Source organism: Mesorhizobium sp. B2-4-18 (assembly GCF_006441385.1).
Classification (GTDB): Bacteria; Pseudomonadota; Alphaproteobacteria; order Rhizobiales; family Rhizobiaceae; genus Mesorhizobium; species Mesorhizobium australicum.
Genome location: NZ_VFUW01000008.1, coordinates 165,001 through 276,636, shown reverse-complemented (window position 1 = coordinate 276,636; position 111,636 = coordinate 165,001). Strand labels below are relative to the sequence as shown.

At 63.8% G+C, this 111,636-nt stretch carries 109 protein-coding genes, 1 tRNA gene and 1 riboswitch (2 of these 111 cut by a window edge); of the genes, 55 read left to right on the top strand and 55 right to left on the bottom strand.

Annotated elements, in window-relative coordinates; genetic code table 11:
* The 3 genes in view from cobS to FJ527_RS20685 are tightly spaced (at most 11 nt apart) and all read left to right on the top strand, a layout consistent with a single transcriptional unit that may run on beyond the window.
* Positions 1-939: the 3' portion of a cobaltochelatase subunit CobS gene (gene cobS / locus FJ527_RS20695; protein ID WP_140823985.1), read on the top strand. It extends 48 nt beyond the left edge of the window; only the last 939 of its 987 coding nucleotides appear in the window; its start codon lies beyond the left edge, outside the window; it ends in the stop codon at positions 937-939.
* 11 nt (positions 940-950) lie between these two features.
* Positions 951-2,849 (top strand): cobaltochelatase subunit CobT, encoded by a 1,899-nt coding sequence (gene cobT, locus FJ527_RS20690; RefSeq protein WP_015315507.1) that lies wholly within the window; start codon positions 951-953, stop codon positions 2,847-2,849.
* Complete coding sequence (locus FJ527_RS20685) at positions 2,846-3,868, top strand: esterase-like activity of phytase family protein (RefSeq protein WP_140823984.1); 1,023 nt, start codon at positions 2,846-2,848, stop codon at positions 3,866-3,868. Before cobT ends, FJ527_RS20685 begins: the two co-directional genes overlap by 4 nt.
* 137 nt (positions 3,869-4,005) lie before the next feature.
* Here the strand turns inward: FJ527_RS20685 and FJ527_RS20680 are convergent, their stop codons facing one another.
* The 3 genes from FJ527_RS20680 to rpmB form a co-directional block, all read right to left on the bottom strand.
* Complete coding sequence (locus tag FJ527_RS20680) at positions 4,006-4,677, bottom strand: hypothetical protein (RefSeq protein ID WP_140823983.1); 672 nt, start codon at positions 4,675-4,677, stop codon at positions 4,006-4,008.
* A gap of 3 nt (positions 4,678-4,680) precedes the next feature.
* The gene (locus tag FJ527_RS20675; protein WP_140823982.1) at positions 4,681-5,364 is read right to left on the bottom strand and encodes a queuosine precursor transporter; all 684 of its coding nucleotides are present in this window, start codon (positions 5,362-5,364) and stop codon (positions 4,681-4,683) included.
* A 157-nt stretch (positions 5,365-5,521) separates the two neighbouring features.
* A complete protein-coding gene (gene rpmB, locus FJ527_RS20670; RefSeq protein WP_010911765.1) occupies positions 5,522-5,818 on the bottom strand; it encodes a 50S ribosomal protein L28 in 297 nt (98 codons plus the stop codon).
* Positions 5,819-6,075: 257 nt separating this feature from the next.
* On the opposite strand from rpmB, the gene FJ527_RS20665 reads away from it, so the two are divergent.
* From FJ527_RS20665 to FJ527_RS20655, 3 genes are read left to right on the top strand one after another with little or no spacing between them, the layout of a single operon-like run.
* Positions 6,076-6,864, top strand: coding sequence for a DUF3108 domain-containing protein (locus tag FJ527_RS20665; RefSeq protein WP_015315511.1), 789 nt, complete (start codon positions 6,076-6,078; stop codon positions 6,862-6,864).
* Between the two features lie 43 nt (positions 6,865-6,907).
* On the top strand, positions 6,908-7,840 hold the full coding sequence (locus tag FJ527_RS20660) for an EamA family transporter (RefSeq protein ID WP_140823981.1): 933 nt from the start codon (positions 6,908-6,910) through the stop codon (positions 7,838-7,840).
* Positions 7,837-8,511, top strand: coding sequence for a lysoplasmalogenase family protein (locus tag FJ527_RS20655; RefSeq protein ID WP_140823980.1), 675 nt, complete (start codon positions 7,837-7,839; stop codon positions 8,509-8,511). Before FJ527_RS20660 ends, FJ527_RS20655 begins: the two co-directional genes overlap by 4 nt.
* Here the strand turns inward: FJ527_RS20655 and FJ527_RS20650 are convergent.
* Together FJ527_RS20650 and gloB are read right to left on the bottom strand one after the other, a co-directional pair.
* The gene (locus FJ527_RS20650) at positions 8,508-8,936 is read right to left on the bottom strand and encodes a cupin domain-containing protein (protein ID WP_015315514.1); all 429 of its coding nucleotides are present in this window, start codon (positions 8,934-8,936) and stop codon (positions 8,508-8,510) included. The genes FJ527_RS20655 and FJ527_RS20650 overlap by 4 nt on opposite strands.
* 22 nt (positions 8,937-8,958) lie before the next feature.
* Positions 8,959-9,726, bottom strand: coding sequence for a hydroxyacylglutathione hydrolase (gloB, locus tag FJ527_RS20645; protein WP_140823979.1), 768 nt, complete (start codon positions 9,724-9,726; stop codon positions 8,959-8,961).
* A gap of 189 nt (positions 9,727-9,915) precedes the next feature.
* Here gloB and FJ527_RS20640 point away from each other — a divergent pair, with 189 nt between their 5' ends.
* Positions 9,916-10,701 (top strand): methyltransferase domain-containing protein, encoded by a 786-nt coding sequence (locus FJ527_RS20640; protein WP_015315516.1) that lies wholly within the window; start codon positions 9,916-9,918, stop codon positions 10,699-10,701.
* 137 nt (positions 10,702-10,838) lie between these two features.
* On the top strand, positions 10,839-12,662 hold the full coding sequence (locus tag FJ527_RS20635) for an ABC transporter ATP-binding protein/permease (RefSeq protein WP_140823978.1): 1,824 nt from the start codon (positions 10,839-10,841) through the stop codon (positions 12,660-12,662).
* Positions 12,663-12,785: 123 nt separating this feature from the next.
* Here FJ527_RS20635 and FJ527_RS20630 read toward each other — a convergent pair whose 3' ends face one another.
* From FJ527_RS20630 to FJ527_RS20620, 3 genes are all read right to left on the bottom strand, one after another.
* Complete coding sequence (locus FJ527_RS20630) at positions 12,786-13,721, bottom strand: glycosyltransferase family A protein (protein ID WP_140616813.1); 936 nt, start codon at positions 13,719-13,721, stop codon at positions 12,786-12,788.
* Between the two features lie 283 nt (positions 13,722-14,004).
* Positions 14,005-14,619 (bottom strand): methionine biosynthesis protein MetW, encoded by a 615-nt coding sequence (metW, locus tag FJ527_RS20625; protein ID WP_015315519.1) that lies wholly within the window; start codon positions 14,617-14,619, stop codon positions 14,005-14,007.
* A gap of 121 nt (positions 14,620-14,740) precedes the next feature.
* On the bottom strand, positions 14,741-15,910 hold the full coding sequence (locus FJ527_RS20620) for a homoserine O-acetyltransferase (RefSeq protein WP_015315520.1): 1,170 nt from the start codon (positions 15,908-15,910) through the stop codon (positions 14,741-14,743).
* A gap of 117 nt (positions 15,911-16,027) precedes the next feature.
* Positions 16,028-16,105, bottom strand: a riboswitch (SAM riboswitch).
* A 136-nt stretch (positions 16,106-16,241) separates the two neighbouring features.
* On the opposite strand from FJ527_RS20620, the gene hisC reads away from it, so the two are divergent.
* Together hisC and FJ527_RS20610 are read left to right on the top strand one after the other, a co-directional pair.
* Positions 16,242-17,351 carry a histidinol-phosphate transaminase gene (gene hisC, locus FJ527_RS20615; protein ID WP_140823977.1) on the top strand — a complete coding sequence of 370 codons (1,110 nt, stop codon included), beginning with the start codon at positions 16,242-16,244 and terminating at the stop codon, positions 17,349-17,351.
* A 23-nt stretch (positions 17,352-17,374) separates the two neighbouring features.
* The gene (locus FJ527_RS20610) at positions 17,375-18,310 is read left to right on the top strand and encodes a prephenate/arogenate dehydrogenase family protein (RefSeq protein WP_181166418.1); all 936 of its coding nucleotides are present in this window, start codon (positions 17,375-17,377) and stop codon (positions 18,308-18,310) included.
* Here the strand turns inward: FJ527_RS20610 and FJ527_RS20605 are convergent.
* Together FJ527_RS20605 and FJ527_RS20600 are read right to left on the bottom strand one after the other, a co-directional pair.
* Positions 18,307-19,239: a sugar kinase gene (locus FJ527_RS20605; RefSeq protein ID WP_015315523.1), complete on the bottom strand. Its 933-nt coding sequence runs from the start codon at positions 19,237-19,239 to the stop codon at positions 18,307-18,309. The genes FJ527_RS20610 and FJ527_RS20605 overlap by 4 nt on opposite strands.
* Before the next feature lie 3 nt (positions 19,240-19,242).
* On the bottom strand, positions 19,243-20,241 hold the full coding sequence (locus FJ527_RS20600; RefSeq protein WP_015315524.1) for a DUF2125 domain-containing protein: 999 nt from the start codon (positions 20,239-20,241) through the stop codon (positions 19,243-19,245).
* Between the two features lie 135 nt (positions 20,242-20,376).
* Here FJ527_RS20600 and FJ527_RS20595 point away from each other — a divergent pair, with 135 nt between their 5' ends.
* On the top strand, positions 20,377-20,898 hold the full coding sequence (locus tag FJ527_RS20595) for a gamma-glutamylcyclotransferase (protein WP_140823976.1): 522 nt from the start codon (positions 20,377-20,379) through the stop codon (positions 20,896-20,898).
* Between the two features lie 127 nt (positions 20,899-21,025).
* Positions 21,026-21,973 carry an aldo/keto reductase gene (locus FJ527_RS20590; RefSeq protein WP_140823975.1) on the top strand — a complete coding sequence of 316 codons (948 nt, stop codon included), beginning with the start codon at positions 21,026-21,028 and terminating at the stop codon, positions 21,971-21,973.
* Positions 21,974-22,039: 66 nt separating this feature from the next.
* On the opposite strand, the gene FJ527_RS20585 is transcribed toward FJ527_RS20590, so the two are convergent.
* Positions 22,040-22,828: a 1-acyl-sn-glycerol-3-phosphate acyltransferase gene (locus tag FJ527_RS20585; RefSeq protein WP_015315527.1), complete on the bottom strand. Its 789-nt coding sequence runs from the start codon at positions 22,826-22,828 to the stop codon at positions 22,040-22,042.
* 77 nt (positions 22,829-22,905) lie between these two features.
* A complete protein-coding gene (locus FJ527_RS20580; protein ID WP_140823974.1) occupies positions 22,906-23,811 on the bottom strand; it encodes a LysR family transcriptional regulator in 906 nt (301 codons plus the stop codon).
* A gap of 103 nt (positions 23,812-23,914) precedes the next feature.
* Between FJ527_RS20580 and FJ527_RS20575 the strand changes: the two genes are divergently transcribed.
* From FJ527_RS20575 to FJ527_RS20565, 3 genes are read left to right on the top strand one after another with little or no spacing between them, the layout of a single operon-like run.
* Positions 23,915-24,466 (top strand): carboxymuconolactone decarboxylase family protein, encoded by a 552-nt coding sequence (locus FJ527_RS20575; protein ID WP_015315529.1) that lies wholly within the window; start codon positions 23,915-23,917, stop codon positions 24,464-24,466.
* A 60-nt stretch (positions 24,467-24,526) separates the two neighbouring features.
* Positions 24,527-24,997: a DUF1348 family protein gene (locus tag FJ527_RS20570; protein WP_140823973.1), complete on the top strand. Its 471-nt coding sequence runs from the start codon at positions 24,527-24,529 to the stop codon at positions 24,995-24,997.
* A 25-nt stretch (positions 24,998-25,022) separates the two neighbouring features.
* Entirely contained in the window at positions 25,023-25,655 is a 633-nt protein-coding gene (locus FJ527_RS20565) for a pyridoxamine 5'-phosphate oxidase family protein (RefSeq protein ID WP_140712857.1), read from the top strand.
* Positions 25,656-25,661: 6 nt separating this feature from the next.
* On the opposite strand, the gene FJ527_RS20560 is transcribed toward FJ527_RS20565, so the two are convergent.
* From FJ527_RS20560 to ftsE, 3 genes are all read right to left on the bottom strand, one after another.
* Positions 25,662-26,387: a YdcF family protein gene (locus FJ527_RS20560; protein WP_140616823.1), complete on the bottom strand. Its 726-nt coding sequence runs from the start codon at positions 26,385-26,387 to the stop codon at positions 25,662-25,664.
* Between the two features lie 109 nt (positions 26,388-26,496).
* Positions 26,497-27,489, bottom strand: coding sequence for an ABC transporter permease (locus FJ527_RS20555; RefSeq protein WP_140823972.1), 993 nt, complete (start codon positions 27,487-27,489; stop codon positions 26,497-26,499).
* Complete coding sequence (gene ftsE, locus FJ527_RS20550; protein WP_010911739.1) at positions 27,482-28,141, bottom strand: cell division ATP-binding protein FtsE; 660 nt, start codon at positions 28,139-28,141, stop codon at positions 27,482-27,484. The genes FJ527_RS20555 and ftsE overlap by 8 nt, the downstream gene beginning before the upstream one ends.
* 189 nt (positions 28,142-28,330) lie before the next feature.
* Between ftsE and FJ527_RS20545 the strand changes: the two genes are divergently transcribed.
* The 3 genes from FJ527_RS20545 (at position 28,331) to FJ527_RS20535 (ending at position 30,181) form a co-directional block, all read left to right on the top strand.
* Positions 28,331-28,975: a cadherin-like beta sandwich domain-containing protein gene (locus FJ527_RS20545; RefSeq protein WP_140616825.1), complete on the top strand. Its 645-nt coding sequence runs from the start codon at positions 28,331-28,333 to the stop codon at positions 28,973-28,975.
* A 172-nt stretch (positions 28,976-29,147) separates the two neighbouring features.
* Positions 29,148-29,690: a hypoxanthine phosphoribosyltransferase gene (hpt, locus tag FJ527_RS20540; RefSeq protein WP_015315535.1), complete on the top strand. Its 543-nt coding sequence runs from the start codon at positions 29,148-29,150 to the stop codon at positions 29,688-29,690.
* Between the two features lie 119 nt (positions 29,691-29,809).
* A complete protein-coding gene (locus FJ527_RS20535; RefSeq protein ID WP_181166417.1) occupies positions 29,810-30,181 on the top strand; it encodes a response regulator in 372 nt (123 codons plus the stop codon).
* Here the strand turns inward: FJ527_RS20535 and FJ527_RS20530 are convergent, their stop codons facing one another.
* A complete protein-coding gene (locus tag FJ527_RS20530; protein ID WP_140662840.1) occupies positions 30,182-31,129 on the bottom strand; it encodes a DMT family transporter in 948 nt (315 codons plus the stop codon).
* Between the two features lie 219 nt (positions 31,130-31,348).
* Here FJ527_RS20530 and FJ527_RS20525 point away from each other — a divergent pair, with 219 nt between their 5' ends.
* On the top strand, positions 31,349-32,206 hold the full coding sequence (locus FJ527_RS20525) for a LysR substrate-binding domain-containing protein (protein ID WP_015315538.1): 858 nt from the start codon (positions 31,349-31,351) through the stop codon (positions 32,204-32,206).
* A gap of 40 nt (positions 32,207-32,246) precedes the next feature.
* On the opposite strand, the gene FJ527_RS20520 is transcribed toward FJ527_RS20525, so the two are convergent.
* Positions 32,247-34,844: a TIGR02302 family protein gene (locus tag FJ527_RS20520; protein WP_140662837.1), complete on the bottom strand. Its 2,598-nt coding sequence runs from the start codon at positions 34,842-34,844 to the stop codon at positions 32,247-32,249.
* Between the two features lie 211 nt (positions 34,845-35,055).
* Positions 35,056-35,997, bottom strand: a complete 942-nt coding sequence (locus tag FJ527_RS20515) for a threonine/serine dehydratase (protein WP_140823971.1) — start codon at positions 35,995-35,997, stop codon at positions 35,056-35,058.
* A gap of 50 nt (positions 35,998-36,047) precedes the next feature.
* Here FJ527_RS20515 and FJ527_RS20510 point away from each other — a divergent pair, with 50 nt between their 5' ends.
* Positions 36,048-36,350, top strand: a complete 303-nt coding sequence (locus FJ527_RS20510; RefSeq protein WP_015315541.1) for a metalloregulator ArsR/SmtB family transcription factor — start codon at positions 36,048-36,050, stop codon at positions 36,348-36,350.
* A gap of 34 nt (positions 36,351-36,384) precedes the next feature.
* Here the strand turns inward: FJ527_RS20510 and lysA are convergent, their stop codons facing one another.
* From lysA to argH, 3 genes are all read right to left on the bottom strand, one after another.
* Positions 36,385-37,653 (bottom strand): diaminopimelate decarboxylase, encoded by a 1,269-nt coding sequence (gene lysA / locus FJ527_RS20505; RefSeq protein WP_140823970.1) that lies wholly within the window; start codon positions 37,651-37,653, stop codon positions 36,385-36,387.
* Between the two features lie 70 nt (positions 37,654-37,723).
* Positions 37,724-37,930, bottom strand: a complete 207-nt coding sequence (locus tag FJ527_RS20500) for a lipoprotein (protein WP_015315543.1) — start codon at positions 37,928-37,930, stop codon at positions 37,724-37,726.
* A gap of 94 nt (positions 37,931-38,024) precedes the next feature.
* Positions 38,025-39,425 carry an argininosuccinate lyase gene (argH, locus tag FJ527_RS20495; protein WP_140823969.1) on the bottom strand — a complete coding sequence of 467 codons (1,401 nt, stop codon included), beginning with the start codon at positions 39,423-39,425 and terminating at the stop codon, positions 38,025-38,027.
* Positions 39,426-39,459: 34 nt separating this feature from the next.
* Here argH and FJ527_RS20490 point away from each other — a divergent pair, with 34 nt between their 5' ends.
* On the top strand, positions 39,460-40,140 hold the full coding sequence (locus FJ527_RS20490) for a TlpA disulfide reductase family protein (RefSeq protein ID WP_140616834.1): 681 nt from the start codon (positions 39,460-39,462) through the stop codon (positions 40,138-40,140).
* Positions 40,141-40,205: 65 nt separating this feature from the next.
* Here FJ527_RS20490 and FJ527_RS20485 read toward each other — a convergent pair whose 3' ends face one another.
* The 3 genes from FJ527_RS20485 to FJ527_RS29645 all read right to left on the bottom strand — a co-directional run bounded on the left by FJ527_RS20485 (position 40,206) and on the right by FJ527_RS29645 (position 43,855).
* On the bottom strand, positions 40,206-42,659 hold the full coding sequence (locus FJ527_RS20485; RefSeq protein ID WP_140823968.1) for an EAL domain-containing protein: 2,454 nt from the start codon (positions 42,657-42,659) through the stop codon (positions 40,206-40,208).
* Between the two features lie 162 nt (positions 42,660-42,821).
* Positions 42,822-43,409, bottom strand: coding sequence for an endonuclease/exonuclease/phosphatase family protein (locus tag FJ527_RS29650; protein ID WP_246677746.1), 588 nt, complete (start codon positions 43,407-43,409; stop codon positions 42,822-42,824).
* Between the two features lie 8 nt (positions 43,410-43,417).
* The gene (locus tag FJ527_RS29645; RefSeq protein ID WP_246677745.1) at positions 43,418-43,855 is read right to left on the bottom strand and encodes a hypothetical protein; all 438 of its coding nucleotides are present in this window, start codon (positions 43,853-43,855) and stop codon (positions 43,418-43,420) included.
* 236 nt (positions 43,856-44,091) lie between these two features.
* Here FJ527_RS29645 and FJ527_RS20475 point away from each other — a divergent pair, with 236 nt between their 5' ends.
* From FJ527_RS20475 to FJ527_RS20455, 5 genes are all read left to right on the top strand, one after another.
* Entirely contained in the window at positions 44,092-45,444 is a 1,353-nt protein-coding gene (locus FJ527_RS20475; protein ID WP_140823967.1) for an extracellular solute-binding protein, read from the top strand.
* Positions 45,445-45,599: 155 nt separating this feature from the next.
* The gene (locus FJ527_RS20470; RefSeq protein WP_015315549.1) at positions 45,600-46,484 is read left to right on the top strand and encodes a sugar ABC transporter permease; all 885 of its coding nucleotides are present in this window, start codon (positions 45,600-45,602) and stop codon (positions 46,482-46,484) included.
* Between the two features lie 7 nt (positions 46,485-46,491).
* A complete protein-coding gene (locus tag FJ527_RS20465) occupies positions 46,492-47,406 on the top strand; it encodes an ABC transporter permease subunit (RefSeq protein ID WP_140823966.1) in 915 nt (304 codons plus the stop codon).
* A 14-nt stretch (positions 47,407-47,420) separates the two neighbouring features.
* Positions 47,421-48,521 (top strand): sn-glycerol-3-phosphate import ATP-binding protein UgpC, encoded by a 1,101-nt coding sequence (locus FJ527_RS20460; RefSeq protein ID WP_140823965.1) that lies wholly within the window; start codon positions 47,421-47,423, stop codon positions 48,519-48,521.
* Positions 48,522-48,553: 32 nt separating this feature from the next.
* Positions 48,554-49,363 carry a phosphodiesterase gene (locus FJ527_RS20455; RefSeq protein WP_140823964.1) on the top strand — a complete coding sequence of 270 codons (810 nt, stop codon included), beginning with the start codon at positions 48,554-48,556 and terminating at the stop codon, positions 49,361-49,363.
* Between the two features lie 43 nt (positions 49,364-49,406).
* Here the strand turns inward: FJ527_RS20455 and FJ527_RS20450 are convergent, their stop codons facing one another.
* The 6 genes from FJ527_RS20450 to FJ527_RS29360 form a co-directional block, all read right to left on the bottom strand.
* Complete coding sequence (locus FJ527_RS20450) at positions 49,407-50,489, bottom strand: ABC transporter ATP-binding protein (RefSeq protein WP_140662822.1); 1,083 nt, start codon at positions 50,487-50,489, stop codon at positions 49,407-49,409.
* On the bottom strand, positions 50,486-52,021 hold the full coding sequence (locus tag FJ527_RS20445) for an iron ABC transporter permease (RefSeq protein ID WP_246677747.1): 1,536 nt from the start codon (positions 52,019-52,021) through the stop codon (positions 50,486-50,488). The genes FJ527_RS20450 and FJ527_RS20445 overlap by 4 nt, the downstream gene beginning before the upstream one ends.
* Positions 52,022-52,237: 216 nt before the next feature.
* Complete coding sequence (locus FJ527_RS20440) at positions 52,238-53,245, bottom strand: iron ABC transporter substrate-binding protein (RefSeq protein ID WP_140662818.1); 1,008 nt, start codon at positions 53,243-53,245, stop codon at positions 52,238-52,240.
* A 121-nt stretch (positions 53,246-53,366) separates the two neighbouring features.
* Entirely contained in the window at positions 53,367-54,719 is a 1,353-nt protein-coding gene (locus FJ527_RS20435; RefSeq protein ID WP_140823963.1) for a hypothetical protein, read from the bottom strand.
* A gap of 9 nt (positions 54,720-54,728) precedes the next feature.
* A complete protein-coding gene (locus FJ527_RS20430; RefSeq protein ID WP_140823962.1) occupies positions 54,729-55,778 on the bottom strand; it encodes a hypothetical protein in 1,050 nt (349 codons plus the stop codon).
* 75 nt (positions 55,779-55,853) lie between these two features.
* A complete protein-coding gene (locus FJ527_RS29360; RefSeq protein ID WP_181166415.1) occupies positions 55,854-55,991 on the bottom strand; it encodes a hypothetical protein in 138 nt (45 codons plus the stop codon).
* Positions 55,992-56,224: 233 nt separating this feature from the next.
* On the opposite strand from FJ527_RS29360, the gene FJ527_RS20425 reads away from it, so the two are divergent.
* From FJ527_RS20425 to FJ527_RS20415, 3 genes are all read left to right on the top strand, one after another.
* The gene (locus tag FJ527_RS20425) at positions 56,225-56,776 is read left to right on the top strand and encodes a sigma-70 family RNA polymerase sigma factor (RefSeq protein ID WP_140823961.1); all 552 of its coding nucleotides are present in this window, start codon (positions 56,225-56,227) and stop codon (positions 56,774-56,776) included.
* Between the two features lies 1 nt (position 56,777).
* On the top strand, positions 56,778-57,416 hold the full coding sequence (locus tag FJ527_RS20420) for an NrsF family protein (protein WP_140823960.1): 639 nt from the start codon (positions 56,778-56,780) through the stop codon (positions 57,414-57,416).
* Between the two features lie 164 nt (positions 57,417-57,580).
* Positions 57,581-59,563, top strand: a complete 1,983-nt coding sequence (locus FJ527_RS20415; protein ID WP_181166414.1) for a PAS domain S-box protein — start codon at positions 57,581-57,583, stop codon at positions 59,561-59,563.
* 12 nt (positions 59,564-59,575) lie between these two features.
* On the opposite strand, the gene FJ527_RS20410 is transcribed toward FJ527_RS20415, so the two are convergent.
* The 7 genes from FJ527_RS20410 to FJ527_RS20380 form a co-directional block, all read right to left on the bottom strand.
* Positions 59,576-60,454, bottom strand: coding sequence for a 3-hydroxybutyryl-CoA dehydrogenase (locus FJ527_RS20410; RefSeq protein WP_015315562.1), 879 nt, complete (start codon positions 60,452-60,454; stop codon positions 59,576-59,578).
* Positions 60,455-60,663: 209 nt separating this feature from the next.
* Complete coding sequence (locus FJ527_RS20405) at positions 60,664-61,593, bottom strand: electron transfer flavoprotein subunit alpha/FixB family protein (protein WP_140662810.1); 930 nt, start codon at positions 61,591-61,593, stop codon at positions 60,664-60,666.
* A 20-nt stretch (positions 61,594-61,613) separates the two neighbouring features.
* Positions 61,614-62,363, bottom strand: a complete 750-nt coding sequence (locus tag FJ527_RS20400) for an electron transfer flavoprotein subunit beta/FixA family protein (protein WP_140787732.1) — start codon at positions 62,361-62,363, stop codon at positions 61,614-61,616.
* 233 nt (positions 62,364-62,596) lie between these two features.
* Positions 62,597-63,397: a rhomboid family intramembrane serine protease gene (locus FJ527_RS20395; protein ID WP_140823959.1), complete on the bottom strand. Its 801-nt coding sequence runs from the start codon at positions 63,395-63,397 to the stop codon at positions 62,597-62,599.
* 31 nt (positions 63,398-63,428) lie between these two features.
* Positions 63,429-64,010, bottom strand: coding sequence for a cob(I)yrinic acid a,c-diamide adenosyltransferase (locus tag FJ527_RS20390; protein ID WP_015315566.1), 582 nt, complete (start codon positions 64,008-64,010; stop codon positions 63,429-63,431).
* Positions 64,011-64,028: 18 nt separating this feature from the next.
* Positions 64,029-64,220 carry a twin transmembrane helix small protein gene (locus FJ527_RS20385; RefSeq protein WP_015315567.1) on the bottom strand — a complete coding sequence of 64 codons (192 nt, stop codon included), beginning with the start codon at positions 64,218-64,220 and terminating at the stop codon, positions 64,029-64,031.
* A 26-nt stretch (positions 64,221-64,246) separates the two neighbouring features.
* Positions 64,247-65,113, bottom strand: a complete 867-nt coding sequence (locus FJ527_RS20380) for an SDR family oxidoreductase (RefSeq protein WP_140823958.1) — start codon at positions 65,111-65,113, stop codon at positions 64,247-64,249.
* 58 nt (positions 65,114-65,171) lie between these two features.
* Here FJ527_RS20380 and FJ527_RS20375 point away from each other — a divergent pair, with 58 nt between their 5' ends.
* On the top strand, positions 65,172-66,023 hold the full coding sequence (locus tag FJ527_RS20375; protein WP_015315569.1) for a YihY/virulence factor BrkB family protein: 852 nt from the start codon (positions 65,172-65,174) through the stop codon (positions 66,021-66,023).
* On the opposite strand, the gene FJ527_RS20370 is transcribed toward FJ527_RS20375, so the two are convergent.
* Entirely contained in the window at positions 65,993-66,895 is a 903-nt protein-coding gene (locus tag FJ527_RS20370) for an EamA family transporter (RefSeq protein ID WP_140662803.1), read from the bottom strand. The two genes, FJ527_RS20375 and FJ527_RS20370, sit on opposite strands and share 31 nt — an antisense overlap.
* A gap of 137 nt (positions 66,896-67,032) precedes the next feature.
* Positions 67,033-67,908 (bottom strand): tRNA glutamyl-Q(34) synthetase GluQRS, encoded by an 876-nt coding sequence (gene gluQRS / locus FJ527_RS20365; protein WP_140787747.1) that lies wholly within the window; start codon positions 67,906-67,908, stop codon positions 67,033-67,035.
* Between the two features lie 75 nt (positions 67,909-67,983).
* Between gluQRS and FJ527_RS20360 the strand changes: the two genes are divergently transcribed.
* Together FJ527_RS20360 and FJ527_RS20355 are read left to right on the top strand one after the other, a co-directional pair.
* Positions 67,984-68,625 (top strand): DNA-3-methyladenine glycosylase, encoded by a 642-nt coding sequence (locus FJ527_RS20360; protein WP_140616848.1) that lies wholly within the window; start codon positions 67,984-67,986, stop codon positions 68,623-68,625.
* Between the two features lie 128 nt (positions 68,626-68,753).
* Complete coding sequence (locus tag FJ527_RS20355; RefSeq protein WP_006328497.1) at positions 68,754-69,311, top strand: HNH endonuclease; 558 nt, start codon at positions 68,754-68,756, stop codon at positions 69,309-69,311.
* A gap of 158 nt (positions 69,312-69,469) precedes the next feature.
* Here the strand turns inward: FJ527_RS20355 and FJ527_RS20350 are convergent, their stop codons facing one another.
* Together FJ527_RS20350 and FJ527_RS20345 are read right to left on the bottom strand one after the other, a co-directional pair.
* Positions 69,470-69,988, bottom strand: coding sequence for a disulfide bond formation protein B (locus tag FJ527_RS20350; RefSeq protein WP_140720265.1), 519 nt, complete (start codon positions 69,986-69,988; stop codon positions 69,470-69,472).
* 84 nt (positions 69,989-70,072) lie between these two features.
* Positions 70,073-70,657 carry a YqaA family protein gene (locus FJ527_RS20345; protein ID WP_140823957.1) on the bottom strand — a complete coding sequence of 195 codons (585 nt, stop codon included), beginning with the start codon at positions 70,655-70,657 and terminating at the stop codon, positions 70,073-70,075.
* A 179-nt stretch (positions 70,658-70,836) separates the two neighbouring features.
* Between FJ527_RS20345 and FJ527_RS20340 the strand changes: the two genes are divergently transcribed.
* Positions 70,837-70,921: transfer RNA gene (locus tag FJ527_RS20340), tRNA-Leu, on the top strand.
* A 469-nt stretch (positions 70,922-71,390) separates the two neighbouring features.
* Here FJ527_RS20340 and FJ527_RS20335 read toward each other — a convergent pair.
* Positions 71,391-71,858, bottom strand: a complete 468-nt coding sequence (locus tag FJ527_RS20335) for a MarR family transcriptional regulator (protein WP_015315575.1) — start codon at positions 71,856-71,858, stop codon at positions 71,391-71,393.
* Between the two features lie 47 nt (positions 71,859-71,905).
* On the opposite strand from FJ527_RS20335, the gene FJ527_RS20330 reads away from it, so the two are divergent.
* Positions 71,906-73,441 carry an FAD-dependent oxidoreductase gene (locus FJ527_RS20330; RefSeq protein ID WP_140823956.1) on the top strand — a complete coding sequence of 512 codons (1,536 nt, stop codon included), beginning with the start codon at positions 71,906-71,908 and terminating at the stop codon, positions 73,439-73,441.
* Between the two features lie 200 nt (positions 73,442-73,641).
* Here the strand turns inward: FJ527_RS20330 and FJ527_RS20325 are convergent, their stop codons facing one another.
* The 5 genes from FJ527_RS20325 to FJ527_RS20300 all read right to left on the bottom strand — a co-directional run bounded on the left by FJ527_RS20325 (position 73,642) and on the right by FJ527_RS20300 (position 77,959).
* Positions 73,642-74,922, bottom strand: a complete 1,281-nt coding sequence (locus FJ527_RS20325) for a GNAT family N-acetyltransferase (RefSeq protein ID WP_140616852.1) — start codon at positions 74,920-74,922, stop codon at positions 73,642-73,644.
* Positions 74,922-76,322 carry a lipopolysaccharide biosynthesis protein gene (locus tag FJ527_RS20320; RefSeq protein ID WP_140823955.1) on the bottom strand — a complete coding sequence of 467 codons (1,401 nt, stop codon included), beginning with the start codon at positions 76,320-76,322 and terminating at the stop codon, positions 74,922-74,924. Before FJ527_RS20320 ends, FJ527_RS20325 begins: the two co-directional genes overlap by 1 nt.
* A 180-nt stretch (positions 76,323-76,502) precedes the next feature.
* A complete protein-coding gene (locus FJ527_RS20315; RefSeq protein ID WP_140823954.1) occupies positions 76,503-76,700 on the bottom strand; it encodes a DUF1127 domain-containing protein in 198 nt (65 codons plus the stop codon).
* Between the two features lie 61 nt (positions 76,701-76,761).
* Complete coding sequence (locus FJ527_RS20310; RefSeq protein WP_140787749.1) at positions 76,762-77,259, bottom strand: hypothetical protein; 498 nt, start codon at positions 77,257-77,259, stop codon at positions 76,762-76,764.
* A gap of 427 nt (positions 77,260-77,686) precedes the next feature.
* Positions 77,687-77,959: a DUF4242 domain-containing protein gene (locus FJ527_RS20300; protein WP_023770749.1), complete on the bottom strand. Its 273-nt coding sequence runs from the start codon at positions 77,957-77,959 to the stop codon at positions 77,687-77,689.
* Between the two features lie 213 nt (positions 77,960-78,172).
* Here FJ527_RS20300 and FJ527_RS20295 point away from each other — a divergent pair, with 213 nt between their 5' ends.
* On the top strand, positions 78,173-80,758 hold the full coding sequence (locus FJ527_RS20295) for an AAA family ATPase (RefSeq protein ID WP_140713085.1): 2,586 nt from the start codon (positions 78,173-78,175) through the stop codon (positions 80,756-80,758).
* 56 nt (positions 80,759-80,814) lie between these two features.
* Here the strand turns inward: FJ527_RS20295 and secA are convergent, their stop codons facing one another.
* On the bottom strand, positions 80,815-83,547 hold the full coding sequence (gene secA, locus FJ527_RS20290) for a preprotein translocase subunit SecA (RefSeq protein WP_015315583.1): 2,733 nt from the start codon (positions 83,545-83,547) through the stop codon (positions 80,815-80,817).
* Between the two features lie 261 nt (positions 83,548-83,808).
* Between secA and FJ527_RS20285 the strand changes: the two genes are divergently transcribed.
* Positions 83,809-84,717, top strand: a complete 909-nt coding sequence (locus FJ527_RS20285) for a peptidylprolyl isomerase (protein ID WP_140823953.1) — start codon at positions 83,809-83,811, stop codon at positions 84,715-84,717.
* A gap of 59 nt (positions 84,718-84,776) precedes the next feature.
* Here FJ527_RS20285 and FJ527_RS20280 read toward each other — a convergent pair whose 3' ends face one another.
* Positions 84,777-85,376: a TetR/AcrR family transcriptional regulator gene (locus tag FJ527_RS20280; protein ID WP_140713089.1), complete on the bottom strand. Its 600-nt coding sequence runs from the start codon at positions 85,374-85,376 to the stop codon at positions 84,777-84,779.
* A gap of 221 nt (positions 85,377-85,597) precedes the next feature.
* Between FJ527_RS20280 and argJ the strand changes: the two genes are divergently transcribed.
* The 5 genes from argJ (at position 85,598) to FJ527_RS20255 (ending at position 88,778) form a co-directional block, all read left to right on the top strand.
* On the top strand, positions 85,598-86,839 hold the full coding sequence (argJ, locus tag FJ527_RS20275; protein ID WP_140823952.1) for a bifunctional glutamate N-acetyltransferase/amino-acid acetyltransferase ArgJ: 1,242 nt from the start codon (positions 85,598-85,600) through the stop codon (positions 86,837-86,839).
* Positions 86,840-86,868: 29 nt separating this feature from the next.
* Positions 86,869-87,621, top strand: coding sequence for a GNAT family N-acetyltransferase (locus FJ527_RS20270; protein WP_140824012.1), 753 nt, complete (start codon positions 86,869-86,871; stop codon positions 87,619-87,621).
* An 8-nt stretch (positions 87,622-87,629) separates the two neighbouring features.
* Positions 87,630-88,052, top strand: a complete 423-nt coding sequence (locus tag FJ527_RS20265; RefSeq protein WP_140823951.1) for a (deoxy)nucleoside triphosphate pyrophosphohydrolase — start codon at positions 87,630-87,632, stop codon at positions 88,050-88,052.
* 121 nt (positions 88,053-88,173) lie between these two features.
* A complete protein-coding gene (locus FJ527_RS20260) occupies positions 88,174-88,488 on the top strand; it encodes a hypothetical protein (protein ID WP_015315589.1) in 315 nt (104 codons plus the stop codon).
* A 110-nt stretch (positions 88,489-88,598) separates the two neighbouring features.
* Positions 88,599-88,778 carry a Flp family type IVb pilin gene (locus tag FJ527_RS20255; RefSeq protein WP_015315590.1) on the top strand — a complete coding sequence of 60 codons (180 nt, stop codon included), beginning with the start codon at positions 88,599-88,601 and terminating at the stop codon, positions 88,776-88,778.
* Between the two features lie 20 nt (positions 88,779-88,798).
* On the opposite strand, the gene FJ527_RS20250 is transcribed toward FJ527_RS20255, so the two are convergent.
* Positions 88,799-89,671, bottom strand: coding sequence for a methyltransferase domain-containing protein (locus FJ527_RS20250; RefSeq protein WP_140823950.1), 873 nt, complete (start codon positions 89,669-89,671; stop codon positions 88,799-88,801).
* Positions 89,672-89,736: 65 nt separating this feature from the next.
* On the opposite strand from FJ527_RS20250, the gene FJ527_RS20245 reads away from it, so the two are divergent.
* From FJ527_RS20245 to FJ527_RS20230, 4 genes are read left to right on the top strand one after another with little or no spacing between them, the layout of a single operon-like run.
* Positions 89,737-90,549 (top strand): ComF family protein, encoded by an 813-nt coding sequence (locus FJ527_RS20245; RefSeq protein WP_140713097.1) that lies wholly within the window; start codon positions 89,737-89,739, stop codon positions 90,547-90,549.
* 25 nt (positions 90,550-90,574) lie between these two features.
* On the top strand, positions 90,575-90,844 hold the full coding sequence (gene grxC, locus FJ527_RS20240) for a glutaredoxin 3 (RefSeq protein ID WP_127280365.1): 270 nt from the start codon (positions 90,575-90,577) through the stop codon (positions 90,842-90,844).
* A gap of 10 nt (positions 90,845-90,854) precedes the next feature.
* Entirely contained in the window at positions 90,855-91,733 is an 879-nt protein-coding gene (locus tag FJ527_RS20235; RefSeq protein ID WP_140823949.1) for a carbon-nitrogen hydrolase family protein, read from the top strand.
* Entirely contained in the window at positions 91,730-92,155 is a 426-nt protein-coding gene (locus FJ527_RS20230) for a DUF1178 family protein (RefSeq protein ID WP_140823948.1), read from the top strand. The genes FJ527_RS20235 and FJ527_RS20230 overlap by 4 nt, the downstream gene beginning before the upstream one ends.
* A gap of 4 nt (positions 92,156-92,159) precedes the next feature.
* On the opposite strand, the gene FJ527_RS20225 is transcribed toward FJ527_RS20230, so the two are convergent.
* Positions 92,160-92,645 carry a MarR family transcriptional regulator gene (locus tag FJ527_RS20225; RefSeq protein ID WP_140616867.1) on the bottom strand — a complete coding sequence of 162 codons (486 nt, stop codon included), beginning with the start codon at positions 92,643-92,645 and terminating at the stop codon, positions 92,160-92,162.
* Between the two features lie 99 nt (positions 92,646-92,744).
* Between FJ527_RS20225 and FJ527_RS20220 the strand changes: the two genes are divergently transcribed.
* Positions 92,745-93,659 (top strand): DMT family transporter, encoded by a 915-nt coding sequence (locus FJ527_RS20220; protein WP_140823947.1) that lies wholly within the window; start codon positions 92,745-92,747, stop codon positions 93,657-93,659.
* Between the two features lie 75 nt (positions 93,660-93,734).
* Here FJ527_RS20220 and ubiG read toward each other — a convergent pair whose 3' ends face one another.
* Positions 93,735-94,484, bottom strand: coding sequence for a bifunctional 2-polyprenyl-6-hydroxyphenol methylase/3-demethylubiquinol 3-O-methyltransferase UbiG (ubiG, locus tag FJ527_RS20215; RefSeq protein ID WP_140823946.1), 750 nt, complete (start codon positions 94,482-94,484; stop codon positions 93,735-93,737).
* Between the two features lie 203 nt (positions 94,485-94,687).
* Positions 94,688-96,526, bottom strand: coding sequence for a CHASE3 domain-containing protein (locus FJ527_RS20210; RefSeq protein ID WP_140824011.1), 1,839 nt, complete (start codon positions 96,524-96,526; stop codon positions 94,688-94,690).
* Positions 96,527-96,769: 243 nt separating this feature from the next.
* Between FJ527_RS20210 and FJ527_RS20205 the strand changes: the two genes are divergently transcribed.
* The 8 genes from FJ527_RS20205 to FJ527_RS20170 all read left to right on the top strand — a co-directional run bounded on the left by FJ527_RS20205 (position 96,770) and on the right by FJ527_RS20170 (position 108,502).
* Complete coding sequence (locus FJ527_RS20205; protein ID WP_015315600.1) at positions 96,770-98,023, top strand: aspartate kinase; 1,254 nt, start codon at positions 96,770-96,772, stop codon at positions 98,021-98,023.
* Positions 98,024-98,104: 81 nt separating this feature from the next.
* Positions 98,105-100,375, top strand: coding sequence for a phosphoenolpyruvate--protein phosphotransferase (gene ptsP, locus FJ527_RS20200; RefSeq protein ID WP_015315601.1), 2,271 nt, complete (start codon positions 98,105-98,107; stop codon positions 100,373-100,375).
* A 10-nt stretch (positions 100,376-100,385) separates the two neighbouring features.
* Positions 100,386-101,465 carry a peptide chain release factor 1 gene (gene prfA, locus FJ527_RS20195; protein ID WP_140616872.1) on the top strand — a complete coding sequence of 360 codons (1,080 nt, stop codon included), beginning with the start codon at positions 100,386-100,388 and terminating at the stop codon, positions 101,463-101,465.
* Positions 101,458-102,336 carry a peptide chain release factor N(5)-glutamine methyltransferase gene (prmC, locus tag FJ527_RS20190; protein WP_140823945.1) on the top strand — a complete coding sequence of 293 codons (879 nt, stop codon included), beginning with the start codon at positions 101,458-101,460 and terminating at the stop codon, positions 102,334-102,336. Before prfA ends, prmC begins: the two co-directional genes overlap by 8 nt.
* Before the next feature lie 304 nt (positions 102,337-102,640).
* Positions 102,641-103,621 (top strand): DUF4167 domain-containing protein, encoded by a 981-nt coding sequence (locus FJ527_RS20185; RefSeq protein ID WP_140823944.1) that lies wholly within the window; start codon positions 102,641-102,643, stop codon positions 103,619-103,621.
* A gap of 218 nt (positions 103,622-103,839) precedes the next feature.
* Positions 103,840-106,446 (top strand): ATP-dependent chaperone ClpB, encoded by a 2,607-nt coding sequence (gene clpB / locus FJ527_RS20180; protein WP_140713109.1) that lies wholly within the window; start codon positions 103,840-103,842, stop codon positions 106,444-106,446.
* 58 nt (positions 106,447-106,504) lie between these two features.
* Positions 106,505-106,870: an MmcQ/YjbR family DNA-binding protein gene (locus FJ527_RS20175; protein WP_015315606.1), complete on the top strand. Its 366-nt coding sequence runs from the start codon at positions 106,505-106,507 to the stop codon at positions 106,868-106,870.
* 147 nt (positions 106,871-107,017) lie between these two features.
* Positions 107,018-108,502: a L,D-transpeptidase family protein gene (locus tag FJ527_RS20170; RefSeq protein ID WP_140823943.1), complete on the top strand. Its 1,485-nt coding sequence runs from the start codon at positions 107,018-107,020 to the stop codon at positions 108,500-108,502.
* A gap of 51 nt (positions 108,503-108,553) precedes the next feature.
* On the opposite strand, the gene FJ527_RS20165 is transcribed toward FJ527_RS20170, so the two are convergent.
* Positions 108,554-109,186 carry a TMEM175 family protein gene (locus FJ527_RS20165; RefSeq protein WP_140616877.1) on the bottom strand — a complete coding sequence of 211 codons (633 nt, stop codon included), beginning with the start codon at positions 109,184-109,186 and terminating at the stop codon, positions 108,554-108,556.
* 254 nt (positions 109,187-109,440) lie between these two features.
* Between FJ527_RS20165 and FJ527_RS20160 the strand changes: the two genes are divergently transcribed.
* Complete coding sequence (locus tag FJ527_RS20160; protein WP_140823942.1) at positions 109,441-111,006, top strand: MFS transporter; 1,566 nt, start codon at positions 109,441-109,443, stop codon at positions 111,004-111,006.
* Positions 111,007-111,009: 3 nt separating this feature from the next.
* On the opposite strand, the gene FJ527_RS20155 is transcribed toward FJ527_RS20160, so the two are convergent.
* Positions 111,010-111,636 carry the 3' portion of a M23 family metallopeptidase gene (locus FJ527_RS20155; protein WP_181166413.1) on the bottom strand. Its footprint extends 1,344 nt past the window's final position, so the window shows 627 of its 1,971 coding nt (coding positions 1,345-1,971); the start codon falls outside the window, past its right edge; its stop codon occupies positions 111,010-111,012.

Below are 111,636 nucleotides of genomic sequence, written 5' to 3'. Positions count from 1 at the left end.
TCGGTGAAGGAGAAATTCGGCTTCGAGTCCAAGATGGTGGTGCCAGCGTACTCGGTCACCAGCGAGCATGTGCCCGATGTCGATCCCGACTATCTGTTCGATAAGGCGACGACCTTGGCGATCCTCGCCGGCTTTGCCTACAACCGCCGTGTCATGGTGTCGGGCTATCACGGCACCGGCAAGTCGACCCATATCGAACAGGTCGCCGCCCGCCTCAACTGGCCCTGCGTGCGTGTCAATCTCGACAGCCATGTCAGCCGTATCGATCTTGTCGGCAAGGACGCGATCGTGGTCAAGGACGGCCTGCAGATCACCGAATTTCGCGACGGCATCCTGCCTTGGGCCTACCAGCACAATGTCGCGCTTTGCTTCGACGAGTATGACGCCGGCCGTCCGGACGTGATGTTCGTCATCCAGCGCGTGCTGGAATCGTCCGGCCGCCTGACGCTGCTCGACCAGAGCCGGGTCATCCGCCCGCATCCGGCGTTCCGGCTGTTTTCGACCGCAAATACGGTTGGTCTGGGCGACACCACCGGCCTTTATCACGGCACCCAGCAGATCAACCAGGCGCAGATGGACCGCTGGTCGATCGTTACCACGTTGAATTATCTGCCGCACGACAATGAAGTGAACATCGTGCTGGCCAAGGCCAAGCATTATCGCGACACCAAGGGCAAGGACATCGTCAACAAGATGGTGCGCGTCGCCGACATGACGCGCTCGGCCTTCATCAATGGCGACCTGTCGACGGTGATGAGCCCGCGTACCGTCATCACCTGGGCCGAGAATGCCGAGATCTTCGGCGATGTCGGCATGGCGTTCCGGCTGACCTTCCTCAACAAGTGCGACGAGCTGGAGCGTTCGGTGGTTGCCGAGTTCTACCAGCGCGCCTTCGGCCAGGATCTGCCCGAGAGCGCGGCCAATGTGGTGCTGGGCTAAGCAGAGCCTCGATGGCGGGTCCGGGCGACAATACGCGCAACAAGTCCAAGACGGGGTCTGAAGCCGACAGCTTCAAGCGCGCCGTCACCGTCTGCATGCGCGCCATTGCCGGCGACAAGGAAATGGAAGTCGGCTTCGCCAAGGACAGGCCGGCGCTGGCGGGCAGCCGTGCGCGGCTGCCCGAACTGCCCAAGAAGGCATCGAAGTCCGACATCGCGATTACCCGCGGGCTCGGCGATTCCATGGCGTTGAAGCGCGCCTGCCATGATGTGCGCATCCACAGCAGACTGGCGCCGGAAGGCAAGGCCGCCCGTGCCATCTACGACGCGGTCGAACAGGCCCGCGTCGAGGCGATCGGCAGCCGCGCCATGCAGGGCGTCGCCGACAATATCGGGTCGATGCTGGAGGACAAATACACCAAGGCCAACCTCGTCGACGTCAAGGACAAGGCTGATGCGCCCATCGAGGAGGCGCTGGCGCTGATGGTGCGCGAAAAGCTGACCGGCCGGCCGGTGCCGAAGAGCGGCGAGCGGCTGGTCGAACTCTGGCGGCCCTGGGTCGAGGAGAAGGCCAAGGCCGATCTCGACGGCCTGTCGGAAAAGCTCGAGGACCAGCAGGCCTTCGCCCGCGTCGTGCGCGAGATGCTTGCCTCCATGGAAATGGCCGAGGAACTCGGCGACGACCAGGAGACCGAGGATTCCGAGGACAATGACGACAACCAGCCGCAAGGCGAGGAACAGAGCGAGGAAGGCGGCGAGGACGATTCCGGCTCAGAACAGTCGCAGTCCGAGGACGCCGAGGCATCGGCCGACGACGAGCAATCGGCGGAGACGGAAGCCTCCGATGCAACGGCCGACGATCTGTCCGACGATGACGATGCCGATGCCGAGACGCCCGGCGAGGCTAGGCGCAACGACAATCCCTTCACCAATCTGCCGAAGGAAATCGACTACAAGGTTTACACGTCAGCTTTCGACGAGACGGTCGGCGCGGAGGAGCTCTGCGAAGAGGAAGAACTCGACCGGCTGCGCGCCTTCCTCGACAAGCAACTCGCCAATCTGTCGGGCGTGGTCGGACGGCTCGCCAACCGGCTGCAGCGCCGGCTGATGGCGCAGCAGAACCGGTCCTGGGATTTCGACCTGGAAGAGGGCTATCTCGACCCGGCGCGACTGGTGCGCGTCGTCATCGATCCGATGCAACCGTTGTCGTTCAAGCAGGAGCGGGACACCAAGTTCCGCGACACGGTGGTGACGCTGGTGCTCGACAATTCCGGCTCGATGCGTGGCCGGCCGATCACGGTCGCCGCCACCTGTGCCGACATTCTGGCGCGCACGCTGGAGCGCTGCGGCGTCTCGGTCGAGATCCTCGGCTTCACCACGCGGGCCTGGAAGGGCGGACAGGCGCGCGAGAAGTGGCTGAAGGACGGCAAGCCGCCGAACCCCGGCCGCCTCAACGACCTGCGTCATATCATCTACAAATCCGCCGATCATCCATGGCGGCGGGCACGCCGCAACCTTGGCCTGATGATGCGTGAAGGCCTGCTCAAGGAGAATATCGACGGCGAGGCGCTGCTGTGGGCCCACAACCGGCTGATTGCCCGGCCCGAACAGCGCAAGATCCTGATGATGATCTCGGACGGCGCGCCGGTCGACGATTCCACGCTGTCGGTCAATCCGGGCAATTATCTCGAGCGGCATCTGCGCGCCGTCATCGAATTGATCGAGACGCGCTCACCGGTCGAGCTGCTGGCCATCGGCATAGGCCATGACGTCACGCGCTACTACAGGCGCGCCGTCACCATCGTCGATGCCGAGGAACTGGCCGGCGCCATGACCGAGCAGCTGGCTTCGCTGTTTGCCGAGGAAAGCGCGAAGGATACGCGTCGCGGCGGCATGCGGCGCGCCGGATGATCTTTTCGCGAGGCGGGTTTAGGCAAACGCTTTTCGCCGCCATCGTCCTGCTCGCCGGTGTGGCTCCGGCAGGTTCGGCCGGCTCGGCTCCAGTTGAACCTGTCGCCGTCTCGGCACGCCCGATCACCGAATTCCACATTGGCCGCGCCGACAAGCAATTCGGTCCGCTCGAATTCGTCGGTGGGCTGGAAATGACCTCGCCATCACGCGATTTCGGCGCGTTGTCGGCCTTTCGGTTTCTGAAAGCCGGCAGCGATTTCATCGGTGTTGCCGACACCGGTTACTGGTTCTTCGGCTCGGTGGCCCGCGACGCCGACAGGCGCCCCCTCGGCATCCAGAATTTTCGCATGCAGCAGATGGCCAACCAGAGCGGCCGGCCGATCGACGAAAAATGGGAAGTCGACGCCGAAGGCCTCGCGGTCAAGGACGGTATTGCCACCGTCGGTTTCGAGCGCAACCACCGCGTCTCCCAGTTCAAGATCGACCCGGACAACATGAAGGCGCCATTCAGGCAGCTGGATTTCCTGGTGCCGGCGTGGGAGCTGCGGCAGAACCGCGGCTTCGAGACAGTCACCCATTCAAATGCCAATGGCCAGCATGAAGGCGGCCTGGTCGTGGTCTCGGAGAAGAGCCTCGACAAATCAGGCAACATCTACGCCGCCATTATCGAAGGCCCGCATAGGGGCGTCTTCACTGTCAAGCGCAACGACGATTTCGACATCACCGACGGCGCCTTCCTACCGGATGGCGACCTCTTGCTGCTGGAGCGCAGTTTCACCATGGCGGGCGGCGTCAAGATGCGGCTGCGGCGCATTTATGGAGAGAGCGTCGAGAAGGGCGCCGTCGCCGACGGGCCGGTGCTGCTGCAAGCCGACATGGGCTACCAGATCGACAATATGGAAGGGCTCGATGTCTGGAGCCGGGATGACGGCGCGTTGATGGTGTCGCTGATCTCCGACGACAACCACTCGATCCTGCAGCGCAATCTCTATCTGGAATTCATTCTGCACCAGGATTGAGGGGCAGCCCCTTCCCGACGCTCATTGGCGATTTTTTTATGCGTCGGCCATTTCCGAGAATCCTGCCCTGACAAGCCAGGGGTTGCGCGGAGCTCGACAAGTCCAGACACTGCTGCTGACGGCTCTGGTCTGGACCGCTAGCTGTTGGCGGCGATCCAGATGACATGGCGCGCGCCGCGCTTGCCGTTGGCGCGCGTGTTGACTTCCTCGACAGCGAAACCTGCCTGTTTCAACCGCCGCGTGAAGCCGGCATCCGGCCCTTGCGACCATACGGCCAGGACTCCGCCCGGTCTTAGGGCGGTGCGTGCGGCGGCGAGGCCAGCCACGCTGTAGAGCGCGTCATTGCCCTTGTGGACGATGCCTTCGGGGCCATTGTCGACGTCGAGCAGGATCCCGTCCCAGGCAATGGGTGCGGACCGTATGAGCTGGCCGACATCGGTTCCGTGGATGGTGACGCGGGGATCATCGAGCGAGCCGGCAAAAATCTCGGCCATCGGGCCGCGCGCCCAGGCGACGACGGCCGGCACCAGTTCCGCGACGACGATCTCGGCATTGTCGCCCAATTCGGCGAGGGCAGCGCGCAGCGTAAAACCCATGCCGAGCCCCCCGATCAGGATTCTCGGCCGACGATGACCCGCAATCCGCTGGCAGGACAGTTTTGCCAACGCTTCTTCGGAGCCGCTCAGCCGGCTGTTCATCAGCTCGTTGGTACCGAGCATGATCGAGAATTCAGAACCGCGCTGTTTCAGCCGCAGTTCCTGCTGGCCATCAGGCGTTTTCGCGGAGTCCAGCTGGATCCAGGGAATCACGACTTAGGCCGCGGCAACGGCCGGCTGGCTCCAGCGGGCGGCGAGAAGCCGGTAAGGGATCAGAGCCACGACAGCGATGATCAGTTTCACGCTGAGGTCGCCGAGCGCCCAGGACACCCAGCGCATGGCGTCGACATGAAACACGCCCATCAATGGGGCGCTCTCCAGCGCAAACCCGTCGCTTGGGCCGACGAAGGCAAAGGCGGCTGAAAAGGCGACGCCGAAGAACACGAGGGTGTCGAACACCGATCCGACCAGCGTGCCGACGATCGGCGCCCGCCACCAGCTCTGCCGGCGCAAACGGTTGAACACGGTCACATCGAGCAATTGTGCGGACAGGAACGCCGCTCCGGAAGCCGCCGCGATGCGCACCAGCCGGTCGGCTGATGTCTCGAATTCGATCAGGCCATGGCGGAACAGGAAGGGCGGGACGAGGATCGAGCAGACCACCGCCGTCATGAAGCCGACAAAGACGATCCGGCGCGCCACGGCAGGCCCGTAACGGCGGTTGGCGAGGTCCGTGACCAGGAAAGAGAAGGGATAGGTGAAAGCGCCCCAGGTCAAAACGTCGGCGAGCGACAGGCCGCCGACGTTTCCCTGCATGGGAAACTGCACGAGGATGTTCGATGCCACGACGACAAGCGCCATGGCAGCCACGAAAGGCAGGTACCGCGAAAAAGAAGACATTTTTTTATCCTGGGTAATGGAACCAGCGGAGCATCATGCCGAGGCAGCGCTCGCTTCGTAATTGAGCATCGGAGTGTCGAACCTTGCGGATCTATCCGATGCTCAGCGGCCAGCAAGGAGGTTGGCCAGGCGGTCGTCCCCCGCCTTTATCTGGATGTTACGCAGCGACCTGCTCGGCAAGCTTCTTGGCGATCTGCTTCTTCAAGAGACGCGCGCGCTGCGACAGTTCCTTGACGTCGGCCTTGGCCAGGAAGGCATCGAGGCCGCCGCGATGTTCGACCGAACGCAGCGCGTTGGCCGAGATGCGCAGGCGTACATTCTGGTTCAGCGCTTCCGAAATGAGCGTCACATTGACGAGGTTCGGCAGGAAGCGACGCTTGGTCTTGTTGTTGGCGTGGCTCACATTGTTGCCGGTCTGGACTGCCTTGGCAGTGAGTTCGCAGGTGCGGGACATGGTTCTAACCTTCAGTTCTCTCGGGGCCTGCCAAACCTTTGTACCCGCGCCGGGTGGCGCGCGGTTCTGGTCAGGCGGCCTTATGGAAAAGTTGGCGTTCCATAGTTGCATTTCACCGGGTCGTCAAGCTCCGGCTTCCGCACGGAAGCGCCCGGCTTTTCATATTAAGGCCGGATTTCACCGTATAAGCGGTCTCATAGGGACACGCCAGACCGGAGTCGCCCGCCTCCGGCCGAAACCAAGGATCCGATCCCGCCATGCCTCGTTCGTCTCACGCGCTTGTTGCCGCGCTTGTCATCGCCTTGCCGACCGCTGCGTCCGCTGCCTCGCCGCAGTCGTTCAAGGGCGAATACACGGTGTCGTTCCTTGGTCTCTCGATCGCCAGATCGACCTTTTCCAGCCATTATGAGAACGGTGCCTACGCGATCGAAGGCAGTGTCTCGGCGGCGGGTCTGGCCAAGCTGTTCGACGACACGCGGGGCACGATCTCGTCAAAAGGCACGATTTCGGGCCAGAAAATGGTGCCGCAGGCGTTTCGGGCCGACTACACTTCCGGCAAGAAGGCGTCTTCGATCGACATTCGCTTTAGCAATGGCAACGTGACCTCGACGCGGGTGATCCCCGCTCCGGGCAAGCGCGATCCCAAGGCCTGGGTGCCACTCGGCGCCGGCGACCTGGCATCGGTGCTCGATCCGATGGCGGCGACCGTCATCCATGCCGACAGCCTCGACCAGGTCTGTGGCCGCAAGGTCAAGTTCTACGATGGTGAGATGCGCGCCGACCTGACGCTGACCTACGCCTCGAAAGGAACGATCTCGGTGCCGGGCTACAAGGGCGACACCGTCACCTGCCAGATGGGTTTCGAGCCGGTGGCGGGTTATCGCAAGGGCCGCAAGGCGCTCAATTATCTCAAGAACAAAAGCCGCATGATGGTGACGTTTGCACCGCTCGGCCAAACCGGCGTATATGCGCCGATCCACGCCACGGTCGGAACGCAGATCGGCACCTTGACCATCAGCGCCAGACGGTTCGAAGCGGTACAATAAGGCACGCCACCGGGGACAGAACGGGCGCGCCACTGGAGACAAAATGGGGCGCGCAACACTGATCGGCTTTTCGGCGGTCGCCATGTGGGCATTGCTGGCGTTGCTGACGGATGCGTCCGGCAAGGTGCCGCCATTCCTGTTGTCGGCCATCACCTTCTCGATCGGCACAGGCGTAGGGTTTGTCGCGCGACTGTTCATGCCGGCCACCGACAGGAGCCAAAAGATCCCTCCTCAGGTCTGGGTGATCGGCATTGCCGGCCTCTTCGGCTACCACTTCTTCTACTTCACCGCGCTGCGCAACGCGCCGGCGGTCGAGGCGAGCCTGATTGCCTATCTCTGGCCGTTGCTGATCGTGCTGGGCTCGGCGCTGATGCCGGGCGAGAAGCTGGCCTGGAACCATGTCGTCGGCGCGCTGCTCGGCCTTGCCGGCACCGTGCTGATCGTCACCAAGGGCGGCGGCCTGGCTTTCGATGCGCGCTACGCCTTCGGTTACGCCATGGCCGCCGTCTGCGCCCTGCTATGGTCGTCCTATTCCTTGCTGTCTCGACGTTTCCCGTCGGTGCCGACCAGCATCGTCACCTGGTTCTGCGCGGCAACCGCCGTGCTGTCGCTCGTCTGCCACCTGGCGCTGGAACAAACGGTTCTGCCTGACGGCGCCGGCCAGTGGCTGGCCGTGCTCGGGCTCGGCCTGATGCCGGTGGGCGCGGCCTTCTATGCCTGGGACATCGGTGTCAAGCGCGGCAACATCCAGGTGCTGGGTGCCGCGAGTTACGCGGCGCCGCTGCTGTCGACGCTGGTGCTGATCGCGGCCGGCGTCGCCGAACCGTCGCTGCGCATTCTGGCCGCCTGTGTGCTCATCACCGGCGGCGCGGCGCTAGCGGCAAAATCGCTGTTCCTGCGCAAGCCGGCCACGGAGAGCGGAGTCAGGGCATCCGAAGACGGAGCCAGGGCATCCGAAGGCGAAGCCAGGGCATGACGATGCCGTTTGCTGGGGGCATCGACGCCAACGCCAATGCGACGCTGATCTTTTCGCTGGTGGCGGCGGCGATCTATGCCTTCACGCTTGGCATGCCGCCGACGCTGGCCCGCTCGGCGGCAAAGACAATTGCCGTTGCGATGCTCGCCGTACTCGCCGCAATACAAAGCGGGCCGCTGCTGCTGGTCGCCGCCCTTGCGCTGAGCGCCATTGGCGATGCCTTCTTGTCGCGCGACGGCGAAAAAGCCTTTCTGGGTGGACTGGCCAGTTTTCTCGTCGCCCACATCGTCTATGTCGCGTTGTTGCTGCGCAGCGGTGCCGGATTGGAGTTGCTTGGCGCCGAGCCCTGGCGCAGCGCGATCGCGCTGGCCATGGCGGTGTTCGCGATCGTCATGCTGGCGGCGCTTTGGCCCCGCGTTGGTCCCGGCTTGCATATACCGATTGCCGTCTATGTCGTGGCGATCCTGGCGATGGGCATGTCGGCGCTAACGACAAGCAACGTCTGGGTGATCGGTGGCGCCGTGCTGTTCATGGCATCGGACGGGCTGCTCGCCATGGAGAAATTTTTAGTGGCGGCCGTCTCGCAGCATCGCGCCTGGATGCGTTTGACCGTGTGGGTTTTGTACTATGCCGCCCAACTGGCGGTCACGCTGGGATTCCTGCTGGGTTAAATCGGCTTCGGCTGCCAGCCCGGCTCGGCCAGTTCGAAGGCGGCGAAATCAAAACCCGGCGCCACCGTGCAGCCGACCAGCGTCCATTCGCCCAGTGTACGCGCCGATTGCCACCAGCCCGCCGGCACGACGATCTGCGGCCGTTCACCCGCCGCGAGCTCGATGCCGAGAACCTGCTCGATAATGGCGCCGCCTTCTTCCCACATCGACAGCGCCAGAGGCGCGCCGGCATAAAAGTGCCAAAGCTCGGCGGCGTCCCTGACCCGATGCCAGGCCGAAACCTGATGCTGTTCCAGCAGAAAATAGATGGCGGTCGAATGGCCGCGCGCACCACCGGCTTCGTCGCGAAAGGTTTCCGCGTACCAGCCGCCTTCCGGATGCGGCTTCAGGGCGAGCGTTGCTATGATTTCCGCGGAACTGGTCATCGGCAGATAGCTGGCATGGTGGTCAGAAATTGTCCTTGCGCTTGCGGATCTCGGCGAAGACCTCGGCATCCCCGGCCTTTTCCATGCCGAGATGCTTGCGGATTGCCGGATCGTGCCAGCGCAGGAAGGGATTGGTCGACAGTTCCTCGCCGATCGTCGTCGGCAGCGTCGGCATGTTGTCGACCCGCAGCGCCTCGATCCGCGCGGCGCGCTCCTTCAACGCCGAATTGGTGGGGTCGACGCTCAGTGCAAAACGGGCATTGGCGAGCGTGTATTCGTGGCCGCAATAGATTGTCGTCTCGGCGGGAAGAGCCGCGAGCTTCTTCAGCGATTCGTACATCACCGGCGGCTTGCATTCGAACAGCCGCCCACAACCCAGCGCAAACAGCGTATCCGCGGTGAACGCCACTTTCGATAACGGCAGATGGTAGGAGACATGGCCAGCGGTATGCCCGGGCGTGGCGATCACTTCGATGCGCTCATGGCCGAGATGCAGGACGGAGCCTTCTTCGACGGTTTCATCGATGCCGGGGATCTTGGCCTTTTCCGCCTCCGGGCCGACGATGCGCAGCTTGAAGCGCTCCTTGAGCGCCAGATTGGCCTCGACGTGATCCATATGATGATGCGTGGTCAGGATCATCGTCGGCGTCCAGCCGGTGCGCTTGATCGCGGCCAGGATCGGCGCTTCCTCGGGCGCGTCGATAATCGCGGTCTGGCCGCTTTCGGGGTCATGCACCAGCACGCCGAAATTGTCGGTGCGGCACATGAACTGTTCGATTTCGACCGGCATCGCATTTCTCCATTTGCCGCCGCAGACATAGGGCGCCGCTGCGTGAATGTCATCCCGGATGAGAAAGCGAATGTCATCCCGGATGACAAGCAAAGCGAATGTTATCCTGGGATGTCAAATTGACATTCGCCGTGCCGGCGGCTTTGGCCTTTTGTTGAATCCGGCTGACATCACGGCTACATCCCTGACATGCATTCCGACATCGTCGACCTTCGTTCCTTCTATTCGACAACGCTCGGCCGGTTCGCCGAGCGCTCGATCACCATGGCGCTGTCGTCGATATGGGCCGCGGTGCCCAATGAGCGGCTGGTCGGTCTGGGCTATACCTTGCCCTGGCTGGAACGCTTCGGCACCGACGCGGAGCGGGTCTTCGCCTTCATGCCGGCGACCCAGGGCGCCGTGGTCTGGCCGGCGGCCGGGCCAACGGCGACGGCCCTGGTGTTCGACGAGGAACTGCCACTGGTCGATTCCTGCATCGACCGCATGCTGCTCGTCCATTCGCTCGAACACGTCGAAAACCCGCGTGAAACGCTGAACGAGATCTGGCGGGTGCTGTCGCCGGCCGGGCGCGTCGTCATCGTCGTGCCAAACCGGCGCGGTGTCTGGGCGCGCTTCGAACATACGCCGTTCGGCAATGGGCGGCCCTTCTCACGCGGGCAGCTCACCGAATTGCTGCGTGAGGCGAATTTCACGCCCGCCGCCTGGTCGGATGCGCTGTTCTTCCCGCCATCGCGGCGGCGTTTCATGATGCGCTTCCACAATGTGCTGGAGCGCGCCGGCCGGAGGCTGTGGCCGATCTTTTCCGGCGTCATTGTCGTCGAAGCGCAGAAACGGCTCTATCAAGGCGTGCCGGTGGCCCAGCGTGCGTCCCGCCGCGTCTTCGTGCCGGTGCTGTCGCCGCATGGCGCGACACGGCTCGGCCGGCGGGCCGAGGCAAGGGGTGTGGCATCGCCCCGGCAAGTGACACCTTCGTGATCGCGATGGAAACTTGCATCGCGCCGCGTCTTTCCGACCTATCTGTCGTGCTGGGCTCGCGGAGTGGTTGAGGGGCTGCCGCCGTCGGCTCCCTTCATCCGGTTTCAGCTTCGCTACTGAACGCAAGGACCTCGGCCATGGCTGATCAATTGGACAATCAGGCCACCATTCAGCCGGTCGCCGTCGCCAGCAGCCTGCGCGATCAGGTGGTGACGATCAAGCGGGCGCTGATCGGATCACCGGTTCGCAAGTGGTTGCTGTGGACGTCGCTCGGCATCATGGGCGTCATTATCGCGACGTCGATCGGCCAGGTCTTGCTCAACCGCTGGAACCAGCCGTTCTACGATGCCCTCGCGCGCCGCGACATGGCGGCCTTCCTGCATCAGCTGATGGTCTTTGCCATGATCGCCGGCGGACTGCTGGTGCTCAATATCGGCCAGACCTGGCTCAACCAGATGATCCGGCTGAAGTTGCGCGAGGCGCTGACGCTGGACCTGATCGACCAATGGATGCGGCCGGCGCGCGCCTTCCGGCTGGCCAATGCCGGCGCCATCGGCGTCAATCCCGACCAGCGCATGCAACAGGATGCCGCGCATCTCTCGGACCTGTCTACCGATCTTGGTGTCGGCCTGCTGCAGTCGTTCATCCTGCTCGTGTCCTTTGTCGGTGTGCTGTGGGAACTGTCTTCGGGCTTCGTCTTCCACGTCAACGGCTGGTCGCTGGCGATACCGGGCTACATGGTTTGGGCCGCGTTCCTCTATGCCGGTACCGCCTCGTGGCTGAGCTGGCTGGTCGGGCGGCCGCTCATCAGCCTCAACAGCGACCGCTATACGCGCGAAGCGGAACTGCGCTCCTCGATGGTGCGCGTCAACGAGAATGTCGATGCCATCGCGCTGTACCGTGGGGAGGATGACGCCAAGCGACGGCTGCAACTCGACCTCGGCACGGTGCTGGGCGCCATGCGGCGCATCTACACCGCCCAGATCAATCTGTCCTGGGTAACCGATACTTATGGCTGGATCACGGTCGTGGCGCCGATCCTGGTCGCCTCGCCGGTCTATTTCTCGGGGGATATCAGCTTTGGCGGGCTGATGATGGCGGTCGGGGCCTTCAACCAGGTCCACTCCTCCCTGCGTTGGTTCATCAACAACATCGGCAGCATTGCCGACTGGCGCGCCACGCTGATGCGTGTCGCCGACTTCCGCATCGCGCTCGATGAAACCGATGTGCTGCACGACAAGGAGAAGCGCATCGAATTCGCCGACAACGCCAATGGCAACCTGACGTTCGAGAAGCTTCAGGTGGCATCGCCGGACGGATGCACCAAGCTCGCCGACCAGCATGTCGAAATCCATGCCGGCGAGCGCGTCATGATCACCGGTGAACCGGGCGCCGGCAAGACGCTGTTCTTCCGCGCCATTGCCGGGCTGTGGCCGTGGGGCAGCGGGCGGATCGGCCTGCCGGCGGGGGAAACCATCATCTTCGTGCCGCGTGTGCCCTATTTGCCGGCCGGCACGCTGCGCGAGGTCCTCAATCACCCGAACGGGCATGCGCCGGCGAACGACGCCGACATTTCAGCGGTGCTTGCCGAGGTCGGTCTTGGACGGCTGTCGTCGTCGCTCGACCGCGTCGGACGCTGGGACCATGAGTTGGGCGATGACGAACAGCGATTGCTGGGCGTGGCCAGGCTCGCCTTGCGACAGCCAAAATGGGTGATCATCGACGAAGCCATGGATGCGTTCGACGGACCCTCGCTGCGGCGCGTGCTGTCGCTGCTGGAGAAGCGCCTGCCCGGCGCCGCGATCATCAACATCGGGCGCGGCCAGCACAACAATCAGTTCTTCCCGCGTTCCCTGACGATCGTTAAGGATTCCGACGCGCCCGCGCTGAAACCTGCCCACGTCAGGGCGGGTGCCATCGAGCCGCCGCCAGCCGCGGCAAGCCTCCACCACAGGAAGTAGCAGTTTTTCCCCCGTTGCGGCCCGTTGCCTGGCCGCCAAGGCCCTGGCGGTCGGCATCTCGCTGCCGGACGAGAAGGAATGCGCCCTGCAACGCTCCGTGCTCGATCGCTGAGCTGTCGCCGGTCAGGCCGGTGGAATTCCAAACTTGCCACGAACTTCGTCGTAGAGGTCGCGCCGCCAGCGGCGGCCGTGGAGATAACCGTTGATCAGTTCCGGCAATGAATAACCAAGCGCATCAGACGAGCGGTTGGCCATGTATCCTGCAAATGCCTGTGGTATTCGCCCCCGGAGAATATCGGCGATGATCTGCCGCGTGATCATAAAGGGAGGGACATGGGGGTAGGAGCGAGCGATGTGCGGATGCTTACTCATCAGGATCGCGTAGGCTTCGACATAGCCGTCCCTGCGGCCTGAAATCGAATTCTGCGAATTGTGCTTCGTCCAGTCGATATCTTCCGATAATTGCGCGCCGAAGCGCTGTGCGAAGCGCAGCAGAAGCTCGCGGTCCTGCATCCGGGGAATGTCGCTGTCATAGCCGCCGATGGCCAGCAAAGCCTCGCGTCTGGCTGTTATAGCCGATCCGGCTATGAAGGCCGTCTGCGCGACCACCGCCCGCTCCAGCATTGGCGGGTTCAGGAAAGCGCCGCGGTTAACGCAGGCGGTGCCGCGGCCACCCTTCACCGAGACATATGAGGAGAGCAGGACTTCGAGCGCTGGATTGTCGTCGAACCATGCCAGCGTCCGTTCGAGCCGGTGCGGCAGGAAGAGATCGTCCGAATCAAGAAAAGTCACCACGGGCGCCCGGGCTAGCTCGATGCCGGCATTCCTGGCGGCATTGGCGCCGCGCCACTTCGCGCCGACATAGATCAGCCGGGGGTCATGGATGCGGGCGAGCGCCGCCTCGGTCCCGTCCGTCGAACCATCGTCGACGACGATATGTTCAAATCGCGGCATGCTCTGGGAAAGCACGCTTTCGACGGCGCGGAGCACCGTTTCGCGCCGGTTGTGAGTCGGCGTGATCACCGTGACGAGGGGCGCCTGTTCGGTCTTCCCGATCATATCACGTAGGCCGCCTCCAGCGCGTAAACACCCTTCGCGCCAGGTCCTTTGATCATCGGGATGGCTAAATGGATCGGACTTCCCCCTGGATGGGCCTCATCGGATTCGGTGCGACGCTACAAAAAACAACCTGCCATGTCACCCCGTCGTGCCGTCGTTCGACCGACCAGGCATGATGAATTCCAGCTCATGGCGCTTCAACTGCAACACTTTCGCACCCGCTGAAAGACGCGCGGCCACCCTCAAGGATTGGCAGTCGCGCCTGCGGGCGTCGCCCATTTCATTATCGCTTCAGCAGGAACACTGCTTGTTGGCCAAAGAAATTCCAGAACCACCATGGCATCGACAGGCCGATCTTCTGGCCGTTGGCGTCGAGCGCGGTCGCCTTCTCCACTGTCGCGCCAAGCTCTTCGCACAAATTGACGAAGTCTCGGATCGTGCAGAAGTGGATGTTGGGCGTGTCGTACCAGGAATAGGGCAGGTCGCTGGTCACAGGCATGCGGCCCTTGACGAACAGCGACAGGCGCACCCGCCAGTGACCGAAATTGGGGAAAGACACGATTGCCCGGTTGCCGATCCTGAGCAGCTCGTCGAGCACCAGCTTCGGGTTGCGGGTGGCCTGCAGGGTCTGCGACAGGACAACGAAGTCAAAGCCCTTGTCGGGATAGAATTCGAGATCGGTGTCGGCGTCGCCCTGGATGACACTGAGACCGCGCGCCACGCATTCGTTGACGCCACGCTGCGACAGCTCGAGTCCGCGACCGTCGACCTGCTTGGTGTCCTGCAGCAATTCGAGCAATGAGCCGTCGCCCGAGCCGACGTCGAGCACACGCGATTGCGGCGGGATGAGGTTGGCGACGACCTCGAGGTCGACGCGTTGGCTGCCGTTGACGCTCATGGCTTCGCCTCGTGGACGGCGCATGGCCTTGGTCCGAAAACTCTGCAACTTTTCAGGGTCATGGCTTCGCCGTTCTGTTTGGCGCACGAGCTTGATCCGAAACGTCTGCAACTTTTCGGGGTCATGCGCTGAGCCCCCTGGCGCGCGCGGCCGAGCCGATGAAGCCGTTGATGGCGGCAAACAGTTCCGGCTCGTCGAGCAGGAAGGCGTCGTGGCCGCGATCGGTCTCGATCTCGACGAAGGATACCGAGGCGCCGGCGGCGTTGAGTGCGTGGACGATGGAGCGGCTCTCTTCTGTCGGGAACAGCCAGTCCGATGTGAAGGACACCAAGCAAAAGCGGGTTTTCGTGCCGGCGAAGGCGTCGGCCAGCCGGCCGCCATGGTCGGCGGCGAGGTCGAAATAATCCATCGACCGCGTCATGTAGAGATAGGAGTTGGCATCGAAGCGGTCGACGAAGGTCATGCCCTGGTGGCGCAGATAGCTCTCGATCTGGAAATCGGCATCGAAACCGAAGGTCAGCGCTTCGCGGTCCTGTAAATTGCGGCCGAATTTGCGATGCAAGGCGGCTTCCGACAGATAGGTGATGTGGGCGGCCATGCGCGCCACCGCCAACCCTTTCTCCGGGCGCTTGCCGTGTTCGAAATATTTGCCGCCATGCCAGTCCGGATCCGCCATCACGGCCTGCCTCCCGACTTCGTGGAAGGCGATGTTCTGTGACGAATGGCGCGCCCCGGTGGCGATCGGCAGCGCCGAGAACACGCGCTCGGGATAGCTCGACGCCCATTCCAGAACCTGCATGCCGCCCATCGAGCCGCCGAGCACGCAGAACAGTTTCTCGATGCCGAAATGGTCGATCAGCATCTGCTGCGCGCGCACCATGTCGCGGATGGTGATGACCGGCAGGTCGAGGCCATAGGGTTTACCCGTGGCCGGGTTGGTCGAGGCCGGACCGGTGGAACCCAGGCAGCCGCCGATGACATTGGAGCAGATGACGAAGAAACGGCTGGTATCGATGATCCTGCCCGGTCCGATCAGCACTTCCCACCAACCGGGCTTGCCGGTTACCGGATTGGTGCTGGCGACATGCTGGTCGCCGGTCAGCGCGTGGCAGACGAGGATGGCATTGGAGCGGGCATCGTTCAGCGTGCCATAGGTCTGGTAGGCGATCTGGAACGGCGACAGCAGCGTGCCGGCGTCGAGCTTGAGCGGCTTGTCGGGCCCGAACCGCAACACCGGGCTCGACGGTTGGTCGGCCTCGTTGTTGGTCTTTCCTGCACGCAGAGCGGCCATCACGTCTCTCTTGCTGCACCGTGCGCTCGTGGAAATCGTTGCCGATCTCCGCCGCCGATGCGTCCGTCCGGCCGGTTGCGGACAACAAAAAACCGGCATTGCCTTCGCAAAGCCGGTTACGTCACGCAAACGGCCCTTTAGCGAATTGTTTAACGTGGCTGCAAGCCGACCGGCCAAATCACCACGGAACTGTCAATCGTCTTCTAGAACCCGCCTGCCTCGCCGTCAATGGCGGCGGCTGGTACCACTGCCACTCTCGACATTGCGTGCCATGGCTTGTATTTCCGCAGCGGCCTCCGGATGGAGGCGTTTTCGATGGATTTTGCAAGATATGAACCAGACACCGGATCAGGCACGTCCAACTCCGCGCGCGGGCATCATGGACATAGAGGCCTATGTGCCCGGCAAAAGCTCGGCGGCCGCCGGTGTGGCCAAGGTCTACAAGCTGTCGTCGAACGAGAATCCGCTTGGGCCTTCGCCGAAGGCGATCGAGGCCGCGCGCGAGGTCGCCGGCAAACTCGACATCTATCCCGACGGCAGCGCCAAGCGGTTGCGCGAGGCAATCGCCGAGGTGCATGGCCTCAACCCGCAAAACATCATCTGCTCCAACGGGTCGGACGAAATCCTCGGCCTGTTGGCGCAGACCTATCTCGCGCCCGGCGACGAGGCTATGTTCACCGAACACGCCTTCATGGTCTACAAGATCTACATCCAGTCGGCAGGCGCCACCCCGGTCGTGGTCAAGGAGACCGACGAGCGCGCCGACATCGATGCGATGCTGGCGGCCGTCACGCCGCGCACGAAAATCGTGTTCCTGGCCAATCCCAACAACCCGACCGGCACCTATGTGCCGTTCCAGGAGGTGCGCCGCCTTCATGCCGGACTGCCGGGAAACGTGCTGCTGGTGCTCGACGCGGCCTACGCCGAATATGTCCGCCGCAACGACTACGAAGCCGGCATCGAGCTGGCCGGCAGCGCCGAGAACGTGGTGATGACCCGCACCTTCTCCAAGATCGGGCTCGGTGGCGCGCGCATCGGCTGGATGTATGGTCCCCTGCATATCGTCGACGCCATCAATCGTGTGCGCGGCCCCTTCAACGTCAATGCGACAGCGATCGAGGCCGGCATCGCCGCGATCCGCGACCGTGCCCATGTCGAGCGTAGCGTGGCGCATAACGAGACCTGGCTTACCTGGCTGAGCGGCGAAATGACCAGACTTGGGCTGCGCGTGACGCCGAGCGTCGGCAATTTCCTGCTCATTCATTTTCCCGACGATCAGAAGCATTCCGCGGCGGCGGCTGACGATTATCTGAGCGCGCGCGGCTATATTCTGCGGCGCGTTTCAGGTTACGGCTTTCCCAACGCGCTTCGCATGACCGTTGGCACTGAAGAGGCCAATCGCGGCGTTGTCGCCGCGCTCACCACATTCCTGAAAAGCTAGAACGTCTGAAGAGCTGGAACACCATGGCATCACCGATGTTCGAAAAGATCGCGCTGGTCGGCATCGGCCTGATCGGCTCGTCTCTGGCCCGCGTCATCCGACGCGAGGGCTTGGCTCGCCATGTCGCCATCTCGACGCGCAGTGCGGCAACGCTCAAGCGAGCCGAGGAACTGGGTCTCGGCGATTCCTACACCACCGATGCCGGGGACGCGGTGCGTGATGCCGATCTGGTCGTTGTCTCGGTGCCGGTTGGCTCATCCGGCGCTGTAGCGGAGGAAATCGCGCCGGCGCTGAAAAAGGGGGCGATCCTCACCGATGTCGGCTCGACCAAGGCCTCGGTCATCGCGCAGATGCAGCCGCATGTGCCTGAAGGCGTCCATTTCATTCCTGGCCATCCGCTGGCGGGCACCGAAAAATCCGGCCCGGATGCCGGGTTTGCCGACCTGTTCGACAACCGCTGGTGCATTTTCACGCCGGTGCCGGGCACCGATCCGGAAGCGCTGGAACGGCTGTCGGAATTCTGGCGCCGCTGCGGCGCCAACATCGACACGATGGACCCGCAGCATCACGACATGACGCTGGCCATCGTCTCGCATCTGCCGCACATCATCGCCTACAACATCGTCGGCACCGCCGACGATCTGGAATCGGTGACCAAGACGGAAGTGATCAAATATTCCGCCTCCGGTTTTCGCGATTTCACGCGTCTGGCTGCCTCCGATCCGACCATGTGGCGGGACGTGTGCCTGCACAACAAGGATGCCATCCTGGAAATGTTGGCGCGGTTCTCGGAAGACCTGGCGTTCCTGCAGCGCGCCATCCGCTGGGGCGACGGCGACAAGCTCTTCGACCTGTTCACCCGCACCCGCGCCGTGCGCCGCTCGATCATCGAGGCGGGCCAGGATATCGACGCGCCCGATTTTGGCCGCCAGGCGGTCGAGCATCCGGCAAAGAGCTAGGTGATTTCAACCGGCCAGGCGGTTGCCATCATGGCGAGCGTCTCCGCCCGATCCGGCGCGCCCAGCCGGCCGCCGAAGCGCAGGCACTTGAGCGCGGCGGCCGCGCTGGCAAAGCGCAGTGCGTGCTCGACCGCCATGGCTTCCGCCAGCCCGACGGCAAAGGCGCCATGAAAGACATCGCCGGCGGCCAGCGTGTCGACCGCCTTGACCCTCGGTGCCTCGACATGGCGGGATGATCCGGCGCTTCGGTCGAACCACCAGGTACCCGCCGCGCCGCCGGTGACCGCGACGAACGCATCGGTGCGGGACGCCAAGTCGGTGCAGGCGGTCTCCAGATCCAGCGCGTGGCCGCATATGATGCGGACCGCCGGCTCCGAGGCGACGATGTGCGAGGCCAGCGGCAATAATCGCTCCAGTACCGCCAGGGGCGCGGTATCGGCATCGAGTATGGCTGGGCGGCCGGCGGCGCGCGCCGCCTTAAGGGCAAGCGCCGCGGCGCCCGGCCAGCGCACGTCGGCCAGTACGGCGTCGAATGCCGTTATGTCGGTGAACGGCAAAACCTCGGGATCGGCCTGCGCGCGCGCGTCGTAGAAAGGGACGATGATCCGCTCGCCATGCGCATCGACCAGGATCGAGGCCAGTGCCGAGCGGGCGCCGCTGACGCGGCGTACATGGCTGCAATCGACGCCCTCGGCCTCTATCCCGGCAATCAGCAGATCGCCGACCGGATCGTCGCCGGCGCTAGCCCATAGCGACACCTCGGCACCCAGGCGATGCGCGGCGCAGGCCGCGCTCGTGGCCATGCCCGAGGCGATCTGGATGCCGTCCGAGGCGATGAATTTTCCCTGATGCGTGGGCAGTGATTCGACACGAAGAATGGTGTCAAGCGTCAGTGCGCCGACGCTCAGCAGCTTTGCCGGCCCCGCCATCCGTTAGTTGACCGGTTTGATCTTGCCCAGCGGAATGAAGCCGAGGGAAGCCTTGCCCTTGACCACTTTCAGCGGCATGGACGGTTCGCTGCCAAGCAGCGCCAGGGCGCCAAAACCCTGCTCGATCGCATTCTTCTGCTCGGGTATGGCGCCGGCAAGAATAGATGCCACCGCCTTGGGATCCTTGATCCTGATCATCAGGTCGGCGTCGACGAGACCCTCGGCATCGACTGACAGCGGCCCGGAAACGGTGACCCGCGCCGTGCCGGACGACAGATCGAGGTTGCGGATTTCGATCCGCTGGCCGCGCAGGCTTTTCACCTGCGTGCCGATCAGCGCCACGCCGTTCTTCAGTGTCACGTCGCCGCTGGCATCGAGCGCCGGCAACACCCGCCCGCCGATCGCGTCGGCGTCGATCTCGAGATCGCCAAAGCTGCCGACATAGTCGAGATCGCCGTTGTTGGGCTGCAATTGGCCTGACGCCTTGCCGGCACTGAACAGTTCCACCGGATCGGTGTCGTCGGCCGGGTCGGTCTGGCCCGACAGGCCCTCGGCCTGCAGCGCTACACGCCGCGGCAGCGGGTACCACAATTTGACGTTGGCCTGCAGATTGTCCCAGTCGATCCAGAGCGGCATCATGCCGGGGACGGAGGTCCGGAGCGGACCGCGTAGATTGGCAACAGGCGACAAGGGCTGGACGATCTGGGCGACGGCGTTGAAGGAGCCGGCCGAGGCGGCAATGCTCTTGGCGTCGTCCTCATAGGCGAGGTTGTCGCAAGAGACGGCAAAGCTCAGTGGATAGCCACCGACCTGGAGATTGGCGCAGCCGGCCTCGATGCCGCTCTTGTTGAGCGTGGCAACCGCCTTTTCGGCCTCGGACCGGACCCTGCTGGCCAGATAGAACCAGCCGGCGCTGTAAATGGCGAACAGCACGAGGATGAACGCGGCAAGCCACCACAGGCGGCGACGGTTACCCGGTTGGCGTTCGTCACTTGACGTCATGCTTTGGCTCTCATTAACGCATGGATGGTGTGGACGGATTCTCAGGTTCCGAACACTAGGTAGACAGAGACGGATGGAAAAAACACCGGTTACCGGTGCGGTGCTGCCATTCTTTTTGCAATCAGGCGCGGTGATATGGGCGATTTTTGGGTGTTCGGCTACGGTTCGCTGATCTGGCGACCGGGTTTCGCTCATGTCGAGACACGACGCGCCCGCCTGCATGGCTATCGCCGCTCGCTCTGCGTCTATTCCTTCGTGCATCGCGGCACGCGCCAGCGGCCCGGACTGGTGCTTGGCCTCGACCATGGCGGCTCCTGCGTCGGCCTTGCGTACCGCGTCCCTGGCGAATTGCGCGACGAGGTCATTGCCTATCTGCGCGAGCGCGAACTCGTCACCAGCGTCTATCTCGAGCGGACGCTCAAGGTTCGCCTCGACGGCGGTGGCACGGTGAAAGCCGTGGCCTACGTCGTCGACCGCAAGCATGAGCAATATGCGGGCGCGCTGGACGCGGCGGAGGCGGCGGCCGTGGTGCGCGGCGCGGTCGGCCGATCCGGTGACAACGAGGATTATGTGCTGAGCACGCTGAAGCATCTGGAAGCGCTCGAGATTCGCGACCACTGGCTGGAGGATGTGGCGCACCGGATAGCGACTTTGTGAAGCGCTGGCTCCGCGGAAAAGGGTGGCCAGGCCTTTGACCTCGATGCGGCAAGACCTAGGTTAGGCTCCGAACCCAGCCAGCGGGCGGCATCCGTCCGGTCCCAATCAATCATCACGGAGATCCGTCTTGCAGAAACGCCGTCTCGGTCGCACCGACCTTTCCATCGCGCCGCTGGTTCTGGGTGGCAATGTCTTCGGCTGGACCGCCGACGAGAAGACTTCTTTCGATCTGCTCGATCGCTTTGTCGGGGCTGGCCTCAATGCCATCGACACGGCCGACGCCTATTCGCGCTGGGTTCCCGGCAACAAGGGCGGTGAATCGGAAACCATCATCGGCAAATGGATGAAGGATCGTGGCAATCGCGACAAGGTCGTGGTGGTCACCAAGGTCGGCTCGGACATGGGGCAGGGCCACAAGGACCTGTCGGCCGCCTATATCGAAAAGGCTGTCGATGCATCGCTGAAGCGGCTGCAGACCGAATTCATCGACCTTTACCTGTCGCACTGGCCGGATCCGACCACGCCCTATGAGGAAACCCTCGGCGCCTATGAGAAACTGCTCGCCAAGGGCAAGATCCGCTATGCCGGCTGTTCCAACCTCGACGCCGGCCAGTTGCGCGCGGCACTTGACGTGGCAAGCCTGCGCGGCCTGCCGCGCTACGAGGTGCTGCAGCCGGAATACAATCTCTATGACCGCTCCTCCTTCGATGGCCCGCTGCGCGATCTCTGCGTGGCGGAGGATATCGGCGTCATCACCTATTTCAGCCTGGCCAAGGGTTTTCTCAGCGGCAAGTACCGCAGCGAGGCCGATCTCGGCCAAAGCGAGCGCGGCGGCGGGGTGAAAGACTACCTCAATGCGCGTGGCATGCGCATCCTGGCGGCGCTGGACGCGGTGTCGGCCAGGCATTCGGCCAAACAGGCGGAAGTGGCGCTTGCTTGGGTTATCGCGCGGCCCGGCATCACCGCGCCGATCGCCAGCGCGACCAAGCCTGAGCAGATGGACAGCCTGATCCGCGCGGCGTCGCTGAAGCTGTCCGCGGACGATATGGCCGAACTCGACAAGGCCAGCGCCTGAGGCCGCGACGCTGGTGCTGACCAAGGTGCTGGCGGTATACGGCTGACGGCCGGTGGTCAGGACGCTTCAGGCCTTCGCGCCGAGCTCCCGAAGCCGCTTCACCGCCGTTGGCGGCAGGGCCGGCGGGTTTGATGCGCGGGATGCCTCGAGGAGAAGCTGGTCGCAGGCAGCTTCGGTCTCACCGATCAGCCGCGCCATGAACTCGTCCTTGCCCAGGCCAGGCGGTATAGGCGGCAGGAAGCGCGCCTTGACGGTGCCGGGATAGCGCAGGAACTTGCGGCGCGGCCAATAGAGGCCAGCGACATGGGCGACCGGCACGACCGGAACGCCAAGCTGCGAATAGATTTCGACGATGCCGTATTTGTAGGCCGGCTCGTCGCCCGGCGCCCGACGGGTGCCCTCGGGATAGATGATCAGCTGGCGCGGGTTGCGCGCCATTTCTTCCTTGGTCGCCGCAACCACCGCCTTCAAGGCCTTGGAGCGGCTGCCGCGATGCACCGGGATCATCCGCATCTTCAAGATGTACCAGCCGAAGAAGGGGATCCAGGTCAGCTCGCGCTTGAGGATGTAGAGCGGGTCCTGGAGGAAGGGGAAGAAGGCGATGGCGTCCCAGAACGACTGGTGCTTGGGCGCCAGGATGAAGGAGCCCTCGGGCAGGTTTTCCTGCCCGGTGATGTCGTTTTTGGTGCCGGCGATCTTGTCATAGAGCCACATCGAGGTGCGCGACCAGAATTTCGGCACGAACCAGGCGCGGTGGCGGGGCGACAGGAAATAGTACGGGGTCCAGAGGATCATCTGGACGATCAGATTGACGTAGAAGACGAAATTGAACGCCAGCGATCTGACATAGAGCATGGGGGAGGTCCGGTGAGGAAGTGTGCGTTGGTTACACCAAGCGCGGAGAAAAAGGAAACGGTGCGATACTGCCCGTCCTACCAGGTCGCCTGCGCCAGGCGTTCCCTCAGGCGGGGGGCGGCGAAGTCGAGGAAGGCGCGCAGTTTCACCGGCAGCCGGCCCTGGCCCGCATGCACCAGGTTTACCGGCCAAGGCTCGGGTTCGAAATCCCTGAGCACGGGGCGCAGTGTTCCCGAGCGTGCGGCGGCGACAATCTGGTAGGAAAGCACCCGTGTCACTCCGACACCGGCGATCGCCGCATCAATCGCCGCCTCGGCGGTGTTGACCCGGAGCCTTGATCGGACCGGCACGACAAAATCAGCCTTGTCCACGGTGAAGGTCCAGGTGGCGAGCGAGCCAAGGCCCTCGAAGGTAATGCAGCTGTGCGCCTCGAGATCTCCTGGAATTTCTGGAATGCCGCGTCCGGCCAGATAGGCAGGGCTCGCGCAGACAACATGACCGATCGAACCGACCCTGATGGCGACCATGCGCGAATCCGGCAGCCTGCCGATACGGACGGCGAGGTCGATATGATCCTCGGCCAACTGGCTTATCCTGTCGCCGAGCGTCAGGCGGATATCCACCAGGGGATAGGCGGCGAGGAAGTCGGTGACGACCGGCAGCACGTGAAGACGGCCGAAGACGATCGGCGCGGTGATGATCAATTCCCCTGTCGGGGCGCTGTATTCGCCGCCGGCGGTGCGTTCGGCGTCGCCGACCTGGTCGAGGATGCGGCGGCAGGCAGCGAGATAGGCATGGCCGGCGTCGGTCAGTGTCAGCCGCCGCGTCGAGCGGTTCAACAGGCGTGTCTTCAGGTACCGCTCCAGTTCGGAGACCTTGCGGCTGACTGTTGCCAACGGAACGTCCGAATGGCGCGCGGCGGCGGAAAGGCTGCCGCCCTCCGCCGCCGCGACGAAAAGGGACATGGCTTCGAGACGATCCATCATTTCTTCCAGAAAATGGAAGGGTTGGTTGCAAATATGGCATCTACATCCGCAACATGGAAGGCTGCATATAACGGGGGCACACCTCAACCAGGAAATCTCTATGCCCCGCATCGCTACGCCTTCGTCCATCGCTGCCGCTCCCGCCGCCGCGCAGCCCATGCTGCAAGTGGTGGAAAAACAGCTTGGTGTCGTGCCGAACCTGTTTCGGATGGTCGCCAACAGTCCGGCGGCGCTGGAAGGCTATCTCGGCATGATGGGCGCGCTGGCCAGGGGCCGGCTTCCGGCGCCGACGCGCGAGCGCATCGCGCTGGCGATCGCCGAGATCAATGGCTGCAACTACTGCCTGTGCGCGCACACCTATCTCGGCAAGACGCTCGCAAGCCTCGACGATGCCGAGATGATGGCCAATCGCCATGGCGGCTCCATGGACCCCAAGGCAGCCGCGGCGGTGGGTTTTGCCGCCCGGGTTGCGCAAAGCCGCGGACATGTCGCCCAGGAGGATATCGCCGCTGTCAGGCTCGCGGGCTATGACGACGGAGAGATCATCGAGATTGTCCAGCATGTCGCCCTGAACGTCTGGACCAACTATATCAATGAGGTTGCCCAGACCGAGATCGATTTTCCGGTTGTTTCCGCCCGCAATGCTGCCTGAATCCGGATAGGAGCGGCGGTGCCCGCCGGTCCCCACCCTTCATGCCGCAGAGGAAATCCCATGTCTGAGAGCCGCCCGCCGCTTCCGCCCTTCACCGCCGAGACGTCAGCCCAGAAAGCGCGCATGGCCGAGGATGCCTGGAACTCGCGCGATCCGGTGCGGGTGGCGCTCGCCTATACGGCGGACAGCCGTTGGCGCAACCGCGCCGAGTTCCTGCAAGGCCGCGATGCCATCCAGGCGTTCCTTACGCGCAAATGGAGCCGCGAACTCGACTACCGGCTGATCAAGGAGGTCTGGGCCTTTCACGGCAACCGCATCGCCGTGCGCTTCGCCTATGAATGGCGCGACGACAGCGGCTCGTGGTTCCGCAGCTACGGCAACGAGAACTGGGAGTTCGACGAGCACGGGCTGATGCGGCTGCGCATCGCCAGCATCAACGACCTGCCGATCGCCGAGGCCGAGCGCAAATATCACTGGCCGCTCGGCCGGCGGCCGGACGACCATCCGACGCTGTCGGAGCTCGGTCTTTAGAAGCATTCAGGCAAAGGAGGTTTCGATGAACGCACACGCTTTTACCAGCGATGTCGCCTTCACGCCGACGGTCAAGGCGATCCAGGCGCGCAAGGGCTCGCGCCAGTCCTACGCCCGCGTCGAGGAGCGCGGCGGCTGGCAGTCGGCGATCACACCGGACCTCGCCGCATTCATCGAAATGCAGACCAGCATCTTCCTGTCGACGGCCAATGGCGATGGCCAGCCCTATATCCAGCACCGCGGCGGCCCTGCCGGCTTTCTCAAAGTGCTCGACGAGAAGACGATCGGCTTCGCGGATTTTTCCGGCAACAGGCAATTCATCACGCAGGGCAATCTGGCCGACAATCCGAGGGCCTTCCTGTTCCTGATCGACTACATGATGCGCCAGCGCATCAAGATCTGGGGTACGGCGCGCGTTGTCGAGGACGATGCCGAGTTGACGGCGAGGCTGATGCCGCCGGACTACAAGGCGCGTCCCGAGCAGATCATCCTGTTCACCGTCTCGGCATGGGATGCCAATTGCCCGCAACATATACCGCAGCGCTTCGAGGCGGCTGATGTGGCAGCCGCGCTTGGCGAGCGCGACCGGCGCATCCAAGACCTTGAACAAGAGATCGCGCGCCTCAAGGGCGTTTCAGGGGCTGTCGCCAAGCAATGACGCGGCTCAGCCGCCGGCGGCGGTCTCGGCCAGGGCGATTCCCTCAGGCGTCGGCTTCACCGGGATAAACCCGCGAGCCAGCGCCAGCAGGTACTTGGTGTATTCGGTGAACAGCACGCGCACCGCGCGCGGCTTGGTCAGCCAACTGCCATTATCCAGGTTGGAATTGACCACCGGGTAGGGTTCGAGCTTGGCGCCATGCAGCAGCCGGCCCATCTCCAAAAGGCTGCGCGGCATGTGATAATTGTTGGTCACCAGGATCACCGTGCCATAGGCATGGTTTTCCACCCATTTGGCGCTTTCCTCGGCATTGCCGATCGTGTCGAGCGCGGCGCGATCGATGTCGACACAGCAGGAAAACAGTTTCTTGTCGCCGCCGGTGGCCGCCTGAAGCTGGCGCCGGCTGGCCGAGGGGTGCACGCCGCTGATCAAGAGCCGCTCGCCCTTGCCGGATGCGAGCAGCTCCATCGCGGCGTCGAGGCGCGACTGGCCGCCGGTCAGCACAATGATGGCGTCGGCCTTGGCCGGGTTGGCGGGCGTGGTCAGATGACTGACCTTGCTGGCGAACCAGCCAAAGCCGCCAGCGAACACTGTTGCAAGCACAAGTAGGGAGAGAGCGGAGAAGCGCAGGGCGGTCCTTAGATGGCTAACCCTGCCACGGCCGCGCCAACGGTCAACCACCACTGGCAACTGTCCAGCCGTCCCGGTCGAATCCCGCACGTCCATGGTCATATAGTTAATCCTCAAATGCGGCCTTTGATAGGTAAAAGACGCACTTTGCGTTACGCGAATTCTTTCTCCGTGATCGCCCTGTTTCCGTCCAAGCCAAGACGAGGTCCTTTCATGCATCGGGTTGGCGAACGTCGATGTCGCTGAGATAGGCAACGACGGTGAGGTGCGAGGTTGCCGCCGTCAGCGCGCCAATCACCAGCACCATCAGGACGACACCTGCGTAACCCGCCGAGCCGATGGCGAAGTTACCGAACAAAGCGGTCGCCTGATCGGCCTGCGGCGTTGCCATGTTGCGTGACGACCACCAGGAAAACACGATGAAGACAAGCACCGCCGCCGCTCCGCCGGCGGCTGCGCCCTTCATGCCGGTGACCAGGAAATGCCGGCGAAATTCGCGTGCGATGAAGCGCGCCTCGGCGCCGACGAAATGCAGCACCTCGATGATGTGGCCGTTGCCGTCCATGGCGCCACGGGTCGCGAACACCACGGTCAGCACCGTCGCCGACAGCATCAAGGCCAGAACGGCAACGCCTATGGTCACCGTGGTACGGGCCATGGCCACCAGCCGGTCGACCCAGGTGCGGTGGTCGTCGAGCGATGCACTCGGCAGTTTCGGCGTGATCGCGGCGCGCATGGCGGCGAAGTCAGGCGGGCTGCTCTCGTCGATGGTGACGATGATCAGGCGCGGCACGGGCAGGTCGTCGATGTTGAGGCCCGAACCCAGCCAGGGCTCCAGCAGCCTTGCGGTCGCTTCGCGGTCGATGATCCGGGTCGACTTCACGCCAGGGAATTCACCGGCGATCCGTGACGCCTGGGTAAGCGCCGCCTCCATGTCGAGGCCGTCGGCCGGCTTGATCTGAATCGTCGCCTCGCGCGAGATCTGGTTTTCCCAAACCGAGGCTGTGTCGCGCACCAGTGTCACCGCGCCGAAGGTCAGGCAGGACAGGAAAGTCATGATGGCGATGACCAGCACCAGAGCGCGGCCGGCAATGTTCTGCGCCGGCACGATCGGCGCCATCTTGCGTTGTGCGCGCGGCCTCGCCTCCATCGCCTCGGCATCCTGCTCCTCGAAATGGTCGGCCGATAGCTCGGTCTCAGTCATAGATATCAAGCCTTCCGCCGGCCAGGATCATGCGGCGCGCGTCAACCTGCTCCATCAGGCCAAGGTCATGCGTGGCGATCACAACGGCGGTGCCAAGCCGGTTGAGCTCGATGAACAGCCGCAGCAGCCGCCGCGCCAGCGGCGGATCGACATTGCCGGTCGGCTCGTCGGCGAGCAGGATCTCCGGCTGCTCGATCAGGGCGCGCGCGATCGCGGCGCGCTGCTTCTCGCCTCCGGACAGGACCGGCGGCAGCACATGCATGCGCTCGCCCAGCCCCACCCATTTCAACAACTCGGTGACGTCGGTGCGGTAGCTCGCTTCCTCGCGCCCGCGCACGCGCAGCGGCAGCGCCACATTCTCATAGGTGGTCATGTGGTCGAGCAGGCGAAAGTCCTGAAACACCACGCCGATGCGGCGGCGCAGATGCGGCAGTTCGGTGCGCGAGATGCGCGAGCGGTCCTTGCCGAAGATGGTGATCAGTCCACGCGTCGGTTTCAGCGACATGAACAAAAGGCGCAGCAATGTCGTCTTGCCGGCACCCGAAGGCCCGCTCAGGAACTGGAAGGAGCGCTCCGGTATGTGCAGGGAGATGTCGCGGAGGATTTCCGGACCCATGCCATAGCGGAGGCCGACATTTTCGAAGCGAATCAATTTCGACGACCTGAATTTCCTGGCCGCGGCGAACCGGCCTGTTTTGTGAAAAGACCATCGGCCGGCATGGTTAACCGGCGGTTAATTCCTGGCTCGTTTAGGCTCTTCAAGAGGGCTCCGGTGGGGAAGCGTTAACCATTTGTGTTTACGCAAAAGAAACGAAAAGCGAACACGCGCAATACTGGGGCCATGATGGCTGACGAACGAACCGCGCGCCCGGTTTCCGGCGAAATCATGACCGATCCCGCGGCAATTGCCGCAGCGGACCGGATCTTGCGCGCCCCGGCGGCTGATATCATCGATGCGGATTATATGGTGTTGCCGCGGCCGGCCCCACCAGTCGGAAATGTGACGCCGCTGCCGCGTGCGATTGTCCCCCCGGCCATCGAAGGCATGGACATGCTGCGCAAGCCGGAAATGCCAGCGGAACGGCCGCCGGCCTCGCGCGGCGGTCCGATCTTCTGGATCGCCGGCATCGGCGCCGCCCTTGCCGCCTTCTGGGTCTCGGGCGGCCATGCGCTGGTGCGCCAGGCACCGTTCCTGCCCGGCGCGCAAGCGTCGGCGCTGACCATTTCAGGCGTGACGTCACGCATCGATGCCTCCGGCGCCAATCCGGTGCTGTTCGTCGACGGCGAGGCCGCCAATGACGGGACGAGGCCCGCGACAATGCCGCCACTCGAAATCCGGGTGACGGGCAATGACGGCCGGACAACCCGCTATACGCTGGGGACATCTGGCCATTCGCTGGCATCGGGCGAAAGATTCGGCTTTGCCAGCCGGCTCGACGTGCCTAAGAACGGGGTAAGGACCGTTTTGGTCACCTTCGCCGAATAGCGTGTGTCGATATTCAGGTGAAGCCGGCCTGCAAACGGTGGTTCCCTGCGCTTCCGGTGCTCACGTACGCTCCGCTCCGGTTCTCGGAAACCACTGCTTTCGGCTCGGTCTGACCTGACTCTCAACATACGCTCTATGTGAAGGCGTTGGGAAAAAACTGGAGGGGCGAGAAATGCCAAACGTGCGCGGCAAGGACATCGAAGTCCTGTTTTCGGCATCGGCGATTGCGCGGCGCAATCTTGAACTCGCCAAGGAGATCGCCGGGCACGATTATCACGATCTCCTGGTGATTTCGGTGCTGAAAGGCTCGTTCATTTTCGCCGCCGACCTGATCCGCGCCATGCATGATGTCGGCCTGTCGCCGGAAGTCGAGTTCATCTTCATCTCCAGTTATGGCGCCGGCACAACCAGCGGCGAGGTGAGGGTGCTGCGCGACATCGACAACGAGGTCGCCGGCCGTGACGTGCTGTTGATCGACGACATTCTGGAATCGGGCAAGACGCTGAGCTTCACGCGCGACCTGATGCTGTCGCGTGGCGCGAAAAGCTGTTCCATCGCCGTGCTGCTCGACAAGCGCATGCGCCGCCAGACCGCGCTCAATGCCGATTACGTCGGCTTCGACTGCCCCGATTATTTCGTCGTCGGCTATGGCATGGATGTGGCGCATGCTTTCCGTGAATTGCCGTTCGTGGGTGTGGTGAAAGGCGACGTGTAAGGCGAGTGCCTCGCACCGGCGAATCCTGAAAAAGGCCTTAACGGTGTCGGGAAAATTAGTCTGGGGGAGCGCCGGGGTTTTCAGGAAAAGTCAACGTTTCGCCGCCAAACATGCCGGCCATGGCAAAGCTTTTGATCGTCGAGGACGATGAGTCCGTCCGCACCCTCGCAGCCCGCGCGCTCGAACGCGCCGGCCACGCAATCGATATCGCCGCCGATGGCGCGCAGGGGCTTTCGCTGATCCGCGCCGCAAAAGGCGGGTACGATCTCGTCGTCTCCGACATACGCATGCCGGAGATGGACGGCATCGAGATGGCGGTTGCGGCAGCCGCGCTTTTTCCCGCGATGAAGATCATGCTGATGACCGGCTATGCCGACCAGCGCGAGCGCGCCGAGGAATTGAACGGCATCATCCTCGATGTCGTGCAAAAGCCCTTCACGCTCGCCGAGATTCGCTCTCGCGTCGAACGGGCGCTGATCTGCTTCGCCTGATCAGGCTGGATCCCTGGCGACAAGCGCCGGTGCCGGGCTGGCGCGGCGCTCGGTGTTGAGTGCCAGCAGGCCGGCGCCGATGATGAGCGCCGCGCCGATCACCGTCGCTGACCTGGGCACCTCGGCGAAGAACAGGAAACCCCACAGCGGCGACCACAGGATGCCGGTATATTCGAAGGTGGCGACGCGGTTGGCCGGCGCCAGCCGGTAGCCTTGCGAGAGCAGGATCATGCCGGCCGAGGCGACGAAACCGCAGGCGGCCATCTTGAGGAAATCCGGCAGCGTCGGCGCGATCCATGGTCGCACCAGGAATTCGAGGCTCGGGTGGACGGCGTGGGTTATGCCCGCAATGTGGAACGTGCCGGCGACGACGGCCGCGCCGACGAGATAGGCGCCGTTCTGGTAGAAGGCCATGACAGTGGACGATTCGGTATCGCCGATCTTGCGAGCCATCAGCTGCGAGAAGGCGTAGAGCACGGCCGAGCCCAGCGACAGCAAGGCCGCCCAGTCGAACAGCCCGGCGCCGGGGCGCAGCATCACCAGCACGCCAAGCATCCCGATCAGCACGGTCGACAGCGTCTGCCAGGAAACGCGCTCGCCGAGATAGGGGCCGGCCATCGCCATGATGCAGAGCGGCGCCATGAAATAGAGCGCCACGGCGTCGGCCAGCGGGAGGGCGGCGATGGCCAGGTAATAGACCGTGTAGGAGGTGAACTGGATGAAGGCGCGTATCGTCAGCAGGCCGAACCGTTTCGACAGGATTGCCCGCACCCCGACATCGGCGTGAACCAGAACGATCAGGATCGGCAAGGCTACGATCGAGCGGATCGCCATCACCTCGGTCACCGGGTAACCGCTCGACACGGCTTTGACGAGCGGATCTTGCAGCGAGAAGACCAGCACGCCCAGGCACAGGCTCAGGATGCCACGCACCATCCTATTCTGCATCCGTTCAGGCTCCCGCGCATCCGATCCGGCGACCCTCACCAGATCAAAAAGAACCCGCCACCGTGTTCGGGTAGCGGGCACGAGTGAGGACTCTTGATTGGTCCGCAGCCGATTTCGCGACTGCATATCCAATGGGTGAGGCGATTATCGTTCGGCGTTTGACATGTTGCAAACGAATTGGAATGATGCCAGTGATCAAATCCGCTTATGATGGATGCCATGCGGCCAACCCTTGATAGTGATCTCCTGCGTACCTTTGTCGCCATAGCCGAGGCCGGCAATTTCACCAGGGCGGCCGAGCAGGCCGGCCGCACGCAATCGGCCGTGTCGATGCAGATGAAGAAGCTCGAAGAGCTGGTCGGCGACAGCCTGTTCGAGCGAGGTTCACGCGGCGTCGCGCTGACGCGGCGTGGCGGCGAACTCATCGTCAATGCCCGCCGTATCGTTTCGCTGCTCGATGAAACGGCGGCGTCGATGGCGGCGGCGCCGCTCGGTGGGCCGGTGCGCATTGGCATTCCTGAGGAATATGGCCACGCCATCCTGTCGCGCGCGCTCGGCGCATTTTCGAAGCGTCACACCAAGGTCGAGGTCACCGTACGCTACGCGCATTCGGAGGCGCAGATCGCGGCGCTCGCCGCCGGCGAGCTGGATTTATGCGTGGTGTTCGAATGGCAGGATCCTTCCGGCGGCGAAGTGCTGATGCATGATCCGACGGTCTGGGTGACGTCGAACCTGCATCACATGCATGAGGAGCGCCCGGTGCCGATCGCGCTCTACAACCGCGCCGGCTGGTGTAAGGACTTCGCCATCAAATCGCTGGAGCAGCGCGGCCTTGCCTATCGCGTCGCCTATACAAGCGATACCAATGGCGGCCTGAAGCTTGCCGTCACCTCGGGGTTGGCGATCGCGCCGATCTCACGCAGCAACATTCCGGCGGACTGCCGAGAGCTGACGTCCGCGGACGGGTTCGGCGACATCGATTCCTCCAATGTGGTGATGCATCGCAACCCGAATGCGTCAGGCGAAGCAATCGACGGCATGCAGGAGGCAATCCGCGAGGCGTTCGTCAACAGGTAGACGGCTCCATGGAAATGAAGCTGGTCCCTCTCGCCGCTTCCTATTTCAGCTCCAGCAGCCGTTCCAGATAGCTGCGCTCGATGTCGGGGCTGAGCGCATTGCCGAGCCGCTTGCGGATCGCTTCCAGGATCTGGCGCGCGCGCTGGACGTCGATCTCGTCGGGCACTTTCACCGAATCGCCAAAATCGGGACCCTGGCTGGCGCGCGGCCGGCCGAGCGGGTCACGGTCGGCATCCTGCTGGCGGCCGCCTTCCTGGCTGCCGCCCTGGTCGCCCTGCATAGCCTGCATCTGTTTCATCATGTCCTTGGCGCCCTTGCGCAGCGCCTCAAGCGCCCGGCCCTGGTGGCCGACGGCCTCGTCGCCCTGGCCCTCGCCAAGCGCCTGCTCGGCGCTGCCCATGGACTTGCCGGCCTCGCCAAATCCTTCATTGGGCTCCATGCCCATGCCCTCGAGGCCTTTCTTCAGCTGCTCCAGATCGCTCTTCAGCTGGCCCTGGCCCTCCTGCAGCTGCTTCAGCGCATCGGCGAATTCCTGCGGCGTCATAGGCTTTGGCTCGCCATTCTCGCCGGGCTTGCCGTTTTCGCCAGATTGACCTTGCTCATCGTTCTGGCCAAGCTGCTCGTCGCGGTTGCGGCCGCGCTGGCGCTCGCCGCGCTGCATCTGATCCATGCGGAAGGTGTCGTTCATCATCTCCTGCTGCCGCCGCAGGATCTCGCCAAGCTTGTCCATCTGCTGACGCATCTGGCTGTCCTGCTCGCCCCCCTGCTGCTGGCGGCCGGCCTGGAGGTTGTTCATCATGTCCTGCAACTGAGACAGCAATTGCTGGGCCTTGTCGCGATCGCCGGACTTCGCCAGATTTTCGATCTGGTCCATCATGCGGTCGATGTCGCTCTGGCGCAGCTCCTGGCCGTTCTGCTGCATCTGCGGCGCGTTCGGGTTCTGCTTGGCGCGTTCGGCGAACTCCTGCAGGAACTGGTTCATCGCCTCGCGCAGTTCCTTCATCGCCTTCTCGATCTCGGCATCGCTGGCGCCATTCTTGATGGCGTCCTGCAGTGCCTGCTGGGCCTGGCGCAGCCGCTTTTCGGCCGCCGAGAGGTTGCCCTCCTCGATACCAAGCGCGATCTCCCAGAGGTAGGCAACCTCGCTGCGCAATTGATCGTCGTTCACCGCCAGCTTCAGCCGGCTCATTGCGCTCATGATGGCGAGGTAGTGGGACATGGTATCGAACGTGTCTTCAGGCCGCAGCGTGATGGCCTCCATCAGGTCGAGCACGCGCGGCTTGGCATTGGCGTCGAGCGCAAGCAGGCGGCGCTGTTCGATCACCGCGCGTGCCAGCGGGTTGGTGAACGGCCGCTCGGGCATCGCGAGCGTCTTGGTTTCGCTTGAGGCGGTGTGGCCGGCGTCGTCGGTGGCGACCAGCGTCAGCTTGATGCTGCTGCCGGCCCAGACATGCTCGGTCAGGTCTTTCGTGGTCTTGGCGGCATTCAACTTGCCGCCGCGGCGCGGCAGTGTCAGCGGCATTTCGGGCGGACCATAGAGCGGATGCGCACCCGGCGGCTGCGGGTCGGCCAGCGCGAAGACCGCCTTGGCGGTGGCGGCGCCGTAATCGTCATCGATCTGATAGTTGAGCTCGAAGGCGCCGTTGGCGGCGCGCTTGGGCTCGCCGACGAAGCGGATCCGCGGCGGCTTGTCCGGGATGACGGCGAAAGCCCAGCGGCCAAGCTGATCCTCCCCCGATTTCAGCGTCAGCGTCCCGTCGCCGGTCAGCTTGCTGGCGAACTGGCGCACCTTCGAAGGCGAGGCGGACGACACCGCCGGGCTTGCTGCCGGCTTGGCGGCGGCTTGCGGGCTTGCGGGGTCGATGGCGCGCGCATTGCCGTCCTTGTCGGCATAGGCAAGCGTTTCCTCGCCCGAGCCTCCGGTAACGCGCAGGGAGACGTCGCTTCCCTCGGGGACATGAAAAGTCGGGGTCGCCTGGTTGGCGTCGGCAGTCAGGAAGATCGGCGGCTTGCCGGTATAGGCCGGCGGCGTCACCCATGCGTCGATGCGCGGCGGTACGGCGTCGAGCGTGCCATGTGCGCTGAACCCATCTGTCAGCCGGCCGCCGGTCGGCCCGAAGGAGAAGGCAAAGGCAGTGACCAGCAGGAGCGCCGCCACGGCGCGCAATCCCCACGGGTCGCGCTCCGGCACGCGCGTGCGCGGCAGATCGGCGCCGAGATTGTCGAGCTTTCCAGCCATTCGCTTCTGGTGCTCGCGCCAGAGCGCCTGCGAGAAACTGCTTTCCTGGCCGCTGGGCCGGTCGCTCTGCACCTGCACCGGGCTGTGCAGCAGTCTGTTGGCGGCTTCGATGCGGCGATCGATCTCGGCCGCGCCAGGTATGCGGAAAAAGCGCAGCGGATAAAGCGCCGCCAGACCTGCCAGGCAAAACATGGCGATAAGGCCGATGCGCACCACGTCCGGCAGCCGGGGAAAAATACCGAACCAGGAGACGCTGAGAAACAGGCCGACGACGACAATGAGCGGAAGCAGCAGCGGCCAGCCACGCTCGATCGCCATCGAGACCCGCGTCGCCAGCCGGCTCAAGGCCAGGCGTCCGGCCAGGCCGCGATTGCTGCTGAAGGTGGGTCGTTCGGTCATCGGCCCTTCCTGGAGCCCTGTTCCGTCCTGAAGGACCGCAATGGGCTCTATCTCTTTGGGCATGATCTGTTCCGAAACTTGGATTCTATTTTTCGGGATCATGCGGCGAGGCGGACGGGATAGCCCAAGCCTCACGACTCGAAGAATACCAGTAAACACGGCAAAGGCGAGGCAGTTTGAGAAAACGTGAAGCCTGCCGAAATGGTTGCAATCAGAAATTGGCGGGGTTTGCGTTGGCCCCACAGACCAGCACGGCGACCCGTTCGCCCGGTGTCGGCGCGTAGCGGCCGGACAGGATCGCGGCAAAGGCGGCGGCACCACCCGGCTCCGAGATGATGCGCACGCGGTTCCAGAGCGCCTTCTGGGCGGCGATGATGTCGTCGTCGCTAACCAGGATGGAGCGTTCGACGAAGGCTTCGGCGATCGGGAACATCATCTCGCCGACCCGCTTGGGCGCCAGCGAATCGGCGGCGATGCCTTCCGCCGGCGCGTCCACCGGATGGCCGGCCTCGAAGGCGCGATGAAGCGTCGGCGCACCCTCGGGCTCTACGGCGACGATGCGGATGCGGCCGGCATACCAGGCGGCGATGCCGCCGATCAGGCCGCCACCACCGACGGCGACCAGCAGCGTGTCGATCTCAGGCAGATCGCTTTCGATTTCGAGCCCGAGAGTGCCTTGGCCGACCAGCGTCTCCTCCTGGTTGAAGGCGTGGATCTGCAAGGCGCCGGTTTCCTCGGCGAACCGTTCGCTGGCGGCCAGCGCTTCGGCATAGCGGGCGCCGCCGACAACGAGGTCGGCGCCATAGGCCCGGATGCGGTCCAGCTTGGCCTGCGGGCTCACTTCGGGAACGAAGATGGTTGCTCTGTGGCCAAGCCGCATGGCGGCGTAGGCGACGGCAGCGCCATGATTGCCGCCCGATGCGGCGACGACGCCGGCCTCGGGAACCGGCCGCTCCAGGAGGTTGGTGAAGGCGCCGCGGGCTTTGAACGAGCCGGAATGCTGCAGGCATTCGAGCTTGAGGTCGATCGCCAATGGCCCCCGATCGAAGTCGGCCATGTCGACGCGCAGAACCGGTGTGTGCCTGATATAGGAGCGGATGCGCGGTTCCATCGCGGCGATGCGTTCGCGTGTGACGACGTTGCCCTGCGACATCAAAATCTCCTTGGGATTGACAGCAATTAGTAACTTGGCAAAATGGCTAAATGCAAGAGGTTGATGTCTTCAAGGCGATCGCCAACGAGCGCAGACTGCAGATTCTCGACTGGCTCAAGAATCCACGTGCGCATTTCCGGGCACAGGCGGATGGCGATCTGGTCGAGGACGGCGTCTGCGCGCTGCTGATCGCCGAGAAGCTCGGCATCACTCAGGCGACGCTTTCCGAGCATATGCGCGTGCTCGTCCAGGCCGGCCTGCTCAGAACCAAGCGCATCAGGCAATGGACCTTCTACCGCCGCGACGAGGACAGGATCGCCGACGCAAGGGCACTCATCCAGAACCGGTTATAGCGCAGAACCGGTTATAGCGTCGCGGCAGGGCGGCTTACGCAAGCCAGTCCGGCACCGAATCCAGCCCGATCAGCTCGTCATAGGTCGGGCGCGGACGCACGACATGGAAACGGTCGCCGTCGACCAGCACCTCCGGCACCAGCAGGCGAGTGTTGTAGGTGCCGGCCTGGACCGCGCCATAGGCGCCGGCGGTGGAAACGGCGACGAGATCGCCCGCCATCAGCCGGGGCAGGTCGCGGTCGAGGCCGAGATAATCGCCGGTCTCGCAGACTTGGCCGACCACGTCGACCATCATGCGCGGCGCGTCGGCCGGCGGCTGCACGACCGGCTTGATCTCGTGGAAGGCATCGTAGAGCGTCGGCCGGATCAGGTCATTCATGGCAGCGTCGACGACGAGGAAATTCTTGGCGTCGCCCTCCTTCACGAAAATCACTTCAGAGACCAGGATGCCGGCATTGCCAACGATCAGCCGGCCCGGCTCGAACATCACCTTCAGACCCAATTTGGTGACATGCTTGCGGACGATCTGGGCATAGGCGTCGGGCAAGGGGGGCGGGTTGTTGTCGACGCGGTAGGGAATGCCGAGACCGCCGCCGAGATCGACATGCTCGATGGCGTGGCCGTCGCCGCGCAGCGCTCCGACCAGGTCGACCAGCAGGGCGAAGGCGTCGTCGAAGGGCTGCAACTCGGTGATCTGGCTGCCGATATGGGTATCGATGCCGGTGACCTTAATGCCCGGAAGCGTTGCCGCGCGGGCATAGACCTGGCGCGCCCGCTGCCAGGGAATGCCGAACTTGTTTTCAGCCTTGCCGGTTGAGATTTTCTTGTGGGTCTTGGCGTCGACATCGGGATTGATGCGCAGCGAGATAGGCGCCACCTTGCCGAGCGCCACGGCACGTGCCGACAACAGCTCGAGTTCCGGCTCGGATTCGACGTTGAAGCAGAGAATGCCGGCTTGGAGCGCAAAGTCCATTTCGCGGGCGGTCTTGCCGACGCCCGAGAACAGGATCTTGCCGGCCGGGACTCCTGCGGCGAGAGCCCGGCGCAATTCGCCTTCCGAGACGACGTCGGCGCCGGCGCCGAGCTTGGCCAAGGTCCGCAGCACCGCCTGGTTGGAATTGGCCTTCATGGCGTAGCAGACCAGCGTATCGAGCCCGGCAAAGGCCTGGACGAAGACACGGTAGTGCCTGGTCAGGGTCGCCGTCGAATAGCAATAGAACGGCGTGCCGACCTGTGCGGCGATATCAGGGATCGCCACGTCCTCGGCATGCAGCACGCCATCGCGGTAGTCGAAATGGTTCACGAGTGTGGTTCCGGAAGTTGAGGCACGATGCGATCGGGTTTGGACAAGACCAATCCCGCCTTCATCGGCGCTAGATCAGCGGGTCGAGAATGAACTTCTTGTCCACGACCGGTTTTTCCGGTTCCGGCGGCACGGGCTGGTGGGCCTTCTCGGCATCCTTGCGTGCCTGGACAGCCGCCTCATAGGGCGTGTCCAGGCCCGCCTTGCGGCCGCAGGCGGTCACGGAGGCAAGCGCCGCAAGCAGCGTCAGCGTCACCAAAATCCTGCTTCCGGTCATCGATCCATCCGTCCGAAACTCTCTGTCCGCCGCTGCTTTTAGCCGAGTTCTCGGTGCATTGCACCCCGGATATTGCTGATCGCGATATCCGGCATTACGCCTTGGCGAGACGCTTTTTCCAATAGCGGATCTGCTTTCTCACTTCCGACGGTGCGGTGCCGCCGAAGCTGGTGCGGCTCTTGACCGAGTTCTGCACCGCCAGCACCGAGAATATGTCGGAAGTGATGCCTGGGTTGATCGACTGCAGATCCTCCAGCGAAAGCTTTTCCAGGCTGACCTTCCTGTGTTCGGCCAGCGCCACCGCGCGGCCGGTGACATGATGCGCCTCGCGGAACGGCAGGCCCAAGGTACGCACCAGCCAGTCGGCGAGGTCGGTGGCGGTGGCGTGGCCGGAGCCGGCGGCCTTCTTCATCGCGGCGGCATTGACCGTCATGTCCGCAACCATGCCGGTCATCGCGGCCAGCATCAGGTCGAGCGTCTCGGCCGCGTCGAACACCGATTCCTTGTCTTCCTGCATGTCCTTGCCGTAGGTCAAAGGCATGCCCTTCATCACCGTCAGCAGGCCGACCAGATGGCCGTTGACGCGGCCTGTCTTGCCGCGAACCAGTTCGGCCGCGTCGGGGTTCTTCTTCTGCGGCATGATCGAGGAGCCGGTGGAAAAACTATCCGACAGCCTGATGAAGCCGAATTGTGGCGTCGACCAGATGATGATCTCCTCGGCCAGCCGCGACAGGTGAGTGGCGCAGATCGCCGCCATGGCAAGGAATTCCAGCGCGAAATCGCGGTCTGAGACGCTGTCCAGCGAATTGCGCATCGGCTCGCGAAAGCCGAGCGCGCTCGCGGTCTGGTGACGGTCGATCGGGAAGCTGGTGCCGGCAAGGGCGGCGGCACCGAGCGGGCTCTCGTCCATCCGTTCGATGGCGTCGCGCACGCGCGACAGGTCGCGCGAAAACATCTCGACATAGGCCATGCAATGATGGCCGAAAGTGACCGGCTGCGCCGCCTGCATGTGGGTGAAACCCGGCATGACGGTCGCCGCATGTTCCTCGGCTCGCGCCAGGAGGGCCATGATCAAGCCTTTCAACGCCTCGGCGACACGAAAGCATTCGTCCTTGACCCAGAGCCTCAGATCGACGGCCACCTGGTCGTTGCGCGAACGGGCGGTGTGCAGCCGGCCGGCCGCCGGACCGATGAGATCGGCAAGGCGGGCCTCTATGTTCATGTGGATGTCTTCCAGCCGCGTCGAAAACTCGAAGCCGCCGCCCTCGATCTCTTTCAGGATCGTGTTCAGACCGTGAGCGATTTTTTCTTGATCGGCCGCCGAAATAATGCCCGTTTGCGCCAGCATCTCGCTATGAGCGATCGAGCCTCTGATGTCCTGCGCGTAGAGTTTGCGGTCGAACGAGATCGACGCGTTGATCGCTTCCATGATCGCGGCCGGACCCGAGGCAAATCGTCCGCCCCACATCTGGTTGCTGGTCTTCTTGTCGCTCATGGCTATAACCCGTGCTTCGGAGCAGTTTGAGAATATGGCAGACGGAAACAGATTTTTCCCGGCCCGGCGCCTGATCCTCGCCGCCCTGGTGGCGGGAGCGCTGGCCGGCGCGGTCGCGGTATATGTCAGCGAGAGCCGGTCTGGCAACAACGCCGCGCCCCAAGCAGCCGCGGGCGACAGCAAGGACGATGTCGCCTGCGCCGCCAAGAGCGATCGCGCCAAGAAGGTCGCGGCCGCGGCCACCGGCGAGGTCGCGGCACTTTTGCCGGCCGATCCGCCGCAGTCGATGAGGAGCCTCGCCTTCCATGGTCCGGACGGCAAGCCGATGACGATCGCCGATCATGCCGGCAAGACCGTGCTGCTCAATCTCTGGGCCACATGGTGCGCGCCCTGCCGTGCCGAAATGCCGGCGCTCGATGCGCTGCAAAAGGAGAAAGGCAGCGACGCCTTTCAGGTCGTCGCCGTCAACGTCGATGCCGGCGACGACGTGAAACCGAAGAAGTTTCTCGCCGATACCGGTGTGCACACGCTCGGCTACTACCGCGATTCGACGATGACACTGTTCAACGACCTCAAGACGCGCGGTCTGGCGCTCGGCCTGCCCGTCACCATGCTGATCGACGGCGAAGGCTGCCTGATCGCCCACATGAACGGTCCAGCCGAATGGGCGGGCCCCGATGCAAAGCGGCTGGTCGAGACGGCGCTCGGGTCGTGAGCCAGAGCACCTCCGGGGAAGTGTGTAACGGTTTTCCGTCCGGAATTGCGTAAAAACAAAGAGCTCTAGGCCGAGCGTACGCTCGGCTTGAGCAATACGAGGCTGCCATCCTGGCGGTCGGCGCCTCGCGCCCGAACACGCTTGCCGTGGCCGGTCAGGTCTCCGAACGCCTCGATCGGCGCCGGCTTGCCGAGATAATAGCCCTGGCCGATCTCGCAGGCCTCGGCGTCGAGGAACTTCAACTCGCCGAGCGTCTCGACGCCCTCCGCCAGCACCGGCAGACCCAGGCCGCGCCCCAGCCCGAGCACGGCGCGCACGATCGCCGCAACCTGGCCGTTGGTGTCGACGGACTTGATGAAGGAACCGTCGATCTTGATCTTGTCGAAAGGGAAGGCGCGAAGGTTGGAGAGGGAGGAATAGCCGGTTCCGAAATCATCCATGGCCACGCGCACGCCAAGCGCCTTGACCTGTCGCAAACTCGCCAGCGCGCGCGGCATGTCCTTCACCAGCGCCGTCTCGGTGATTTCGAGTTCCAGCCTGGCTGCCGCGAGACCGGACTTGAGCAAGGTCTCGTGCACCTTTCGGCTGAAGTTCGGATTGTGCAACTGCACCGCGGAGACGTTGACGGCCACCGTCAGTGGATTTTCCCAACTGGCGGCCTCCTGGCACGCTGCGGTCAGCACCCAATCTCCGATCTGGCCTATGGCGCCGCTGTCCTCCGCCAGCGGAATGAATATGGACGGGGGAACATCGCCGCGTTCGGGATGCCGCCAACGGATCAAGGCTTCGAAGCCGACCATTTTGCCGCTGCTGATCTCTTTCTGCGGCTGGTAGACGAGATAGAATTCGTCGCGCGCTACTGCCTGGCGCAGTTCGTGCTCCATGACGCGCTTGTCGCGAGCCTCGGCGCCCATCGACGCCTCGAAATAGCGATAGGTGTCCCTGCCTTCGGTCTTGGCGCGATAGAGCGCGGTATCCGCATGGCTGATGAGGCTGGCCTGGTCTTCCGCGTCCAGCGGATAGAGCGCGATGCCGATGCTCCCCGATACCAGCCCGCCACCCGCCGAGAGCCGGTTCTCCTCGCGCATCGCGGCGAGCACCGCGTCGGCTATCCGGCTCGCCGCCTGCGGGTCGGGCAGGTTGGGGGCGATGATGGCGAATTCGTCGCCGCCCAGGCGCGCCAGCATCTGTCCGTGGCGAAGAACGCCGGAGACGCAGTTCGCCACCTTCTGAAGCATCGCGTCGCCTGCGCCATGCCCATAAACATCGTTCACCTCCTTGAACCGGTCGAGGTCGAGCAGCAGAAGCGCAAGATGTCCGCCCCTCGCGCCCTTGCCGGCTTTTGCGTCTCGGCTCGTGGCGGCGATTTCGGTATCAAGCCGGCTGGAAAAGCTACGGCGGTTGGCGAGCCCCGTCAGCGGATCGAAATGAGCGAGGCGAAGGATTTCCTGTTCCGCCTTCTTGCGTTCGCGAATGTCGCGGACGGCGACGACATTGTGAGGCTTGCCGCAATAGTCGATGCTTCTGGCGATCAGTTCGACGGGAATTCTCATCCCGTCGCGATTGCTCAGTTCCGCCTCCCACGGCTGTCCCTGGAAGTTGATCAGGTCGGATGCGGTGCGCTCATCGAAGAGGTCGCCAAGTTCCCTTCCGTTCAGTGTCGTGGCGACCATGCCGGTCAGCCTGGCCATGCTGTCGTTGACACTGACGATGCGATTGCCATCGCAGACGATCAGGCCTTCCACCGCGGCGTTGGCTAAGCCGTGCATGCGGTCGACCTCAAGCTTTTGGCGGCGGAAGCGAAGGTCGATCCACAGCGCGGTGGCCGAAAGCACCAGGATCACCAGAGTGGCCGCAGCGGCGGCGAAGGCCTGCGAGGTCGGTGCGACGGTGTGTTGGGATATGGCGATCGAGGAATCCGGGAAGATCGAGACGGCAGCCATGGCGATGAAGTGCAGGCCGCAGATTGCCAGCGTCAGCAAGACCGCACCGGCAAGCGTCGCAGGCAGCGACGAGCCGCGCAGGACGACGCGCAAAGCCAGCGCCGCGAGCGTCACGCCGGCCAGCAAGGAGACGGCGACGAGGAGCAGGTTCCATTCGATCCGGCCCTCGACCTCGAATGCCGCCATGCCGATGTAGTGCATGGCGGCAATACCGCCGCCCAGAACGGCGCCGCCGACTAGATGGTAATCAAGCTCGTCGCGCAAGGTGGCGACCCACATGCCGGCCGCCGTAACCGCCACCGCGCCAGCGAGCGAGAGTACTGAAAGTCCGGGATCATAGGCGTTGGGGATTCCCGGCGTGAAGGCAAGCATGGCGATGAAGTGCGTTGCCCAGATGCCGAAACCGGTCGAGGTGGAGGCGATCGTCAGCCAGGCAAGCCGATTTCGATCCGTCGAGCGACCTATGTGATGAAGAAGATTGACGGCTGAAAAACAGGAAATTCCACAAATCAGCGCTGCCAGTGCAACCAGCCTCAGATCGTGCTGGTTCACGATGCAGTTATAGACCGTCAGCATCTTATTCCCCCTGGCCCGCAGGAAATAAAGAAAGAAATATGACTGATTAATGCTTGGCTGTTGAAGGATCGATAAAGCCGCCTGCAACCATAGCGTGCTTTTGCGGCGCAAGCTGACCGCAAGAGCACAGGCCAGGTCAGCCGCATCGATTGAAGACGACGGTTATTTCAGGCGGACGGTCACTGTCAGGGCGTCATGATCCGAGCTTGGGCTGCCATCCGGCAACACCGCCGGAAGAACCGCCGGCGCGCTGGCCGCGAGGCCGCGCGTGAAGAACCAGTCGATTCGGCCAACCGGGGTGCCGGCGGGCCGACGCTGGGTGGGCAGGTCCAAATTGTTGGCGGCCTGCCAATCATAGCCGCGCTCGGCAAGGGCCGCGAACAGCGGCTCGTGACGCTCGGCATGGATCAGCCGGTCCGGTTCGGCCATGATCCGAACCATCCACGCCCGTGGGTCGTCATGGCGCTCCTCGTGGCTTGCCGTCAGCGTGTTGAAATCGCCGCCGAGCAGTACCGGCGCTTGCGCATCATAGTTGTCGATCGCGTCGAGGAGTTTGCGTGTCTGAGCTGCCCTGCCAGCCGGATCGGTTCGGTTTTCAAGGTGCACCGAGACGACCGTCATCCTGCGGTCGCCGATGCGCACCTGGCCGCCGATCGCCATGCGTCCGCCGATGCGCGGTTGGCCGCGCTCCGGCCGAAACCAGCCGCCGGCGGCGTCCAGGCGCACCAGGAAGGGTCGCAGCAGCGGCATGCCACTGGTCACGGCATTGCCGTGAAAGCCTTCGCGTTGGCGGCTTCACCGGTTGCCATGCGCTCGGCCTCGTTGCCGCCAGCGAGTTCGACGAACTCGACACCATAGGCGAAGGCATGGCCGAGCCGGTCGGCAAGCACGCTGAGCGGATGGCCGTTGCCGGAGCGTGCCATGCCCTTGTCCACCTCGGACAACAGCACGATTTCGGGGGCCTGCCCGGCAAGCGTTCGTGCAATGGCATCGACATGACGGAGCCGCTCGACGTTCCAGGCCACCACCTTCAAGGCTTCGCCGACGTTCGCGCGCGACGCCTTGCCGCCGATTTCGATCTGGCCAAGAGCCGGAATGGCGGCTGCATGCCGCAAATGGGTGGCGCTATCGCGCGGGCCTTCGCGCATCGCCTGCCTGTCGGTGATGGGCACGTGCGCCAGCTGCTTCACCGGCATTTCATCATCCCTTTTAGCCGGATAACAATGACGGCCTTTACGTCCTTGGAAGTCGCCCTAGCTACCTAAGGCGCCGGTGTGACGTTTTCATGCCGCTGTAGCCGCCGGAGGGGAGAAAAGACCAGCTGTGCACAGGCCCGGGAGGCCACAACAGAACTGTCACATACCTTCTCTAAGAGAGCGGGCAAGGACTTGCGCAAGACCCTTGCCAACAGTCATTCAAGAGGGAAGAAATCATGACGATCATCAAGCGGGGCTTTGCTGCCCTTGCCGCTGGCGTGCTCAGCTCCGCGCTGGCGATGCCTGCCTTCGCGGAACCGACAAAATTCGATTTCTGGTTTGGTCTTTCGGGCGATCTCGCCCGGGTCGTGGACACGCTGTGCAAGAATTTCAACGCCTCGCAGAAGGACTATGAAGTCGTCTGCACCAGCCAGGGCAATTACGACGCCACCTTGCAGAACACCATTGCCGCCTTCCGAGCCGGCAAGCAGCCCACCGTCGTTCAGGTCTATGACGTCGGCACCGCCACCATGATGCTGTCGGGTGCCTACAAGCCGGCCGACAAGCTCATGGAAGAAAACGGCTACAAGATCGACTACGCCGATTATTTCCCCGGCATCGCCCGCTATTACGCCACCTCGAAAGGCGAGATGCTGTCCTTCCCGTTCAACTCGTCTACGGCGTTGATGTACTGGAACAAGGACGCCTTCGCCAAGATCGGCAAGACCGAAGCGCCGAAGACCTGGGAAGACGTCGGCGCCGACCTCAAGGCAATGAAGGACGCCGGCTATGAATGCCCGATGGCGATCAACATCTCGGCCAATGAAAGCTGGCAGCTGATGGAGCAGTTCTCCGCCATTCACAACCAGCCGATCGCTACCAAGAACAATGGCTATGACGGCCTCGACGCCCGCCTCGAAGTCAACAAGACCAAGTTCGTGCAGTACGTCACCGACCTCAAGAAGTGGTATGATGCCGGCCTGATCAAGATCAAGTCGAAGGATCTCGGCCAGGATATGGTCCAGGCCTTTGCCACCGGCACCTGCCAGGTCATCCTGACCTCGGTCGGCGATCACGGCACGGTTGGCCGTACGCAGAAGGAAGGCATGAACTGGGACGTCGCCGAACTGCCCGTCTATGCCGGCACGGAGCGCAAGAACTCGCTCGTCGGCGGCGCATCGCTGTGGGTTCTCTCGGGCAAGTCGGATGCTGAATACAAGGGCGCGGCCGCGTTCCTCAACTTCATCCATGATCCGAAGACCGCCCTGTTCTGGTCGACCAACACCGGTTACATCCCGGTGACCAAGTCGGGCTTCGACTACATGAAGGGCCAGGGCTTTTACGACAAGGCGCCTTACAAGGGCCGCGAAGTCGCGATCGCCAGCCTGACCGCCTCCGAGCCGACCGAAATCACCCGCGGCATCCGCCTGGGCAATTTCACCCAGATCCGCGCCGAGTTCGGCACCCAGATGCAGGCGATCTTCGCCAACAAGCTCACCGTGCAGGAAGGTCTCGACACGCTGGTCAAGAACGGCGACGCCATCCTCGACCGCTTCCAGCAGACATATCCAGGCAAGACCCTGCCCTGATCCAGGGATTTCCCAGACCGCCCGCCGACCCATTTGAGCATGATCCCGAAGACCGGTTTCCAGTTTTCGGGATCATGCCTGGGTCGACGGGCGGGCATTTCGTTATTAATCTCTCGCTTGCTTTAAGCTGACCACCCTGCGGCAACGGCGGACCGATGGAAAAACGCGTCACTTTCGGCAGTTGGACAATCGGCATTCTTTTCGCGGTGCCGCAGCTCCTGCTGATCTTCACCTTCTTCTACTGGCCTGCCGGCCAGGCCGTATACTGGTCGCTGACGCTGCAGCAGCCCTGGGGCGGCGGCAACATCTGGGTCGGTCTCGACAATTTCCGCTCGATCCTGGCCAACGCCGATTACTGGAACTCGATCACCGCCAGCCTTGTCTTTGCCGGCATCAGCACCGGGCTTGCGATGTTCGTCGCGCTCGTGCTCGCCGCGCTCACCGACCGCCAGCTAGCCGGCTCATGGCTGTATCGCGTGGTGCTGATCTGGCCCTATGGCATCGCCGCGCCCGCCCTGGCGCTGGCATTCCGCTTCATCCTGGCGCCGGAAGCCGGCTTCATGGCCGTCGTCAACCAGGTCTGGCCCGGCTTCTGGGATCCCGGCCTGGACGGCGCCGACGCCATGGCTTCGATCATCATCGCCTTTTCCTGGAAGTATGTCGGCTACAACTTCATCTTCTTCCTCGCCGCGTTCCAGGCGATCCCGCGTTCCCTGATCGAAGCCGCCGCGATGGACGGCTCTGGTGTCATGAGGCGCTTCTGGGACATCCAGTTTCCGCTGATCACCCCGACCATCTTCTTCCTGCTTGTCATCAACATCACGGAAAGCTTCCAGGATTCCTTCGGCATCGTCGACATCATGACGTCCGGTGGGCCGGCGAATGCCACCAATCTGATGGTCTACAAGATCTACTCCGACGGCTTCAAAGGCCTCGATTACTCCGGTGCCGCCGCGCAGAGCATCATCCTGATGCTGCTCATCATCGTGCTGACCATTTTCCAGTTCCGCTTCATCGAGCGGCGCGTCCATTACAGGTGAGACTGATATGGTCGAGCGCACCCCGTTCCTCAATTTTTTCACGCACCTGATCTTGTTCGTCGGCTTCGTTTTCTGTGTGGCGCCGTTCGCTATCGTGGCAATCGCAGCCTCGCATAATCTCAGGGATGTCAACGACGTGCCGATGTCGCTGCTGCCGGGCAGCGATTTCTGGATCAACATCAAGACCGCCTGGGTGACGGCCAACCTTGGTCCCAAGCTGCTGAACAGCTTCATCGTTGCGACCGGCGTTGCCGCAGGCAAAGTGATCGTCTCGGCGTTGACGGCCTTCGCGATCGTCTATTTCCGATTTCCCGGCCGCACGCTGATCTTCTGGCTGATCTTCATCACTCTGATGCTGCCGCTTGAAGTGCGCATCGTGCCGACCTACGCAGTGGTCGCCAACGTGCTCGAGCCGTATCAGGCTATCCTGGACGTGACCGGCCTGAGCTGGCTGATCGAAACGGTTTCGGGCGTGCAGGTCCAGCTCAGCGTTGGGCTGCTCAACTCCTATCCCGGCCTAATCCTGCCGCTGGTCGCCACGGCGACCGGGACGTTCCTTTATCGCCAATTCTTCCTGACCGTGCCGGACGAATTGACGGAAGCCGCACGCATGGATGGCGCCGGGCCACTGCGCTTCTTCATCGATATCCTGTTGCCGCTGTCGCGCAACAACATGGCGGCGCTCGGAACCATCATGTTCCTATGGGCATGGAACCAGTATCTATGGCCGCTGCTCATCACCACCGACCAGTCGCATGCGATGGCGGTGACCGAGCTCAAGCAGCTCATCCCCAATGTCGGCGGCACTCCGGAGTGGCATATCGCCATGGCCGGTACTCTCATCATTATGCTGCCGCCGATGATCGTCGTGGTGCTGATGCAGCGCTGGTTCGTGCGCGGCCTGATCGCCACCGAGAAGTAACAAGGAGACAAAAAATGGCCTCCATCGCAATACGCGGCGTCAAGAAGAACTATGCCAAGACGCAGGTCGTGCACGGCGTGGATCTCGACTTTGCCTCGGGCGAATTCGTCGTCATTCTCGGGCCGTCCGGCTGCGGCAAGTCCACGCTGCTCAGGATGATCGCGGGGCTGGAAGAAATTTCCGACGGCACGATCGTCATCGACGGCACGGTGGTCAACAAACTCGAGCCGCGCGAGCGCGGCTGCGCCATGGTGTTCCAGAATTACGCGCTTTATCCGCATATGAGCGTGGCCCAGAACATCGGCTATTCGCTGAAAGTCGCCGGTGTTCCCTCGGCCGAGCGCAACCAGCGCATCCAGGCGGTGGCCCGCACACTGGAACTCGAGCAACTGCTCGACCGCAAGCCGATGGCGCTTTCGGGTGGCCAGAGGCAACGCGTCGCCATGGGCCGCGCCATGATCCGCGAGCCGAAGGTGTTCCTGTTCGACGAGCCTCTGTCCAATCTCGACGCCAAGCTGCGCGTGCAGATGCGTTCGGAGATCCGCAAGCTGCATCGCCGGCTGAATGCCACCTCCGTCTTCGTCACCCACGACCAGGTAGAGGCCATGACATTGGCCGACCGGCTGGTGGTGATGAATGGGGGACGGGTCGAACAGGTCGGCACGCCAGGTGAAATCTACACCCGCCCGGCCAGCCGCTTCGTCGCCACCTTCGTCGGCGCGCCTGCCATGAACATCCTCGAAGGCACCGCCGAACTCGACGGATTGTCGCTGCTCGGCGGCAGCCGGCGCCTGGCGATGGCTCGCGCCGGCCTGCCGGTCGGCACGAAAGTGGCGATGGGCATCCGGCCGGAAGCGGTCCGGCTGGTGGCACCAGGCACGGCCGGCGCGCTCGATGCCACTGTCGACCTGGTCGAGGAATTGGGCGCGGGGCGGGTGATCTATGTCGACCTCGACGGCGCGCCGTTTTCGGTGATGACCTCGGAGCCCGTTCACCCCGAGCCCGGCAGCACCGTCGGCCTGAAGATCTCGCCTGACGACATGCACTTCTTCTCGTCGGAGACAGGCACCCGTCTCGATGTCTTCAAGGCTTCGGTGCCAGAGCCAGCGCTTTGATTTCCAGCACGCGCGCCGCCAAAGAGACGTACATGAAAATCATCCAGGTCACCGACGTGCATCTTGGTCAGCAAGGTGAGCGCCGCTTTGGGGCCGACCTGCACCAGCGGCTGGATCAGTGCATCGCGCACATCAATGCGCATCACGCCGACGCGGCGCTTTGCGTCTTCACCGGCGACCTGACGGAGACCGGTGCGCCGCGGAGCTATGCCGATCTGCGCGCTGCCCTGACCACGCTGTCGGTGCCGTACAGGCTGCTGCCGGGCAACCACGACCGGCGGACCAATCTCATCGCCGCGTTTCCCGACGTTCCGGTCGACGAAAACGGCTTCGTGCAATCGGTCCACGATACCGGCAACGAAGTGCTGTTGTTTCTCGACTGCCTGGCGGAAGGGCGCATCGAGGGCGAACTGTGCGAGAGGCGGCTTGCCTGGCTCGAAGCCCGGCTGGAACAGTCGGGCGGCCGGCCCGCTTACGTGTTCCTGCATCATCCGCCGGTCGCGCTCGGCCTGCCTCAACTCGATCCGCTGGCGCTTCAGCAGCCCGAGCGGTTGCTCGACTTGTTGCGGGGCCATGGCAACGTCCGCCATATCTTCTTCGGCCATGTCCATCGAGACATTGCCGGCACCGTTGCCGGCATCCCGTTCTCGGCGCAGCGCGGCCTGCATGCCCGCTTCGAGCTCGCCCTCGAGCGATCGAGCGAGATCGTCGAACAAGCGCCGCCGTCCTACGCCGTCATCCTCATCGACAGCGCCAACGCGTGCGTGGTGGTGCACGGTTGCGATTTTATCGAGCAATGGCCGATCTATTCAGCCGAAACCGGCGAACGCATCACGGCGTGAGCTTGCCATTTCGCTTTGGTTCAAGGGCTTAAAATCGTCGGGCTCAGGCGAAGACGTGCGCCTTGCCCGATACGGTCAGCCGCACGATCTCGCCGACCGCCGGCGCGTCCATGCCGGATTTGCGCAGGATCAGCGGCGTGCCGCCGATGGCCGCGGCGTCGGGCGGATCGGAATTGTTCAGGAGCCGCACCGCGATCGTGCATGTCGAGCCGGCGAATTCCGATTCCGTCACCTCGCCGAACGGCATGTCCGATGTGCCCGACATGCCCTCGCGCGAGGTGCGTTTCAGGCCGATCTGTTCCGGCCGCAGCATGATACGGGCGACATCGCGGCTGTCCGGCGCGTCGACGGCGATGCGGCCCAGCGGCGAACTGGCGAAGCCGCCCGAAATGCTCGCCGGCAGGATGATGGCGTCGCCGAGGAACTCGGCGATCATCCTGTCCTTTGGCTTGAGATAGAGCTCGCGCGGCGTGCCGACCTGGGAAAATTTCCCATCGCGCATTACCGCCACCTGGCTGGCGAAGGAGAGTGCCTCCGCCTGATCGTGCGTCACCAGGATGGTGGTGATGCCGGCCGCCTCCAGAAGTTCGGCCACCGCCTTGCGCATCGAGGCGCGCAGGCCGGTGTCGAGTGCCGAGAACGGCTCGTCGAGCAGCATCAGCCGCGGCTTCATCGCCATGGCGCGGGCCAGCGCCACGCGCTGCTGCTGGCCGCCGGAGAGCTCGTGCGGGCGGCGTTTGAGGATCGCCTTGTCGAGTCCCACGATGTAGGCAAGTTCGACGATGCGCTCGGCGCGCCTGTCGTCGTCCCGTGCCATGCCAAAGCCGATATTGTCCGAGATGGTCAGATGCGGGAACAGGGCGCCGTCCTGCGCCACCACGCCGATGCCGCGGCGGTGTGCCGGGACAGCGGCGCCGCCATTGGCCAGCTCCTGGCCGTCGAGTACGATGCGGCCTTGGTCAGGCGCCTCGAAGCCGGCGATCAGCCGCAGCAAGGTCGTCTTGCCGCAGCCGGAAGGTCCCACGATCGCCGTGCGGCTGCCGCTGGCGACGTTCAGGTTGACGCCGGCCAGTGCGGCGACCGGGCCGTAGTGCTTGTGCAGATTACCGAGTTCGAGAAAGCTCATCGTCCTGCCATCCGCTTCGACTGGACGTAGAGCAGCCAGGTCAGGGGCAGCGACATCGCCACCATGATGAAGGCGTAAGGAGCCGCCGAGGCGTAATCGATCTCGCTGCTGTAGGACCAGAACGCCATGGCCAGTGTGCGGGTGCCGTTCGGCGCCAGCATCTGGGTCGCGGTCAGTTCGTTCATGATGCCGAGCGCCACCAGGGCCATGCCGGCCGCCGCACCGGGCGCCGACAGGCGGATCGTCGTCGACCACAGCGCATTGAGCGGCCGCCGGCCGAGGCTGGACGCGGCGCGTTCGAGCTCGACCGGCGCTTGCGCGATCGATGCACGCAGGCTGACCAGCGCGCGCGGCAGGAACATCAGTGCGTAGGCGACCAGGATAGTGAACAGGGTCTGGTAGAGCGGCAGTGCGATGCGCACCGTGATGGTGACCAGCGCCAGCGCGATCACGACCCCGGGCAGCGAGCCGACGATGTAATTGCATCCCTCGAGCAAGCGCTGCAACGGACCCGGCGCGCGGATAGAGATCCAGGCCATCGGCATGGCCGCGACAGTGGCAAGCAGGGCGCCAGCGAGGGACAGGAACAGCGTCTGGCCGAGTGCCAGGCCGATCTCGTCGAAGCGCCAGACATCGGCGCCGCCGGCGGCGAGCCAGCGCCCGATGGTCACGAACGGAACGCCAAGCGCCAGCAGTGTGGTGACGGCGAGCAGCAGCAAGCTGGGCAGGGTGGCGCGGCCGAGGCTCATTCGTTGCTGGTATCGCGCGGCACCGGAGCCGACACGGGCATAACGCTCCTCGCCGCGGACCAGCACTTCGAGGCCGAGCAGCACGAAGCAGCAGGTCACCAGCACGCCGGCCAGCATGTTGGCGGCCGGGCCGTTGAAGGTCGACTGGAACTGATCGACGATCGCGGTCGTGAAGGTGTCGAAGCGAATGAAGACATAGAGGCCATATTCGGCCAGCAGATGCAGGCCGACCAACAGCGAGCCGCCGCATATTGCGAGCCTGAGCTGCGGCAGCACGACGCGCCAGAACACGCGCCAGGGTCCATGGCCAAGTGCCGCGGCCGCGTCCTCGAGAGCGGGATCGAGACGGCGCAGGGCCGCCGACACCGGCAGATAGAGGAAAGGGAAATAGGCGATGACGGACACCAGCACGCCAGCCCACAGGCCGTGCAGCCCGGGCACCAGGGTGATCCAGGCATAGGAGTGCACGAAAGCGGGGATGGCGAGCGGCGCCACGCAGAGCCAGGACCAGAGCCGGGCACCGGGCAGGTCGCTGCGTTCCGTCAGCCAGGCAAGCGTAACCGACAAGGTGATGGCGATCGGCACCGCCAGCAGGACGAGCAGGCCGGTGTTGACCAGCAGTTCGCCGACACGCGGCCGAAAGACCAGTGCCGAGACCGTCTCCCAGCCGGTCTGCACCGCGACCCAGATGATGAAAGCGAGCGGCAGCAGCGCCAGCAAGGAGACAAATATGGCGGCGGCGACAAGCCAAGGCGCCGCCCGCCGCTGCGCCCGTCGACGCATTTTGGACGGCAGGCCGGGACGCGCGAGATCGACCGCGGACTGCATCAGTTCAGGCGCCATACCGTTGCGACGCGGCAGAGGCAATCATGGGACCACGGTCGCGGTCAGGAACGAAGCGTGTCGTCATGGACGAATGCATCTCGAAACAAAACGCTCCCGCGAAAGGTGAATTCCCGCGGGAGCACGATCTGACGTCCTTATTAGGAAGAACGGCAACTAAAGCAAGCCGGCTGCCGTCATCAGGTCGGTGACCTTCTTGGAGTTCAGCGTCGTGGCATCGACCTTCGGCGCCTGCAGGTCGGCCAGTGGCACCAGCTTCGGATTGGACTGCGCGCCCTTGCCGACCGCGTATTCGAAGGAGGTTCCGTTCTTCAGAACGTCCTGGCCGCCCTTGCCGGTCACCCATTTCAGGAAGGCCTGGGCTTCCTTGGGATGCTTGCTTGAGGCCAGCACGCCGCCGCCGGAAACCGATACGAAAGCGCCCGGATCCTGGTTCTTGAAGTAGTGCAGCGCGACGTTCTTGGAGTTTTCGCCGGTTTTGGCCTGATCGCCAAAGTAGTAGTAGTGGTAGATCACGCCGCCTTCGATCTCACCGGCATTGACCGCCTTCATCACGGTGCTGTTGCCCTTGTAGGCGGTGAAGTTCTCCTTCATCGCCTTCAGCCAGTCGGCCGTGGCGGGCTCGCCCTTGAGCTGCAGCAAAGCGCTCACGATGGCCTGGAAATCGGCGCCGGAAGGCGAAGCCGCCCAGCGGCCCTTCCAGCTCGGGTCGGCGAGATCGAGCATCGACTTGGGCAGCTGGTCTGCCTTGAGCTTGGTGGTGTTATAAGCAAACACGGTGCTGCGCGCGGCCACGCCCACCCATTTGCCGCTGGTGGCCTGATAGTCTTGCGGGACTTGAGCCAGCGTATCGGCGTCGACCGGCGCGAACAGGCCGGCATTCTCGACCAGCACCATGGCCGGCGAATTTTCCGTCAGGAACACGTCGGCGGGCGAGGCAGCACCTTCGGCGACGATCTGGTTGGAGAAGTCGCTGTCACCGCCGTTGCGCAAGGTGACCTTTATCCCCGTTTCCTTGGTGAACCCTTCCGCCCATTCCTTCGCCAGGCTTTCATGCTGGGCGTTATAGACGACGATGCCGGCATCTTCGGCCGTCGCCGGACCAGCGGCGAGGCTGATTGCAAGCGCGGCTACGCTGGCAAGGGCAAGAAGGGGGGATTTCATAAGGGTACTCCTCGGGTTGTCCCGCACTGGGGTGCGTCCGAGTACCAATTCATGAATGCACTAGTCAAGATTGAAAGACGACGGGCATCATCACGGTTTCGCGTGTCGGACGCCGATGGCATCACCCGATATGCGGGGCTGGTGGCTGCTCCTGCGGGATGCAGCCATCGACCATCGGATGAATGGTCCACCGCTGGTCCAGCCCCTGCTGTGTTCGTTTGGTCTCGGGATCGAACGCTTCGTTCAGCATGGCGCACCAGGTCCTGCGCAGATTGTCGCAGCGCGTCCGGAACGCCGCGCTGCCAAGCCCGTCACGGATATCCTGCGCGGTCAGGTCGGTGGTCTCGCCCGGCGGTTTGGGCGGAACCGTGCCCGTGTCGGCAAAGTCCGGATCCCACTGCAGATAGTGTTTCGCGTCGACACTGGCGGCCGCATCGAATTTGACCACCGCCATCAGCGGATGAAACTCGTGCCAGCCCTTGTGGTAGCCGTCATAGACATGTTCGCCGAGGACGGCGACATGATCGCCCATCCTGATGGGGCCGAGCGCCTTGTCGCCGACATTGGCGTCCTCGACATTGCCGGGGTTCCAGTTGAACAATCCCTGCAGGACCGGCTTGACCCCGCCGAAATAGGATGCCGCTCCGCCGATGGCGCCGCCAATGGCCGCTCCGAGCAATCCTCCCAGGAACGAGCCGATGGCGCAGCCCAGCGCACCCAGGAAGAACGATCCTATGGCGCAGCCGACAGCCGCTCCGGCACTGGCGCCGGCGGCCGCCGCGGCCACCGTGACGACCAGGGCCGCCGTCAGCAGGATGACGATGGCCGGCGCCCATTGGCGCATCTTGATCCAGAAGTCGCCCTCGGCCTCGCAGTGCAGGCCCCAGCGGGCATGATCGTCGGGCGGTGCGTAGCCCAGATCCGTCTTCAGGTCGTCGCGCGGCAACAGCAGCTCATGACCCTGAAAGCCGTCATTGAGAATATCGTTGGCCGGATGGGCCGCGACGCTGGCGGCGAATTCCGCCGCGACGGTGCCGTCGGCATTGTAGCGATTGGCCGCCGCCAAGGCCGCCTCGTTGGTCTCGGCGTTGAGAATTTCCGTCGTCGGATGCGGCATCAGTATGACGTCGAAATACTGGTCGTTGTCGAAGGCGCCGAGATCGCTGCGGAACGGATTGTAGGAGACGATGCCGACGGCGCATTTCGGATTGTCCTTGTCGAGGCAGACCAGGCGGTGGTTGAGCCATTCCCCGGCGGCCTTGTCGATCGTCGCGGTGGCGGACGCCAGAAATGCGATTGCCGCGGCAAGTGCCGCACCGACCGGCCCCAGCAGCAGGCCGAAGGCGGCCGCCAGCCCGGTGATCACGATGATCTGCAGCGCCTGGCCGGCGAGGAAAGCCAGCCGATCGTCCTCGTTGTAGGGCTTGCCACCGACCGGATAGAGAAAGCAGCTCGTATAGTGCTTGTAAGCCATCGGAGCGCCTCAGCCTTTCGTGGCGGTGAGCGTCACGCCGCCGGTCATGGTGCGCGATCCACTCTCGCCGATCGTGAAGACGTGGACGTTGAACGTCTTTGAGCCGCGAAAGGCGGAGTCCTTCGGTTCGATTTCGACAGCGATCTCGGTCAGCTGGCGCGGCTGCAGCAAAAGCGTTCTTGGGACGATCCTGACCGACCAGTCGTCCGGCACGGGAAACCGGCCATACGCCTGTTCCTCGAGGGCCTCGGCCCAGCGCGCCTTGCTTTCGGCGAGCCGCGGCTGTGGGGTGTCCGTGCGCTCGTCTCGACCCTGGCCGCGTGGCGGGATACATGGCCGCAGCTTCGGCAGAGCGTAGCAGTCCGCCTCGATCTGGAAACGCCGGACGACCGAGGCCTCATTGCGCACGCTGAAGACGAACTTCGCCGGTGAGCGCATCTCGGCAATGTTGACGTTCTTCTGGCCAAGGTTGTTGCTGGGGTTGGCGTCATCGCCCCAGGAAAGCTGTGCTTGAAGGCAGTAGTGGCCGCCGGTGGCGGGCGTGGTCCAACTGAACTCGGCATAGGCAGGGCAATCGATCGTGCCCTTAGCTCCGAGATTTATGGCGACGTTGGCGATCGGACGGGAAATGGTCTGGGCGCCGAATGACAGGTAGGACAGTGCCACCCCGACGCCCACCGCTGGGGCGTCATAGGACCCGTTCCAGACGCGCACGCGAACGCGATATGCATGTGCTGGCTGAAGCGCGCCGCTGACCGGCAAGGTGCCGTCGAAAATGTCGATGTCGGGATTGTCCCAGGTGACCGCGAGCCCCTGCGCCATCAGATAGTACTGGGCATATAGAAGAGGATCGGCGCGCTTGTAGATGTCGGGCGGTAGCTGGATGCAGCAGTCGTTCTGCGCCGGGCTGGGCAGCCGCTGGCCCTTGGCCAGCCGGCACAGCAGCCTGCATATCGTGGCAAACAGCACCTTCAGCCCGGCGGCCAGACGCTTCCAGAATTCGGCGGCGAACAACAGCAAGGCCGCGGTTCTGATGTGGTTGACCAGAGATCCTGCCATGTCGTGTTTCCCACGCTGAGAGGACGCAACGGTAATGTTTTCCTGGCGGACCTGTCTCCGCCGGTTGTCCAGAGGCTATTTCTTCAGTGATCCCTGTCTTCTGTAGAAGTAGACGGCGGCGACAAGGACCATGGCCGCAATGACAAGGCTGCTCTCGAAAGTTCCCGAGCCATTGTCGGGAGAAAATCCAAAAATGCGTTCAATGAAATCCATTTCGGCCGCCCTCCGATTCCTTCGACGCTACAGAAGGGTTTACCTAACGTCAATCAAAGGTTGGTCCCGCGCCGCTCCTCACGCATGAGCTGGGGAACCAGAGAACCCAGTCAGGGAATTCAGCGGGCCATCCCGCAAACTTTCGTGATTTGCCCGTAGTTTGGCTTGGACATTATTTCGCCGGCCACGTAACAAATCAGTGCCGAGGCGCGAAGATCGGGGAGTGAACTCTTGTGAGCGGCAAGGACGAGGCCGAGCTTTCCCGGCTGATGCGGGCCGCGATCGCGGGGGATGAAAAGGCCTATGCCGACTTTCTGCACCGGATTGCCGCGCTGGTGCGCGGTTTCGTCAGGCGCAAGATCGTGCAGGGCGGGGTCGATCCCGAGGATGTCGTGCAGGAAACCTTGCTGGCCATTCATGTGAAACGGCACACCTGGCGCCAGGACGCGCCGGTGCTGCCCTGGGTCTATGCGATTGCCCGTTTCAAGCTGATCGACGCGTTCCGGCGGCGCGGACGGCGCATCGAGATCGATGTCGACGACATCGCCGAGACGTTCGCCGAGCCCGAAACGGAAACCGTCAGCGAGCGGGACATCAACCGGGCGCTCGACGGGCTGCCGCCGGCACAGCGTTCGGTGGTTTCAGCCGTATCCGTGGAGGGCCGCTCGATCGGCGAGACGGCGGCTAAGTTCGGCATCAGCGAGACGGCGGTGCGGGTGTCGCTGCACCGGGGACTTACCGCCATAGCCAGGCGATTCGGGCAGGGGCGGTTCGGGCGGAAATGACATGAAGACCGACGATCTCATCAAGGCGCTCGACGCCGATGCCCGCAGCAAGGCGATGCCATTGCGCTCGGCCTGGTGGCTGGCGGCTGGCGCGGCCGCCTTGGTCGCGGCCGCTGTCTTCATGATGACGATCGGGCCGCGCCCCGATTTCATGGTGGCCGCGCACACGGTGCGTTTCCTGTCCAAATTCGTTTTCACCATCGTGCTCGCCATCAGCGCCTTTGCCTTGATCCGTGCCCTGTCGACGCCGGGCGCGGCGACAGGCCGGGCAATGGCGGCGATGATCGCGGCGCCTCTGCTGGTCGCGGTGGCCGTGGTGCTGGAGCTCTTCATGGTGCCGCAGGCCCTGTGGAGCACGCGCATGATCGGCTCGAACATGATGATCTGCATGGGCTTCATCCCGCTGATCGGCATCGGCCCGCTGGCCATCTTCCTGTGGATGCTGCGCTATGGCGCGCCGACACGGCCGGTGCTTGCCGGCGCGGTCGCGGGGCTGCTTGCCGGCGCGCTGGCGGCGACTTTCTATGCGGCGCACTGCTTCGACGATTCGCCGCTTTTCGTTGCCACCTGGTACACGATCGCCATCGCGGCTCTCGCTTTGCTTGGTGCGCTCGGCGGGCGGTTTTTCGTGCGCTGGTAGCAGGATACCCACGCCTACACCCCGTGAATACCGATCCTTAATCATGCCGGCAATTGTTTGCCGGTTTTCCATGTCGCCTATGCCCTTGGCGCAACCTTTCCTTAAAATCGATCCTTCAGGGTTTTAACGGGAAAAAGCGATTGCCCACGGGGGTGGCACGAATCGTGACATTGCGAGGTATCATCAGGCCGGGACGGCACAAGCATGCAGCTCTCACGCTGCTTGTGGCCGGTCTGGCCGTAGTGGCCGCCTCGCTTGTACTGTCAAGGCTGGACCTTGGCGCGCAAGCCCTCAGACTTTGCCTCCAAATATCGGTCGCGGTGACGGTCTGCGCGCTTTTCGCGGCCTATCTGTTCATCGGTCGAATCTCGGAGGATCGACGGCAGATCACGGATAGCGAGCAGCGGTTCCGCCGGGCCATGGAGGACTCGGCGATCGGCATCGCTATCGTCGGTCTCGACGGGCGTATTCTCCAGACCAATCCGGCCTTTGCCGCCATGCTTGGCTACAGCCGCGACGAGATCGAGGCACTGACCTTCTTCCAGCTCACGCATCCCGACGATGTGCAGATCGGCAGCGAAACGATGGCCGGCCTGAAGGCGGGCACCGTCGATGCCTTCCACTTCGAGAAGCGTTATCTCAAGAAGGACGGCACACCCGTCTGGGCTCATCTTGCCGGCTCGGTTATTCGCGACGAGAAAAGCGGCCGGCCACTCTATCTCGTCTCGCAGATCGAGGACATCGACGCGCGCAAACAGGCCGAGGCGCGCATCACAGAGGCCGAAACGCGCTGGAACTTCGCGCTGGCCGGCGCCGGTCAAGGCGTCTGGGATTTCGACATGCGCAAGGGGGGCACCACCTATTCCTCCACCTGGGTCAAGATGCTGGGCTACGGGGATGGCGAGCTCGATGGCGACCCCGATCGCTGGCTGACGATGATCCATCCAGACGATCGCGCCACGGTCGCGGAGGCCGATCGCGCCCATCTCGCCGGCGAGACGGAATTTTTCGAAGCCGAGTTCCGCATGCGCCACAAGGACGGCCGCTGGATCTGGATCCTCGACCGCGGCAAGGCCATCGAGCGCGATGCGGACGGACACCTGGTCAGAGCGATCGGCAGCTTGATGGACATCACCCGGCGAAAGCAGGCCGAAGAACGGCTCATCGTCTCGGCGGCGATGCTGGCCGACGAGAAGGAGCGGCTGAGGGTGACGCTGCAATCGATCGGTGATGCCGTCATCTGCACCGATGCCGCGAACCGCGTCACTTTCATGAACCCGGTGGCCGAAAAGTTGACCGGCGTTTCCAGTGACGACGGGCTGGGCAAGACGCTGAGCCATGTCTACTGGGCAGTCGACGAGGAGACGGGCCACAGGATCGGGATGACGCGGCCGGTGACAGGCGAAGAGGCGCGCTCCGACCAGAACAGCCGCGCGGTCCTCATCCGCCGCGACGACACGCGCTGCAGCATCCGCCAGGTCGTGTCGCCGATCCTCAACGAACGCAACGAATTCTGCGGTCTGGTGATCGTCTTCCAGGACTTCACCGATGCGCGTGCCCTGCAGCGACAGCTTGCCCATGCCGCCGCGCACGACGCACTGACGGGCCTTGCCAACCGCTCGAGCTTCATCCGCGCCATGGAGGGGGTGGTCGATCAGGCGCGCAAGGACGGCACGACGACAGGGGGCCGCCATCAGTTCATGTTCATCGACCTCGACCATTTCAAGCTGGTCAACGACACGGGAGGTCACGCTGCCGGAGACGCCCTGCTGAAGCGGGTCGCTGACGCCGTGCGCGGCGTGCTTGGTCCTGAAGACATCGTCGCGCGCCTGGGTGGCGACGAATTCGCCGTGATCCTGAAATCGGCTTCCACCACCGGCGCGAGGATCGCGGCGCGTTCCATCATCGATGCGATAGCGGGCCTGAACTTCACCTGGGATGGCCGGCCGCACGGGATCGGTGCCAGCATCGGGTTGACGGCGATCTGCGCCAATTGCGGCGAAGTCGACGAGATCATCGCAAGGGCCGACGCCGCTTGCTATGCAGCCAAGGCCGCCGGCCGGGGATGCGTTTCGGTGGCGCCGGACGGCAAGGTCAGCGACGACGACAGGTCAGAACCGCCCAAGCCACTCGCCGCGGCCTCGTGAGCGGCAATCACGTCAGCGCGTCGGAACGGGATGCTCGCCGCGATAATCGTAGAAGCCGCGCCCGGTCTTGCGGCCGAGCCAGCCGGCCTCGACATATTTGACCAGCAGCGGGCAAGGCCGGTACTTCGAATCCGACAGGCCGTCATGCAGCACCTGCATGATGGACAGGCAGGTATCCAGGCCGATGAAATCGGCAAGCTGCAGCGGTCCCATCGGATGGTTGGCGCCGAGCCGCATGGCGGTGTCGATGGCATCGACCGAGCCGACGCCCTCATAGAGCGTGTAGATCGCTTCGTTGATCATCGGCAGAAGGATGCGGTTGACGATGAAGGCCGGGAAATCTTCCGAGACGGTGATCGTCTTGTCGAGCTGCTTCACATAGGTCTTGGCCGCCTCGAAGGTCTGGTCCTCGGTGGCGATGCCGCGCACCAGTTCGACCAGCTTCATCAGCGGTACCGGGTTCATGAAATGTATGCCGATGAACCGCTCTGGCCGGTCGGTCTGGGCAGCTAGCCGTGTGATCGAAATCGACGAGGTGTTGGTCGCCAGGATCGCTTCGGGATTGAGCTGCGGACAGAGCTGCGCATAGATCTTGCGCTTGACGGTTTCGTCCTCGGTCGCCGCTTCGATCACCAGATCGGCGCCGGCGAGATCGGCCATCGTCGGTGCCGACGCGATGCGTGCCATGGCCTGATTGCGCAGCTTCTCGTCGAGCTTGCCGGACCCCACCTGACGGGCCATGTTGCCGCTGATTGTGGCAATGCCCTTCTCGATGCGGTCGGGCGATATATCGTAGATCAGCACCTTATAGCCCGAAAGCGCGGAGACGTGGGCGATGCCGCCGCCCATCTGGCCCGCACCAATGATGCCGATCGTCTCGATCTTGCTCATTACCCGATCCCGTCCGGAGCGTTTTTCGCTGGATCGCGAACCGCCCCATCTCTTTGTTTTCCCGCAATTCCCGGCGCAAAAACCCCTGCGCACTGCTGCTGGAATTGCTCTCAGCCTTTGTGGCCTGCTTATTGTGCGGTGCAAACTAAAAGGGTGGGGCGACTTCGTCTACCCCACCCCTCACAATTTAATACGGTTGCGCGGAAGCGTCAAAGCGCCTTCTGCAACTCCGGCAGGATGACGAAGAGGTCGCCGACGAGGCCGTAGTCGGCGACCTGGAAGATCGGCGCTTCCTCGTCCTTGTTGATGGCGACGATGACCTTGGAATCCTTCATGCCGGCAAGGTGCTGGATGGCGCCGGAGATGCCGACCGCGATGTAGAGATCGGGGGCGACGACCTTGCCGGTCTGGCCGACCTGCCAGTCGTTCGGCGCGTAGCCGGCATCGACGGCGGCGCGGGAGGCGCCGACGGCGGCACCGAGCTTGTCGGCGACCGGCAGGATGACTTCCTGGAATTTCTCCGAGGAACCGAGCGCGCGGCCGCCCGAGATGATGATCTTGGCCGAGGTCAACTCCGGACGGTCGGTCTCCGACAGCTTGTTCTCGACGAAGGTGGACAGGCCGGGATTGGCTGCCGCATTGACCGTCTCGACCGAAGCCGAGCCACCGTCGGGCGCGGCCTGGAAGGAGGCGGTGCGCACGGTGATGACCTTCTTGGCGTCGCTCGACTGCACCGTCTGGATGGCGTTGCCGGCATAGATCGGCCGCTTGAAGGTATCGGGCGAGACCACTTCGATGATCTCGGAGACCTGCGCGACATCGAGCAGGGCCGCCACGCGCGGCGCGATGTTCTTGCCGGCCGACGTCGCCGGCGCGATGACTGTGTCGTAGGCGCCAGCCAGCGAGACGACCAGTGCCGCCGTCGGCTCGGCCAGGCGCTCGGCGAGTTCGTCGGCTTCGGCGAGCAGCACCTTGCTCACGCCCTTCAGTTTGGCGGCTGCGTCGGCGGCAGCCTTGGCGCCTTTGCCGGCCACCAGCACATGAACGTCCGAGCCGATCTGCAGGGCGGCCGAAAGCGCCTTGGCGGTCTGGTCGGAAAGGGTGGCGTTGTCGTGTTCAGCGATGAGGAGAATTGCCATGTTGTCTGTTCCTTCCGATCTCAGAGCACGCCGGCTTCGTTCTTGAGCTTGTCGACCAGTTCGGCGACGCTCTTGACCTTGACACCCGCCTTGCGGCCGCTCGGCTCCTCGGTCTTGATGACCTTGAGGCGTGGCTTGACGTCGGCGCCGTAATCGGCCGGGCTCTTCTCGTCGAGCGGCTTCTTCTTGGCCTTCATGATATTGGGCAGGGAGGCATAGCGCGGCTGGTTGAGGCGAAGGTCGGCGGTGACGATCACCGGCATCTTCAGCTCCACCGTCTGCAGGCCGCCGTCGACTTCGCGCGTCACCTTGGCATGATCGCCCTCGATCACGACCTTGGAGGCGAAGGTGCCCTGCGCCCAGCCGAGCAGGGCCGCCAGCATCTGGCCGGTCTGGTTGGAATCGTCGTCGATCGCCTGCTTGCCGAGAATGACAAGGCCTGGCTGTTCCGCCTCGACGACGCCCTTCAGCACCTTGGCAACACCGAGCGGCTCGGTCTGCTCGTCGGTCTTGACCAGGATGGCGCGGTCGGCGCCCATGGCGAGCGCGGTGCGCAAGGTTTCCTGCGCCTGCTGCGGACCGATCGACACGACGATGATCTCTTCGGCCTTGCCGGCTTCCTTGATCCGGATCGCCTCTTCCACCGCGATCTCGTCGAACGGGTTCATCGCCATCTTGACGTTGGCCAGTTCCACCGCCGAACCATCAGCCTTCACGCGCACCTTGACGTTCGCGTCCACAACCCGCTTCACGGGCACAAGGATCTTCATTTGCCTGTCACCTCTTCACGCTAGTTGGGCGCGCTATAGCAGCCTGCGCCCCTTCTGAGTTGTCGAAAGCCGACATTCCTGACTGAATTCCGGCCAGACGGAATTCTGGCCGGATGGAAATTCTGGTCTTTGCCCGCCCTGGCTGCTCCTTAAACGCCTTGGGCCGCGGCGGAGACGTTTCCGTAATTGTGGCAACCCGTGCCGTCAATACGCTGAAAGCCGCTCAAATCGGTTCAGTTTGAGCCAGAAGGGTTTCCACGTCCCCAGCGCGTCGTGGTGGCGGCCGTTTGGGGCGCCGCTGGTTCGCCGACCACCGGCGGCTGTTCAGGGGTCGGTACCACGGCATCCTCGTCGGCGGGTGCGAACAGCGGCACGCCGCGGCTGCGCAGGACCAGCACCAGAACCGCGCCGGCAATGATGCCGCCGATGTGGCAGGCCCAGGATATCTGATCCTCGCCGCCGGCCGCGAACATCACGATCTGGAACAGCACCCACAGGATGAGCGGGATAAAGGCTGGAATGCGCAAAGGGATGCGGGCGAAGGCAAGCACCCACACCTTCACCCTGGGATATAGGATCAGGTAGGCGACGACCACGCCGGCGATAGCACCCGACGCGCCGATCAACGGCGCCTGCGAATCCCAGGCGACCAGCCCCTGGAAGGCGGCTCCGGCGATGGCGCACAGCAGATAGAAGATCAGGTAGCGGATGTGGCCGAGCGCGTCCTCGACATTGTCGCCGAAAACCCAAAGGAACAGCATGTTGCCGCCGAGATGGAAAATATCGGCATGCAGGAAGGAATAGGTGAGATAGCTCAGGCTCTCGGGGATGATGACAAAGCGGGGGTCGAGTTCGGCCGTGTCGTGAACGACGGACGGGATGAAGCCGAGACCAAGCACGGCGGCATTGGTGAAGTTCTCGCCGCCGAGCGCCGTGGCGCAATAGATCACGGCGTTGGCGACAATCAGACCGATGGTCACATATTGCAGCCTGATGTGGCGCAGCCTGTTGGTGTCGTAAAGCGGGATGAACATCGGTCGCCGGCCCCTCCCGCCTCTGGTCCGTTCAGCGGTTCTTGCCGGGAACCCATAGCACGTCGGCATTTCCGTTGTCATTGACCGCCCGGGCGGCGACAAACAGGAAATCCGAGACGCGGTTGATGTATTTCAGCCCGTCGCGGTTGACGTGTTCGGCCGGGTCCTGAGCCAGGGCGACCATCAGCCGCTCGGCGCGCCGTGCCACCGTGCGGGCGAGATGAAGCGCCGCCGCTGCCGGCGTGCCGCCGTTCAGCACGAAGGATTTCAGCGGCTGGAGCTTCTTGTTGAGGACGTCGATGTCGTGCTCGACACGGTCGGTCTGCGTGGCAACGATGCGCAACGGCTCGTAGCCAAGCGGCTTGCCGTCATCAGGCACGGCGAGGTCGGCGCCGAGGTCGAAGAGATCGTTCTGGATGCGCGAGAGCATGGCGTCGATCGCCTGGTAGCTCTGTTCGGTATGCACGCGAGCCATGCCGATGCAGGCATTGGCTTCGTCGACCGTGCCGTAGGCGTCCACCCTGAGATCGGATTTCAGCCGCCGCTCACCAGTGCCAAGGCCCGTAGTGCCATCATCGCCGGTGCGGGTGTAGATCTTGTTGAGCTTGACCACATCGCCTCCCGAAAAGCCTCACTTGCGGGTGAAATACACGGCCAGCAGGATCAGCGCCAGCGCCACGGCCTGCAGCAGAACGCGGGCCTGCATCAGCTTGTTGGAGGTCACACCGGAGCCGCCGCGCATCATGTTGATGAGCCCCCTGATCAGCACGACCACCACGGCGGCCATGACCAGAATGGCAAGAATGTTGAAGGCAGTGGCCATTTTTGCGTTTCCAGTTCTTTGCTTGTTCAGGCGCGCTTGGCGAGCAGGCGGTGGAGCATCGAGGCCGGCAGGATGCGTTTAAGCATGGCGCCGATCCTGGCCGACATTGTTACCACATAGTGCGGGCGTGGGCGCCGCGACAGAAGTGCATGGCGAAGCACCTTGTGGACCACTTCAGGCCCGGGCTTCCGCGCCGATTGGCTGCCGCCGGCGCGCATGCGCTCCAGTTGCGCGGCATAGTCGGCGCGATGCGCGGAATTCTCATGGTCGATATTCCTGAGGAACCAGGGCAGGCCATTGCTGGCGATCTTCGATTTCACCGGCCCCGGCTCGATCAGCGAGACATGGATGCCGCTGCCGGCCAGTTCCTGGCGCTGGCACAGCATCAGGGCCTCCAAGGCATGCTTGGAGGCCGAATAGGCGCCGCGGAAGCGCACAGGCACGAGACCGAGGATCGACGAGCAATGGACGAGGCGGCCGTGGCCCTGGCGTCGCATCACCGGAACCAGGCGGCGGGTCAGGTCGTGCCAGCCGAAGAAATTGGCCTCGAACTGCTCCCTGAGCGCCGCAACGGGCAGATCCTCGACGGCGCCTGCCTGCGCGTAGGCGCCATTGTTGAACAGCGCGTCCAGCCTGCCGCCGGTGCGATCGAGCACCGCCGTCACCAGGGCATCTATGGAGTCCGGTTCGCTATAGTCGAGGTAAAAAGCCTCGACGCCGTCGGCTTCGAGGGCAGCGATGTCCTCCGGCCTGCGCGCCGTCGCGAACACCCGCCAGCCCTCAGCCTTCAATGCACGGGTGCAATAGGCGCCTATGCCGGAAGACGCGCCGGTGACGATGATGGTGCGCAACTCTGCCGCTGGAGAATTCGGGGTTTGACGAAGGGTTGCCATTTGCCGCATTCATTTCCCATATTCGCGGCGTCGAGACAATCGAGGGGAGCGCGCGTCCTTGCTGCGGAACATTGTCGCCCTGCGCCGCGTGCTCTACGACGCGCTCGGCCACTTCAACACCGATGACGGCTGGGCGATGGCCAGCCATCTGGCGATCACCTCGCTGATGGCGCTGTTTCCATTCCTGATCTTCGCCACGACGCTGGGCAGCTTCCTTGGCGCCCAGGCCTTTGCCGACACAGCGGTGCACCTGGTCTTCGACACCTGGCCGGACCAGATCGCCAAGCCGATCGCACACGAGGTGCTGAACGTGCTGACCGTCAGGCGCAGTGATCTGTTGACTTATGGCGTGCTGCTTGCCGCCTACTTTGCCTCCAACGGCATCGAGGCGCTGCGCACCTCGCTGAACCGCGCCTATCGGGTCACGGAAACGCGCGGCATCATCTATCGCCGGGTGCAAAGCATCTTCTTCGTGCTGATCGCTACCGCCGGGTTCCTGGCGATAAGCGTGCTGCTGGTGTTCGCGCCCCTGCTGGCGCGGCTGGCGGAAGCCCATTTCGAATGGATCAAACCCTATACGGGCACGATCACGCTGTGGCGGTACGTCATCGCCTCAACCGTCATCATCGGCGGACTGTTTGCCGTCCATTACTGGCTGCCGGCCGGCAAGCGCCGTTTCGTCTCGCTGATACCCGGCATCATCTTCACACTGGCCGCATGGCTTATCGGCTCGACCATGTTCGCCACCTATCTCGACCATTTCTCGTCCTATGTGACGACCTATGCCGGTCTCGCCTCGATCATGATCGCGGTGGTCTTCCTCTACATCGTCTCGGCGATCTTCATCCTCGGCGGCGAGCTCAACGCCGCGATCAGCCGTTATCTAGAGGCGCGTGCCCGGGTCGGCTGAAGTTTGCCTGTTCGGGCGGTTGCCAGGCCCACGCCGAAAGTGGTGATGGCCATGCCGACGATCTGCAGCGCATTGAGCTGCTCGTTGAACAAGGCCCAGGCGATGACGGCCGTCACCGCCGGCACCAGGTAGAACAACGAGGCCACTTTCGACATCTCGCCGTCACGGATCATCACCATCAGGAGAAAGATGGCGCCGAGCGACAGCACCAGCAGCAGCCAGCCCATGGCGAAGACCAATTCGCCATTGATGACGACGGTTTGGGTTTCGAAGGCAAGCGAAGCCAGGATCATCAGCGAAGCGCCGCCGACATATTGCCACATGGTGGCCGCCACGAGGTCGCCTCCGGACGCAAAACGCTTTTGCCAGATCGTGCCGGCGCTCATGCCGAGCACCGAGACCAGCGAGGCGGCCAGTGTCGCCGCCGTCACGCCGCCACCGAGCGCCCCGAGTTTCGGCCACAGCACGATGACGATGCCGACCAGCCCGATAGCGAGGCCAAGCCAGTGGCGCGGCAGGATGGCCTCGCCCAGAAACTTGCCGGCAAGCACCGCGGTGATCAGCGGCTGCAGGCCGACGATCAGGGCCGAAAAACCGGCCGGCATGCCTCGATGGATGGCCCAGAAGACGGCGCCGAGATAGATGCCATGCATCAGCACGCCGGCGCCGGTGGCATGCAGAGCCTCCTCGCGGGTGGCTCGTTTCGAGCCCAGCACCAGCATCAGCACGGCCAGCAGGATGGCGGCGAGCACGAAACGCGCGGCGAGGAAGGTGAACGGCTCCGCCCATGGCATGGCGTAACGCGCGCCGATGAAGCCGGTCGCCCACAGGACAACGAAGGTGGCGGGGATGAACCGCTTGATGCTGGACATTTTCCGGGATCGCCGCGCTGGTGAGAATTGACCGTGAGGATGCTCTAGTCCTGTTCAACCCCGCGCGCAAAACGAAACGATTGATCCATGCGTCAAGGAGGTTGAACGGGTGGCGTGTCCGGAGAGCGTTTCTCCTGTCAGAGCCCAATCATCCTTCTGACTTCCTCCGGCGAGGCGCCTGCGTCGCGCAAGGCGGCAAGGCCCGTATCCCTGAAGCTCTTCGACAGTTTTCGCCCATCCGGCCCGAGGATCAGCCGATGATGGAAATAGGCGGGTGGCTGCAATCCCAGAATCTCCTGCAGCAGGCGTTGCACCCCGGTCGCGGAAAACAGGTCCTGTCCGCGCACGACATGGCTGACGCCTTGCAGGGCATCGTCGATGACTACGGCGAGGTGGTAGCTGGTCGGGATGTCGCGGCGCGCCACGATAACGTCGCCCCAATCCTGGGGACGCGCCTCGACGGAGCGCGTCGTGGACAGCGTCCCGTCGCTGAATTCGGCCCATGCCAGGTCCCTGCCGGCACGCGCCATGGCGGCGCCGACGTCCAGCCGCCAGGCGAAGGGCGCATTCTCGGCAATCCGCCGGTTGCGTTCCTTCATCGAAAGCGCCTTGTCGGCCGGGGGATAGAGCGGCACACCGTCGGGATCGCGCGGCCAGTCGCGCCCGCGCTTTTCGCCGTCGGCGATGAAGGCACGTATCTCGCCGCGGCTCATGAAGGCGGGATAGACGAGTTCCTCGCGGATCAGGCGCCCGAGCACCGTTCCATATTCTGCAAAATGCTCGGACTGGCGGCGCACGGGCTTTTCCCAGTCGAGGCCCAGCCATTTCAGATCGGCGATCATGCCCGCCTCGAACTCCGGCGTGCAGCGCGTGGTGTCGATATCCTCGATGCGCAGCAGCAGGCGGCCGCCACTGGTATTTGCGAGCTTCTGGTTGAGCAGCGCCGAATAGGCGTGGCCCAGATGCAGTTCGCCGTTGGGGCTGGGCGCGAAGCGGAATGTCAGGAGCGTCATGTCTCGAGCGGCAATCGGGTTGTGCTGTGGTTTTGGCGGTTGCTACCTTGCTGCACATCTTCGGACAAGGATACCATGCAGCGCATCGCGACACTGGACGACGTTGAGCGGGGGCTGGACGCGCTTTGCCTCATCGACCCGCGCCTGGGGAAAGTGCGCGGCATGGCCGGCGAGGTGCCGCTCAGGCTTTCGGAGCCGGGCTTCAGGAGCCTGGCCTCGATCATCGTCTCGCAGCAGGTGTCGCGGGCGAGCGCCGATGCGATCTTCGGCCGGCTGACGAAACTCGTCGATCCGCTGACGCCGCGGGCGATCCTTGCCGCCGGCGAGGACATGTTTCGCGAGGCCGGCCTGTCGCGGCCCAAGCAGCGCGGCCTGATCGCGGTCGCCCAGGCCGTGGCCGATGGGCTCGATCTGCATCACCTCTGTTCGCTCGATGCCATGGAGGCGATCGCCAGGATGACGGCGGTGCCCGGTATCGGTACGTGGACGGCGGAAGTGTATCTGTTGTTTGCGGCCGGGCATCCCGACATTTTCCCGGCGCGCGACGTCGCCCTGCAGAGCGCTGTCGGCCATGCGCTCGGCATCGACCCTCGTCCAGCGGAGAAAACACTGATCGCGCTGGCCGAATCATGGAGCCCGTGGCGAGGTGTCGCATCGCGGCTTTTCTGGTCCTATTATCGCGAAACCAGGGGCCGGGACGCCGCGCCGCCGGCCTGAATCCGCAAGAAAGCCTAAAAATCATGTGTTTTTGGCGCTTCGTGCCAGCGACAATCCGCTTCACATCCCTGTCATGTCAGGCTTACAGTATCCACGCCGAACGGTTCTAGAACTAGGAGGTCAACAAGGTGACGGTTGCCGTATCTCCGGATGGGCTTCCAGCGCTGGTGCTGAATGCGGATTACCGTCCGCTCAGCTATTACCCCTTGTCGCTCTGGTCCTGGCAGGACGCCATCAAGGCGGTGTTCCTCGACAGGGTGAACATCGTGGCCGAATACGAGCACGCCGTATCCTCGCCGACCTTCTCGATGAAGCTGCCGAGCGTGGTTAGCCTGAAGGCCTATGTGAAGCCGTCCAGGCATCCGGCCTTCACCCGTTTCAACGTCTTCCTGCGCGACCGTTTCCAGTGCCAGTATTGCGGTACCCCCGAGGACCTGACCTTCGACCATGTCATCCCGCGTCACCGTGGCGGCGCCACGACATGGGAGAATGTCGTGGCCGCCTGTTCGCCCTGCAATCTGAGGAAGGGCGGCATGATGCCGGCTCACGCCAAGATGTGGCCGCTGCAGAAGCCGTTTCAGCCGACGGTGCATGATCTGCACAATAACGGCCGCCTGTTCCCGCCCAACCATCTGCATGAAAGCTGGATGGATTATCTCTACTGGGATGTCGAACTGGAGCCTTGAGTTCGTTCGAAGAATTCGGGAGGTTGGCCGTCTGGAGCAAATTGTCTGCGCTTCCGGGGCTCACGAAGTTGATGGCCGCTCCGCTCCGGTTCTCGAAAATCACTTTATCCGACCCAGCCTGCCGAATTCTTTGAACGATCTCGCGTCGGCTCTGTAGCTCAATCGCGGGCCAGCGCGCCACGGAAGGCGACGGCGGCGAGGATAAGGCTGGCAATGGCGTTCCAGCCGGCCAGCGACAGGCCGAGAATGCGCAAGGCGGCCTTGTCGCAGGAGGGCGGCACGAATTTGTCAAGCGCGTCGAGGACGCCCTTGCCGCCGGTGTCGACCGGGCCGGCGCCCGCGGTGCAATCGGCCGGGCCCTGCCACCAGGCCCATTCTACGCCGGAGTGATAGACGCCGAGATAGAGCCCGTACAGCATCAAGAGGCCGCCAATGGCCAACAGGCCGCGCGTCAGCCATGCCGGTGCGCGCAGCATCGACGCTATCGCCGCCAGCACCATCAACGGCACGCCGATGTAATACGGCGTGCGCTGTTCCAGGCAGAGGTGGCAGGGGATGTAGCCGCCAATATGCTGGAAGCCGAGCGCCGAGCCAACGGTCGCTGCCATCGCGACGGCGAGAAACAGGGCCGCGCGTGTCCGCTGGCGGCCGGTATCGGCATTCATGGTCGCTGTCATGGCGTCTTTCGTCCGTTGTGTTCGCCGTCCGCAAGGTCTGCTCGCCGCGCTGCCAAAACCGTTGCGCGGTTTAAGCATCAAACCTCAGAAGGCGTATTTGATCAGGATATAGAGCAAAATCAGGGCGACCGAGGCAGCGCCGACGATCAGGCCCAGACGCTTTTCGATGAATTCGCGGATCGGCTCGCCATAGCGGCGCAAAAGCCACGCCAACAGCAGGAAGCGGGCGCCGCGCGCGATGATGGCCGAGACGATGAAGACAACAAGGTTGATGTGGAGCGCGCCGGCCAGAATAGTGACCACCTTGATCGGCGGCAGGTGCGCAACGCCGGATGTGACGAGCAGCACCAGCATTAGCCCGGTGCCGGAAGACTGCCACTTCTCGAACGCGGCAAGGCCGCCGAAGTGCTCCAGGATCGGCCGTGCTATTGTGTCGTAGGCATAGTAGCCGATCAGCCAGCCGGCGATGCCGCCCAGCACGGACGCAACGGTGGCGGTCAGCGCATAGCGATAGGCGCGTTCGGGGCGCGCCAGCGCCATGGGCAGGAACAGAACGTCTGCCGGTATGAAGAACACCGAGCTCTCGACGAAAGCGATGAAGGCCAGCCACCATTCGGCGGATTTGCGCGCCGCCAGCGACAGGGTCCAGTCGTACAGTCCGCGAAGCATCGGCTCTCCTATGGAACGGCCCGTCTCTCTAGAAAGGTTTTTCGCGCTGCACAATGGCTGCGGTCTTACAAATTGGAAAGGTGCCGTCTGGTCGCGGCAGAGGCTGGTTTGGAAATTGGCCTGTTGACGAACAGGCCTCCGACCGTATAGTCCGCGCCCATCCAGGCCGCCCGGCCTGAGCCCCTATGGCGGAATTGGTAGACGCGCTCGACTCAAAATCGAGTTCCGCAAGGAGTGCTGGTTCGATCCCGGCTAGGGGCACCATCCTTCAAAATCAGAGCAAAGCTTAGCCATGTTGGGGCAGCTATCGCGGGAGGCGCTCAGGCCATGCTTGCCGTCGCCACTTAGCCACGGAACGAGAAGGCGGCATGGAAGAAGCTCGACATCCGAGAACCCGGCCTCGCAAAGCAGATCCTCTTCGGCGCCGGAAAGCAGCGGCAAACGGCCGGCCATTTCTGCCCAGGCCGCGGCCTTTCCCCGATCGACGCCGGCGCGGTCGGCGAAGGCGGACGAACGCGCCAACCAGCGCTTCGCCGTTCCGTTCGGCACGCTGTGATGGGCGACAACAAGGCGCGCGCCGGTTTCAGCCGCTCGCTTCTGTCGAGAAAGTGCAGCGTAAGCAGACATGTCGCGCCTGCTGCACTTTTCATCAGGCGCGTGTATAACACACGCATTGCTGAGTGAGAGCGCAGGTCGATCCTTGCAAAGTGCGACACTTGCTGTTGGTTATGGTCTAATCCTTCATCGTATCGACGAGCATTCGCATCAAGCGGACTAGATCGTCGAAGTCCTTGCGGTCCCAGTCGGCGAATTTCGCAACGGCTATTTGCTCCCGCGCCGCATCCAGCGCGTCCGTCGCCGCTTTTCCCTGCGGTGTGACAACGGCCTCGCGAACTCTCTTGTCAGCAGCGCTCAAGCGCCGCGTGACCAGTCCCAGCTCCTCCAGTCGTGACACCTGTCGACTGACGGTCGTGTAATCGCGACCGACGCGGCCAGCCAGATCGACAACGCCGATCGGGCCAAGTCTCTCGACAAGAACGAGCAGCGGGAAGAGGGCACGCTCGAGCGTGAGGCCCGCCTTGGTGAGCAATTCCACATCCCGCTCGGGTCGGTTCATGATGGTGACGATGTCAATCAGCGAGCGATGCAGCTCGGGCAACAACACTTTAATATGTGCGTTATGCACTTTCTTTATTGACACCGGCTTGGCTCCCTTTAATATGTGCATTATGCACATTGGAGCCGAAAATGGAAGAGCGAGCTGAAATTGACGTCCTGATCTGCGGCGCGGGAGCAGCCGGGCTGACGCTGGCAATCGACTTGGCGAGGCGAGGCGTGTTGTTCCGCATCGTTGAGCAGATGGAACGTCCCTTCGCCGGCTCGCGCGGCAAGGGCTTGCAGCCACGCACGCAGGAGGTGTTCGAGGATCTGGGCATAATCGACCGCATCATGGCAGCCGGCGGTGTCTATCCGCCGATGAGGGAGTATCGCAACGACGGCGGCTATGACGAAAAGACAGTTTTCGAAGCGCCCGAACCCTCGCCCGACGTCCCCTATTTCATCGCGCTCATGATCCCGCAGTTCCTTACAGAGGGCGTGATGCGAGAGCGCCTCGCGGAGCTGGGCCATCGTGTCGAGTTCGGCACCGCATTGATCGACTTCGAGCAGGACGATGATGGCGTCAGCGCCCGCCTCAAGTCGTCTGGCGGCGAGGAGCGGGTCCATACGCGCTATCTGGTTGGTGCTGACGGTGGCCGCAGCTCGATCCGCAGTGCGCTCGGCATCGACTTTCCCGGTAAGACGCTGGGTGTCCGTGCTATCGTGGCGGATGCCCATCTGAGCGGACTCGACCGCGCTGCCTGGCACCAGTTCAATGACGGCGACATGGAGCGGCTCGTCATGATCTGCCCGCTCGCGGGCACGGACCTGTTCCAGGTGCAGGCGCCGATCCCGCTGGACGGCGAGCCTGACCTTTCCGCGGATGGATTGACGCGGATGATCGCCGAACGGACTGGCCGTAGCGACATCGATGTTCAGTCGGTGGCCTGGGCATCCGCCTACGCGATGAACGCGCGTCTGGCTGACCGCTACCGGGTCGGACGGGTTTTGCTAGCCGGCGACGCCGCGCATATCCATCCGCCAACGGGCGGACAGGGCCTCAACACCAGCGTTCAGGACGCCTACAATCTCGGTTGGAAATTGGCCGCAGTCTTGGCCGGCGCCCGCGAAGCGCTGCTAGACACCTATGAGGAGGAGCGACGCACCGTTGCGGCGGATGTCCTGGGGCTTTCGACCCAGTTGCTCGACCGTCAGCGCGAACAAGGCGGCATGCGGCGCGGCCGCGACACACATCAGCTCGACATCGGCTATCCCCACTCGTCACTTTCTCACGACGGAGGTGGTCGGACGATTGGCCCGCGGGCCGGTGAGCGCATGCCGGACGCGACCCTAACTGGCGCCGCTGGACAGCCCCGCCGTCTGTTCGACGTGATGACCGGCACGCACTGGACCCTGCTTCTATCGAGCCCTGACTACTGGCCGATCGTGGCTGCGCGCGCGGGCCTGCGAGTGGTCACGGTGGGCGAAGGCGCGGAACTGCGCGACCCCTCCAATCAGCTCAGCTTGGCCGAGGGCGGCTGCCTGCTCATCCGGCCGGACGGCTATGTCGGCGCCACTTTCGATGCCGCGAGTTCCACCCTGGTCGGTGACTATCTGGCGAAGGTACTTCCTTCCGAGAACGCCTGCTCTCAGTCAAACGGGAGGGTCGACGTTGCACCAACATGACGGACTTGCGAGATCAGGACGGCCTGCGGAGGCCGTCCCCGGACACGACAGCCGCTGGAACGCATGTCGGCCGTTCGACTGTCCTAGGCCCGCCATGCCAGAGGACATTTCTGAATGGGGTTGCAAGGCCTACCAGTAGCGCGACCCACCGGGCAGGTTGTCGCCAATCTACGGTTTTGCATCACCCACCCCGCGCAGGTCTAGCGCCGTCTGAGCAAACTCTTCATCCGGTTGCGCAGCAGGCGCGCCATGTTGCGGGTTTCGCGGTAGAGATGCAGCTGCGAGGCGGCCTGGCGGGCGAGGCGGTCGGCGTCCCTTGTCAACCCGATCACCAATGTGCCGACCGGCTTGCGCTCGCTCCACAGCCGGCTCATCACCGGGTGGTCGGGCACGGCGCAGGAATCGGTCATCATGATGTTGGGATCGTCGAGATGCTGCCTGGTGACCTCGATCATCAGCAGCGTGCCCGGCGAATAGGCGGCCAGCGTCTCGTCATAGGCCGTCTTCCAGGTGTAGGCGACGCCAGCCTCGACGAAGACGATCAGGCAAGCGATGGTGCGGCCGTCGAGCGTCAGCGAATGGATGCGGCACATGTCCTGTTCGGCGAGCCGGTGCACCGCCTCGCGGGCGAAGGCGGCGCGGAAGCGGTCGATCGCCATGGCGGTGCGCTCGCGGCCTTTCCAGCCGGACGCCTCCAGCGTCAGGAAGTGCTCGATGGCGTGGCGGATTTCCTCGGGGCCGCGTGCCACGACATGTTCGAGCTTGCCGAGATCGCCGAGGCGCCGCTTCAGGCGGCGGAATTCGCGATAGTGGTGCGCGCGCAGCGAAGCCTTGAGATAATCGTCGCCGTCGAGTTCGCTCTCCAGCACCGGGCGTGAAGTCTGGCCCGTGGTGACCAGCGCCAGGCCACGCGTCTCGGCCACGGTGGCGACCAGGCTCGACACCGGACCGTCGAGCCTGATGTCGGGCAGGACCAGAACTTTCGGCAGCTTGAGATGCGGGCGCGACAGCATCGAGAAGAAGTCCTCGACCACGCCGACCGGATCGTCGCGGTCGATCAGCGGCGTGCCGAGCGGGCCGAATGGGCTCGACCAGGTGCGCATGACCGGCACGCCGAGCGGCACCACCGGCCGTTCCACCGAGATCGGCACCAGCAGCCGCAGCCGGTTGCGGTATTCATCGCCGTCGCGGATCACGGCAAGGCGCACCTCGCGATCTTCCAGCCGGGGCATGGCCGGCGCCAGGAAACGCGGGTTGAAGAAGACGTTCGGCTCGATCGTGCGGGCGCAAAGATAGTCCAGTTCCTCGACTAGGTCGAAGCCGGCCGACGCCGGGTAGATGGCGAGTTTGCGCTCGGGCCGGTTGTTGGCGAGGATCTCGATATGAGCGGGATCGGCGTCGCGCGCCAGCCCGGCAAGGCCGGACACCATGGCGCCGGCGGGACCGCCGCTGGTTTCCTCGAGCAGAGGGATGGCGGCCATCAGGCGGCTCCTTTGGCTGGCACGAAGATCGCCATGACGATGCCGAGCTTGCGCCAGACCGTGAAGGACAGTGCGCCGGCCTCGAAGATCATGGCAAAGGCGGTGGCCATGGCTGCGCCCCACAGGCCGAAAGGCGGGATCAGCACCACATTGAGCCCGATGTTGAAGGCCAGTGTCATGGCATAGACGGCGGCGCAGACATTCTGGTTGCCGCTCATGGTGAGCAGGCTTTCGCAGGGGCCAACGGCGGCGCGCGCCACGACGCCGAAGACGAGTAGGAACAGAAGCGGATAGCCCGATGTGAATTCGGGGCCGAACAGCACCAGCATCGGTTCGCCCAGCGCCAGCACCAGAAACGCCATCAGCAGCGAGGGCCAGAAGGTCCATGATACCGTCTCGCGGGCGAAGGCGGCAAGCTTTTGCGGCTCGCCATGGGTGAACTGCGCGTAGCGCTGGGCGACGCCGGCCTTGACCGCGAAATAGACGAAATGCACCAGCGCCAGCGTCTTGACCGTGGCGAAATAGACGGCGACGTCATTGGGATCCATATAGGCGCCGACCATCAGCACATCGGCGTTGGTGAGCAGGAAGAAGAAGCTCTCGACCAGGAAGATCGGCAGCGAGACGACGAACCATTGCGCGAAATGCACTTTCATCGGGCCGGCCGGAATTTGCCTTTCCATGCGCTGGGTGACCCCGATGAGCTGGGTCAGCGTGGTGGCGTAGGTAGCGGCGATCGAGGCGAAGATCGCCGTCCGCGCGTCGGCGGCGTAGCCCGCCCAAAGCATCAGCGCCATGAACAGCAGGATCAGCACCGGCCGGATCAGGTAGGTCGGCGACAGCGCGAACAACGCCCATGAATTGGCGCGCGCCAGCCCTTGCAGCAAATCCGACAGCGCGATCATCGGCAGGCAGATGACCCCGAGGATGAACGGTATCACGTAGTAGTTTTCGATCCAGGGCGCGGCCAGCCAGACGCCGAGGGCGCCGAGCCCGGCGATGACCGTCGAGGCGATCAGCACGAACAGGCGGCTTGCAACGACGATGCCGCGCAATTCATCCATCAGGCCGCGCTCGCGGTATTCGGGGATGAAGCGGATGACCGATGTGTGGAAGCCGAGGCAGGCGAGGTTGCCGAAGATGACCATCGTCACCCAGACCAGCACGAAGATGCCGTATTCGAAGGAACCCATCCAACGCGCCATCAGCACCTGGCTGATGAAGGCGATGACGGCACTGACGATGCGGATGGAGAAGGCGATGACCGACATGCGGCCGGCCTCGCCGCGTTCGTCGGCGGTGAACAGCACGGCGTCCAGACGGCCAAGCAAAGGCTCCACGCGCAGCGCCAAACGCTGCGGCAAGAACCGTCCGGCAGTCGTGGCCGCGGAAAAGCGCACCCCGATTTCTCTCCGTTTTCCGCCTCTTTTCAGGCTTTGGTGTAGCGAAGACACCTTAAGAAAGCGTGGGTGGGGAGGGCGTGCGTAGTAGCCGAGGGTCGAGCGACGACGAACGGGTGAGGGTGCCGCAAAGGCGGCACAGGCGCAGCGCCGTTTGTCAATCAGTCAGGTCTACCGGCGTCACGTCTCGCCGCGCCTTGCAACATGGTCGATCGCGCAACGGCTGATACCGATGTCCTTCAGCATGAAACAGGGCATGGCCTCCAAGCGACGCCGGCCATGCCGCAGGTGCCATCCGTGTGCAAGCCAAGCGATAACGGCCATCAGGCGCGAAGGCCGGGTGCGCGGCCTCGCCAGGACGACATCGATTTCGGGCATGATTTCTCCTCGCGATGCGCGCGAAAGGCCTGCCGGGACTGGACCGGCAGGCCGGGTGCCGTCAGTCGGCCTTTTTCATGGCGTCGCACGAGACGTTCGGGTTCATGTCGGCGAAGGCGCCGGTCGGGTTTTGCTTCCAGGCCCAGACATGAAGTTCGTAGAAAGGGCCGAGGCCATAGCGGTTGGGAGCGCTGTTGAAGTTGAACAACTGGCCTCCGAGCGAGGCCGGACCCTTCGCGGTGATGTATTCGACGGCCACCAGCTTCAGCGTGCCATCGGACATCGGCTCGTACATCACGGCCTCCGGCTTGGCGAGGTCGATCGCATCGTCCTTCAGATAGGCGCCATTGACGTAATGAATGCCCATGGCGCCGCCAGTGATGCCACTGGCGCAAGGAATCGGCGCATAGCCCTCGGCGGTGGCCGCCGCGACGTTCGCGAAGCGGCTGTTGGCCGCCCGCACCTCGTCGGCAAGCGGATTGTCCTTCCCCGCCGATGCGGCGGTGGAGGCGATCGACGTGATGAACAGCGCGGCAAGGCGCCAGAAATTGACGTTCATTTTGTTCTCCATTGATTGTTGATGATCCGGCAGGCGCCCAGGCCGGCCAGCAAGGCCAGGCCTGGCTGCAGACGCCCGCGGCATGGGATTGGCAGTACGGGACGGGTTCGATCCTCGTCCATCCCGTCTAACCGGACCGCGGTCTCATTGGTGCCACCACCAGTATTCCCAGTAGTCCCGCCGCATCTCGTGCTCCGGCAGACCGACGTCCCGTCTCAAATAATCGTCTTGCGGTGGCAGGCGCCCGCGCCGGCCTCGCAATGGCGATAGCAGCGCGGAGACAATCCGCGATGCGAGACCGCGCCGGTGGGGTGCAGGGTCGAACGCCATGCCGGCGGCCGTTTCGGGAGGGAACAACAGGGAAAACCGCCCACTATCATTGCCCAGGACAATTTCACGCTCATGGCTCCATCCTTGCTCCATTGGATCAGCGATAAAAGTAGGGGTCCAGGACCCTCACCTCCGTGATCTTGTCCACCGGCAGGGAATTCTTCTGCGCCGTGCTGCGGATGGCCTCCGGCGAGGGGGCGTCGTAGATGCAGAAACTCTTGCTCTTGTCGGGCGAGACGAAGGACTGCACCCAGGTGACCCCCTTCTCGGCATTGCGCATGATGATGCCGCCAAGCGCCGTTGCGCCGATGTCGTTCATCGGCAGGTTGAGTCCGTCGGGGAATGTCCGTTCGATCAGATAGCGAGGCATGGAATGGCTTCCTTTTACGATTGATTCACGCTCGAAATGAGCGCGGTCGGAGAAAAACCATGGCCTTCGAAAGCGCGCATCGGAGCCTTTCCCCATATTTCGCGGGACGATTCCCTATGTTTTCGACGTTCGATCTTGGAGCCACACTGCGGATACCGAAGCGTGGGTATCCTGGGGGATGGGGCAGACGACGATACTCATGGGCCAGTAACGATGCTTCTGGAGCGGCAGGCGCAACTTGATCAGTTGGAGGAACTGCTCGCGGCGGCGGCGCGCGGTCGCGGCCGCGTGGCGGCATTGCTGGGTGAGGCCGGCGCCGGCAAGACGGCACTCGTCGAGGCGTTCGTAAGCGGTGTTGGGCAGCACGTTTCCATATTCCGCAGCGCCTGCGAGGATCTGTCGATCCCCGATCCGCTGGGACCGCTCTACGATCTGGCCCGGGATGCGCAGTGGGCACTGCCCCGGGCGATCGATGACCGGCAAGGCCAGCGGCTGCCCCTGTTTTCAGACGCTCTCGAGGTTTTCGAGGCGAGGTCTCGGCCGGGCCTGCTGGTCATCGAGGATATGCACTGGGCCGACGACGCGACCCTGGATTTCGTCCGTTTCCTGGGCCGACGCATCGCCAACACGCATATGCTGGTGCTGTTCACGGCACGCACCGACCGCAGCGAAGGGCAGATGCGCGCGCGTCGGGTGCTCGGTGAAATTCCGGCCGCCAACGTCCAGCGTATCGAAGTGCCGCTGCTTAGCGAAGCGGCGGTGTTGTCGCTTGCCGAAGCCGCCAACCGCGACGGCAGCGCAATCTATCGCGCCACCGCGGGCAACGCCTTCTTCGTCACCGAGTTGCTGGCTGCCGAAAGCGAGATGATCCCGCCGGCCAGCGTCCGCGACGCTGTGCTGGCGCGTGCCGAGCGCCTGTCGCCGGGCGGGCGCTCGATGCTCGACGCGGTGTCGGTGTTTCCACGCCGCGCCGATGTCTGGGCGCTGCGCGGCCTCTGTGGTGTCGCCAGCGCGGGCCAACTGGCGGAATGTGTCTCGAATGGCCTGCTCGACGATCTCGGCGATGGCTATGCCTTCCGCCACGAGATCGCCCGTCGCGCCGTCGAGATGGCGCTGACCCCAAGCCATCGGCGCGAATTCAACCAGCGCGCGCTTTCCGCACTGCAGGAAAACGCCGAGGTGGCTACGGCAAGACTTGTCCACCATGCGGTGGAGGCCCAGAATTTGGAAGCGGTGCGCGAGCTTGCCCCGCTTGCGGCGCGCGAGGCTTCCCGCGTCGGCGCGCATCGCGATGCGGCCGGCTATTACGAGGTCGCCCTGCGGCACGCCGACGGCCTGCCCATGGGCGACCGGGCGAGGCTTTACGAAGGCTATGCCTTTGAATGCCATCTGATCGGCCGCATCGATATGGCCATCGAGGCGCAGGGCCAGGCGCGGCGGTTGCAGCAGGCGTTGGGCGACACGCTCAGGGAGGGCGACAGCCTCAGATGCCTGTCGCGCTTCGCCTATCTGGTGGGTGACCGAGAACAGGCGGACCTGTTCGGGGCACAGGCGGTGGAATTGCTGGAACAGGCGCCGGCCAGTCCGGAGCTTGCCATGGCCTATTCCAATCTCTCGCAGCTGGCGATGCTGGCCGAGAAGCTCGACGAGACGCTGCTGCTCGGCTGCAAGGCAGTCGGTTTGGCCGAACGGTTGAACAAGCCGGAGATAGTCTGTCATGCGCTCAACAATCTTGGCTCCGCCGAGCAGTGGCTTGACCTGGCCAAGGGCCGTCTGCACCTCGCCCGCAGCCTTGACATCGCGCTCGGGCAGAATTTCCAGGAGCACGCCGCACGCGGCTTCACCAATTGCGCCTGCGCCGAAATGAACCAGCTCGACCTTGTCCGGGCGCAATCCTTTCTCGACCGGGGCATTGCCTATTGCGTCGAGAATGACCTCGCGACCTGGCGCGACTATATGCGGGGCGTGCAGGCGCAATTGCTTTTGCGACGCGGCCTTTGGGACGATGCGGCCGCGATGGCTCACGACGTCATCGACGATAGTGCGACCACGGCCCTGGTGCGTTACCCATCCTTGGTCGCGCTGGCGAAATTGCGCATAAGACGAGGCGATCCGGCCGCGCCGTTGCTGGACGAAATGAAGCGGTTCCTAGACAAAGGAATGGAGCTGCAGCGGCTGGTCCCCTACACGGCGTCGATGGCCGAACTGGCATGGCTCGGGCAAGGCGACACCGAAGAGGCACTTCGCCTGATCGACCTGGCCGAAAGCCTGTCGCCGACGAGGGCAATGTTCGCCGAGTTGGCCGTCTGGCGGCTGCTCTTGTCACCTGAAAGCGATCCTGGCGACACGACCGGCATGGCGGAGCCCTATCGCCTGCTGCTCACCGGCGACTGGCGTGGTGCCGCGATGCTGTGGGCCCGGCTGGGCGCTCCGTTCGAACGGGCGCTCGCCCTGTTGTACGGCGACGAGCCGGCGCTGCGCCTGGCCCTGGACATATTCGAAGGGCTCGGTGCCCGGCCGGTGGCCCAGCACGTCCGCGCCGTCATGCGGCAGAATGGCGTCCATAACATCGCCAGGGGACCGCGGCAGAGCACACGCGCCAATCACGCTGGCCTGACGCTTCGCCAAATGGAGGTTCTGCACCTGATCGAGCGCGGTTTCTCCAATAAGAGAATCGCCGAGCACCTAACCATCTCACCGAAGACCGTCGATCATCATGTCTCAGCGGTGCTGGGCAAGCTGGACGCCGTTTCGCGCGGCGAGGCAACCGCCGCGGCGCGCGATTCCGGGCTGATCTGACAATATGGGAGCCGCCCCCGGATCAGAAGTCCGGGGAACACCGATCCTGCAGGTCTTTACGCGAAAGTCCCGTGGCAGTGCTTGTATTTCTTGCCGGAGCCGCAGGGGCAGGCTTCGTTGCGGCCGACTTTGCCCCAGGTTGCGGGGTTGTTAGGGTCGCGGTCCTCGGGAGCGACGATGGCGGTGCTTTCCTGGCGTACCAGAAGGGCCGTTTCGCCGCCTTCGAAATCATTCTCGCCGGTGGTGCCGTCAATATGCGTGCCGAACATGTCGGGCGCTTCAGGCGGCGGCGCTTCGGCGGCCTGGCGGACCAGTTCGACGCGCATCAGCTGCGCGGTGACGGCCTGGCGCAGATTGCCGAGCATCGCCTGGAACAGCTCGAACGCCTCGCTCTTGTATTCCTGCAGCGGATCGCGCTGGGCGTAGCCGCGGAAGCCGACGACCGAACGCAGATGGTCGAGATTGACGATGTGCTCGCGCCACAGATGGTCGAGCGTCTGCAGCACCACGGAGCGCTCGACATAGTTCATCACCTCGGGACCGAAACGGTCGGCGCGTTCTTTTGCCGCGGCGTCGGCGGCTTGAGAGATGCGCTCGCGAATGTCGTCCTCGGCGATGCCTTCTTCCTTGACCCAATCCTCGATCGGCAGGTCGAGATTGAGGAATTCGGCGACCTCGGCCTTCAGGCCGGCGACATCCCACTGTTCGGCATAGGCGTTTTCGGGAATGGCCTTGGCGACGATCTCGTCGATGACGCCCGCGCGCATCTCGCCGATGGTCTCCGAAAGGCCCTCGCCGTCCATCAGCTCGATGCGCTGCTCGAACACCACCTTGCGCTGGTCGTTGGAGACGTCGTCATATTTCAACAGGTTCTTGCGGATGTCGAAGTTGCGCGCCTCGACCTTCTTCTGCGCCTTTTCCAGCGCCTTGTTGATCCAGGGATGGATGATGGCCTCGTCTTCCTTGAGGCCGAGCTTCTGCAGCATGCCGTCCATGCGCTCGGAGCCGAAGATGCGCATCAGATCGTCCTGCAGCGACAGGAAGAATTTCGATCGGCCGGGGTCGCCCTGGCGGCCAGAGCGGCCTCTGAGCTGATTGTCGATACGGCGTGACTCGTGGCGCTCGGTGGCGAGCACGTAGAGGCCGCCGGCGGCCAGCGCCTTTTCCTTCAGGCGCTCGACGTCGGCATTGATTTCCTTTTCTCGCGCTTCGCGTTCGGGGCCTTCCGGCATGTCGCCCAGCTCCTCGGCAATGCGCATCTCGGCATTGCCGCCGAGCTTGATGTCGGTGCCGCGGCCGGCCATGTTGGTGGCTATGGTGATGGCGCCGGGCTTGCCCGCCTGGGCGACAATTGCCGCTTCCCGCTCGTGATGGCGGGCGTTGAGAACCTCGAAATCCGTGAAGCCTTCCTTGCGCAGGCGCTCGGCCAACTGCTCGGACTTTTCGATTGAGGTCGTGCCGACCAGTGTCGGCTGGCCCTTGGCGCTGGCTTCGCGGATCTCCCTGACGATCGCCTTGTACTTCTCCTCGACCGTCCGGTAGACCTCGTCGTCCTCGTCCTTGCGGATGACCGGCAGGTTGGTCGGGATCTCGGTGACTTCGAGACCGTAGATGTTGCCGAATTCCTCGGCTTCGGTCAGCGCCGTGCCGGTCATGCCGGAAAGCTTCTTGTAGAGGCGGAAGTAGTTCTGGAAGGTGACGGAAGCGAGCGTCTGGTTCTCCGGCTGGATCGCCACGTGCTCCTTGGCTTCCAGCGCCTGGTGCAGGCCTTCCGAATAGCGGCGGCCGGGCATCATGCGGCCGGTGAACTCGTCGATGATGACGATCTCGCCGTTGCGCACGATGTAGTCCTTGTCGCGCTGGAACAGCCGGTGCGCCTTCAGCGCATTGTTGACGTGGTGGACGATGGCGACGTTCTCGACGTCGTAGAGCGACTCGCCCTTGAGCAGGTCGGCATCGCGCAGCATGTTCTCCAGCTTCTCGGTGCCTTCCTCGGTGAAGATCGAGGTCTTCTGCTTCTCGTCGATCTCATAATCCTGCGGCTGCAGCTGGATGATGAAGGTGTCGATGGTGTTGTACATTTCCGAACGGTCCTCGAGCGGACCGGAAATGATCAGCGGCGTGCGCGCTTCGTCGACCAGAATGGAATCGACCTCGTCGACGATCGCGTAATTGTGACCGCGCTGCACCATCTGGGCGCGCTCGTACTTCATGTTGTCGCGCAGATAGTCGAAGCCGAGCTCGTTGTTGGTGGCGTAGGTGACATCGGAGGCGTAGGCGACGCGACGCTCCTCGTCCGACAGGCCATGGACGATGACGCCGACCGAGAGGCCGAGGAATTTGTAGACGCGGCCCATCCATTCGGAGTCGCGGGTGGCGAGGTAGTCGTTGACGGTAACGACATGGACGCCGTTGCCGGCGAGCGCGTTGAGATAGACCGGCAGCGTCGCGACCAGGGTCTTGCCCTCGCCGGTGCGCATCTCGGCGATGCCGCCATTGTGCAGCACCATGCCGCCGATCAGCTGGACGTCGAAGGGGCGCATGCCAAGCACGCGGCGCGCGGCCTCGCGGGCGGTTGCGAAGGCTGGGATCAGCAGATCGTCGAGGCTGGCGCCGTTGGCGATATCCTGGCGAAATTTTTCCGTGCGGCCGGCAAGCTCGGCATCGGAGAGCGCCCGCATCTCGTTTTCCATGGCGTTGATCGCCTCGACACGGGGGCGGGTAGATTTGACCCGACGGTCGTTGGAGGAACCGAAAACCTTACGGGCGAGACCGCCGAGACTGACCATCCAATGGTCCTTTCGATAGAATTCTCAATCTTGAGACAGGCGCCGGCCGGCCCCATCACATCCACGTGAACGCACCGCCTGAATACGGGCAAACACAAAAAGCGCCCGGAAAACGGTTCTGGACGCCAAGTCGATGGACAGATAAGAGGGGGCTCAACTGATGTCAACGCCGCGCTGGCCCTGCCGGTCGCGCCAAATTCCGCCACCATCTGGCTGATCTGGAAGCCACCCTCCCTACAATCCCTGACCGGAGTCATCCTTATGTCCTTGTTGTTCAGCCGTGCGTCGCTTGCCAGTCTTGGCCTGGCCCTCGGCCTGTCGGCTCTTTGCCTGTCGCCTGTCACGGCGCAGGAGACCGCTCCCGCTCCGGCCGCCCCGGCCGCGGCGCCGGTCGACCCGAATACGGTGATCGCCACCGTCAACGGCCAGCCCTTGACCGAAGCCGATCTGGTGCTTGCCGAAGGCGAGCTGTCGCAGCAGTTCGCGCAGTTGCCGCCCGAGCAGCGCCGCGCCGCGGCACTTTCGGCGGCCATCGAAATCCGCGTCATGGCAGCCAAGGCGGTCACCGACGGTCTCGACAAGGATCCTGACTTCCAGCGCCGCATGGCTTTCCTGCAGCAGCGCGCCCTGCATGGCGAGATGGTCGAAAAGGGTGTGGTCGACAAGGTCACCGACGCCGAGGTTCGCGCCCGCTACGACCAGGAAATCGCCAACACGCCGCCGGTCAACGAGGTGCATGCCCGTCACATCCTCGTGAAGACGAAGGAAGAGGCCGAGGCGATCATCAAGCAGCTCGACGGCGGCGGTGATTTCCAGAAGCTCGCCAACGAGCACACCAGCGATCCCTCGGGCAAGTCCAATGGCGGCGATCTCGGCTGGTTCGGACCTGGCCAGATGGTGCCGGAGTTCGACAAGGCGGCCTTCGCGCTCGAGGTCGGCAAATACACCAAGGAGCCGGTGCAGACGCAGTTCGGCTGGCATGTCATCAAGCTCGAGGACAAGCGCGCCAAGCAGCCGCCGGCCTTCGACGACGTCAAGGACCAGGCCAAGCAGGCGGTCATCCGCGACAAGTATTTCGCGCTGGTCAAGTCGCTTCGCGCTGGCGCCAAGGTTGAGATCCCCGACGCCAATCTGAAGAAGGCCGTCGACACGCTGGAAAGCGCCAAGTAGGACGCAATCGCGAAGGCGCGGCGAGTGATTGCTCGCCGCGCCTATTTTTTTGCCGTTTTTTAGCGCCTGGGCGTGACGATGCCTCGCGTGACATAGCCAACAGCGGTTCGTATCGTGGCTTCATTCACGTCGAGGCGGTTGGTCAAAAGATGCTTCCAGGCGAAGGACCCGATCAGATCGGCGACCACCTCTGAATCGATATCGTCGGCAATTTCACCCCTTGCCTTGGCGCGGTCCACGATCTGGCTGTTGTGAGTCCGGCGCCCCGTGGCATAGCCGGCGAGCGCCGCGCCGGCGGTCTCGTCCGACTGCGCCTCGGCAATCAGCGACCTGTACACGCTGCCCGAAGGCGTGTCGCGCCAATGCGCGAACAGGTTTTTCAGGAAGCCGACGAGGTCTTCTTCCAAGCTTCCGCTGTCTGGGATGTCGACGCGTTTCTGGCGCTGATAGACTTCGAGCAGCAATGCCGCCTTGCTTGGCCACCAGCGATAGATGGTCGGCTTGCCGGCGCGCGCGCGGCGCGCCACGGCCTCGATCGAGAAGCCGGCATAGCCGCCTTCGACCAGCACTGCCTCGGCCGCCTCCAGGATGGCGTCCGCGCTGTCGGGATTGCGCCGCGCACCGATCGATCTGCGCGCCGTATCCGCCTCCTCGGCCATGCTTTTCGTCCTCGTTTCAATTCGCTGGCAATGATAAGTGATCCCGCCTGCCAATGTGGAAGATCATAGCGCCACGGACCCCGGCGACGCCAACAGATTTGAAATGCAAGCTTGATCCTGAACGGGTTTGCCCTCCGCGGGAGCGACGAAAACGCGCTTGCACCGGCTCGCCGTATCGGGCAAACCGGCCTTCCCTTGCGATTTTCCCGCCCGAGGTCTGAATGTCCACGACGATTTCCCCGCTTGCGCCGAAGAAATACCCCAAAATGCCAGAAATCGAAGGGGTGCGCATCGCCACCGCCGAAGCAGGGATAAAGTACAAGGGCCGCACCGACCTGCTGGCCATGGTGTTCGATGCAGGCACCGCGGTCGCCGGCGTGTTCACCAGGTCGAAATGTCCCTCGGCGCCGGTTGATTTCTGCCGCCAGAACCTTGGCTCGGGCAAGGCGCGGGTGCTGGTCGTCAATTCCGGCAACGCCAACGCCTTCACCGGGCAGAAGGGCCGCGAATCCACCGCTCTGACGGGCGAAGCGGCGGCGAAGGCCGCGGGCTGCACGGCAGGCGAGGTTTTCCTGGCCTCGACCGGCGTCATTGGCGAACCGCTCGACACGGCCAAGTTCAGCCATCTGCTCGCCGGGCTGGTCAGCGACGGCAAGCCGGACCTGTGGACAGAGGCGGCAAAGGCCATCATGACCACGGATACCTATCCGAAAGTGGCGACGGCGACGGTCAAGCTCGGCGACGCCGATGTGACCATCAATGGCATTTCCAAAGGCGCCGGCATGATCGCGCCCGACATGGCGACGATGCTGTCCTTCATCGCCACCGACGCGCCGATCGCGGCTCCTGCCCTGCAGGACCTGTTGTCGCGCGGCACGGCCAAGACGTTCAATGCTGTCACCGTCGACAGCGATACCTCGACCAGCGACACGCTGCTGTTGTTTGCCACCGGCAAGGCGGCAAAGCGCGGCGCGCCCGAGATCACCGATCCCAGGGACGCCCGCCTTGGCCAGTTCCGCCGGGCGCTCGGCAAGGTGCTGAAGTCGCTGGCGTTGCAGGTGGTGCGCGACGGCGAGGGCGCCCGCAAGCAGGTCGAGGTCACCGTCACCGGGGCCAAGTCGGCCCGCTCGGCCAAACGCATCGCGCTGTCGATCGCCAATTCGCCGCTGGTCAAGACGGCGGTCGCCGGCGAGGACGCCAATTGGGGCCGCGTCGTCATGGCCGTCGGCAAGGCCGGCGAGCCCGCGGATCGCGACCGGCTGTCGATCTGGTTCGGCGACAACAGGCTGGCGCATGAGGGTGAGCGCGACCCCAGCTATTCGGAAGAAAAGACCTCGGCCTATATGAAGCGCGACGACATCCGGATCCGCGCCGATATCGGCATCGGCCGCGGCAAGGCGACGGTGTGGACCTGCGATCTCACCAAGGAATATGTCGCCATCAATGGCGACTACCGGAGCTGATCGCCTTGGTTTCGCGTCATCCCGCAAGCATGCTCGCGACCGTGCGGCGCTACGAGGCGGCCGGCTTTCGCGCCTGGCCCGCGGCCGCCATCCACTATGACGGCACCTGGGTGGTGCGCCTGACCGCCGGTCATCCGGCCAAGCGGCTCAACTCGGTCAATCCGCTCGATCCCGGCGACATCCAGCACATCGCCGACCGCATCGGCCGCGCGAGCCGCCGTTTCGACGCGTACGGCCGGCCGCTGACGTTCCGCATGTCGCCATTGTCGGGTCCCGATCTTGCCAGTCATCTCGACAAGGAGGGCTGGAGCCGGTTCGACGAATCGCTGGTCATGCGGCTGCCGCTGGCCGATGCGCAGCTCGACGCCGCCATGGACCAGATCCCGCTCAAGGACATCAGCCGCTTCATCGGCGCATTGCTCAAGGTCAGCGGATCGGACGTGTCGCTGCGGCCGGGCCTGTCGGAGATCATCGGCGCTATCCAGCCTGAAGCCGGGCTGTTCGCACTCGAGGATGGGACGGAGCCGCTGGCGACGCTGATCTGCGTGCATGACGGCGATCTCGCCGGCCTGTTCGAGGTCGCTACCGACAAGGCGGCGCGCAACAAGGGCCACGGCCGCAACCTGATCCTGTCGGCGCTGAAATGGGCGAGGCTGCGCGGCGCACGGGAAGCCTGGCTGCAGGTCGAGGCCGGCAACGCGCCGGCGCTGGCGCTCTACCGCGCGCTCGGCTTCGAGGAAGTCTATCGCTACCACTACCGCCGGCCGCCTGTTCATGGGTGAAATCGGACATGAATGATGTGACGATCGCCGGCAAGCGCCTGCTTCTGGTCGCCGCTTGCGCGCTGGTCGATGCCGATGGTCGCGTGCTGCTGGCGCAGCGGCCGCAAGGCAAGCAACTCGCCGGCCTGTGGGAGTTTCCCGGCGGCAAGGTCGAGCCGGGCGAGACGCCGGAACAATGCCTTATCCGTGAACTGCAGGAGGAGATCGGTATCGAGACCGAGATCCCATGCCTGGCGCCGCTGACCTTCGCCAGCCATTCCTATGACGACTTCCACTTGCTGATGCCGCTTTTTGTCTGCCGCCGCTTCCGCGGCATCGCCCAGCCAAGGGAAGGGCAGGCGCTGAAATGGGTGCGGCCCAAACAGATGCGCGACTATCCGATGCCGCCGGCCGATGCGCCACTGATCCCCTTCCTGATCGATCTCCTTTGAGGATTTGATTGGACCACCGTCCATATCAGCCAGCGTTAATGGAAGATTTATCTCATCATGAAAAATTGATGCATGGCCGTTTTTTCGTGCGGCCGCCGTCATTTCGCTGGGGAGCGATAGAATGAGCCTGGACAGGGATTGGGATTCGATCCGGCCCGAGCGCGGCTTTCGTGTCGCTGATGCGGGCATGGGCGTCCTGCGCCTCACGCTGCTGTTCGGATCGGCCGCCGTGGCGCTGGCGTTGATCGCGACCCCTTTCCTCGACAGCCAGGCGCGTTCGCAAACGGCCCGCGACGGTTTCCCCGGCCTGGACATGACGGCTACCGGTTCGATCAGCCATCGCAGCACCTATACGGTACGCCGCAGCGTGCTGCAGGCCGATCCGGGAGGCGTCTGCATTATCCGTTCCGATGGCAAAAGCAGTGGCGACTGCTGACAAGGCCAGGACATTTCCGACGGTCGGCGACTTCACCGCCTGTTAAGCCTTTGCCGTTAACCTTTCTTAACAGATCCGCTGTAAAAGTTTCGGCAACGGGGATCGAGGTCATGAAAACAGTGCTGGTGCGTTTTCTGGAGGACGAAAACGGCGCCACGGTCGTCGAATACGGTCTGATCATTGCCGTGCTATCGTTGACGATCATCGGCGGTATCGGCCAGGTCTTCAACTCGCTGACCTGGCTGTTCAGCGACAACTCCAGCAGGCTTGCCAACGCCTTTGCGCAATGAGGCTGGTGCCTGCGAACAGGTCAATGCCCATCAGGTCCCTCCAGTATAGTCTTCAGCGAAACCTTGGCTGAACCGGGTTTCAGCGGCTTTTGCTGCGATGCATCGGGCGCCCAGCCGGACATCCAGACCGTCGAGAAGCTTGCCCTGATACGACCGTCGGGGTCGGAAAAGCGTTCGGCGTAGATTTCCGCGGCGCGGGCAAACAGCTGGCGCGTGCCCGGCCGCCGGCTGCGATCGGCCAGGGCGCTGGTTTCGCCCATGGCACGCAGATCCGCCATCAGGGCAAACGGGTTGGCATAGCGCACCGTCACCGTCTCGACGTCGGCGACCGGCAGCGCGAAACCGGCGCGCTGCAGCAACGCACCGGCATCGCGTACGTCGGTGAAGGGGATGACGCGAGGGCTGACGCCGCCGTAGAGCTCTGTCTCGGCGGCAAGCAGGCTTTCGCGCAGTTCCGCAAGCGTGCCGGCGCCTGCGAAAGCGCCGAGAAAAAGTCCGTCCGGCCGCAGCGCGCGACGGATCTGGATCAACATGCCCGGGATGTCGTTCATCGCCTGCAGCGACAAAAGCGATACCACCAGATCAAGACTTTGCGGCTCGAACGGGACGGTCTCCGGCGGCGCAATCAGGCCGGCGGCACCGTTCAGGAAAGCCGCGGCCGTCTCGACACGGGCGAGATCCGCCACCTTGCCGCTCCGCGCAAGGACATCGGCCGCGGCCGATGTCTGGCAAAACAGCACCGCCGCCTTGGCGAACTTTCGCTCGACGGCGCCCAGCCGGTCGGCGAGATCCTCGGCGGCACGGCGCATGAGGAAGTCGGCGCCGTCAACCGGGCGGATGAGCGCGCGCCGCTTGTGCGCCAGCCACAGAGAGGTGTCCATTATAGGCTGCAAGGGATTGATCCTTGTATGTCGGCGCCCTGATATGGTTGGTATGGTGGTGCCGAGCAACCAATCACGTGGCCGATCCGATGCCCAAGATCAAGTCCGTCGAGATCGGTAAGCTAGCCGGGTCTGCTGCCCGGTCGGCTCTGGGCTGGCCGGCGCGCATCCTGTTTCCGCCGGTCTGCGCCGGCTGCCGCCGGCAGGTCTCGCAGCCCGGTGTGTTGTGCGGCGACTGCTGGCCGAAGCTGCGGCTGCTGGAGCGGCCCTGGTGTCCGGTGATGGGCACGCCGTTCACCCATCACATGGGCGATGGTTTTCTGTCGGCGGAGGCTATCGCGGATCCGCCTCCCTTCGAACGGGCACGGGCCGCGGTCGTCTACTCCGGCGTTGCCCGCCAGATGGTGCAAGGGCTGAAATACCAGGACCGCACGGATCTCGCACCCTGGATGGCGCGCTGGATGGTCCGTGTGGGCGCCGAGCTCATCGCCGACGCGGATGTGGTGGTGCCGGTGCCGCTGCATTGGCGCCGTTTCTTCAGGCGGCGGTTCAACCAGTCGGCGGAACTGGCGCGCGCGGTTTGCGAGCTCAGCGGGCTGTCTTTCGCGCCCTCCGCCATGCGGCGCGTGAAACTCACCCGCCAGCAGGTCGGACTGGAGCGGCAGGAGCGCGAGGAAAACGTACGCGCCGCCTTTCGCGTGCCGGCAGAGGCCGAGATCGAGATTGCCGGCCGCAGGGTGCTTCTGATCGACGATGTCTACACCACCGGCGCCACCGTGCGTGCCGCCACCAAGGCGCTGAAAAGGGGAGGTGCGGCCGCCGTCGACGTGCTGACCTTTGCCCGCGTGTTGCCGGGGGACTTCCGGGCGGACGAGTCCGTGACTATATAAGTCGGCAACGGAAGCGGAACTCGTCATGGTCGATGTCACGATCTATACGCGCATGATGTGCGGCTACTGCACGGCGGCCAAGCGGTTGCTGGAGCGCAAAGGCGTCGCCTATACCGAGCACGACGCTTCCTTCTCCCCGGAACTGCGCCAGGAGATGATGTCGCGGGCTCACGGGCGCACGACCTTTCCGCAGATTTTCATAGGTGACACACATGTCGGTGGCTGCGACGACCTCCATGATCTGGAGGCAGAAGGCCGACTGGACAAACTGCTCGCCAACGGCTCGTCGATTTGAGGGTATGACAATGGGTGTTTTCAAGACGGCGGGTGTTTTCAAGGCGGCGGCAGTGCAGATGCGTTCAGGCGAGAGCCCCGAGCGCAATGCGGCCGATATGGAGCGGCTGGTGCGCGAGGCCGCGGGCCAGGGCGCGACCTATATCCAGACGCCGGAGATGACCGGTGCACTGATCCGCGACAAGGAAGCGCGTGCCGCCTCCTTCACCTCGCAGGACAAGGACATCGTTGTCGCAACCGCGCGGAAGCTCGCCAGTGAGCTTGGCATCTTCCTGCACGTTGGCTCGACCGCCATACTGCGCGCCGACGGCAAGCTCGCCAACCGCGCGCTCCTGTTCGGGCCCGATGGCGCGACGCTCGCCACCTACGACAAGATCCACATGTTCGACGTCGACCTCGATAACGGCGAAAGCTGGCGCGAATCCGCCGCCTATGAGCCGGGGACCGAAGCCGTCGTTATTCCGATCAACGATGCGAAACTAGGCTTTGCCGTCTGCTACGACCTGCGTTTTCCGCAATTGTTCCGTGCCGAAGCGATGGCCGGCGCCGAGGTGCTGACCGTGCCCGCGGCCTTCACCCGCCAGACCGGCGAAGCGCATTGGCATGTGCTGCTCAGGGCACGCGCCATTGAGAACGGCGCCTATGTCGTCGCCGCCGCGCAAGGCGGCCTGCACGAGGACGGCCGCGAGACCTATGGGCATTCGCTGATCGTCGATCCGTGGGGTCGCATCATCGCCGAAGCCGCGCATGACGAGCCAGCGGTGATTGTCGCCGAGATCGACCCGGCGCAGTCGCTTGCCGCGCGCAAGAAGATCCCCAATCTCAGGAATGCGCGGGACTTCACCATCAATGCCGGCGAGGCGCCGCGTCTCAGGGGCGCCGCATCTTGATCCGCTTTTCCCTGATCTGCGAAAACGAGCATGAGTTCGAGGGTTGGTTTCGCAGCAATGACGATTTCGACACGCAGAAGAAGCGCGGTTTTGTCGATTGCCCCAGCTGCGGCTCGCACAAGGTCGAGAAGGCGCTGATGGCTCCGGCCGTTTCCACGGCCCGCAAGCAGGAAACCATAGCGCTTGCCATGGGCGAGGCGCAGAAGCAGGCGCTGGCGCAGCTGAAGGCGATGGCCGAGAAGGTGCGCGAAAACGCCGACTATGTCGGCGACAAGTTCGCCGAGGAAGCGCGCAAGATCCATTTCGGCGAAACCGATGCGCGCGGCATCTATGGCGAGGCGACGCTGGAAGAGGCCAAGGGCCTGGCCGAGGACGGTGTCGAGTTCATGCCGATCCCGGTGTTTCCGGGCGACCGGAACTGAGCGATCAGCTCACGCTGCCGATCAACTTTTCCAGCAGGTGCGAAAGCGTTTCCCGTTCGGTCTGTGTCAGGCCGGACAGGATCTGGTGCTCGTTCGCCACATGGGCCGCAACGGCCTCGTCGATCAAGGCGAGCCCCTTTTCGGTCAGCCGCACGACGATGCCGCGCCGATCGTTGGGGTGCGGTGCACGCAGGATCAATCCGGCCTTTTCCAACCGGTCGAGCCGGTTGGTCATGGCGCCGGAGGTCACCATGGTGGCCTCGTAGAGCGCTGTCGGGGTCAGCGCGTAAGGCGAGCCGGAGCGGCGCAGCGTCGCCAATACATCGAACTCTCCCGCCTGCAGTCCAAAACGGGCAAACAGCGGAGCGAGGCGATCACGTGCTATCAGCGAGGAGACCTCATTCAAGCGCCCGATCACGGCCATCGGCGACACATCCAGGTCCGGCCGTTCCCGCCGCCATTGCTCGATGGCTTTCCCAGCGCGGTCCATCTATCTCACCATAATGTATCTTGACGTTAAGAATCTTTCCATTATCTTATCTCAATAGTCAACGCCGGCCAAGAGGCTGTGCACCCATAGGGTTCCATCATGAAATATCTCTGGGATTCGGCGCTCGGCCTGCTGGTTGTCACCGGCGGCCTGCTGGGCCTGACGCTGCCCTTCGGCAAGCTCGCCACGGCGGCCGGCGTGCCAGCCATGGTCTGGGCCTTTGTCATCTCGCTCGGCGCTGGCGGCGTGCTTTTGGGCGTGCTTTTGGGCGTGCTTTTGGGCGTGCTCCTGGCGCGTGGTCAGCGCATCCGGCTCACCCCGCACAAACTGCGCTATTTCTTCGTCACCGCGGCAGTGTCCTATGCCGTCCCCAATCTCCTGATGTTTTCGGCCATTCCGCATCTGGGCGCCGGCTACACCGGCATCATGTTCACGCTGTCGCCGGTGATCACATTGGTGTTTTCGATCCTGCTCGGCGTCCGGCGCCCCAACCTGCTGGGCGTATCAGGCATCGCCGTCGGCTTTGTCGGCGCCGTCATGGTGGCGGTGACGCGCGGCGAGGCCGGCCAGCCGGCCGATCTGTTCTGGGTGATGATGGGACTGCTGATCCCGGTCAGCCTTGCCGCCGGCAACATCTACCGCACCATCGACTGGCCGGAAGGAACCGGTCCCATCGAACTCGCGGTCGGCAGCCATCTGGCGTCCGCGGCGATGCTGCTCGTCGGCATCCTGACCTTGCTCGGAGGCAAGGCCTTCGTCCAGCTTGGCGCCGTGCCGCTCATCGTCTTGGCGCAGATGGCCTCGGCATCGGCGATGTTTGCTTTCTTCTTCCGGCTGCAGGCGGTTGGCGGTCCGGTCTATCTCAGCCAGATCGGCTATGTCGCGGCAGCGGTCGGGCTGTTTGCCGGCACGATCTTCCTTGGTGAACACTATCAACTGCTGACCTGGGTCGGCGCCGTCATCATCACCGCGGGCGTGTTCATCACCACCAAGGCGCAGAGCCAGAAAGCCTGACGGCTTCGAGGCGCACGTCGCACTGCCCTTAGGGTCACCGCCGGGCTCCGGCCTCGGCTGGCCGAGGATTGGCTGTCAGACCGATTCCTTTTCCGCCAGCACCATGTAGTTGACGTCCATGTCCTTCGACCGCGCCCAGCGGTCGGCAAGCGGATTGTAGGTGACGCCGGTGCGGTCGATGATGGTCAGGCCGGCGCCGCGCAGCGCCTTTTCCAGCTCTTCCGGGCGCACCAGCTTGCCGAATTGGTGGGTGCCGCGCGGCAGCCAGCGCAACACATATTCGGCGCCGATGATGGCGAGGCCGAGCGCCTTGAGCGTGCGGTTGATAGTGGCCACGAACATGATGCCACCGGGTTTGACCATCTCGCCGCATTTGGCGACGAACAGGTCGATATCGGCGACATGTTCGACCACTTCCATGTTGAGGACGACATCGAATTTTTCGCCGGCGTCGGCGAGATCTTCCGCCGTCGTGGCACGATAGTCGACGCTGACATTGCCCTCGGCGGCATGCAGTTTCGCCACTTCGATGTTTGTTTCGGACGCGTCCGCTCCGACCACCTCGGCACCGAGCCGCGCCATCGGCTCGCACAAAAGGCCACCACCGCAGCCGATGTCGAGGATGCGCAGGCCCTCGAACGGCCGCGCCGCCCGTGGGTCGCGGCCGAAGCGCGCCGCGATCTGGTCGCGGATATAGGAAAGCCGGACCGGATTAAATTTGTGCAGCGGACGAAACTTGCCGTTCGGGTTCCACCATTCGGCGGCAAGGGCGGAAAAGCGTTCCACCTCTCCGGCATCGATCGTCGATCGTCGGGGCTCAGGCATCGGTTGGTCTCCTCGGACGCTACAGCGCCGCGCGTCCTTCGGACGCGCAAAGGACGCTGTAGCACTTTGATTCTGCGCATGATCCCTTTCCGAAATCGAAGTCGATTTCGGGGTCATGCGCTAGGAAGTCGGGCGTGAGGCATCGAATGTCAAGGCAACATTTTCCTCTGCTGACAAAGTGGCTGGGCGATCAAAGGCCCAGCCTATTTCGTGTCCAGAACATCACGCAGCTTAGCCGCCAGCTGCTCGATGGTGAACGGCTTGGCCAGGAAGTGCACGTCATGATCGAGCATGCCGTTGTGGACCACGGCATTCCTGGTGAAGCCGGTGGTGAAGACCACTTTCAGCTCGGGCTGGCGCGCGAGCGCTTCCTCGGCGAGCTTGCGGCCGTTCATCACCGGCATGACGATGTCGGTGAAAAGCAGGGCGATGCCTGGTGTCGCGGCGAGCTTCTGAAGGGCCTCCGGTCCGCTTCCCGCATGGATGACGATGTAGCCGAGTTCGCGCATGACATCCGTCGTGGAGGCCCGCACGCGGGGGTCATCCTCGACGACGAGGATCGTCTCGGTGACCTTGGCGGCGCTCTTGTCGCGCCCGACGGGCGCTGCCGGCTCCTCGGCTCCGAAAAACCGGGGCAGGTAGATCTTGATCGTCGTGCCTTCGCCGGGCTCGGAGTAGATCTTGACGTGGCCGCCCGATTGTTTGACGAAGCCGAACACTTGGCTCAGCCCAAGTCCCGTGCCCTTGTTGACCGGCTTGGTCGTGAAGAAGGGTTCGAAGGCCCTGGCGATGGTCTCGGGCGACATGCCCGCGCCGGTGTCGGTTACCGCGATCATCACATATTGGCCAGGCGTGACTTCGGCGTGCGTCGATGCATAGCCGTCGTCGAGGTGGCTGTTGACAGTCTCGATGGTCAGCTTGCCCTCATTGTCCATGGCGTCGCGGGAATTGACGGCCAGATTGAGGATCGCGTTCTCGATCTGGCTGGGATCGGCGTGGGTTTTCCACAGGCCGCCCGCTAATACTGTCTCGATGCGGATGCCTTCACCCAAGGTCCGGCGCAGAAGATCGGACATGCCGGTCAACAGCCCGTTGATGTCGACAACCTGCGGCGCCAGAGGCTGCAGGCGGGAGAAGGCAAGCAGGCGGGATGTCAGGTTGGCGGCGCGGCTGGCCGCGTCGGTCGCGGCCTCGACGAGTTTTTCGATGTCATGCTCGCCCCGCTTCAGCTTGCGCTGGGCAAGGTTCATGGCGCTGAGGATCACCGCCAGCATGTTGTTGAAGTCGTGGGCGATGCCGCCTGTCAGCTGTCCGACAGCCTCCATCTTCTGCATCTGGCGTATCTGGGATTCGGCGTTTTCACGCGTCTGGATCTCGTTGCCTAGTTCGATGTTCTTGCGCATCAGCTCTTGCTGGGCGACGACCACCTCGTGGAAGCGGCGACGGGATTGACGTATGGTGTAGGCGGCAAGCAGGAAAATCGCCAGCAACGCGGCCAGTGAGCCGATCCGCAGCCAGGCCTCGACCCGGTCGGTACGCTCGTCGCGCGCGGCCACCGCGGCGGCGCCGATGCGTCGGATTGTGTCCATGCTGGCCCGCATCTCGTCCATGGCGGCCTTGCCCTGGCCACTGCGGACCAGTTGCAGGGCCTTTGCCGCATCGCCTCGCTCGTAAAGAGCTATGGTTTCGGCCAGGTCGGCCTGCTGTTGCGAAAGCGCGTCCTTGATGTGGCCGATCTGCTGGGCGATCTGATCGTCGGGAGCGGTCGCGCTGTCGACCCGCGCCAATTGTCCCGGAATTGCCTCGACGGCCTTCCGGTAAGGCTCCAGATAGGATTTTTCACCGGTCAGCAGGTAGCCGCGCTGACCACTCTGGGCCTCCTGCGCCAATGAAAGCAGCCCGGAAAGCTGCTCCTGGTACTCGATTGTCTCACGTGCGGCGGCACGACTGGCCCTTTGGCTCTCGACGAGCACCGCACGGGTGCCGACGATCAGTGCCAGCACCGCAAAGCCCGCGACAAGCGGGAGCGATTGCAATCGCATGGCGCGCCGAAGCCGAGCAATCATCTATTATGCCGAACCAAAAGCAATTTCCCGCGGGCAGCATTTGGTAAGCGGCGCCGGGCCGGAAGGCAATATGTCGTGCTGTTATGCAATCCGCCGTCAGCCTTGCGAAACCTTCCTCATTTGGCTATGGAGGCCGCGCATTCAGTGGCCGGCGGCAGCCGGACGCTTTTCTTCCATTTTCGGCCGCGGGCCGGCTCCAGTCAAAGGCATTTCGCTTCCATGGCGCGTATCGTGATGAAATTCGGCGGGACCTCCGTCGCCGACATCGCTCGCATCCGCAACGTGGCACGTCACGTCAAACGCGAGGTCGACGCCGGTCACGAGGTGGCTGTGGTGGTTTCGGCGATGGCCGGCAAGACCAACGAGCTGGTCGGCTGGACCCGCGAGGCCTCACCGATGCACGATGCCCGCGAATATGACGCGGTCGTCGCTTCCGGCGAACAGGTCACGGCTGGCCTTCTCGCCATCACCTTGCAGAACATGGGCGTGCATGCGCGCTCCTGGCAGGGCTGGCAGATTCCGATCAAGACCGACAACGCGCATGGCGCGGCGCGCATCCTCGACATCGACGGCGCCTTCCTGGTCAAGCGCTTCGGCGAAGGCCAGGTGGCTGTCATCGCCGGTTTCCAGGGCATCGGGCCGGACAACCGCATCGCGACACTCGGACGTGGCGGCTCCGATACCAGCGCCGTGGCGATCGCCGCCGCGGTCAAGGCCGACCGCTGCGACATCTACACCGACGTCGATGGGGTCTACACCACCGACCCGCGCATCGAGCCCAAAGCGCGGCGGCTGGCCAAGATATCGTTCGAGGAAATGCTTGAAATGGCCTCGCTCGGCGCCAAGGTTCTGCAGGTGCGTTCGGTCGAGCTTGCCATGGTGCACAGGGTGCGTACCTTCGTGCGGTCGTCCTTCGACGATCCCGATGCGCCCGGAATGGGGGATTTGCTCAATCCTCCGGGAACGCTCATTTGCGACGAGGAAGAGATCGTGGAACAGCAGGTCGTCACCGGAATTGCCTATGCCAAGGACGAGGCCCAGATTTCGCTGCGCCGCGTCGGCGACCGGCCGGGCGTCGCCGCCGGCATTTTCGGACCGCTGGCCGAGGCCAACATCAATGTCGACATGATCGTCCAGAACATTTCCGAGGACGGCAAGCTGACCGACATGACCTTCACCGTGCCGTCGGGCGATGTCGACAAGGCGCTGGCCGTGCTCGACCGGCTGAAAGCCGAGATCGGCTACGATGTCGTGCAGTCGGAAGCTGGCATGTCGAAGGTTTCGGTCATCGGCATCGGCATGCGGAGCCATGCCGGCGTCGCCGCCACCGCCTTCAAGGCGCTGGCCGACAAGGCGATCAACATCCGCGCCATCACCACCTCCGAGATCAAGATTTCGATACTGATCGACGGTCCCTATACGGAACTTGCGGTTCGCACTTTGCATTCCGTCTACGGTCTGGATAAGCAGTAGCAGGACTGAATCAGCTGTTGCGCACTTGCCGGGCGCGGCGGAAACTGCCCCGGCAAGAAGTCTATTGGAGAAGAAGCCGCGATGCGTGACACGGCCGTTGGCCCGCGCGTTTTGCTGAAACGGCTCCGCGAGCTCATGCAGGAGCCGCTGGAGCCGCAGGAGCGGCTCGACCGGATTGTGCGCGACATTGCCTCCAACATGGTCGCGGAAGTCTGCTCGCTCTACGTGCTGCGCGCCGATTCGGTGCTGGAGCTCTACGCCACCGAAGGTCTGAACCCGAACGCCGTCCACTTGGCGCAGCTGCGGCTAGGGCAAGGCCTGGTCGGCACCATTGCCGCGAGTGCCAGGCCGCTCAACCTGTCCAACGCGCAAGAACACCCGGCCTTCGCCTACCTGCCGGAGACCGGGGAGGAGATCTACAATTCCTTCCTCGGCGTGCCGGTGCTCAGGGCAGGGCGCACGCTGGGCGTCCTGGTCGTCCAGAACAAGACCATGCGCCACTACCGCGACGACGAGGTCGAGGCGCTGGAAACCACGGCCATGGTCATCGCAGAGATGATCGCCACCGGCGATCTGGCGCGGCTGACCCGGCCAGGCCTCGAACTCGACCTGCGCCGGCCTGTCAGCTTCACCGGCCTGTCCTTCAACGATGGCGTCGGGCTCGGTCACGTCGTGCTGCACGAGCCGCGTATCGTCGTCACCAATTTGTTCAACGAGGACAGCGAGGAGGAGGTCCGGCGGCTCGAAGCTTCGCTTGGTTCTCTGCGGCTTTCCATCGACGACATGCTGGAGCGCCGCGATGTCGCCTTCGAGGGCGAGCATCGCCAGGTGCTGGAAGCCTACCGCATGTTCGCCAACGACCGGGGCTGGGTACGGCGCCTGGAAGAGGCGATCCGTAACGGCCTGACGGCCGAGGCGGCGGTCGAAAAAGTTCAGAGCGACATGCGCGCCCGCATGCTGCACATGACCGATCCCTATCTGCGCGAGCGGATGAGCGATTTCGACGATCTCGCCAACCGGCTGTTGCGCCAGCTGATGGGACGTGGGCCCGAGGATGTCGCGGCCTCGCTGCCCAAGGACGCCATCATCGTCGCCCGCTCGATGGGCGCTGCCGAACTGCTCGACTATCCTCGCGACAAGCTGCGCGGGCTGGTGCTGGAGGATGGCGCGGCGACCAGCCATGTCGTCATCGTCGCGCGCGCCATGGGCATTCCCGTCGCCGGCCAGATGAAGGGCGCCGTTTCCATGGCGGAAAACGGCGATGCCATCATCGTCGACGGCGAGGAAGGCGCGATCCATCTGCGGCCGCAATCCGATCTTGAAGCCGCCTATGCCGAGAAGGTGCGGTTCCGGGCGCGCCGGCAGGAGGTCTACCGCGAACTGCGCAAGAAGCCGTCGACGACTCGGGACGGGGTCCAGGTCGACCTGCTGATGAATGCCGGGCTTGCCGTCGACCTGCCGCAGTTGGCGGAGGCGGGCGCCGCCGGCATTGGCCTGTTCCGCACGGAACTGCAGTTCATGGTCGCGTCGACCTTTCCGCGCGCCGAAGCCCAGGAAAAACTCTACCGCGACGTGCTCGAGGCAGCGCGCGGCAAGCCGGTCACCTTCCGCACCATCGACATTGGTGGCGACAAGGTGCTGCCCTATTTCAAGGGCGCGATCCAGGAAGAGAATCCGGCGCTCGGCTGGCGGGCGATCCGCCTGACGCTAGATCGGCCGGGCTTGCTGCGCACCCAGATCCGCGCCTTGCTCAAGGCCAGCGGCGGGCGCGAGCTCAAGCTGATGCTGCCGATGGTGACCGAGCTCGGCGAAATCGCCCAGGCGCGCGAAATCATCGACCGCGAGGTGCGGCATCTCTCACGCTTCGCCCATCACCTGCCGACCAGTCTCAAGCTGGGCGCCATGCTGGAAGTGCCGTCGCTGCTGTTCCAGCTCGACGAACTGATGAAGGCGGTCGACTTCGTCTCGGTCGGATCGAACGACCTGTTCCAGTTCGTCATGGCGGTCGATCGCGGCAACACGCAACTGGCCAACCGCTTCGATACGTTGTCGGCGCCATTCCTGCGCGTGCTCAAGCAGATCGCCGACGCCGGGGCCCGCAATCACACGCCGGTCACCCTGTGCGGTGAACTCGCCGGCAAGCCGATCTCGGCGATGGCGCTGATCGGCCTCGGTTTCCGCTCGATCTCGATGTCGCCGGCCTCGATCGGTCCGGTCAAGGCCATGCTGACGGAGCTGCCGCTGGAGGAGCTGAAGGCTTTCTTCGACGACAATCTGATGGCGCCGGCGCAAGGGCTGCCGATGCGGGCATTGCTGCAGGCCTTCGCCGACGACCGCTCGATCCCGTTGTAGCACCCTCATCATGGTCAATTTGCCCCGCGATCGTATGGATCAAGTCGTCAAGCGTTTCGAGATGCTCGAAGCGCAGATGTCGGCTGGACCGGCGCCGGATGCTTATGTGAGGATGGCATCGGAATATGCCGAGTTGCAGGAGATGGTGGCCAAGGTCAGGGAATTGCGCTCTGCCGAGCATGAGCAGGCCGACCTCGAAGCGATGCTCGCCGACAAGGGCACCGACGCTGAGATGCGAGCGCTTGCCGAAGCAGATTTGCCCGGCGTCGAGGAGCGCATCGAGACGCTGCAGAAAGACATCCAGATCCTGCTCCTGCCCAAGGATGCCGCCGACGACAAGAACGCCATTCTCGAAATCCGCGCCGGCACCGGTGGCGATGAGGCGGCACTCTTCGCCGGCGACCTGTTTCGCATGTATGAGCGCTATGCCGCCGAACGCGGCTGGCGGTTCGAAACGGTATCGGCCAGCGACGGCGATGCCGGCGGCTTCAAGGAAATCATCGCCACGATCTCCGGCAAAGGTGTGTTCGCCCATCTGAAATTCGAATCCGGGGTGCATCGCGTCCAGCGCGTGCCGGCAACCGAGGCCAGCGGGCGCATCCACACGTCAGCCGCCACCGTCGCCGTGCTGCCGGAAGCCGAAGAGGTCGACATCGATATCAGGGCCGAGGACATCCGCATCGACACGATGCGTGCCTCCGGCTCCGGCGGCCAGCACGTCAACACCACCGATTCCGCGGTCCGCATCACCCATCTGCCGACCGGCATCATGGTGGTGCAGGCGGAGAAGTCGCAGCACCAGAACCGGGCCAAGGCCATGCAGATCCTGCGCGCCCGGCTCTATGACATGGAGCGCAGCAAGGCGGATGAGGAGCGTTCCGAGTCGCGCAAGTCGCAGGTCGGTTCCGGCGACCGCTCCGAGCGCATCCGCACCTACAATTTTCCGCAGGGCCGGGTCACCGACCATCGCATCAACCTGACGCTCTACAAACTCGACCGGGTGATGATGGGTGAACTCGACGAAATCGTCGACGCACTGATCGCCGATCATCAGTCGAAGCTGCTGGCCGATATCGGCATCGATGGCTGACCATCCGCCCGCGGCGCTGGGGCCGCTGCTGCGGGAAGCGCGGACCCGGCTTGCCGCAGCCGGCATCGATGATCCCGCGCTCGATGCGCGGCTGATCGTCGAGCACTATTCCGGCACGACGCGCACCCAGGCGATCGCCGACCCCGCGTGCAAGATCGACGGGAACGCCATCGCCGCGATCGACGGCGCCCTGAGACGGCGAGCCCGTGGCGAGCCGGTGCATCGCATCCTCGGCTATCGCGAGTTCTACGGTTTGCGCTTGTCGCTGTCGCCGGAGACGCTGGAGCCGCGACCGGACACCGAAACGCTGGTCGAGGCGGTGCTGCCCTTCGTCAAAGCAATGGCCGCGCGGGAGGGCACATGCCGCATCCTCGATCTCGGCACCGGCACGGGCGCGATTGCCCTGGCGTTGCTGAGCGTCGTGCCGGCCGCGACCGCCACCGGTGTCGACATCTCCGCCGGCGCTCTGACCACGGCGGCCCGCAATGCCGGGCAATTCGGCCTCGGCGGCCGGTTCACGGCGGTTCAGTCGGACTGGTTTAAAAAAGTTTCCGGCCGGTACCATGTAATTGCCGCAAACCCTCCCTATATACCAACACAAGAGATTGGAAATCTGCAGGACGAAGTCCGCGATTTCGACCCGCGCCTTGCCCTTGATGGCGGTGTGGATGGGCTGAACCCCTACAGGATCATCGCCGCCGAGGCGGCAAGGTTTCTGGAAGCCGAAGGCAGGATTGCGGTCGAGATCGGCCACACGCAAAGCAACGAAGTCAACGATATATTTCGCGCAGCCGGTTACGCGGCTGGCGAGGTTTTTAGCGATCTCGGCGGAAACGACAGGGTTCTTGTTTTTCAACGAGCAACGTCTTGACGCAGTGCAAAAAAAGCGCTTGGCAATACCGGGGAATGCGGCTAGGGTCGCCTAACCGGATGAGACGAAGCAGGCAGTGCTCTTAGCGATTCGGTTTTTCCTTGGAAATAGCTGCCTTCTTGCGCAAACGACGCCCAAGCTTCGTGCGGGAATCGTCCGGCAAGTGATGTAACCGGAAACAGGATGACACGTGGCGCCAACGCAATCGATGCGGGCGAACGCCGGTGAAGAAACGAAACGGCTGGCTGCATGAGCGCCTCCGTTCGTGAAGAGTTTTTCAAAATTTCAAGATGAAGAGAGTCGAATGAGGCCACAACAGCAGAACAGGCGCATGCGCGGTCGCAACAACAATGGCGGCGGCGGTGGCAACAATAACAACAACAACAACAATAACAACAATCGTAAGGGGCCGAATCCGCTTACGCGCAATTACGAGAGCAACGGCCCGGACGTGAAAATCCGTGGATCGGCTCAGCAGATCGCCGAAAAATACGCCACGCTTGCCCGTGACTCGCACAGCTCCGGCGACCGGGTGATGGCGGAGAACTACCTCCAGCACGCTGAACACTACAATCGCATCATTGCCGCCGCGCAGGCGCAGATGCCGATCCAGAACGTCCAGCAGGCACGCGACGAGTTCGACGAGGACGGCGATGACGATCGCGACGAGTTCGACAATGCCGGCAGTGGGGCGGGCAATAGCAGCGGCAATGCAGGTTCCGATCCACAGCTTCCCGTAATCAACCATGGCGCAGGTCCGCAGCCGGTGATCGAGGGCATGCCTGCGGAGGTTGCGCTGAACCGGGAAAACGGTCGCGACAATCGCGACAACAGCGGGCGCGACAACAGCGGGCGCGACAATAACGGTCGCAACAATGGCGGCCGCGACAACGGTGGCGGGCGCCATCGCGATCGCCGCCCCAATGGCGGCTACGGCCAGCGCGACCACGCTTCACCCGAACAGGGCGGACAGCAACAGCGCAACGAGGCCCCGGGGCAGACGGAAGTCCAGGCAGAGGCCGCTCCGCCCCCCGAGACGGTCGCGGCGGCCGAGCCGGCTCCACGGTTCGAGAATTTTTCACCGGCAGGTCTGGCCGCCCAGGCCGAACTCAATGAGGCGGCCGCCGAAAGCGGTGCTGCCCGCCGTCCACGGCGTCCGCGCCGTCCGCGCACCAATGCCGATCAGGTCGAGAGCAGCAGCGAAAATGGGGACGCGGCCGAGACAGCGGCGGCTCCGGCCGACAGCGGCGGTGCCGAACCCGTGGTTTCCGACATCGACAACTGAGCGAACGGCATTCAAGGCCTTGAGCGGCGGAGAGAAATCTCCGCCGTTTTCGTTTGGGTTGACGTGGAATATTATGCACCTGCCATATTGCGACATCTTGAGGGGCAAGGGTCCATGCACCATATCTGGCCTGAACAGGATCCGGCTCGAATGGGCGGGTCCGTCACCGCAATCTGATCCGGTGCCGCAAAGCGGGCCGGTGATGGAAGGAGACAAATATGAACCTTGAGAAATACTCGGAGCGCGTGCGCGGCTTTATCCAGTCCGCGCAGACCATGGCGCTCTCGCGCAACCACCAGCAATTCACCCCCGAACACATTCTGAAAGTCCTCGTCGACGATGATGAAGGCTTGGCCGCGTCGTTGATCGAGCGCGCCGGCGGCAATGTCCGCGATGTCAAGCTCGGCGTCGAGACGGCGCTCGAGGCGATGCCCAAGGTGGAGGGCGGCAATGGCCAGCTCTATCTGGCACAGCCGCTGGCCAAGGTGTTCTCGACCGCCGAAGAACTGGCCAAGAAGGCCGGCGACAGCTTTGTCACCGTCGAGCGGCTGCTGCAGGCGCTTGCCATGGAGAAATCGGCCAAGACCGCCGAAATCCTGGCCAAGGCCGGCGTCACCGCGCAGGCGCTGAACCAGGTCATCAACGACGTCCGCAAGGGCCGTACCGCCGATTCGGCGAGTGCCGAACAGGGCTATGACGCGCTGAAGAAATACGCACGCGACCTCACCGCGGACGCACGCGCGGGCAAGCTCGACCCCGTGATTGGCCGCGACGACGAGATTCGACGCACCATCCAGGTACTGTCGCGCCGCACCAAGAACAACCCGGTGCTGATCGGCGAGCCGGGCGTCGGCAAGACGGCGATCGCCGAAGGGCTGGCGCTGCGCATCGTCAATGGCGACGTGCCGGAATCGCTGAAGGACAAGCAGTTGATGGCGCTCGACATGGGCGCGCTGATTGCCGGTGCCAAATATCGCGGCGAATTCGAGGAGCGGCTGAAGGCCGTGCTTTCGGAGGTCACTTCGGCCAGTGGCAACATCATCCTGTTCATCGATGAGATGCACACGCTGGTCGGCGCCGGCAAGGCCGATGGCGCCATGGATGCGTCGAATCTTCTGAAGCCCGCGCTGGCGCGCGGCGAACTGCACTGCGTCGGCGCCACCACGCTCGATGAATACAGGAAGCATGTCGAGAAGGATCCCGCCCTTGCCCGCCGTTTCCAGCCCGTCTTCGTCGACGAGCCGACAGTGGAGGACACGGTCTCTATCCTGCGCGGCCTGAAGGAGAAATACGAGCAGCACCACAAGGTGCGTATCTCCGATTCGGCACTGGTGGCGGCGGCGACATTGTCCAACCGCTACATCGCCGACCGCTTCCTGCCGGACAAGGCGATCGACCTCGTCGACGAAGCCGCCTCGCGGCTCAGGATGCAGGTCGATTCCAAGCCCGAAGCGCTGGACGAGATCGACCGCCGCATCATGCAGCTCAAGATTGAACGCGAAGCGTTGAAGGTCGAGACGGACGATGCCTCGAAGGACCGGCTCGCCCGCCTGGAAAAGGAACTTGTCGGCCTGGAAGAGGAATCGACAGAGATCACCGCGAAGTGGCAGGCCGAGAAGCAGAAGCTCGGGCTAGCGGCCGACTTGAAGAAGCAGCTCGACGAAGCGCGCAACGACCTTGCCATTGCCCAGCGCAAGGGTGAGTTCCAGCGCGCCGGCGAGCTTGCCTATGGCAAGATCCCGGAATTGGAAAAGAAGCTGAAGGAGGCCGAAGCCCAGGACGGCAAGGCCGGCATGGTCGAGGAAGTGGTCACGCCCGACCACGTCGCCCATATCGTGTCGCGCTGGACCGGCATTCCGGTCGACAAGATGCTGCAGGGCGAGCGTGACAAGCTGCTGCGCATGGAAGACGAGATCGGCAAGCGTGTCGTCGGCCAGGGCGAAGCGGTGCAGGCCGTTTCCAAGGCTGTGCGGCGTGCCCGTGCGGGCCTTCAGGATCCGAACCGGCCGATCGGCTCGTTCATGTTCCTCGGGCCTACCGGCGTCGGCAAGACGGAACTGACCAAGGCTTTGGCCAATTTCCTGTTCGACGATGAGACGGCGCTGGCGCGCATCGACATGTCCGAATACATGGAGAAGCACTCCGTCGCCCGGCTGATCGGCGCGCCTCCCGGCTATGTCGGCTATGAGGAAGGCGGTGCGCTGACCGAAGCGGTGCGGCGCCGGCCCTATCAGGTCGTGCTGTTCGACGAGATCGAAAAGGCGCATCCGGATGTCTTCAACGTGCTGTTGCAGGTGCTCGATGACGGCCGGCTCACCGACGGGCAGGGCCGCACCGTCGACTTCCGCAACACACTGATCATCATGACGTCTAATTTGGGCGCCGAATATCTCGTCAATCTCGGCGAGGATCAGGATGTCGATGCCGTACGAGACGAAGTGATGGGCGTGGTCAGGGCATCGTTCCGGCCGGAGTTCCTCAATCGCGTCGACGAGGTGATCCTGTTCCACCGGCTGCGCCGCAAGGACATGGACCGTATCGTCGAGATCCAGCTCAAGCGGCTCGAGAGCCTGCTGACGGATCGCAAGATCACGCTGTCGCTGGATCCCGAGGCGATCGAGTGGCTGGCGGCCAAGGGTTACGACCCCGCTTATGGTGCCCGGCCGCTGAAGCGGGTGATGCAGAAGGAACTGCAGGATCCGCTGGCGGAAAAGATCCTGCTCGGCGAGATCCTGGACGGCTCGACTGTCAAGGTCACGGCCGGTTCCGACCGGCTGAATTTCCGCTCCAAGCCGGCGATCGTCGCGGCCGAGGTCGCGGCCTGATTCAAACGCCGCGCGTCCACCGGACGCGCGGCGTTTTCATGCAATTGGCGGGGGATTGATGACGCTGGACGATTACAACGGCTTCTGCGCTTCGCTGCCTGCAACGAACCACGTGGTGCAATGGGGCGGCGCCCATGTCTGGAAGGTCGGGACCAAGGTGTTTGCGATCGGTGGCTGGGATCAGGGTCGGCAGCTCTTCGTCACCTTCAAATGCTCCGACATCGCCTATGACGTGCTCAAGGAGCAGCCCGGCCTGCGCCCCGCGCCCTATCTTGCCTCCCGCGGCATGAAGTGGATCCAGCGTCAGACAAGCCAGAGCATGGATGATGGTGCGCTGGAGGACTATCTGCGCGAGAGCCACCGCCTTGTTGCCCTTAAGCTGACGAAGCAGGCGCGCAAGGAATTGGGGCTTGGCGCAAGCTAGCCAATATTCCCCGAGGCGCCGGAAAACCGCCATCTTCATGCCCGGTTCATGTTGGAACCATATGGTGGGTAACTGGTTTGCTGGCGAAGGGTTCGCCGAACTGAACAATGCCGGCGGCGGCACATACGGACCGGAGAGTTTCGCACGATGCTGCGCAGTATCTTCACTCTTTCGGCATTTGCCGCGGGACTGGTGTTTTCCAATGCGTTCGCAGCGCCGACGCATGACGGTGCCGCCCAGCCTGTCCGTGCGTCCGGGAGCGGCGGCATTCTGCTCGCGCAGGACGGCAATCTCGACATTTATTACGATGCCAGGGGCAATCGCGTCATCGTCGATTCGGATACCGGCAAGGTGATCGCCATCCAGCCGCCGCAGACACGGCTCGACCGGCGGGCGCTGCGCCGCGAGAGCCGGATGCGTGAACTTGGCCGCGCACCCGCCGACGATGACCGCTACTATCTCGACGATCCCCAGGACATGGCCCGCTTCCGCCGCAGACAGTTGGAAGAAGAAGGCCGGGTCATTCCACCGCCCGCCGACGAATACGATCCTGACGGAAGTGGTTCAGTCGATGCTTATCCGCCGGCACCGCGGGAGGACGGCAGTTACGACAACAATTATCCCGACGCGCCGCAGCCGGGTACAATCAAGCGCCAACCGCTGAACGAGGCGTCGATAGACCCCGTCCGGCCGGCAGACCCGACGGACCAGGCAGCGCCCTCCGACCAGGCGGCATTGCCGCCAAAGGCCGGCGGCAAGACGTCGGTCGACCCGTCGCTTTCGTTGGGCGCACGCCAGGATGTCGCGGCGCTGCAGGTGCTGCTCGACCGGGGCGGGGCTTCGCCTGGCGTCATCGACGGGCGCTTCGGTTCGAATGTCGACAAGGCGCTGGCGGCCTACAATCAGATCAACGGCAGCAGCCTCAAATCGACCGATTCGGTCGGCATCCAGGCCGCATTGTCGCAGTCCGGTGGCGACGCGTTCGCCAACTACACCATCACCGCGGAGGATGCGGCCGGCCCCTATGTCGCGTCGATCCCGGAAGACTACAGCCAGAAGGCGCAACTCGACCGCATGGGCTTCACCTCCGTCACCGAGGCGCTGGCCGAGCGCTTCCACATGGACGAGAACTATCTCAAGGCGCTCAATCCGGACGCCAACTTCAATCGTCCCGGCACGATCATCAAGGTCGCGAATTTCGGCAAACTGGTTTCTACCCCCGTCACCCGCATCGTCGCCGACAAGGGCAGGAAGGAAGTTTTTGCCTATGATGCGTCCGGCAAGCTGGTCGCGGCCTACCCCGCCACCATCGGCTCATCGGACACGCCATCCCCGACCGGCATCCATGCCGTGTCGCGTGTTGCGCTCGATCCGAACTACACCTACAACCCCAACATCAACTTCAAGCAGGGCGAGAACAACAAGATCCTGACCATTCCGCCTGGGCCGAATGGCCCGGTCGGATCGGTGTGGATCGCCCTGGACAAGCCGACTTACGGCATCCACGGCACGCCGGAGCCCTCGAAGATAGGCAAGACCGAGAGCCATGGCTGCGTGCGCCTGACCAATTGGGACGCGCGTGAATTGGCCAAGCTGGTCTCGCCGGGCGTGCCGGTGGAGTTCGTCGAGTAGGTATGTCGATATTCAGGCGATGCCGGCCTGACCTGAATCTCAACATAAATCTCAACCAATGATCCTGCGCACCCACTTCACATTCGGCGTTGCCGCGTAGATCAACTGCACCACCAGAATGAAGCCGACGCTCGCCAACGGGGTGATCAGGCAAAGTGCGGCGCCGACGGCCCACAGGATCTGCGCCTTGACGATGCGCAGGTAGACCGTGCGTTTCGTTTCCGCATCGACGTCCTCCGCGACAAGGCCGCTTTTCTCCGCATACCGCCAACTGACGAACAGCGTGATGCCGAGCATCAAGAGGTTGAGCCAGTAAACCAGCACCGCGGTCCTGAATTCCAGAAAATCGGCCAGAAGGTCGGTCGAGAACGGCAAGAGCGCGATGAAGGCGAGAAAGCAGAGGTTCAGCGTGGCCAGCCGTCTGTCGGATTTGGCGATCAGACCATGCTGGGCCTGCTGGCCGAACCAGAAGATGGTCAGGGTCAGAAAGCTCAAGGCATAGGTGAGGAAGCGTGGCGCGAGTGCCGCGATGGCGGCGAGCAGATCATATTCGGAGTGAATCGCCTCATGCGCCGGCACCCTGATCTCGAGCACGATCAGGGTGAGCGCGATTGCGAACACGCCATCGGTGATGCCGACAATACGGCCGCGCCCCTCAACCGATGCTTCGAGCGGACGCTTCATCGATTTCTCCTGCCCGCGGGTCCTGGAAAACCTAAAGCGCGTCTCGTCGAAACGGATTCCTGCGACGCGCTTTAAATCTTGCCTGATGCATGTCGTTGTCGCAAAAGCCGAGGTCACATCTGCGCGACATGCATTAGCATGACTGCCGCGGTTTGCATCGGGGCAGATGCGATCCCTGGCAATATGGCTGGTTTCAAGGACAACAAGCCGCTGGCCGGTTGTTGCCGCCGCGCCGACGGCCTAATGAGGGTGACATGCATGCGCCCAATCAAGCCGCCGCCGTTCCGCTGATCGCTCCGGTCGCGAATGGCACGTTCTGCCCGCAATCGCAGCGGCGCTACGTGTTGATCGCGGCGATCCTGGCCTCGGCCCTCGGCTTCATCGACGGATCGATCCTGGCGATCGCCATGCCGGCGATCCGCGTCGACCTCGGCGCCAGCCTTGCCGAGGCGCAGTGGATTTCCAATGCCTATGCGCTGACACTCTCAGCGCTGATCCTTGCCGGCGGTGCCGCAGGCGATCGGTTCGGGCTGCGCCATGCTTTCGTGGCCGGCATTGCGCTGTTCGTCGTGACCTCGCTTGCCTGCGCGCTGGCGCCGAACGCTGTCGTGCTGATCGCATTTCGCGCGCTCCAGGGCATCGGCGCCGCGATCATGGTGCCGGGCAGTCTCGCCATTATCGCCAAGGCCTATCCGAAGAAGGAACGCGGCAGGGCGATCGGCATCTGGGCGGCGGCCTCGGCGCTGACCACCGCTCTCGGCCCCGTGCTCGGTGGCCTGGTGCTGTCGGCCTTCGGCGGCGGCATCTGGCGGGCGATCTTTGCCGTCAATCTGCCGCTCGGCCTGGTCTCGATCTATCTGCTGCTCGCCAAAATTCCGGCCGATGCGCCGACGGAGAAACGCAGCCTTGACCTTGCGGGCGGGGCGCTTGCGACTCTGGCCTTCGGCGCGCTTGCCTATGGGCTGACTTCAATGAGCGCCAGCGGCGAGAGCCACATGGCCGGTCCAAGCATTGCCGCCGGCGCCGTGCTGCTTGTGGTCTTCATCTTGTTTGAGCGGCGGCAGCGCGAGCCGATGATAGATCTCAGCCTGTTTCGCATCGGTGCTTTCGCCGGCGCCAACGTCGCGACGTTCTTTCTCTATTTCGCACTGTCAGCCAATCTTTTTTATCTGCCGATGCTGCTGATCGCAGGCTGGGGACTGAGCACCGCCGAGGTCGGCTTCATCTTCCTGCCGCTGTCGGCGGCGATCGCGCTTCTGTCGGGGCCCGTCGGCAAGCTGTCGGACCGGATCGGGCCCCGTTTTCCCATTGCCTGCGGCAGCCTGATCGTGGCGGTTGCCTTCGGCGGGCTGGCCTTGCTCGCCTATGCCGGCTTTCACCATTTCTGGACCGGCATCTTCCCCTTGATGGCGCTGATGGGGCTTGGCATGGCGTTGGTCGTATCGCCATTGTCCACCGCCATCATGACGGCGGTGGAAGACAAGGACACCGGCGCGGCTTCCGGCATCAACAACGCCGTCTCACGCATCGGCGGTTTGATCGCGGTGGCAGCGATGGGGTCGCTCGCTGCCTGGATTTACGCCAATGGCCTGGAGGTAAATGCCGCGCCCGGCGTGCCTGGCTTCGGCGAACCGCCACCGGCAGGACTTTCGCCGGCACTCGATGCGGCGAGGATCGCCGCCAGCGACGCAGCCTTTTCCGCCATCTCCTTGGTGACGGCGCTGCTATGCCTGCTTTCCGCTGTCATTGCCTGGACGACGATTTCGGGCGAAGCGCTGCCGTGGTCGCGGCGCGCCGAACCTCGGCAGGACGAAGGCTAAGTCTCAGCCTTCGATCTTGGCGCTGGCGACCTTCAGCGAATTGCCATCTTCCTGTTTCAGCAGATCGTCGATGCGCTCGCGCTCGCGCTTGAAGGCGACGAGATCGTCGCCCTTCAGCACCTTGCCGACCGGTAGACGGACGCGCATCGGATCGACTTTGGTGCCATTGACGATCAACTCGTAGTGCAGGTGCGGGCCTGTGGCCAGGCCGGTCTGGCCGAGATAGCCGATAGTCTGGCCCTGACGCACATGCATGCCCGGCTCCATACCTTTGGCAAAGGCACTCTGGTGATTGTACGAGGTCTCGTAGCCATTGGCATGGCGAATGATGATCTGCTTGCCATAGCCGCCGGCCCAGCCGACCTTCTCGATGACGCCATTGCCGGCGGCGATAATCGGCGTGCCGATCGGGGCTGCCCAGTCGACGCCTGTGTGCATGCGGACATAGCCGAGGATCGGATGCTTGCGGGCGCCGAAGCCGGAGCGGAACTTTCCGGCGGGCAGCGGATTGCGCAGCAAGAACTGCTGGGCGCTCGAGCCGTCTTCGTCGAAATAGTCCGTGCTGCCATCCTGCATCTGGAAGCGGTAGAAATTGCGCGTCGTGCCGCCGAAGGTCGCCGAGACATAGAG

Bases quoted from the DNA above. Each gene is read 5' to 3' on its own strand.
- FJ527_RS20225 (WP_140616867.1), bottom strand. From the start codon at position 92,645: ATGGACCGCGCTGGGAAAGCCATCGAGCAATGGCGGCGGGAACGGCCG.
- FJ527_RS20295 (WP_140713085.1), top strand. From the start codon at position 78,173: ATGCTTCTGGAGCGGCAGGCGCAACTTGATCAGTTGGAGGAACTGCTC.
- FJ527_RS20445 (WP_246677747.1), bottom strand. From the start codon at position 52,021: ATGCGTCGACGGGCGCAGCGGCGGGCGGCGCCTTGGCTTGTCGCCGCC.
- FJ527_RS20210 (WP_140824011.1), bottom strand. From the start codon at position 96,526: ATGCGATTGCAATCGCTCCCGCTTGTCGCGGGCTTTGCGGTGCTGGCA.
- gloB (WP_140823979.1), bottom strand. From the start codon at position 9,726: ATGCCGGTCGAAATCGAACAGTTCATGTGCCGCACCGACAATTTCGGC.
- FJ527_RS20380 (WP_140823958.1), bottom strand. From the start codon at position 65,113: ATGGCAACCCTTCGTCAAACCCCGAATTCTCCAGCGGCAGAGTTGCGC.
- FJ527_RS20595 (WP_140823976.1), top strand. From the start codon at position 20,377: ATGGGCGATTTTTGGGTGTTCGGCTACGGTTCGCTGATCTGGCGACCG.
- FJ527_RS20260 (WP_015315589.1), top strand. From the start codon at position 88,174: ATGAGCCTGGACAGGGATTGGGATTCGATCCGGCCCGAGCGCGGCTTT.
- FJ527_RS20435 (WP_140823963.1), bottom strand. From the start codon at position 54,719: ATGGCTTACAAGCACTATACGAGCTGCTTTCTCTATCCGGTCGGTGGC.
- FJ527_RS20315 (WP_140823954.1), bottom strand. From the start codon at position 76,700: ATGCCCGAAATCGATGTCGTCCTGGCGAGGCCGCGCACCCGGCCTTCG.
- FJ527_RS20635 (WP_140823978.1), top strand. From the start codon at position 10,839: ATGGCTGATCAATTGGACAATCAGGCCACCATTCAGCCGGTCGCCGTC.
- FJ527_RS20310 (WP_140787749.1), bottom strand. From the start codon at position 77,259: ATGAACGTCAATTTCTGGCGCCTTGCCGCGCTGTTCATCACGTCGATC.
- FJ527_RS20395 (WP_140823959.1), bottom strand. From the start codon at position 63,397: ATGTTCATCCCGCTTTACGACACCAACAGGCTGCGCCACATCAGGCTG.
- ptsP (WP_015315601.1), top strand. From the start codon at position 98,105: ATGCGTGACACGGCCGTTGGCCCGCGCGTTTTGCTGAAACGGCTCCGC.
- FJ527_RS20405 (WP_140662810.1), bottom strand. From the start codon at position 61,593: ATGGCAATTCTCCTCATCGCTGAACACGACAACGCCACCCTTTCCGAC.
- FJ527_RS20580 (WP_140823974.1), bottom strand. From the start codon at position 23,811: ATGGATCGTCTCGAAGCCATGTCCCTTTTCGTCGCGGCGGCGGAGGGC.
- FJ527_RS20450 (WP_140662822.1), bottom strand. From the start codon at position 50,489: ATGAGCTTTCTCGAACTCGGTAATCTGCACAAGCACTACGGCCCGGTC.
- FJ527_RS20175 (WP_015315606.1), top strand. From the start codon at position 106,505: ATGACGCTGGACGATTACAACGGCTTCTGCGCTTCGCTGCCTGCAACG.
- FJ527_RS20570 (WP_140823973.1), top strand. From the start codon at position 24,527: ATGTCTGAGAGCCGCCCGCCGCTTCCGCCCTTCACCGCCGAGACGTCA.
- FJ527_RS20460 (WP_140823965.1), top strand. From the start codon at position 47,421: ATGGCCTCCATCGCAATACGCGGCGTCAAGAAGAACTATGCCAAGACG.
- FJ527_RS20350 (WP_140720265.1), bottom strand. From the start codon at position 69,988: ATGACAGCGACCATGAATGCCGATACCGGCCGCCAGCGGACACGCGCG.
- FJ527_RS20640 (WP_015315516.1), top strand. From the start codon at position 9,916: ATGCATTCCGACATCGTCGACCTTCGTTCCTTCTATTCGACAACGCTC.
- ubiG (WP_140823946.1), bottom strand. From the start codon at position 94,484: ATGCCTGAGCCCCGACGATCGACGATCGATGCCGGAGAGGTGGAACGC.
- FJ527_RS29360 (WP_181166415.1), bottom strand. From the start codon at position 55,991: ATGGATTTCATTGAACGCATTTTTGGATTTTCTCCCGACAATGGCTCG.
- grxC (WP_127280365.1), top strand. From the start codon at position 90,575: ATGGTCGATGTCACGATCTATACGCGCATGATGTGCGGCTACTGCACG.
- FJ527_RS20565 (WP_140712857.1), top strand. From the start codon at position 25,023: ATGAACGCACACGCTTTTACCAGCGATGTCGCCTTCACGCCGACGGTC.
- FJ527_RS20400 (WP_140787732.1), bottom strand. From the start codon at position 62,363: ATGAAGATCCTTGTGCCCGTGAAGCGGGTTGTGGACGCGAACGTCAAG.
- FJ527_RS20510 (WP_015315541.1), top strand. From the start codon at position 36,048: ATGCAAGAGGTTGATGTCTTCAAGGCGATCGCCAACGAGCGCAGACTG.
- FJ527_RS20600 (WP_015315524.1), bottom strand. From the start codon at position 20,241: ATGACGTCAAGTGACGAACGCCAACCGGGTAACCGTCGCCGCCTGTGG.
- FJ527_RS20440 (WP_140662818.1), bottom strand. From the start codon at position 53,245: ATGAAATCCCCCCTTCTTGCCCTTGCCAGCGTAGCCGCGCTTGCAATC.
- FJ527_RS20465 (WP_140823966.1), top strand. From the start codon at position 46,492: ATGGTCGAGCGCACCCCGTTCCTCAATTTTTTCACGCACCTGATCTTG.
- FJ527_RS20515 (WP_140823971.1), bottom strand. From the start codon at position 35,997: ATGTCGCAGGGCAACGTCGTCACACGCGAACGCATCGCCGCGATGGAA.
- FJ527_RS20520 (WP_140662837.1), bottom strand. From the start codon at position 34,844: ATGACCGAACGACCCACCTTCAGCAGCAATCGCGGCCTGGCCGGACGC.
- FJ527_RS20665 (WP_015315511.1), top strand. From the start codon at position 6,076: ATGCCTCGTTCGTCTCACGCGCTTGTTGCCGCGCTTGTCATCGCCTTG.
- FJ527_RS20610 (WP_181166418.1), top strand. From the start codon at position 17,375: ATGGCATCACCGATGTTCGAAAAGATCGCGCTGGTCGGCATCGGCCTG.
- argJ (WP_140823952.1), top strand. From the start codon at position 85,598: ATGTCCACGACGATTTCCCCGCTTGCGCCGAAGAAATACCCCAAAATG.
- hisC (WP_140823977.1), top strand. From the start codon at position 16,242: ATGAACCAGACACCGGATCAGGCACGTCCAACTCCGCGCGCGGGCATC.
- FJ527_RS20420 (WP_140823960.1), top strand. From the start codon at position 56,778: ATGAAGACCGACGATCTCATCAAGGCGCTCGACGCCGATGCCCGCAGC.
- FJ527_RS20525 (WP_015315538.1), top strand. From the start codon at position 31,349: ATGCGGCCAACCCTTGATAGTGATCTCCTGCGTACCTTTGTCGCCATA.
- FJ527_RS20360 (WP_140616848.1), top strand. From the start codon at position 67,984: ATGCAGCGCATCGCGACACTGGACGACGTTGAGCGGGGGCTGGACGCG.
- prmC (WP_140823945.1), top strand. From the start codon at position 101,458: ATGGCTGACCATCCGCCCGCGGCGCTGGGGCCGCTGCTGCGGGAAGCG.
- secA (WP_015315583.1), bottom strand. From the start codon at position 83,547: ATGGTCAGTCTCGGCGGTCTCGCCCGTAAGGTTTTCGGTTCCTCCAAC.
- FJ527_RS20385 (WP_015315567.1), bottom strand. From the start codon at position 64,220: ATGGCCACTGCCTTCAACATTCTTGCCATTCTGGTCATGGCCGCCGTG.
- FJ527_RS20165 (WP_140616877.1), bottom strand. From the start codon at position 109,186: ATGAAGCGTCCGCTCGAAGCATCGGTTGAGGGGCGCGGCCGTATTGTC.
- FJ527_RS20545 (WP_140616825.1), top strand. From the start codon at position 28,331: ATGATGGCTGACGAACGAACCGCGCGCCCGGTTTCCGGCGAAATCATG.
- FJ527_RS20345 (WP_140823957.1), bottom strand. From the start codon at position 70,657: ATGCTTCGCGGACTGTACGACTGGACCCTGTCGCTGGCGGCGCGCAAA.
- FJ527_RS29645 (WP_246677745.1), bottom strand. From the start codon at position 43,855: ATGCCGGTGAAGCAGCTGGCGCACGTGCCCATCACCGACAGGCAGGCG.
- FJ527_RS20160 (WP_140823942.1), top strand. From the start codon at position 109,441: ATGCATGCGCCCAATCAAGCCGCCGCCGTTCCGCTGATCGCTCCGGTC.
- FJ527_RS20535 (WP_181166417.1), top strand. From the start codon at position 29,810: ATGGCAAAGCTTTTGATCGTCGAGGACGATGAGTCCGTCCGCACCCTC.
- FJ527_RS20220 (WP_140823947.1), top strand. From the start codon at position 92,745: ATGAAATATCTCTGGGATTCGGCGCTCGGCCTGCTGGTTGTCACCGGC.
- FJ527_RS20605 (WP_015315523.1), bottom strand. From the start codon at position 19,239: ATGGCGGGGCCGGCAAAGCTGCTGAGCGTCGGCGCACTGACGCTTGAC.
- prfA (WP_140616872.1), top strand. From the start codon at position 100,386: ATGGTCAATTTGCCCCGCGATCGTATGGATCAAGTCGTCAAGCGTTTC.
- FJ527_RS20555 (WP_140823972.1), bottom strand. From the start codon at position 27,489: ATGACTGAGACCGAGCTATCGGCCGACCATTTCGAGGAGCAGGATGCC.
- FJ527_RS20500 (WP_015315543.1), bottom strand. From the start codon at position 37,930: ATGACCGGAAGCAGGATTTTGGTGACGCTGACGCTGCTTGCGGCGCTT.
- FJ527_RS20585 (WP_015315527.1), bottom strand. From the start codon at position 22,828: ATGCTCTATGTCAGATCGCTGGCGTTCAATTTCGTCTTCTACGTCAAT.
- FJ527_RS20370 (WP_140662803.1), bottom strand. From the start codon at position 66,895: ATGTCCAGCATCAAGCGGTTCATCCCCGCCACCTTCGTTGTCCTGTGG.
- FJ527_RS20560 (WP_140616823.1), bottom strand. From the start codon at position 26,387: ATGACCATGGACGTGCGGGATTCGACCGGGACGGCTGGACAGTTGCCA.
- FJ527_RS20255 (WP_015315590.1), top strand. From the start codon at position 88,599: ATGAAAACAGTGCTGGTGCGTTTTCTGGAGGACGAAAACGGCGCCACG.
- FJ527_RS20470 (WP_015315549.1), top strand. From the start codon at position 45,600: ATGGAAAAACGCGTCACTTTCGGCAGTTGGACAATCGGCATTCTTTTC.
- FJ527_RS20490 (WP_140616834.1), top strand. From the start codon at position 39,460: ATGGCAGACGGAAACAGATTTTTCCCGGCCCGGCGCCTGATCCTCGCC.
- FJ527_RS20530 (WP_140662840.1), bottom strand. From the start codon at position 31,129: ATGCAGAATAGGATGGTGCGTGGCATCCTGAGCCTGTGCCTGGGCGTG.
- FJ527_RS20430 (WP_140823962.1), bottom strand. From the start codon at position 55,778: ATGGCAGGATCTCTGGTCAACCACATCAGAACCGCGGCCTTGCTGTTG.
- hpt (WP_015315535.1), top strand. From the start codon at position 29,148: ATGCCAAACGTGCGCGGCAAGGACATCGAAGTCCTGTTTTCGGCATCG.
- FJ527_RS20265 (WP_140823951.1), top strand. From the start codon at position 87,630: ATGAATGATGTGACGATCGCCGGCAAGCGCCTGCTTCTGGTCGCCGCT.
- FJ527_RS20170 (WP_140823943.1), top strand. From the start codon at position 107,018: ATGCTGCGCAGTATCTTCACTCTTTCGGCATTTGCCGCGGGACTGGTG.
- argH (WP_140823969.1), bottom strand. From the start codon at position 39,425: ATGAGCGACAAGAAGACCAGCAACCAGATGTGGGGCGGACGATTTGCC.
- FJ527_RS20300 (WP_023770749.1), bottom strand. From the start codon at position 77,959: ATGCCTCGCTATCTGATCGAACGGACATTCCCCGACGGACTCAACCTG.
- metW (WP_015315519.1), bottom strand. From the start codon at position 14,619: ATGAGCGTCAACGGCAGCCAACGCGTCGACCTCGAGGTCGTCGCCAAC.
- FJ527_RS20655 (WP_140823980.1), top strand. From the start codon at position 7,837: ATGACGATGCCGTTTGCTGGGGGCATCGACGCCAACGCCAATGCGACG.
- FJ527_RS20330 (WP_140823956.1), top strand. From the start codon at position 71,906: ATGGAAGAGCGAGCTGAAATTGACGTCCTGATCTGCGGCGCGGGAGCA.
- FJ527_RS20410 (WP_015315562.1), bottom strand. From the start codon at position 60,454: ATGAGCAAGATCGAGACGATCGGCATCATTGGTGCGGGCCAGATGGGC.
- FJ527_RS20685 (WP_140823984.1), top strand. From the start codon at position 2,846: ATGATCTTTTCGCGAGGCGGGTTTAGGCAAACGCTTTTCGCCGCCATC.
- FJ527_RS20185 (WP_140823944.1), top strand. From the start codon at position 102,641: ATGAGGCCACAACAGCAGAACAGGCGCATGCGCGGTCGCAACAACAAT.
- FJ527_RS20235 (WP_140823949.1), top strand. From the start codon at position 90,855: ATGGGTGTTTTCAAGACGGCGGGTGTTTTCAAGGCGGCGGCAGTGCAG.
- FJ527_RS20285 (WP_140823953.1), top strand. From the start codon at position 83,809: ATGTCCTTGTTGTTCAGCCGTGCGTCGCTTGCCAGTCTTGGCCTGGCC.
- FJ527_RS20455 (WP_140823964.1), top strand. From the start codon at position 48,554: ATGAAAATCATCCAGGTCACCGACGTGCATCTTGGTCAGCAAGGTGAG.
- FJ527_RS20620 (WP_015315520.1), bottom strand. From the start codon at position 15,910: ATGGCCGCTCTGCGTGCAGGAAAGACCAACAACGAGGCCGACCAACCG.
- FJ527_RS20325 (WP_140616852.1), bottom strand. From the start codon at position 74,922: ATGGCCGCCATCCCTCTGCTCGAGGAAACCAGCGGCGGTCCCGCCGGC.
- FJ527_RS20475 (WP_140823967.1), top strand. From the start codon at position 44,092: ATGACGATCATCAAGCGGGGCTTTGCTGCCCTTGCCGCTGGCGTGCTC.
- FJ527_RS20485 (WP_140823968.1), bottom strand. From the start codon at position 42,659: ATGCTGACGGTCTATAACTGCATCGTGAACCAGCACGATCTGAGGCTG.
- FJ527_RS20280 (WP_140713089.1), bottom strand. From the start codon at position 85,376: ATGGCCGAGGAGGCGGATACGGCGCGCAGATCGATCGGTGCGCGGCGC.
- FJ527_RS20270 (WP_140824012.1), top strand. From the start codon at position 86,869: ATGCTCGCGACCGTGCGGCGCTACGAGGCGGCCGGCTTTCGCGCCTGG.
- FJ527_RS20205 (WP_015315600.1), top strand. From the start codon at position 96,770: ATGGCGCGTATCGTGATGAAATTCGGCGGGACCTCCGTCGCCGACATC.
- FJ527_RS20650 (WP_015315514.1), bottom strand. From the start codon at position 8,936: ATGACCAGTTCCGCGGAAATCATAGCAACGCTCGCCCTGAAGCCGCAT.
- FJ527_RS20575 (WP_015315529.1), top strand. From the start codon at position 23,915: ATGCCCCGCATCGCTACGCCTTCGTCCATCGCTGCCGCTCCCGCCGCC.
- rpmB (WP_010911765.1), bottom strand. From the start codon at position 5,818: ATGTCCCGCACCTGCGAACTCACTGCCAAGGCAGTCCAGACCGGCAAC.
- cobT (WP_015315507.1), top strand. From the start codon at position 951: ATGGCGGGTCCGGGCGACAATACGCGCAACAAGTCCAAGACGGGGTCT.
- gluQRS (WP_140787747.1), bottom strand. From the start codon at position 67,908: ATGACGCTCCTGACATTCCGCTTCGCGCCCAGCCCCAACGGCGAACTG.
- FJ527_RS20630 (WP_140616813.1), bottom strand. From the start codon at position 13,721: ATGATCGGGAAGACCGAACAGGCGCCCCTCGTCACGGTGATCACGCCG.
- clpB (WP_140713109.1), top strand. From the start codon at position 103,840: ATGAACCTTGAGAAATACTCGGAGCGCGTGCGCGGCTTTATCCAGTCC.
- FJ527_RS20675 (WP_140823982.1), bottom strand. From the start codon at position 5,364: ATGTCTTCTTTTTCGCGGTACCTGCCTTTCGTGGCTGCCATGGCGCTT.
- FJ527_RS29650 (WP_246677746.1), bottom strand. From the start codon at position 43,409: ATGCCGCTGCTGCGACCCTTCCTGGTGCGCCTGGACGCCGCCGGCGGC.
- FJ527_RS20660 (WP_140823981.1), top strand. From the start codon at position 6,908: ATGGGGCGCGCAACACTGATCGGCTTTTCGGCGGTCGCCATGTGGGCA.